At 68.3% G+C, this 112164-nt stretch carries 105 protein-coding genes and 1 pseudogene (2 of these 106 only partly in view); 55 read left to right on the top strand and 51 right to left on the bottom strand.

Annotated elements, in window-relative coordinates; all coding sequences use genetic code 11:
- On the top strand, positions 1–17 hold the end of the coding sequence (locus AC1G9L_RS20570) for a pseudouridine synthase (protein ID WP_481069848.1). Its footprint begins 829 nt before the window's first position; 17 of the gene's 846 nt are visible here — the last part of the coding sequence; the start codon falls outside the window, past its left edge; it ends in the stop codon at positions 15–17.
- A 123-nt stretch (positions 18–140) separates the two neighbouring features.
- Here AC1G9L_RS20570 and AC1G9L_RS20565 read toward each other — a convergent pair whose 3' ends face one another.
- The gene (locus tag AC1G9L_RS20565; protein WP_019801000.1) at positions 141–665 is read right to left on the bottom strand and encodes a DUF2059 domain-containing protein; all 525 of its coding nucleotides are present in this window, start codon (positions 663–665) and stop codon (positions 141–143) included.
- A 161-nt stretch (positions 666–826) separates the two neighbouring features.
- On the opposite strand from AC1G9L_RS20565, the gene arfB reads away from it, so the two are divergent.
- Together arfB and AC1G9L_RS20555 are read left to right on the top strand one after the other, a co-directional pair.
- On the top strand, positions 827–1258 hold the full coding sequence (gene arfB, locus AC1G9L_RS20560; protein WP_017907723.1) for an alternative ribosome rescue aminoacyl-tRNA hydrolase ArfB: 432 nt from the start codon (positions 827–829) through the stop codon (positions 1256–1258).
- A gap of 51 nt (positions 1259–1309) precedes the next feature.
- Entirely contained in the window at positions 1310–1864 is a 555-nt protein-coding gene (locus AC1G9L_RS20555; protein ID WP_019800999.1) for a lysophospholipid acyltransferase family protein, read from the top strand.
- A 366-nt stretch (positions 1865–2230) separates the two neighbouring features.
- Here the strand turns inward: AC1G9L_RS20555 and AC1G9L_RS20550 are convergent, their stop codons facing one another.
- From AC1G9L_RS20550 to AC1G9L_RS20540, 3 genes are all read right to left on the bottom strand, one after another.
- Entirely contained in the window at positions 2231–5266 is a 3036-nt protein-coding gene (locus AC1G9L_RS20550) for a TonB-dependent receptor (protein ID WP_481069847.1), read from the bottom strand.
- A 114-nt stretch (positions 5267–5380) separates the two neighbouring features.
- Positions 5381–6427 carry a FecR family protein gene (locus tag AC1G9L_RS20545; protein ID WP_481069846.1) on the bottom strand — a complete coding sequence of 349 codons (1047 nt, stop codon included), beginning with the start codon at positions 6425–6427 and terminating at the stop codon, positions 5381–5383.
- Positions 6408–6980: an RNA polymerase sigma factor gene (locus tag AC1G9L_RS20540; protein ID WP_010343761.1), complete on the bottom strand. Its 573-nt coding sequence runs from the start codon at positions 6978–6980 to the stop codon at positions 6408–6410. Before AC1G9L_RS20540 ends, AC1G9L_RS20545 begins: the two co-directional genes overlap by 20 nt.
- Here AC1G9L_RS20540 and AC1G9L_RS20535 point away from each other — a divergent pair.
- The 3 genes and pseudogenes from AC1G9L_RS20535 to dcp form a co-directional block, all read left to right on the top strand.
- Positions 6891–7853 (top strand): annotated as a pseudogene (locus tag AC1G9L_RS20535) (cyanophycinase); the annotation flags it as partial. The gene AC1G9L_RS20540 and the pseudogene AC1G9L_RS20535 overlap by 90 nt on opposite strands.
- Before the next feature lie 264 nt (positions 7854–8117).
- A complete protein-coding gene (locus tag AC1G9L_RS20530) occupies positions 8118–9083 on the top strand; it encodes an isoaspartyl peptidase/L-asparaginase family protein (RefSeq protein WP_481071206.1) in 966 nt (321 codons plus the stop codon).
- A gap of 216 nt (positions 9084–9299) precedes the next feature.
- Positions 9300–11459: a peptidyl-dipeptidase Dcp gene (dcp, locus tag AC1G9L_RS20525; protein WP_019800217.1), complete on the top strand. Its 2160-nt coding sequence runs from the start codon at positions 9300–9302 to the stop codon at positions 11457–11459.
- Between the two features lie 84 nt (positions 11460–11543).
- Here the strand turns inward: dcp and AC1G9L_RS20520 are convergent, their stop codons facing one another.
- From AC1G9L_RS20520 to AC1G9L_RS20510, 3 genes are all read right to left on the bottom strand, one after another.
- On the bottom strand, positions 11544–12134 hold the full coding sequence (locus AC1G9L_RS20520; RefSeq protein ID WP_019800216.1) for an XAC0095 family protein: 591 nt from the start codon (positions 12132–12134) through the stop codon (positions 11544–11546).
- Between the two features lie 503 nt (positions 12135–12637).
- Positions 12638–13201 carry a hypothetical protein gene (locus tag AC1G9L_RS20515; protein ID WP_019799963.1) on the bottom strand — a complete coding sequence of 188 codons (564 nt, stop codon included), beginning with the start codon at positions 13199–13201 and terminating at the stop codon, positions 12638–12640.
- Positions 13198–13431 (bottom strand): helix-turn-helix domain-containing protein, encoded by a 234-nt coding sequence (locus tag AC1G9L_RS20510; RefSeq protein WP_481071204.1) that lies wholly within the window; start codon positions 13429–13431, stop codon positions 13198–13200. Before AC1G9L_RS20510 ends, AC1G9L_RS20515 begins: the two co-directional genes overlap by 4 nt.
- Positions 13432–13492: 61 nt before the next feature.
- Between AC1G9L_RS20510 and AC1G9L_RS20505 the strand changes: the two genes are divergently transcribed.
- Positions 13493–14482 (top strand): DNA methyltransferase, encoded by a 990-nt coding sequence (locus tag AC1G9L_RS20505; protein WP_019799962.1) that lies wholly within the window; start codon positions 13493–13495, stop codon positions 14480–14482.
- Between the two features lie 271 nt (positions 14483–14753).
- On the opposite strand, the gene AC1G9L_RS20500 is transcribed toward AC1G9L_RS20505, so the two are convergent.
- Entirely contained in the window at positions 14754–15683 is a 930-nt protein-coding gene (locus AC1G9L_RS20500; RefSeq protein WP_481069845.1) for an SDR family oxidoreductase, read from the bottom strand.
- Positions 15680–16732 (bottom strand): MBL fold metallo-hydrolase, encoded by a 1053-nt coding sequence (locus AC1G9L_RS20495; RefSeq protein ID WP_019800675.1) that lies wholly within the window; start codon positions 16730–16732, stop codon positions 15680–15682. Before AC1G9L_RS20495 ends, AC1G9L_RS20500 begins: the two co-directional genes overlap by 4 nt.
- A 92-nt stretch (positions 16733–16824) precedes the next feature.
- Here AC1G9L_RS20495 and AC1G9L_RS20490 point away from each other — a divergent pair, with 92 nt between their 5' ends.
- On the top strand, positions 16825–17457 hold the full coding sequence (locus AC1G9L_RS20490; protein ID WP_019800674.1) for a TetR/AcrR family transcriptional regulator C-terminal domain-containing protein: 633 nt from the start codon (positions 16825–16827) through the stop codon (positions 17455–17457).
- Between the two features lie 33 nt (positions 17458–17490).
- On the opposite strand, the gene AC1G9L_RS20485 is transcribed toward AC1G9L_RS20490, so the two are convergent.
- The 3 genes from AC1G9L_RS20485 to AC1G9L_RS20475 form a co-directional block, all read right to left on the bottom strand.
- Positions 17491–17841: a glyoxalase/bleomycin resistance/extradiol dioxygenase family protein gene (locus AC1G9L_RS20485; protein WP_019800673.1), complete on the bottom strand. Its 351-nt coding sequence runs from the start codon at positions 17839–17841 to the stop codon at positions 17491–17493.
- A gap of 574 nt (positions 17842–18415) precedes the next feature.
- Entirely contained in the window at positions 18416–19636 is a 1221-nt protein-coding gene (locus AC1G9L_RS20480; protein ID WP_481069844.1) for a hypothetical protein, read from the bottom strand.
- Positions 19637–19977: 341 nt separating this feature from the next.
- Entirely contained in the window at positions 19978–20946 is a 969-nt protein-coding gene (locus tag AC1G9L_RS20475) for a LysR family transcriptional regulator (protein ID WP_481069843.1), read from the bottom strand.
- 108 nt (positions 20947–21054) lie between these two features.
- Between AC1G9L_RS20475 and aceB the strand changes: the two genes are divergently transcribed.
- From aceB to AC1G9L_RS20455, 4 genes are all read left to right on the top strand, one after another.
- The gene (gene aceB / locus AC1G9L_RS20470; RefSeq protein ID WP_481069842.1) at positions 21055–22695 is read left to right on the top strand and encodes a malate synthase A; all 1641 of its coding nucleotides are present in this window, start codon (positions 21055–21057) and stop codon (positions 22693–22695) included.
- A 143-nt stretch (positions 22696–22838) separates the two neighbouring features.
- Positions 22839–24134, top strand: coding sequence for an isocitrate lyase (gene aceA / locus AC1G9L_RS20465; RefSeq protein WP_019801014.1), 1296 nt, complete (start codon positions 22839–22841; stop codon positions 24132–24134).
- 233 nt (positions 24135–24367) lie between these two features.
- A complete protein-coding gene (locus AC1G9L_RS20460; protein WP_019801013.1) occupies positions 24368–25411 on the top strand; it encodes a diguanylate cyclase domain-containing protein in 1044 nt (347 codons plus the stop codon).
- A gap of 27 nt (positions 25412–25438) precedes the next feature.
- A complete protein-coding gene (locus AC1G9L_RS20455) occupies positions 25439–28066 on the top strand; it encodes a putative peptide modification system cyclase (RefSeq protein WP_481069841.1) in 2628 nt (875 codons plus the stop codon).
- Here AC1G9L_RS20455 and AC1G9L_RS20450 read toward each other — a convergent pair.
- Positions 28018–28374, bottom strand: a complete 357-nt coding sequence (locus AC1G9L_RS20450; protein WP_019799789.1) for an NHLP-related RiPP peptide — start codon at positions 28372–28374, stop codon at positions 28018–28020. The two genes, AC1G9L_RS20455 and AC1G9L_RS20450, sit on opposite strands and share 49 nt — an antisense overlap.
- Before the next feature lie 140 nt (positions 28375–28514).
- Here AC1G9L_RS20450 and AC1G9L_RS20445 point away from each other — a divergent pair, with 140 nt between their 5' ends.
- Positions 28515–29702 (top strand): putative peptide maturation dehydrogenase, encoded by a 1188-nt coding sequence (locus AC1G9L_RS20445; RefSeq protein WP_481069840.1) that lies wholly within the window; start codon positions 28515–28517, stop codon positions 29700–29702.
- A gap of 18 nt (positions 29703–29720) precedes the next feature.
- Here the strand turns inward: AC1G9L_RS20445 and AC1G9L_RS20440 are convergent, their stop codons facing one another.
- Together AC1G9L_RS20440 and AC1G9L_RS20435 are read right to left on the bottom strand one after the other, a co-directional pair.
- Positions 29721–30227, bottom strand: coding sequence for a cupin (locus AC1G9L_RS20440; protein ID WP_019799791.1), 507 nt, complete (start codon positions 30225–30227; stop codon positions 29721–29723).
- Positions 30228–30400: 173 nt separating this feature from the next.
- Entirely contained in the window at positions 30401–32023 is a 1623-nt protein-coding gene (locus tag AC1G9L_RS20435; RefSeq protein ID WP_481069839.1) for a SulP family inorganic anion transporter, read from the bottom strand.
- A gap of 315 nt (positions 32024–32338) precedes the next feature.
- Between AC1G9L_RS20435 and AC1G9L_RS20430 the strand changes: the two genes are divergently transcribed.
- The 4 genes from AC1G9L_RS20430 to AC1G9L_RS20415 all read left to right on the top strand — a co-directional run bounded on the left by AC1G9L_RS20430 (position 32339) and on the right by AC1G9L_RS20415 (position 35225).
- Positions 32339–32770 carry a hypothetical protein gene (locus AC1G9L_RS20430; protein WP_019801758.1) on the top strand — a complete coding sequence of 144 codons (432 nt, stop codon included), beginning with the start codon at positions 32339–32341 and terminating at the stop codon, positions 32768–32770.
- Between the two features lie 220 nt (positions 32771–32990).
- Positions 32991–33194 (top strand): hypothetical protein, encoded by a 204-nt coding sequence (locus AC1G9L_RS20425; RefSeq protein WP_481069838.1) that lies wholly within the window; start codon positions 32991–32993, stop codon positions 33192–33194.
- A 37-nt stretch (positions 33195–33231) separates the two neighbouring features.
- Complete coding sequence (locus AC1G9L_RS20420; RefSeq protein ID WP_481069837.1) at positions 33232–34332, top strand: DUF3182 family protein; 1101 nt, start codon at positions 33232–33234, stop codon at positions 34330–34332.
- A gap of 2 nt (positions 34333–34334) precedes the next feature.
- Positions 34335–35225 carry an alpha/beta fold hydrolase gene (locus AC1G9L_RS20415; protein WP_019799756.1) on the top strand — a complete coding sequence of 297 codons (891 nt, stop codon included), beginning with the start codon at positions 34335–34337 and terminating at the stop codon, positions 35223–35225.
- A 249-nt stretch (positions 35226–35474) separates the two neighbouring features.
- Here the strand turns inward: AC1G9L_RS20415 and AC1G9L_RS20410 are convergent, their stop codons facing one another.
- The gene (locus tag AC1G9L_RS20410; protein WP_019799755.1) at positions 35475–35792 is read right to left on the bottom strand and encodes a hypothetical protein; all 318 of its coding nucleotides are present in this window, start codon (positions 35790–35792) and stop codon (positions 35475–35477) included.
- 325 nt (positions 35793–36117) lie between these two features.
- On the opposite strand from AC1G9L_RS20410, the gene AC1G9L_RS20405 reads away from it, so the two are divergent.
- The 8 genes from AC1G9L_RS20405 (at position 36118) to AC1G9L_RS20370 (ending at position 45832) form a co-directional block, all read left to right on the top strand.
- Complete coding sequence (locus AC1G9L_RS20405; RefSeq protein WP_019799754.1) at positions 36118–36948, top strand: p-hydroxycinnamoyl CoA hydratase/lyase; 831 nt, start codon at positions 36118–36120, stop codon at positions 36946–36948.
- An 80-nt stretch (positions 36949–37028) separates the two neighbouring features.
- Positions 37029–38894 carry an AMP-binding protein gene (locus tag AC1G9L_RS20400; RefSeq protein WP_019799753.1) on the top strand — a complete coding sequence of 622 codons (1866 nt, stop codon included), beginning with the start codon at positions 37029–37031 and terminating at the stop codon, positions 38892–38894.
- Positions 38895–38972: 78 nt separating this feature from the next.
- Entirely contained in the window at positions 38973–40379 is a 1407-nt protein-coding gene (locus AC1G9L_RS20395) for an alginate export family protein (RefSeq protein WP_481069836.1), read from the top strand.
- Positions 40380–40393: 14 nt separating this feature from the next.
- On the top strand, positions 40394–41716 hold the full coding sequence (locus tag AC1G9L_RS20390; protein ID WP_010343730.1) for a spinster family MFS transporter: 1323 nt from the start codon (positions 40394–40396) through the stop codon (positions 41714–41716).
- Between the two features lie 138 nt (positions 41717–41854).
- Entirely contained in the window at positions 41855–42331 is a 477-nt protein-coding gene (locus AC1G9L_RS20385) for a MarR family winged helix-turn-helix transcriptional regulator (protein WP_010343729.1), read from the top strand.
- Between the two features lie 184 nt (positions 42332–42515).
- Positions 42516–43529 (top strand): SphA family protein, encoded by a 1014-nt coding sequence (locus AC1G9L_RS20380; RefSeq protein WP_481069835.1) that lies wholly within the window; start codon positions 42516–42518, stop codon positions 43527–43529.
- Between the two features lie 27 nt (positions 43530–43556).
- Positions 43557–44324 carry a coniferyl-alcohol dehydrogenase gene (locus tag AC1G9L_RS20375; protein ID WP_019801346.1) on the top strand — a complete coding sequence of 256 codons (768 nt, stop codon included), beginning with the start codon at positions 43557–43559 and terminating at the stop codon, positions 44322–44324.
- A 38-nt stretch (positions 44325–44362) separates the two neighbouring features.
- Entirely contained in the window at positions 44363–45832 is a 1470-nt protein-coding gene (locus AC1G9L_RS20370) for a benzaldehyde dehydrogenase (RefSeq protein WP_481069834.1), read from the top strand.
- 295 nt (positions 45833–46127) lie between these two features.
- Here AC1G9L_RS20370 and AC1G9L_RS20365 read toward each other — a convergent pair whose 3' ends face one another.
- Positions 46128–47027, bottom strand: coding sequence for a helix-turn-helix domain-containing protein (locus AC1G9L_RS20365; protein WP_481069833.1), 900 nt, complete (start codon positions 47025–47027; stop codon positions 46128–46130).
- A gap of 93 nt (positions 47028–47120) precedes the next feature.
- On the opposite strand from AC1G9L_RS20365, the gene pobA reads away from it, so the two are divergent.
- Positions 47121–48299, top strand: a complete 1179-nt coding sequence (gene pobA, locus AC1G9L_RS20360) for a 4-hydroxybenzoate 3-monooxygenase (protein ID WP_019801117.1) — start codon at positions 47121–47123, stop codon at positions 48297–48299.
- Positions 48300–48744: 445 nt separating this feature from the next.
- Positions 48745–49233, top strand: a complete 489-nt coding sequence (locus tag AC1G9L_RS20355; RefSeq protein WP_019801118.1) for a nuclear transport factor 2 family protein — start codon at positions 48745–48747, stop codon at positions 49231–49233.
- An 87-nt stretch (positions 49234–49320) separates the two neighbouring features.
- Here AC1G9L_RS20355 and AC1G9L_RS20350 read toward each other — a convergent pair whose 3' ends face one another.
- Genes AC1G9L_RS20350 through AC1G9L_RS20340 form a run of 3 tightly spaced genes read right to left on the bottom strand, consistent with a single transcriptional unit; the run spans position 49321 to position 52210 of the window.
- On the bottom strand, positions 49321–50304 hold the full coding sequence (locus AC1G9L_RS20350) for a 2Fe-2S iron-sulfur cluster-binding protein (RefSeq protein WP_019801119.1): 984 nt from the start codon (positions 50302–50304) through the stop codon (positions 49321–49323).
- 50 nt (positions 50305–50354) lie between these two features.
- Positions 50355–51104 (bottom strand): GntR family transcriptional regulator, encoded by a 750-nt coding sequence (locus AC1G9L_RS20345; protein WP_481069832.1) that lies wholly within the window; start codon positions 51102–51104, stop codon positions 50355–50357.
- Positions 51105–51133: 29 nt separating this feature from the next.
- Positions 51134–52210 (bottom strand): aromatic ring-hydroxylating dioxygenase subunit alpha, encoded by a 1077-nt coding sequence (locus AC1G9L_RS20340; protein WP_209245259.1) that lies wholly within the window; start codon positions 52208–52210, stop codon positions 51134–51136.
- Positions 52211–52539: 329 nt separating this feature from the next.
- Here AC1G9L_RS20340 and AC1G9L_RS20335 point away from each other — a divergent pair, with 329 nt between their 5' ends.
- The 8 genes from AC1G9L_RS20335 to pcaC all read left to right on the top strand — a co-directional run bounded on the left by AC1G9L_RS20335 (position 52540) and on the right by pcaC (position 59204).
- Positions 52540–53229, top strand: a complete 690-nt coding sequence (locus AC1G9L_RS20335) for a 3-oxoacid CoA-transferase subunit A (protein ID WP_019800900.1) — start codon at positions 52540–52542, stop codon at positions 53227–53229.
- A complete protein-coding gene (locus AC1G9L_RS20330) occupies positions 53217–53888 on the top strand; it encodes a 3-oxoacid CoA-transferase subunit B (protein WP_209231244.1) in 672 nt (223 codons plus the stop codon). Before AC1G9L_RS20335 ends, AC1G9L_RS20330 begins: the two co-directional genes overlap by 13 nt.
- Positions 53885–55093 carry a 3-oxoadipyl-CoA thiolase gene (pcaF, locus tag AC1G9L_RS20325; RefSeq protein ID WP_481069831.1) on the top strand — a complete coding sequence of 403 codons (1209 nt, stop codon included), beginning with the start codon at positions 53885–53887 and terminating at the stop codon, positions 55091–55093. The genes AC1G9L_RS20330 and pcaF overlap by 4 nt, the downstream gene beginning before the upstream one ends.
- Positions 55094–55179: 86 nt before the next feature.
- Positions 55180–55899, top strand: a complete 720-nt coding sequence (gene pcaH / locus AC1G9L_RS20320) for a protocatechuate 3,4-dioxygenase subunit beta (protein WP_017908147.1) — start codon at positions 55180–55182, stop codon at positions 55897–55899.
- Between the two features lie 4 nt (positions 55900–55903).
- Entirely contained in the window at positions 55904–56461 is a 558-nt protein-coding gene (pcaG, locus tag AC1G9L_RS20315) for a protocatechuate 3,4-dioxygenase subunit alpha (RefSeq protein ID WP_019800039.1), read from the top strand.
- Between the two features lie 66 nt (positions 56462–56527).
- Positions 56528–57880: a 3-carboxy-cis,cis-muconate cycloisomerase gene (locus tag AC1G9L_RS20310; RefSeq protein ID WP_481069830.1), complete on the top strand. Its 1353-nt coding sequence runs from the start codon at positions 56528–56530 to the stop codon at positions 57878–57880.
- A gap of 112 nt (positions 57881–57992) precedes the next feature.
- Positions 57993–58772, top strand: a complete 780-nt coding sequence (pcaD, locus tag AC1G9L_RS20305) for a 3-oxoadipate enol-lactonase (RefSeq protein ID WP_019799517.1) — start codon at positions 57993–57995, stop codon at positions 58770–58772.
- A 39-nt stretch (positions 58773–58811) separates the two neighbouring features.
- On the top strand, positions 58812–59204 hold the full coding sequence (pcaC, locus tag AC1G9L_RS20300) for a 4-carboxymuconolactone decarboxylase (protein WP_019799518.1): 393 nt from the start codon (positions 58812–58814) through the stop codon (positions 59202–59204).
- 16 nt (positions 59205–59220) lie between these two features.
- Here the strand turns inward: pcaC and AC1G9L_RS20295 are convergent, their stop codons facing one another.
- Entirely contained in the window at positions 59221–59667 is a 447-nt protein-coding gene (locus AC1G9L_RS20295; protein WP_481069829.1) for a winged helix-turn-helix transcriptional regulator, read from the bottom strand.
- A gap of 132 nt (positions 59668–59799) precedes the next feature.
- Between AC1G9L_RS20295 and AC1G9L_RS20290 the strand changes: the two genes are divergently transcribed.
- A complete protein-coding gene (locus tag AC1G9L_RS20290) occupies positions 59800–61077 on the top strand; it encodes an MFS transporter (RefSeq protein ID WP_481069828.1) in 1278 nt (425 codons plus the stop codon).
- Here the strand turns inward: AC1G9L_RS20290 and AC1G9L_RS20285 are convergent.
- The 3 genes from AC1G9L_RS20285 to AC1G9L_RS20275 form a co-directional block, all read right to left on the bottom strand.
- Complete coding sequence (locus AC1G9L_RS20285) at positions 60971–61840, bottom strand: IclR family transcriptional regulator domain-containing protein (RefSeq protein WP_019800805.1); 870 nt, start codon at positions 61838–61840, stop codon at positions 60971–60973. The genes AC1G9L_RS20290 and AC1G9L_RS20285 overlap by 107 nt on opposite strands.
- Positions 61841–62430: 590 nt before the next feature.
- Positions 62431–63468, bottom strand: a complete 1038-nt coding sequence (locus tag AC1G9L_RS20280) for a zinc-binding dehydrogenase (protein ID WP_019800806.1) — start codon at positions 63466–63468, stop codon at positions 62431–62433.
- Positions 63465–64424 carry an aldo/keto reductase gene (locus AC1G9L_RS20275; protein WP_019800807.1) on the bottom strand — a complete coding sequence of 320 codons (960 nt, stop codon included), beginning with the start codon at positions 64422–64424 and terminating at the stop codon, positions 63465–63467. Before AC1G9L_RS20275 ends, AC1G9L_RS20280 begins: the two co-directional genes overlap by 4 nt.
- 173 nt (positions 64425–64597) lie before the next feature.
- Here AC1G9L_RS20275 and AC1G9L_RS20270 point away from each other — a divergent pair, with 173 nt between their 5' ends.
- Both AC1G9L_RS20270 and AC1G9L_RS20265 read left to right on the top strand, forming a co-directional pair.
- Positions 64598–65455: a methyltransferase gene (locus tag AC1G9L_RS20270; RefSeq protein WP_019800808.1), complete on the top strand. Its 858-nt coding sequence runs from the start codon at positions 64598–64600 to the stop codon at positions 65453–65455.
- An 85-nt stretch (positions 65456–65540) separates the two neighbouring features.
- Complete coding sequence (locus AC1G9L_RS20265; RefSeq protein WP_019800809.1) at positions 65541–66077, top strand: pseudouridine synthase; 537 nt, start codon at positions 65541–65543, stop codon at positions 66075–66077.
- A 193-nt stretch (positions 66078–66270) separates the two neighbouring features.
- On the opposite strand, the gene AC1G9L_RS20260 is transcribed toward AC1G9L_RS20265, so the two are convergent.
- Both AC1G9L_RS20260 and hrpB read right to left on the bottom strand, forming a co-directional pair.
- On the bottom strand, positions 66271–66681 hold the full coding sequence (locus AC1G9L_RS20260; protein ID WP_019800810.1) for a hypothetical protein: 411 nt from the start codon (positions 66679–66681) through the stop codon (positions 66271–66273).
- A 113-nt stretch (positions 66682–66794) separates the two neighbouring features.
- Positions 66795–69419, bottom strand: a complete 2625-nt coding sequence (hrpB, locus tag AC1G9L_RS20255) for an ATP-dependent helicase HrpB (protein WP_481069827.1) — start codon at positions 69417–69419, stop codon at positions 66795–66797.
- 97 nt (positions 69420–69516) lie between these two features.
- On the opposite strand from hrpB, the gene AC1G9L_RS20250 reads away from it, so the two are divergent.
- Positions 69517–70314 (top strand): TatD family hydrolase, encoded by a 798-nt coding sequence (locus tag AC1G9L_RS20250; protein ID WP_019799165.1) that lies wholly within the window; start codon positions 69517–69519, stop codon positions 70312–70314.
- A 343-nt stretch (positions 70315–70657) separates the two neighbouring features.
- On the opposite strand, the gene AC1G9L_RS20245 is transcribed toward AC1G9L_RS20250, so the two are convergent.
- The 19 genes from AC1G9L_RS20245 to AC1G9L_RS20155 form a co-directional block, all read right to left on the bottom strand.
- Positions 70658–71161 (bottom strand): hypothetical protein, encoded by a 504-nt coding sequence (locus AC1G9L_RS20245; RefSeq protein WP_010340560.1) that lies wholly within the window; start codon positions 71159–71161, stop codon positions 70658–70660.
- Between the two features lie 182 nt (positions 71162–71343).
- A complete protein-coding gene (gene panE / locus AC1G9L_RS20240) occupies positions 71344–72288 on the bottom strand; it encodes a 2-dehydropantoate 2-reductase (RefSeq protein WP_019799164.1) in 945 nt (314 codons plus the stop codon).
- Positions 72289–72456: 168 nt separating this feature from the next.
- Positions 72457–73464: an OmpA family protein gene (locus AC1G9L_RS20235; RefSeq protein WP_481069826.1), complete on the bottom strand. Its 1008-nt coding sequence runs from the start codon at positions 73462–73464 to the stop codon at positions 72457–72459.
- Positions 73465–73617: 153 nt separating this feature from the next.
- Positions 73618–74226 (bottom strand): hypothetical protein, encoded by a 609-nt coding sequence (locus AC1G9L_RS20230; RefSeq protein WP_019799162.1) that lies wholly within the window; start codon positions 74224–74226, stop codon positions 73618–73620.
- Positions 74226–74900 (bottom strand): TadE family protein, encoded by a 675-nt coding sequence (locus tag AC1G9L_RS20225; protein WP_481069825.1) that lies wholly within the window; start codon positions 74898–74900, stop codon positions 74226–74228. The genes AC1G9L_RS20230 and AC1G9L_RS20225 overlap by 1 nt, the downstream gene beginning before the upstream one ends.
- Positions 74897–75283, bottom strand: a complete 387-nt coding sequence (locus tag AC1G9L_RS20220) for a DUF192 domain-containing protein (protein ID WP_019799160.1) — start codon at positions 75281–75283, stop codon at positions 74897–74899. Before AC1G9L_RS20220 ends, AC1G9L_RS20225 begins: the two co-directional genes overlap by 4 nt.
- Positions 75280–76170: a type II secretion system F family protein gene (locus AC1G9L_RS20215; RefSeq protein WP_019799159.1), complete on the bottom strand. Its 891-nt coding sequence runs from the start codon at positions 76168–76170 to the stop codon at positions 75280–75282. The genes AC1G9L_RS20220 and AC1G9L_RS20215 overlap by 4 nt, the downstream gene beginning before the upstream one ends.
- Complete coding sequence (locus AC1G9L_RS20210; RefSeq protein WP_019799158.1) at positions 76167–77015, bottom strand: type II secretion system F family protein; 849 nt, start codon at positions 77013–77015, stop codon at positions 76167–76169. Before AC1G9L_RS20210 ends, AC1G9L_RS20215 begins: the two co-directional genes overlap by 4 nt.
- Positions 77015–78739 carry an ATPase, T2SS/T4P/T4SS family gene (locus AC1G9L_RS20205; RefSeq protein ID WP_019799157.1) on the bottom strand — a complete coding sequence of 575 codons (1725 nt, stop codon included), beginning with the start codon at positions 78737–78739 and terminating at the stop codon, positions 77015–77017. Before AC1G9L_RS20205 ends, AC1G9L_RS20210 begins: the two co-directional genes overlap by 1 nt.
- A 30-nt stretch (positions 78740–78769) precedes the next feature.
- The gene (locus AC1G9L_RS20200; RefSeq protein WP_481069824.1) at positions 78770–80374 is read right to left on the bottom strand and encodes a type II and III secretion system protein family protein; all 1605 of its coding nucleotides are present in this window, start codon (positions 80372–80374) and stop codon (positions 78770–78772) included.
- 2 nt (positions 80375–80376) lie between these two features.
- On the bottom strand, positions 80377–81219 hold the full coding sequence (gene cpaB / locus AC1G9L_RS20195; RefSeq protein ID WP_019799155.1) for a Flp pilus assembly protein CpaB: 843 nt from the start codon (positions 81217–81219) through the stop codon (positions 80377–80379).
- A 37-nt stretch (positions 81220–81256) separates the two neighbouring features.
- Complete coding sequence (locus AC1G9L_RS20190; RefSeq protein ID WP_019799154.1) at positions 81257–81451, bottom strand: hypothetical protein; 195 nt, start codon at positions 81449–81451, stop codon at positions 81257–81259.
- Positions 81448–82095, bottom strand: coding sequence for a hypothetical protein (locus AC1G9L_RS20185; protein ID WP_481069823.1), 648 nt, complete (start codon positions 82093–82095; stop codon positions 81448–81450). Before AC1G9L_RS20185 ends, AC1G9L_RS20190 begins: the two co-directional genes overlap by 4 nt.
- Before the next feature lie 41 nt (positions 82096–82136).
- Positions 82137–82967 carry a pilus assembly protein gene (locus AC1G9L_RS20180; RefSeq protein ID WP_481069822.1) on the bottom strand — a complete coding sequence of 277 codons (831 nt, stop codon included), beginning with the start codon at positions 82965–82967 and terminating at the stop codon, positions 82137–82139.
- Between the two features lie 11 nt (positions 82968–82978).
- Positions 82979–83782: a hypothetical protein gene (locus tag AC1G9L_RS20175; RefSeq protein WP_481069821.1), complete on the bottom strand. Its 804-nt coding sequence runs from the start codon at positions 83780–83782 to the stop codon at positions 82979–82981.
- Entirely contained in the window at positions 83779–85293 is a 1515-nt protein-coding gene (locus AC1G9L_RS20170; RefSeq protein WP_481069820.1) for a pilus assembly protein TadG-related protein, read from the bottom strand. Before AC1G9L_RS20170 ends, AC1G9L_RS20175 begins: the two co-directional genes overlap by 4 nt.
- Positions 85294–85465: 172 nt before the next feature.
- Positions 85466–85744 carry a hypothetical protein gene (locus AC1G9L_RS20165; protein ID WP_019799149.1) on the bottom strand — a complete coding sequence of 93 codons (279 nt, stop codon included), beginning with the start codon at positions 85742–85744 and terminating at the stop codon, positions 85466–85468.
- 687 nt (positions 85745–86431) lie between these two features.
- Positions 86432–87247, bottom strand: a complete 816-nt coding sequence (locus AC1G9L_RS20160; protein ID WP_019799148.1) for an ABC transporter permease — start codon at positions 87245–87247, stop codon at positions 86432–86434.
- A 19-nt stretch (positions 87248–87266) separates the two neighbouring features.
- Positions 87267–88268, bottom strand: coding sequence for an ABC transporter ATP-binding protein (locus tag AC1G9L_RS20155; protein WP_481069819.1), 1002 nt, complete (start codon positions 88266–88268; stop codon positions 87267–87269).
- A 137-nt stretch (positions 88269–88405) separates the two neighbouring features.
- Between AC1G9L_RS20155 and AC1G9L_RS20150 the strand changes: the two genes are divergently transcribed.
- The 8 genes from AC1G9L_RS20150 to AC1G9L_RS20115 all read left to right on the top strand — a co-directional run bounded on the left by AC1G9L_RS20150 (position 88406) and on the right by AC1G9L_RS20115 (position 96293).
- Positions 88406–89116, top strand: coding sequence for an FAD-binding oxidoreductase (locus AC1G9L_RS20150; RefSeq protein WP_481071202.1), 711 nt, complete (start codon positions 88406–88408; stop codon positions 89114–89116).
- A 106-nt stretch (positions 89117–89222) separates the two neighbouring features.
- Positions 89223–90245, top strand: coding sequence for an IS5 family transposase (locus AC1G9L_RS20145; RefSeq protein WP_019798968.1), 1023 nt, complete (start codon positions 89223–89225; stop codon positions 90243–90245).
- A 630-nt stretch (positions 90246–90875) separates the two neighbouring features.
- On the top strand, positions 90876–91454 hold the full coding sequence (locus AC1G9L_RS20140) for a hypothetical protein (RefSeq protein ID WP_019800508.1): 579 nt from the start codon (positions 90876–90878) through the stop codon (positions 91452–91454).
- Positions 91451–91651, top strand: coding sequence for a helix-turn-helix transcriptional regulator (locus tag AC1G9L_RS20135; RefSeq protein WP_010340539.1), 201 nt, complete (start codon positions 91451–91453; stop codon positions 91649–91651). Before AC1G9L_RS20140 ends, AC1G9L_RS20135 begins: the two co-directional genes overlap by 4 nt.
- A gap of 90 nt (positions 91652–91741) precedes the next feature.
- A complete protein-coding gene (locus AC1G9L_RS20130; RefSeq protein ID WP_019800509.1) occupies positions 91742–93256 on the top strand; it encodes an alpha/beta fold hydrolase in 1515 nt (504 codons plus the stop codon).
- A 31-nt stretch (positions 93257–93287) separates the two neighbouring features.
- Positions 93288–94034, top strand: coding sequence for an ABC transporter ATP-binding protein (locus tag AC1G9L_RS20125; protein ID WP_010340635.1), 747 nt, complete (start codon positions 93288–93290; stop codon positions 94032–94034).
- Positions 94031–95212, top strand: coding sequence for an ABC transporter permease subunit (locus AC1G9L_RS20120; RefSeq protein ID WP_019800510.1), 1182 nt, complete (start codon positions 94031–94033; stop codon positions 95210–95212). Before AC1G9L_RS20125 ends, AC1G9L_RS20120 begins: the two co-directional genes overlap by 4 nt.
- Positions 95213–95354: 142 nt before the next feature.
- Entirely contained in the window at positions 95355–96293 is a 939-nt protein-coding gene (locus AC1G9L_RS20115) for a CPBP family intramembrane glutamic endopeptidase (protein ID WP_481069818.1), read from the top strand.
- Between the two features lie 74 nt (positions 96294–96367).
- On the opposite strand, the gene AC1G9L_RS20110 is transcribed toward AC1G9L_RS20115, so the two are convergent.
- Complete coding sequence (locus tag AC1G9L_RS20110) at positions 96368–97378, bottom strand: energy transducer TonB (RefSeq protein ID WP_420008626.1); 1011 nt, start codon at positions 97376–97378, stop codon at positions 96368–96370.
- A gap of 169 nt (positions 97379–97547) precedes the next feature.
- The gene (locus AC1G9L_RS20105; protein WP_010340631.1) at positions 97548–98156 is read right to left on the bottom strand and encodes a TIGR00645 family protein; all 609 of its coding nucleotides are present in this window, start codon (positions 98154–98156) and stop codon (positions 97548–97550) included.
- A 113-nt stretch (positions 98157–98269) separates the two neighbouring features.
- Here AC1G9L_RS20105 and AC1G9L_RS20100 point away from each other — a divergent pair, with 113 nt between their 5' ends.
- The 4 genes from AC1G9L_RS20100 to AC1G9L_RS20085 all read left to right on the top strand — a co-directional run bounded on the left by AC1G9L_RS20100 (position 98270) and on the right by AC1G9L_RS20085 (position 103932).
- Positions 98270–98959: a glutathione binding-like protein gene (locus tag AC1G9L_RS20100; protein WP_019799860.1), complete on the top strand. Its 690-nt coding sequence runs from the start codon at positions 98270–98272 to the stop codon at positions 98957–98959.
- A 70-nt stretch (positions 98960–99029) separates the two neighbouring features.
- Entirely contained in the window at positions 99030–101261 is a 2232-nt protein-coding gene (locus AC1G9L_RS20095) for a S9 family peptidase (RefSeq protein WP_481069817.1), read from the top strand.
- Positions 101262–101313: 52 nt separating this feature from the next.
- Positions 101314–101898, top strand: coding sequence for a cytochrome c oxidase assembly factor Coa1 family protein (locus AC1G9L_RS20090; RefSeq protein ID WP_019799862.1), 585 nt, complete (start codon positions 101314–101316; stop codon positions 101896–101898).
- A 216-nt stretch (positions 101899–102114) separates the two neighbouring features.
- Complete coding sequence (locus tag AC1G9L_RS20085; RefSeq protein ID WP_019799863.1) at positions 102115–103932, top strand: DUF885 family protein; 1818 nt, start codon at positions 102115–102117, stop codon at positions 103930–103932.
- Positions 103933–104007: 75 nt separating this feature from the next.
- Here the strand turns inward: AC1G9L_RS20085 and AC1G9L_RS20080 are convergent, their stop codons facing one another.
- Together AC1G9L_RS20080 and AC1G9L_RS20075 are read right to left on the bottom strand one after the other, a co-directional pair.
- Positions 104008–104361, bottom strand: coding sequence for a hypothetical protein (locus AC1G9L_RS20080; RefSeq protein WP_081481889.1), 354 nt, complete (start codon positions 104359–104361; stop codon positions 104008–104010).
- Positions 104362–104628: 267 nt separating this feature from the next.
- The gene (locus AC1G9L_RS20075) at positions 104629–105105 is read right to left on the bottom strand and encodes a hypothetical protein (RefSeq protein WP_481069816.1); all 477 of its coding nucleotides are present in this window, start codon (positions 105103–105105) and stop codon (positions 104629–104631) included.
- Between the two features lie 171 nt (positions 105106–105276).
- Here AC1G9L_RS20075 and AC1G9L_RS20070 point away from each other — a divergent pair, with 171 nt between their 5' ends.
- Together AC1G9L_RS20070 and hemB are read left to right on the top strand one after the other, a co-directional pair.
- Complete coding sequence (locus tag AC1G9L_RS20070) at positions 105277–105525, top strand: hypothetical protein (RefSeq protein ID WP_481069815.1); 249 nt, start codon at positions 105277–105279, stop codon at positions 105523–105525.
- Between the two features lie 207 nt (positions 105526–105732).
- Positions 105733–106725: a porphobilinogen synthase gene (hemB, locus tag AC1G9L_RS20065; RefSeq protein WP_481069814.1), complete on the top strand. Its 993-nt coding sequence runs from the start codon at positions 105733–105735 to the stop codon at positions 106723–106725.
- 133 nt (positions 106726–106858) lie between these two features.
- Here hemB and AC1G9L_RS20060 read toward each other — a convergent pair whose 3' ends face one another.
- Positions 106859–107848 (bottom strand): NAD-dependent epimerase/dehydratase family protein, encoded by a 990-nt coding sequence (locus AC1G9L_RS20060; RefSeq protein ID WP_481069813.1) that lies wholly within the window; start codon positions 107846–107848, stop codon positions 106859–106861.
- 91 nt (positions 107849–107939) lie between these two features.
- Between AC1G9L_RS20060 and AC1G9L_RS20055 the strand changes: the two genes are divergently transcribed.
- Complete coding sequence (locus AC1G9L_RS20055) at positions 107940–108827, top strand: LysR family transcriptional regulator (protein ID WP_481069812.1); 888 nt, start codon at positions 107940–107942, stop codon at positions 108825–108827.
- 120 nt (positions 108828–108947) lie between these two features.
- Here the strand turns inward: AC1G9L_RS20055 and AC1G9L_RS20050 are convergent, their stop codons facing one another.
- Positions 108948–109703, bottom strand: a complete 756-nt coding sequence (locus tag AC1G9L_RS20050) for a DNA/RNA non-specific endonuclease (protein WP_019801907.1) — start codon at positions 109701–109703, stop codon at positions 108948–108950.
- Between the two features lie 202 nt (positions 109704–109905).
- Between AC1G9L_RS20050 and AC1G9L_RS20045 the strand changes: the two genes are divergently transcribed.
- Positions 109906–112164 carry the 5' portion of a PepSY domain-containing protein gene (locus AC1G9L_RS20045; RefSeq protein WP_481071200.1) on the top strand. The gene runs 249 nt beyond the window's last position, so only the first 2259 of its 2508 coding nucleotides appear in the window; it begins with the start codon at positions 109906–109908; its stop codon lies off the right edge, out of view.

The following is a 112164-nucleotide window of genomic DNA, read 5'->3' as shown; positions in this document are numbered from 1 at the left end:
GCAGTACGTCCGAATAAGGGCAGGCGGCGCGCCGCATGGCCGGTGTGGCAGCGGCGACGTCGAGGCACCACGAATAACGACGGAAGCCTCCTGTAGGCACGGCTGAAGCCGCACCTACGACGCGCAAAGCCAGCGCTGTGTTACCTGGCCGGCGGCGCGTTGACCGTCTGCTCCAGGTCCTTCTGCAGGTCGGCGAACAGCGGGGTCATCTTCTGCTGGATCGCGCCCATCAGGTTCTGCATCAGCTGCGGGGTCTTGTCGAGCAGGCTCTGGCCGGCCGGGCTCTCGTAGAACTCGGCCATCGCCAGCACGTCCTGCCTGGAGAAGGTCTGCTTGTACAGGTTGACGTAGAGCGGACGCATCTCCTGCCACGACAGCGCCTTGCGCACGGTGGCCTGGGTGCGCTCCTGGATCTGCTGCAGCTTCTGCTGCTGGGCGGCGTCGAGCGGGTGCTGCGCGGTGAGCTGGGCGAACTGCTGGCGCTGCATCGCCTCGATCTGCGGCAGCATGGTGTCGAGCATGTTCTGCGCGCGCGAGGCCGACAGCAGGCGGTTGACGTCGGCATCGGTGGGCGGCTCGGCCAGCGCCGGGAGGGCGGCCAGGGCCAGCAGCAGGGCCAGCAGCAGGCGCTGCGGCCAACGGAAGAAGCGCGGAGTCGGGGACATGGAGCATCCTGCAGAACGATGACCGGCGGCCAGAATACGGCAATCGCCGCGCCGCCGCCGGCTGCGGGGACGCGCGACCGGCCGGCGTCCGCTCCCTGGCTCGTTCAGGCGGCACCGACGCGGAAACCGGGCGGTCCGGCGAATACCCTACAATCCGCGCCATGGGTAACGGGGCCATCCACATCTCGAGCAGCCTGACGATTCCGGAAGACGAAATCGTCGAGCGCTTCGTGCGCGCCAGCGGCGCCGGCGGGCAGAACGTCAACAAGGTCGCCACCGCGGTCGAGTTGCGCTTCGACCTGGCCGGCTCGCCGTCGCTGCCGGAGCCGCTGCGTGCGCGCCTGCTGGCGCGGCGCGACCGCCGCATCACCGCCGACGGCGTGCTGGTGATCGATGCACAGCGCTTCCGTACCCAGGACCGCAACCGCGACGATGCGCGCCAGCGCCTGGCCGAGTTCATCGCCGCCGGGCTGTCGGTGCCGAAGCGGCGCATCGCCACCAAACCCTCGCACGGCGCCAAGTTGCGACGCCTGGATGCCAAGCGCGAGCGCAGCCAGATCAAACGCGGCCGCTCGCCCGGCCGCTGGGAGTGACTTTTGACCGAACGCGATTACCGCCTGCCCGCAGCGCCCCCGAACATCCCGATGGTCAAGCCCAGCCGCTTCATGCGCTGGCTCGGCCGCACCGCCTTGCGGCTGACCGGCTGGCGGGTGGTGGGCGAGTTTCCCAACGTGCCCAAGCTGGTGATGATCGTCGCCCCGCATTCGTCCAACTGGGACGGATTCCTGGGCTTCGCGGTCAAGTTCGCGGTCGGCTTCGAGGTGCGCGTGCTGGGCAAGACCCAGTTGTTCTGGTGGCCGCTGGGACCGCTGCTGCGCAAGCTCGGCGGCATCCCGCTGGACCGCAAGTCGCCGCGCGGGGTGGTGGAACAGGCGGTGGCGCTGATCCGCGGCGCCGAACGCATGTGGTACGTGATCACGCCGGAGGGCACGCGCAAGCGCGTGGAGAAGTGGAAGACCGGCTTCTGGAAGATCGCCCACGGCGCGCAGGTGCCGATTTTCCCGGTGTACTTCGACTATCCCAGCCGCACCGTCGGCCTCGGCGAGGTGGTGTGGACCAGCGAGGACATGCAGGCCGACATCGCCGCGATCCGCGAATGGTACCGGCCGTGGCGCGGCAAGCATCGCGATACGCTGTGACGGGCCGCGGCGGCTGACGGCGGCGCGCATCCGCCGTTTTATCCAACGGCACCAACCGATGCCGTAGGAGCGGCTTCAGTCGCGAGCGGGACATCGGGAAAGCGCCGGTCGCGGCTGAAGCCGCTCCTACGGTGCATGGGGCAGGCGCCGTTGTGGGAGGGATTCAGTCCCGACGCAGGAAGGCGCCTAATGGTTTGGGGCTTCATTCGTCGCGGCTGAAGCCGCTCCCACAAATGCGGCGCAGCATCGTCGGAGGGCTGCACTGTGGGAGTGACTTCAGTCTCGACGACGGACGGTATCAGCCGACCATTCGCTTTCGCTCGTCGCGGCTGACGCCGCTCCCACATGCAGGCTTCGCTTCCGGCGCTACAACGCGCTGCCGCCGAACTTCTGCGTGTATTGCAGGTACACACTGCGGCCCACGGTGTCGAACCAGGACACGTCGTAGTACGGATACGACGTATAGGTGCGGTCGTGCGGCGGCATCGTGTCGAACAGGTTGGTCACCGTCAGCGACAGCTGCGCGTGGTCGGTGAAGCGGTACTGCAGCGAGGCGTTGTAGCGGTAGGTGGCGCCGATCCACGGGCTGTCGCCGCTCTCCGGGTCGTAGACCTGGTCGTAGGAATCGGAACTCGGCAGCCGTCCCAGGCGCTCGCCGTGCAGCGTCGCGGTCCAGGCGTTGCGCTCCCACGACACGCTGGCGCTGGCCTTGGTGCGCGGGATGTCGTAGCCGCTGTTGACCGCGAACTCGTCCACCATCGCTTCGCCGGCGTACACCTGGATGTCGTGGCGGCGCACCCAGGTGTAGTTGCCGCTCAGGCGGAAGGTGCCGATGCCGGTGTCGAGGCGGTACTGCGCGCTCAGGTCGATGCCGTTGGTGCGTTCGCGGGCGATGTTGATCGGGTTGACGTAGACCCCGTACAGGCGCCCGTCGGCGCTGCGGGTGACCCGCGCCAGCGCCTGCTGGCAGGTGGTGGAGGTGGCCTGCAGCACGCCGAGCCGGCAGTCGGCCTCGTCGCGCAGCACCTGGTCCACGCGCAGGTCCTGCACCTGGTCGCGCATGTCGATGTCGAAGTAGTCCAGCGACAGGTCCAGGTCCGCCAGCGGCGACCACACCAGGCCGGCGGTCCACGAGGTGCTGTTCTCCGGGTTCAGCGCGCGGTTGCCGCTGCGGCCGCGGATCAGCGCTTCCTCGTTGTAGCTGCAGTCCTGGATCGCCACGCCCGGTTCCTCGCTGGCGCAGCGGTAGTAGTCCACGCCGGTGGTCTCGTCGTTGCCCGGGCCGGCATACACGTAGTGCAGGTCGGGCGCGCGGAACGCGGTGCCGTAGGAGCCGCGCACCAGCAGCGACTGCACCGGCCGCCATTCCAGGCCGCCGCTGTAGGTGAACTTGCCCAGCGAGCGCCCGGCGAAACGGTACTGGTCGTAGCGCCCGGCCAGGCTCAGCGACACCGTCGACAGCACCGGCAGGCGCAGTTCGCTGGCCAGCGCCCAGCGGTTGCGGTTGCCGTGGCCGTCGGAATCCTTCCAGCTGTAGTAGTAGTACTGCGTGGCCAGCGGATCCGGGCGCAGGTTATAGCTCTGGCTGCCGAACTCGGCGGTCGCGGACATGCCGGCATCGCCGCCGGGCAGGGAGAACAGTGCGGTGTTGGTGGCGGTGAAGGCGAGGGTGTCGGTGCGCGAGCGCGGCTGGTACACCGTGCGCTGGGCGATGCTGTCGTACTCGGCGCGGCTCAGCGGCGTGTACAGGCGCTGCGGGTCGGCGTCGAAGATCGGCAGCCCCGAGTCGTCGTCCACGCCCAGCTGGGGGCCGAGGAACAGCGCGTTGGCGCGCGCGGCGACGATCTGCGGCCAGCTGATGGTGGCCTGGTACTGCGAGTGGCTGAGGCTGGTCTCGTAGTCCCAGTCCGCGCCGAGGTGGCCCTTGAACCCGGTGGTGATGCTGAAGGTCTTCTGCCGGGTGCGGATGGTGCCGGCAGTCAGTCCGCCCATCTCCTCCGGGCTGAACTGGCGGCCCCAGGCTTCGACCTGGCCGGTGGCCTGATTGTAGAAATAGCCTTCCTCGTTGCCGTCCGGGGCCATGTAGCCCCACTGGGTCACGTCGCGGAACAGCGAAAGCTCGTGGTAGCCCAGTTGCACGTCGGCGAACCACTCGCTGCCGTTGTCGAAGGCGTAGCGCAGCGAGGCGTAACCGTTGAGGCCGCGGCGCTTGTTGGTGATGGTGCCGTAGCCGATCGAGGCGCTGCTGCCGCAGAACGCGCCGTAGCCCGGACGCGTGGCGTAGCCGGTGCTGCCGCCGTTGAGCGCGGACACCGCCGCGCAGGTGTCCGCGCCAGGGTCGAGATAGTTGTCGTCATAGTCGGTGCGCAGGAAGGTGCGCCGCGGCACCTGCGAGCGTGCGGTGGGACCGTCCAGGGTGCTGTTCTGGCGGCTGCGCTGGTAGGCCCACAGCGGCGTCTGCGACACCAGCTCGGCGCCGAACACCGCATCGAAGTTGCCGCGCGACCAGCCGCTGCTGAGGCTGAGGTTGAAGCTCTCGCCGCCGCCGCGGGTGGTGTCGCCGAAACGGTAGTCCAGCGTGGTGCCGTCGGCGTGCTTCTTGAGGATGAAGTTGACCACGCCGGAGATCGCGTCCGAGCCGTAGATCGCCGAGGCGCTGCCGGTCAGGATCTCGATGCGGTCGATCATGCCCAGCGGGATGTTGGAGATGTCGGTGAAGTTGCTGCGGCCCTTGAACGGCATCGGGAAGTCGGCGATGCGGCGGCCGTTGACCAGCACCAGGGTGTGGTTGGGGCCGAGTCCGCGCAGGTCCACCTGCTGCGCGCCGGGCGAGAAGTCCGCACCGCTGGCCGACTGCGGGCTCTGCGTCTCGCCGCCGTTCTGGGTCATCGCGCGCAGCACGTCCGGCACCGAGGTGAAGCCGTTGGCCTTGATCTGCTCGGCGCTGATCACGCTGATCGGCGCCGGGCCTTCCACCTGCGTGCGCGGGATGCGCGAACCGGTGACGCGCAGGGTCTCCAGTTGCGCCACCGGGGCGTCGGCCGTGGTGGCCGGCGCCGGCGCGGCGGCACGGGCCGGCTGCGCGCGGGCCGGGACCGGCTCCTGGCGCCGCACCAGCCACGCACCGGAGGGGTCGCGCTGGGCGACGAAACCGCTACCGCGCAGCACCTGCTGCAACGCCTGTGCGGTATCCAGTTGGCCGTGCGCGCCACCGCTGCGGGCCTGGCCCAGTTGGTCGGCGCGGTAGAGCAGTTGCGCGCCGGATTGCCGCGCCAGCGTGTCCAGCGCCGCACGCAGCGGGCCGGCGGGGATGTCCACCGTGCCGGTGGCGGCCACGGCAGCGGGTTGCGCCTGCGCCGCACAGGCGCTCGCACAGGCCATGCTCAGCAGCAGGGCACGCATCGGATACCGCATCGAGTTTTCTCCCCAAACGGGCGCGGAGCGCGCCTCCGTAGCTCCAGGACGAACGAGACCGGCAAATCCCCCCGCCATCGCGCCTGGCCGGCGCGCGGCGGCTCACCGGCTGTGCAACAGCACCGTGTCGCCGCGGCGTTCGGCGCGGATCGGGAACCCCTGTTCGAGCAGGCGCACGAAGGCGTCGACATTGGACCAGCGCACGTTGCCGCCGACCCGCAACGCCGCGGCGCCGGCATCGGCGACCTGCAGCTTGACCGTGTTGTAGCGATTGAACTCGGCCACCGCCGCCTGCAGCGGGGTGTCGTCGAAACTCAGGTAGCCGCTGCGCCAGTCCAGCACGCGCTCGGCCTCGGCCAGCGCCACCCGCCGCACCAACACCCCGTGCGGGCCGGCCTGGGCGATGCTGCCGGCGTGCAGCAGCAGCGGCGGCGCCTGCGGCGCGCCGGCCGATTCCAGCCGCACCGTGCCTTCGGTGACCACCACGCGCAGCGCATCGGCCTCGCGCCGCACCGCGAAGCGCGTGCCCACCGCCACCACCCGGCGCGCGCCGCTGTCGACCACGAACGGCCGGCCCGGATCCTTGCTCACCGCGAAGAACGCTTCGCCGCGCTGCAGGTCGATGCGCCGCTGCGCGCGCGACAGCGCCACCGCGATGCGGCTGTCGCTGCTCAGCGTGGCCTGCGAACCATCGGCCAGGGCCACCGGGCGCAGCTGGCCGGTGACGCTGGCGTAGGCGGTGGGAACCGGTTCGACCGCATGGCGCCAGAGCAGGGACAGCACCGCGACTCCCAGCACTGCCGCGGCCAGTGCGGCCGGCCAGCGCCGTCGCGGCCGTGCGCGCGGGCGTGGGGCGAAGCGCAGGCCGCGCAGGTCCGGTGCGGTCGAGGTCGCCGGCGCGACCACGCGGCCGCCCAGGCCCTGCCAGCGCCCGCGTTCGGGCACCTGCCCGTCGCGCTGGCCCGCGCCCAGCGCCTGCAGGCGCCCGCTCTCCTGCCAGGCGGCCTGCAGGCGCAGGAACGCCACCCGGTGCGCGGTGGCCGCGGCCAGCCACGCGTCCAGGCGCGCCTGCCGTGCGTCGGTCCAGTCGCCGCGGTCGCGCCGCGCCAGCCAGGCCGCCGCACGCGCCTCAATCCACCTGTTGTCCATCGCGTGCCCGCGCCTGCAACGGCTTCGCCGGCGCCGCCGCGCCCTCGTCGCCATGGAAATGATCGGCCAGCAGGCGCATGCCGCGGGCCACCTGCTTCTCCACGCTCTTCTCGCTGATTCCCAGGCGCACGGCCACCTCCTTCTGCGGCAGTTCCTCGACCCGCCGCAGCCAGACCACGCTGCGGCAGCGGTCCGGCAACCGGTCGAAGGCCGCCGCCAGCCGACCCAGCACCTGCCGTCCGCCGCACCAGCGTTCCGGCGACAGCTCGTCTATCAGGACGTGCATCGACTCCAGATCCCCCACCGCCTCGATCGACACCACCCGGTTGCGGCGCAGGCGGTCGGTCATCAGGTGCCGCGCGGTGGCGAACAGGAACGACTTGGGCAGGCTCGGCCGCGCCTTGCCGGCGGCCTCGTACACGCGCACGTAGATCTCCTGGCGCAGGTCGTGCCATTCCTCGCGATGCGGCCAGCAGCGCCGCAGGTAGCCGCTGAGCGCCTGCTCGTGGACCAGGATTTCTTGGACGAACCAATCGTCGAGGGAAGCGGACATGGATCCCACATTAGCCGATCGCCGGCGCGTGCGGGCAAGTGCCGCGCGGTCGAACATGGGAGGGTGAGACAGCGGGGGGAAACCTTGCCGCCGTTCGTCCCCTCTCAGCAACGAGCCGCACGCTCGCCTGCCCGCCCCGTTCCCGAGGAGATCCGCATGACCCGTTCCGTCGGCCTGTTCCGGCCCTGGCTCTCGCTGCTGCTGGGCCTGTGCCTGGCCACGCCCGCCGTCGCGCGCGATTACCGCCAGTACCTGGTCGGCGATCCGGCCGCGCCCACGCCCGGCCCGGTGTCGCCCGGTCTGCTGCTGATGGGGGGCGGCGACCGCAACTACGACGCGCTGCGCTGGTTCATGGCCAAGGCCGGGCACGGCCACGTGGTGGTGCTGCGCGCCTCGCAGGCGGGCGAGGTGGGCGAGGAGTTCTACCGCAAGGTCGGCGGCGTGGTCTCGGTGGAGACCTTCGTGTTCAGCGGCCGCGGCGCCTCCAGCGATCCGGCGTTGCTGCGCGCGCTGGCGCGCGCCGATGGCATCTTCATCGCCGGCGGCGACCAGTCGCGCTACGTGCGCTACTGGAAGAACACCCCGGTGGCCGACGCGCTGGACGCGCACGTGCGCGCCGGCAAGCCGCTGGGCGGCACCAGCGCCGGCCTGGCGATGCTGGGCGAGTACCTGTACGGCTCGATGGACGGCGGCAGCATCACCAGCCCGGCGGCGTTGGCCGACCCGCTGGGGCCGGCGGTCACCATCGAAACCGACTTCCTGCACCTGGACCTGCTCAAGCGGGTCATCACCGACACCCACTTCCGCGAGCGCGACCGCCTCGGCCGCCTGTTCGCGTTCCGCGCCAAGGCCGCCACGCTGGCGCCCAAGGGGGAACCGCTGATCGGCCTGGGCGTGGACGAGAGCGCCGCGGTGGCGGTGGAGGGCGACGGCACCGCGCGCGTCTATGCCACCGATCCGCAGGCCGTGGCCACCGTGGTCGCCGGGCCGTTGCAACCACCCACCCCGGCCGGGCAGCCGCTGCAGGCCGCGCGCATCGAGACCGTCGGCGTCGGCCCCGGCTCCACCCTGCACCTGCCCGACGGCCGCGTCGAGGCGCCGGTGTTCCACCGCTACTACGCGGTGCAGGACGGGCGCATGCGCGAGATTCCCGCCACCACCCTGGTGATTCATGGCGGCGCCGGCGTCGAGCGTGCCAGCAGCAGCGCCGCCGACCTGGCCGAGGCGCGCGCGGCGATGGAGCAGGCGCTGCGCACCGGGCAGGCGCTGTTGGCGCAGGGCAAGCCGGCGGTGGATGCGGTGGCCGCGGCGATCGCCGTGCTGGAGGATTCCCCGCAGTTCAACGCCGGCAAGGGTGCGGTGTTCACCCACGACGGCCGCAACGAACTGGACGCGGCGATCATGGACGGGCGCACCGGCAAGGCCGGCGCGGTGGCCGGCGTGCACCGGGTCAAGAACCCGATCGAACTGGCGCGCGCGGTGATGGACCAGTCCGAGCACGTGATGCTGGTCGGCGATGGTGCCGAGGTCTTCGCAAAGCAGCACGGCATCGCCCTGGTCGATCCGTCCTACTTCCGCACCGAGAAGCGCTGGCAGCAACTGCAGCAGGCGCTGAAGGAGGAGGCCAACAAGCAGGCGCACGCCGATCTGGAAACCGCCAAGCACTTCGGCACGGTCGGCGCGCTGGCGCTTGACCTGCAGGGCAACCTGGCCGCCGGCACCTCCACCGGCGGCATGACCAACAAGCGCTACGGCCGCGTCGGCGATTCGCCGATCATCGGCGCCGGCACCTTCGCCGACAGCCGCTGCGCGGTGTCCGGCACCGGCTGGGGCGAGTTCTACATCCGCGCGGTGGCCGCCTACGACATCTGTGCGCGGGTGAAGTACGCCGGGCAGAGCCTGGCCCAGGCCGCCGATGTGGTGATCGACCAGCAGATCCCCAAGGCCGGCGGCGACGGCGGCGCCATCGCGCTGGGCGCGGACGGCAGCGTGGCCTTCCCGTTCAACACCGAGGGCATGTACCGCGGCTGGATCGGCGCCGACGGCGTGCCGCACGTGGCCATCTTCAAGGACGAGGCGTTGCCGCTGCCCGGCGGGCAGTGAGCCCCGCGCGCCGGCGCGCCTGCGCGGTGCGCCGGCTGGCCTGAGAGTCGCGCTGCGGGCCCCGTGCTGGTGGCGCCGGCGCCCGGCCCGTGCCCGGCGATCTGTACGCCGGCTGGCTGCCGTGCCGGGCCGAGCCAATGGCACATGCCGCTGCCATCCAAACCCGGTAACGTGCACGGCTGTCTTGGCCCCAGGTCCTCTCAGGAGTTCCACCTCATGTCGCGTAACGTCGTTCTGGCCGCTGCCATCAGCTTGGCGCTGGCCGCCTGTTCCGGTAAGGAGTCCACCCCCGTGCCCGCCGCCCCCGCTGCTCCGGCCGCCGCGCAGCCCGCCGCCGCCGCTAACCCGCTGCTGACCCCGAGCACGCTGCCGTTCCAGGCGCCGCCGTTCGACAAGATCAAGGACAGCGACTACCTGCCGGCGTTCGAAGAAGGCATGAAGCAGCACCTGGCCGAGATCCGCAAGATCGCCGACAACCCGGAGCCGGCCACCTTCGCCAACACCCTGGAAGCGATGGAGCGCAGCGGCGAGACCCTGACCCGCGTGTCGCGCATCTTCTTCGGCCTGGTCCAGGCCGACACCAACGATGCCCGCCAGAAGATCCAGGAAGAGATGGCGCCCAAGCTGGCCGCGCACCAGGACGAGATCAGCCTGGATCCCAAGCTGTTCGCGCGCATCAAGAGCCTGTACGACCAGCGCGACACGCTGACCCTGGACCCGGAGCAGAAGCGCCTGGTCGAGTACGAATACCAGGAGTTCGTGCGTGCCGGCGCGCAGCTGTCCGACGCCGACAAGGCCACCCTGCGCAAGCTCAACGTCGAAGAGACCACCCTGGCCACGCAGTTCCACACCAAGCTGGTCGCGGCCACCGCCGCCGGCGCCGTGGTGGTGGACGACAAGGCCAAGCTCGACGGCATGTCCGACGGCGACATCGCCTCGGCCGCGCAGGACGCCACCGCGCGCAAGCTCGACGGCAAATACCTGCTGGCCCTGCAGAACACCACCCAGCAGCCGGTGCTGGCCTCGCTGAAGGACCGCGACCTGCGCCAGCAGGTGATGGCCGCCTCGCAGTCGCGCGCCGAGAAGGGCGACGCCAACGATACCCGCCAGACCGTGCAGCGCCTGGCGCAGCTGCGCGCGCAGAAGGCCAAGCTGCTCGGCTTCGACAGCTACGCCGCCTACAGCCTCAGCGACCAGATGGCCAAGACCCCGGATGCGGCGCTGAAGCTGCTCACCGACACCGTGCCCGCCGCCACCGCCAAGGCGCGCAGCGAAGCGGCCGAGATGCAGAAGGTGATCGACGCCCAGAAGGGCGGCTTCAAGCTCACCGCCGCCGACTGGGACTTCTACGCCGAGCAGGTGCGCAAGGCCAAGTACGACCTCGACGAAGCGCAGATCAAGCCGTACTTCGAACTGGACAACGTGCTGCAGAACGGCGTCTTCTACGCCGCCAACCAGCTCTACGGCCTCACCTTCAAGGAACGCACCGACATTCCCACCTACCACGACGGGATGAAGGTCTATGAAGTGTTCGACAAGGACGGCAAGTCGCTGGCGCTGTTCTATACCGACTACTTCAAGCGCGACAGCAAGTCCGGTGGCGCCTGGATGGACGAGTTCGTCGGCCAGAACGGCCTGACCGGCACCAAGCCGGTGGTCTACAACGTCTGCAACTTCACCAAGCCCGCCCCGGGCCAGCCGGCGCTGCTGAGCTTCGACGACGTCACCACCATGTTCCACGAGTTCGGCCATGCGCTGCACGGCATGTTCTCCAACGTGAAGTACCCGACCCTGGCCGGTACCTCCACTTCGCGCGACTTCGTCGAGTTCCCCTCGCAGTTCAACGAGCACTGGGCGTCGGATCCGAAGGTGTTCGCGCACTACGCCAAGCACTACCAGACCGGCGAGGCGATGCCGGCCGACCTGGTGGAGAAGATCAAGAAGTCGCGCACCTTCAACCAGGGCTACGCCACCACCGAGTACCTGTCGGCGGCGCTGCTCGACCTGTCCTGGCACACCCTGCCGGCCGACGCGCCGCTGCAGGACGTGGACAAGTACGAGGCCGACTCGCTGAAGAAGTACAAGGTGGACCTGGCCGAAGTGCCGCCGCGCTACCGCACCACCTATTTCGACCACATCTGGGGCGGCGGCTACTCGGCCGGCTACTACGCCTACTTCTGGTCGGAAGTGCTCGACGACGATGCGTTCCAGTGGTTCAAGGAGCACGGCGGCCTGACCCGCGCCAACGGCGACATCTTCCGCGACAAGATCCTCTCGCGCGGCAACACCGTCGACCTGGCCACCCTGTACCGCGACTTCCGCGGCAAGGACCCCAGCGTCGAGCCGCTGCTGGAGAACCGCGGCCTGAAGAACTGATCGGCGCTAAGCCGGTCATGGTGATCGAGAACGGGATGGCCTTGCGGCCATCCCGTTTTTTGTTGGGAGTTGAGCGTGCGCCTGCTAATGCAACCGTTCGCTTCCCGCAGGCGGCGCGACCGGCTCCAGCGTATAGCTCGCACGTGCCTCGCGAACGCCATTGGGCGTCGGTGCCTGTGGCGGCTGGCAGGCAATCTTCAGCAGCAGCGCCCGCATCGCATTCGCTGCATCGCAGAGCGTGTCGTCCAACGTCTGCCCAGCGCGTTCGGTCGTATCGCCGACCGCCACCATCTGCGCGTGGGCCGACATGGTCTCGGCCAACAGGGTGAGACGGTCGATCTGCTCTTGCGTGATCCGAAACCCGCTGTCGCCTGCATCCAGCGCGGCCTCGGTGGTGGCAGGGTGCCCGGCGCTGTACATCGTGTCGATCCGCTGTGCTGGATAAGACAACACATCCAGTACCACATCCACCTGATCGGCGAGCAGTTCCAGGCACAACGCCAACTCGCCCATACGCACCTTGGGCTCTGCGGCCCGCTCCTCGGCCTGCGTGCGCGGCTGTGCCAGCCTGGCCAGGAACTGCACGTGATCGCGCAGCTTCACCAGCCGGAACTGGCTGTCCTCCGGCAGAAAATAGCCGGGCATGTCTTCGTCGTCCAAACGATCGTGCGACATCGTTGCCTCCTCGTTCCATCAAGGGTACGCCCGCCAAAAACGGCGGACGGGAAGTCGGGAGGCTAGAAACCGCACACAGCCGGCGGGCTTATTCCCCTTGCGGGTGTTGTATTCACCGCCCTCCCGACGCTGGCATCGCGTCGGTTGCACCTGCACGAAGGCAGGCACAAAAAACCCACCGATTTATCGGAGGTGGGTACCGCTGTGTGCGGAGTTTCTAGGCTCCTTAAGATGAAGGATGCTGCCAAAGCAAGGCATATGTCAACGGGAGATACCTACGCGGGACTAGGCTGATCTCCTACGACACGCAGGGATGACATCGGACCCACAATCGTCATGTTCGACGAGTGCAGAAATGCCTTTCATCCATCATGCTCGATGGCAGCCATCAAGGCGGCATTCCAAACAAAAAAGTGTAATGCATCAGATAGAAGTGAACCTAACCATTGTTACCACTCGGCTCATGGCGTGGCGCCGCTTACCTAGTGAGGTTGTGGGCTGCCCTAGACCTCGTCAGGCTCGAAGCCTGCCGCATCGTCTGGCGTCGGTTGCACACGGCGTCGGGTGGAAAGGTCTGGCGCCTGGCCATGGATAAGACGCCCGTGCTTCAGTACGTACTTCGCGGGAATCTTTGGGTTGTTGATATCCTTGCCTCCATCCGCATGCCACTTCCCTTCCCACTTCTGGAAGTAGAACTCAAGGTCCGTGGGTTCCAACAGATAGACGGCTTGGAGCGCGATATGCCGATAAATCGCGAAGATCCAGGGAACCTGTCGATACTTGGCGATGATGGCAGGGTTCATGTGGTGATGAGTCGAGAAGCCTTTGACCAGCTCAATGTTGACCGACTTCAGTTCATATTCGCGTCCGTTGGCATCGACAGCGTCATTGCCCTCGCGACCAGGAATGATGCGAAGTCCAAGAAGGAGGAGAACCTGCAGCAGCTTACCCCCGTTGTCCTGGAAGATGTCGTCAATGCCGTGCTTGGTCGCGAGCTTCTGGTACTCCTCAACGGACGGCCATGCAGCTTGCAGGCGCTCGTAGTCTTGGTGCGGCTTCAGTGTCATGCTTTCGGTTCCTCCAGCAGAGATGCGGGAGAAACGTCCAAGGCCACGGCCAGCCGCTGGATGTTGTCGATGGAGATGTTGCGTTCGCCCCTCTCCACTGAGCCTACATAAGTCCTGTGTAGGCCCGCTGCGTCGGCTAGCGCCTCTTGCGACAGCCCGAGCTTCTCTCGCGCAGTTCTTAGATTTGAGGCAAAGCGGCGTCTTGTCTCAGAGGGCTTTAACTTCTTCATCATGCGCGGGATAATCAGCGCATGATGACAATGAATCTACAGACTATAAGTAGCAATCAACATGATCGATAGCATCTCTCCGGCCTACACTACTTCCAAGGGCGCCACCTACATCGGGGATTCCCGAGAGCTGTTGGCTGCTCTTCCCGACAACAGCATCAATCTTGTGTTGACGAGTCCTCCGTTTGCGCTTCAGCGGCAGAAGGAATATGGCAACCTCGACCAATATGAGTACATTGACTGGTTCCTTGAATTCGCAAAGCTGGTGCATCAGAAGTTGACAGACGACGGTAGTTTCGTCGTGGATTTTGGTGGGGCATATATGAAGGGAGTTCCCGCTCGTAGCCTATATAACTTCCGAGTGATGATTCGGATGGTGGATGAGCTGGGCTTCTTTCTCGCGGAAGACTTTTATTGGTTTAACCCGTCGAAGCTTCCGAGCCCGATCGAGTGGGTTAACAAGCGTAAGCTCCGAGTGAAGGACTCCATCAATACGGTGTGGTGGTTTAGTAAGACCGAGTGGCCGAAGTCAGATATCACAAAGGTCCTTTCGCCTTATAGCGATCGCATGAAGAAGTTGATTGAGGATCCTGATAAGTTTTACACCCCGAAGGTCCGCCCATCTGGTCACGATATTGGCAAAGGTTTTGCGAAGGATAATGGGGGAGCTATTCCCCCGAATCTTCTGCAGATTCCTAACTCCGAATCCAATGGGCAGTATCTTTCCGGCTGCAAGGCCGTCGGCCTTAAAGGACACCCAGCACGCTTCCCGGCAAAGTTGCCGGAGTTTTTTATTCGCATGCTCACCGATCCTGATGACATCGTCTTAGATATCTTCGGAGGATCAAACACCACCGGCCATGTTGCTGAGGCGGAGGGGCGCCGCTGGATGTCCTTCGAGGCATTGCCTGAGTATGTCGCCGCGTCTTCCTTTCGGTTTTTCGAAAAAGGCACTGCTCCCTCGGTGATGATGGACGTCTACAATCGCATCGTTTCTGGAGAATCTGTGGATTTGAACCTCTGGCGCCAGCAGTTCGGGCTAGGTATCTGAGCCTCGGTGATGAGCAACATCGCAAACGTTAGCCTTTTGAGTTGTGACCTGCCGTGACAGTCAAAGCTAGGTAGAGCCCGTCACAAGCCCGGCGGGCATGCGCGAGAGTCACTTCGGCGCAGGGTAGGTCATCGGCCTCATATTGTTGGAGTGGGCTCGACTGGAGGGCGCCTCTAAACCCGACGGGACGTGTCCATAGGAACGGCTTCCGGTGGGAACATGGCGAGCGCAAGCCTTCAATCGACGGGCAGGCGGAGCTGCGGCAGTACGCTCAGAACGTCACACCAGCCAGCCTGCACGCTATCTCCCACAACTGCGCAGCCACCTGCAGATCGCGCGCCTGGCGGGCGATCCTGGCCGGTGCCGGGTCGCCTTTCAGTTCGAACGGGCCATCCGGGCCGTAGTACCCGCCGGGCTGGGCGTGTGGCGAGGTGGCGGCGTAGAGCGTGGGCAGGGCGCCAGCGGCGGCGGAGTGGCTGATCCAGGGGGCCAGCCATGTGGTCGCCGCGCCGATCGCGGTGCGGCGTCCGCCGACCGCCGGGCCATTGGCGACCAGCGCGGTCTGCGCGATGCCGGGGTGCGCGGCGAGTGCGCGCAGGCCCCACCCCTGCGCGTCGCTGCGCCGCTGCAGTTCCAGCGAAAACATCAGCATCGCCAGCTTGGATTGCCCATAGGCCTTCCACGGCCGGTAGGGGCGTTCGCACTGCAGGTCGTCGAAGTCGATGCGGGCATAGCGGTGCGCCAGGCTCGACAGGTTCACCACGCGTGCGCCCGGCGCGGCGCGCAGCAGCGGCAACAGGCGCGCAGTCAGCGCGAAATGGCCGACATAGTTGCTGCCGAACTGCAGTTCCAGGCCGTCGGCCGTGGTCTGCCGCTGCGGCGGCGCCATTACGCCGGCGTTGTTGATCAGCAGATCCAGCCGCGGGGCGCGCGCCGCGATGCGCTCGGCGAAGGCGGCCACCGACGCGAGCTGCGCCAGGTCCAGGGCTTCCACGCGCACGTCGGCCGCCGGATGCGCGGCCAGGATCGCCTGCCGCGCAGCCTCGCCCTTGCCGGGGTTGCGGGCGGCCAGCACCACGCTGGCGCCCGCGCCGGCCAGGGCCAGCGCGGTCTCGTAGCCGAGGCCGTCAGGGCTGGCACCGGTGACGATGGCGATCTTGTCGCGCTGCGACGGCAGGTTGGACAGGGTCCAGCGGCTCACAGCGACACCCCCTGCGCCAGTGCACGCCACCAGCGCTCGCCGTGCGCGGGCTGCGACAGGTCGACGCGCTCGCCCATGCGCGGCGTGGCCAGCGCCACGCCGGCGGTATCGGCCAGCGCCGCGAGGCGTTCGAAGGGTTCGTGCCAGGCGTGCATGGCCAGGTCGAAGGTGCCGTTGTGGATCGGCAGCAGCGTGCGTCCACCGATGTCCAGATGCGCCTGCAGGGTCTGCTCCGGCTGCATGTGCACGTGCGGCCAGTCGACGTCGTAGGCACCGTTCTCGATCAGGCTCACATCGAACGGGCCCAGCCGCTCGCCGATCGCCTTGAAGCCGTCGGAGTAGCCGCCGTCGCCGCTGAAGAACAGCCTCAAGTCGGGCGTCTCGATCGCCCACGAACACCACAGCCGGCGCCCGCGGTCTAACATGCCGCGGCCGGAGAAATGCTGCGCCGGCGTGGCGGTCAGCGTCACCCCGTCCACCGTGGTCGACTGCCACCAGTCCAGTTGCCGGATCTTGTCCGCGGCCACGCCCCAGCGCTGCAGCAGGTCGCCCACGCCCAGCGGGGTCACGAACGTGCCGACGCGCTCGGCCAGGCGGCGGATGCTGGCGCGGTCCAGGTGGTCGTAGTGATCGTGCGAGAGGATCACCCCGGCGATCGGCGGCAACGCGTCCAGCGCGATCGGCGGTGCGTGGAAGCGGCGTGGGCCGGCGAATGGAAACGGCGAGGCGCGTTCGGAGAACACCGGGTCGGTCAGCCACAAACGCTCGCGCAGCTTGAGCAGCACGGTGGAATGGCCGAGCCGGTACAGGCTGCGGTCGGGCGCCGCCAGCAGCTGGGCGGCTGTCAACGGCAGCACCGGCAGCGGTTGCGCCGGCACCGCCTCGGGCGACTTGCGGGTCAGCAGATGCCACAGGATCCGCAGGGTCCCGGCCAGTCCGGGCGCGCCGCTGGTGCCCGGGGTGGCGTTGCGGAAGCGGCCATGGCGGTACTGCGGCGACGCCAGATGCGCGGGCGGAGCAGGGGACAGCGAGGAAGCGGACGCGGACATGGCAGCAATCCTTGGAAGACGAGCGCGAGAATTACACTACACAGTGTAGTTTCCTTTTCGTGAAAGTAAACTGGTCGGTGTAACATCCGGACATGGCTTCTCTTTCCACACCCGCTTCGGCACGGCTGACCGAGCGCAAGCGCCAGGCGATCCTGGAGGCGGCGATCGCCGAGTTCCATGGCCATGGCTTCGAGGCCACCAGCATGGACCGCATCGCGGCCAGCGCCGGCGTGTCCAAGCGCACCGTCTACAACCATTTCCCCAGCAAGGATGCGCTGTTCGACGAGATCCTGGTGCAGCTGTGGCAGCGCAGCCTGGACACGATCGGCGTGCCCTACGACCCGCAGCAGCCGCTGCGCGCGCAGCTGCTGCAGTTGCTTCAGCAGAAGCTGCAGATGTTCGACGATCCCGCCTTCCTGGGCCTGTCGCGGATGGCGATGGTCGAAGGCCTGCGCGCGCCCGAGCGTGCGCGCGACCTGGTCGCGCGCCTGGGCAGCAAGGAGGAGGGCACCCTGGTCTGGTTACGTGCGGCCCTGGCCGATGGGCGGCTCAAGCCGCTGCAGCCCGAGTTCGCCGCGCAGCAGTTGCATGCGCTGATCAAGGGCTTCGCGTTCTGGCCGCAGTTGAGCATGGGTCAGCCGCCGCTCAGCCCCGCGCAACAGGCCGAGGTCGCCGCGTCGGCGGCCGACATGTTCCTGGGGCATTACGCGCGCGATCCGGACTAGCGCGGCCGCATCGCCGCGCGTGCGCAGCGGGCATCAGCCCTCGCACCACACCGCCAGTTCGTAGCCGTCGCGGTCGGCGAAGTGGAAGCGGCGCCCGCCGGGGAAGTCGAACACGGGGCGCACGATGCGGCCGCCGGCGGCTTCGATGCGGGCCTGGGTCGCGGCGAGATCGTGGGAGTACAGCACCACCAGGGCGCCGCCGGGTTGCGGCGTGCCGTGGAAGAAGCCGCCGCTCAGGCGGCCGTCGCGGAACTCGCAGTAGTCCGGGCCGTAGTCCTGGAAGGTCCAGTCGAAGGCCGGGCCGTAGAAGGCCTTGGCCGCGGCGATCGAGGCGACGGCGAATTCCAGATAGTCGATGCGGTGGTGTTGCTCGGCGCGGGACATGGGCGGCTCCTGTGGACGAGCCGCCAGTATCCCGCGCGGCGGCGTATGCAGTGGCATAAAGATTTTAGTTTGCGACAAATCTTCAGGGATTTTTTGGAAAAGTCTGATGTTCGGCGGTCCTGAGGCCGGCAGGGGAAGGCACTAGAACTATAAGCTCAAAAAACAGGCAATTTTCCTCGTAGGCAACCGCGACCCCGAGCGAAGAAGACCGATCCCTTCTAGGCATCTGCTTTGGCGAGCGAGGGGACTTGCGGGTTCACTTTAGAGCTCCAGATGGATTGCACCGCAACTTAGGCAGAGAACTGACGTAGTGAGCATGCCATCGAATGTAGTCAAGCCAGACCAGTCTCGTCTTCTGGCTTAAAGACGTCCAAATGTGCCGATCGGGTAGTAAAGGACCGGCGCCAAAACGCAAGCGGTGACCAGTCAGCTATTGAACCAAAAACAGGAGGCGGCTCACTGACGGTCAAGATCTACCATACAGTCGCGACGTTCGCATCAACAGTGGACAATACCGGCCTCTCCAGAAGTAGATTGGTTTGGAGCGTGTGTCATGATGACTTGATCCTGAATTCTACGGATCGTGAATGGACAGCAAAGAACGTGTGTTGTCCTTCATATAGGACTGCAAGTGACGATCTACGGCCTTATCATCAAAATACAGACGTACAACATGCGAGCTCGACACATCGACGTCTGTTACTGCTAACCCGATAGGCTTGCGATTTACACCTATAGAGATTCCAGCCTGTATCGCATTGCGTGCAATACGCTTAGTCTCCTCCATTGAGAGTGGATCGAACCCATTTCTTTTATTATGGATAGCGCTGGCGATCAATATGTGCCTGGTTGTCTCAAGGGCGCGAGTATAATATTTACGAAAGTCTTTGTGGGCGAAATATTCGTTAATCGCACTTGAGAGCATGGTTCCAAGTGAAGCTCCCAAGCGCGTCGAGGTTATGTTGCCAAGGGTATCATCCGCTCGAACGCGTACAAAAGAAATCGCTGTTCCAACAAGTTCGGCTTGTCCAGAACCATCCATAACGCGATGCGCTGCTTGCACTAGTTGAGGAGAACTCAGGCACCAAGTGCTAGTGAAAGCTGGACCCTCGTCTTCCGTGAAGAGTGCATCAACCAGGATCAACTTGGCCTTCCCCTGGCGCTTTAGGTCTTCGAGAACCTGACGGTAGTGTGCCTTTAGCTTTTTACCATTCTCATCCAGCAGAAGGACCAGATAAAAATCTTCCAAGCCTTGACGTTTGAATGCCGATATTATTTCGCAAACCGCTTTGCCGGAGATCACTGTGTCGACAAATACAAACCGTTTGCCGGCGCGCCTTAGCGGCAAGCCGTGAGTTCGGTCGAACCCGAACAGTTCAGCCACGCAGTGCTGATAGTATCGCAACTCGTTTGAGGCAGAGTCTCTAGTAATAATTGCACGAAGTACGCGAACCCAGTAATCGCGAATTTGCGAGGTCCCATCTATGACGCCCACGGGCGCATCGGCCGTAAAAGGCAGAGTGACAGTCCCGTAGGCAAAGGGTGTGTGCAAGCTATGAAGCCATGGTTCCGGCCCACGCTGCTGAACACAGCCGGATCGATGCACGTTCCAGGTCAGATCTTGGAAAGGCGTCGTCCCGCGGCTTGGAAAGACTGCGGTTTCATAGCCTTCATCCTCGAGTGCGACCAATACTTCGTATAGCTTGACAGCGGCATCTACATAAGATCGAACATGCTCAAGAGATATGCGGGTGTTCCACCAACTGCGCTTAATATCATCCATCGTAATCTTCATGACGCGTTCCTTTCACTCAGTTGGTCGAGGTGTGTAATTCAACGTATCCACGCTCACCCGTCGACTCTCTCAATAGCTAAAGCGGGGATATGTCTTGCGAGCATTTGGCTGACATATGCAGGCGAACAGCCGCAGCCGTTAATAAGCTATGCCCCGTCATGTTAATGAATACTTCGCTGCTCGCAAGTCGATTCATCAGGTTTGCCTTTGTTCTGTGAGCGCCATGCAAGCGGTCGCGCAGGTCCGGTGGTGCGTCGACTTCGGCGTAGCGGGAGGGCAGGGACAACGGGCGTGCCGTCACCGTAGCAGAGGCAGTGGCGCCGTTGTCTCGCGCGGTGTGCCTACCGCTCCGACGGCCCGCTCTCGTCGTAGCCGCGCGGGGTGAACAGGTCCGGCTGGATCAGTTCGATGAAGGCGCGCGCCTGCGGCGACAGGTACTTGCCCTTGCGCACCACCACGCCGTAGCTGCGCGCCGGGAAGTAGTCGCCCAGCGCGCGGGTGGCCAGGCGCGCGCGGTCGGCGTCGGTGAGGCAGATCGAACTGACGATGGACACGCCCATGCCCATCGCCACGTACTGCTTGATCACTTCCCAGCCGCCGACCTCCAGCGCCACGGTGTAGGGCACGCGCGCCTGCTGGAACACCAGGTCGACCAGGCGGTAGGTGACCTGGCGCCGCGGCGGCAGGATCAGCGGGTAGGGCGACAGGTCTTCCAGGGTCAGCCTGGGCTTGCGCGCGAGCGCGTGGTCGTGCGGGGCGATCAGCAACTGTTCGAAGCGGTACACCGGGGCGTAGCTGAGGTCGGCGGGGACGTCGAGCATGGAGCCGACCGCCAGGTCCACCGCGTCCTCGCGCAGCAGGTCGGTGCCGTCGGCGCTGATCGCGTTGTGCAGGGTCAGCCGCACCTGCGGGTGGCGGGCACGGAAGGCCTCCACGATCTTCGGCAGCAGATAGAGGATGGTGGAACTGTTGGCGGCGACGTTGAGCTCGCCGGCGTCCAGTCCCCGCGCCTTCTCGCGGAAGTCGGCCTCCAGCCGGTCCAGGCTCTCCACCAGCGGCTGCGCCATCTCGTACAGCAACTGCCCCTCGCGGCTGGGCACCAGGCGCCGGCCGCTACGCTCGAACAGCACCACCCCCAGTTCCCGTTCCAGCGCCTGCAACTGCAGCGTCACCGCCGGCTGGCTGACGAACAAGGCCTCCGCGGCCCGCGATACCGCGCCCAGGCGCACCGTCTGGCAGAACGCACGCAACGGTTTGAGCCGGTCGGATTTGTAAGGAAATCGCGGGGTTGCAGCGCTGCCCGTGGACATGATGTGATGGATATAAGTACTACTTATATAAAGCATTGACAAAACTGCTTTGTCAAATACATGCCCTGGCAGCACGGTGGAGCCCCGGAAACATCGAGGAATCCCCACATGTCCGCCCCCGCTTTCGCTGTCGCTCCAGACCCCACGCGTTCCACGCCGGGGATCGCCCTGACCACCTCGCTGGCCGGACAGGACGCCCTGCTGCCGCCGCCGCTGCTGGCCCTGTTGGTGTCGCTGCACCGGGCGATCGAGCCGGAGCGGCAGGGGCGGCTGGCGGCGCGGCGCGAGCGCCAGGCGTTCTTCGACGCCGGCGGCCTGCCGGACTTCCGTGACGACACCCGTGCGATCCGCGAGGGCGACTGGCAGGTGGCGCCGCTGCCCGAGGCGCTGCAGGACCGCCGGGTCGAGATCACCGGACCTACCGATCCGAAGATGGTCATCAACGCGCTGAACTCCGGCGCCAAGGTGTACATGGCCGACTTCGAGGACTCGACCGCGCCGACCTGGCGCAACCTGGTCGCCGGCCAGCGCGCGCTGGCCGAGGCGGTGGCCGGGACGCTGACCTTCACCGCGCCGGCCGCACGCGACGGCAGCCCGGGCAAGCGCTATGCACTGCGTCCCTATGACGAGCAGGCGGTGCTGATCGTGCGTCCGCGCGGCTGGCACCTGGACGAGAAGCACGTGCTGGTCGATGGCCAGCCACTGGCCGGCGGCCTGTTCGACGCCGCCCTGTTCGCCTTCCACAACGGCCGCGCGCTACAGGCCAAGGACCGCGGCCCGTACCTGTACCTGCCCAAGCTGCAGTCGATGGAGGAAGCGGCGCTGTGGGAGACCGCGCTGGCCCACATCGAGGACATGCTCGGCCTGCCGCAGGGCCAGATCAAGGTCACCGTGCTGATCGAGACGCTGCCGGCGGTGTTCGAGATGGACGAGATCCTGCATGCGCTGCGCGGACGCATCGTCGGCCTGAACTGCGGCCGCTGGGACTACATCTTTTCCTACCTGAAGACCTTCCGCCGGCATACGGACCGGGTGCTGCCCGAGCGCGGCCAGGTGACAATGACCCAGCCGTTCCTGAAGGCCTATTCGGAACTGCTGATCCGCACCTGCCACCGCCGTGGCGCGCATGCGATGGGCGGCATGGCCGCGCAGATCCCGATCAGCCACGACGAGGCGGCCAACGAACAGGCGATGGCGCGGGTGCGCGCGGACAAGCTGCGCGAGGTCACCGCCGGCCACGACGGCACCTGGGTGGCGCACCCGGCGCTGATCCCGATCGCCCGTGCGGTGTTCGACGAGCACATGCGCACGCCGAACCAGCATGCGGTGCGCCGCGAGGACGTGCAGGCCGACCGCGACACGCTGATCGCCCCGTCCGCCGGCACCATCACCCGCGCCGGCTTCGAGGGCAACATCGAAGTGTGCGTGCGCTACCTGGCGGCGTGGCTGGACGGCAACGGCTGCGTGCCGATCCACCACCTGATGGAGGACGCCGCCACCGCCGAGATCAGCCGCAGCCAACTGTGGCAGTGGCTGCACGTGGGCGGCCTGCACCTGGACGACGGCACCGCCATCGACTTCGCCCTGTTCGACGCCTGCCTGCGGCAGCTGCCGGCACGGCTGGGCGAGCGCGCGCTGCTGCCGGGCGGGGCGCGCGTGGACGAGGCCATCGCACTGCTCGACCGGCTGACGCGCGACGAAGAACTGGCCGATTTCCTGACCTTGCCGGCCTATCAGTTGATTGATTGAGGTGACGCCGGGAATGGGGATTCGGGAATGGGGAATCGCGAAAGCGATGTTCCCGCCTCGGACCCCTTCCAGGCCGGCCACGCCTTCAATCCAGCCACACCCCACCGTTTCATCGCTGCATCCATTTTCGAGGAGAACGCCAGATGAGCACCACGCTGCAGACCGCCGAACAGATCCAGCGCGACTGGGAGACCGATCCGCGCTGGGCCGGGATCACCCGCAACTACACCGCCGCCGACGTGGTGCGCCTGCGCGGCACGGTGCACGTGGAGCATTCGCTGGCTCGGCTCGGTGCCGAGAAGCTGTGGAAGTACCTGCACGAGAAGGATTTCGTCAACGCGCTGGGCGCGCTGACCGGCAACCAGGCGATGCAGCAGGTCAAGGCCGGGCTCAACGCCATCTACCTGTCCGGCTGGCAGGTGGCCGCCGACGCCAACCTGGCCGGGCAGATGTACCCGGACCAGTCGCTGTATCCGGCCGACTCGGTGCCGGCGGTGGTCAAGCGCATCAACAACACCCTGTTGCGTGCGGACCAGTTGCACCACGCCGAAGGCAAGGACGAGATCGACTTCCTGCAGCCGATCGTGGCCGACGCCGAGGCCGGATTCGGCGGCGTGCTCAACGCCTTCGAATTGATGAAGGCGATGATCGAGGCCGGCGCGGCAGGCGTGCACTTCGAGGACCAGTTGGCCTCGGTCAAGAAGTGCGGGCACATGGGCGGCAAGGTGCTGGTGCCGACCCGCGAGGCGATCGAGAAGTTGAACGCCGCGCGCCTGGCCGCCGACGTGATGGGCGTGCCGACCCTGCTGGTGGCGCGCACCGATGCCGAGGCCGCCGACCTGGTGACCAGCGACATCGACCCGAACGACCGCCCGTTCACCACCGGCGAGCGCACCGTCGAAGGCTTCTTCCGCACCCGCAAGGGCCTGGACCAGGCGATCAGCCGCGGCCTGGCCTACGCGCCCTACGCCGACATGATCTGGTGCGAGACCGGCAAGCCGGACCTGGAGTTCGCGCGCAAGTTCGCCGAGGCCATCCATGCCAAGTTCCCCGGCAAGCTGCTGGCCTACAACTGCTCGCCCAGCTTCAACTGGAAGAAGAACCTGGACGACGCCACTATCGCCAAGTTCCAGCGCGAGATCGCCAGCTACGGCTACAAGTTCCAGTTCATCACCCTGGCGGGCTTCCACGCGCTGAACTATTCGATGTTCAACCTGGCGCACGGCTATGCGCGCCGGCAGATGAGCGCCTTCGTCGAACTGCAGGAAGCCGAGTTCGCCGCCGCCGACCGCGGCTTCACCGCGGTCAAGCACCAGCGCGAGGTCGGCACCGGCTACTTCGATGCGGTGACCCAGGCGATCCAGCAGGGCCAGTCCTCGACCACCGCGCTGACCGGCTCGACCGAGGAAGAGCAGTTCCATGGCGAGAAAGCGGCCTGACCTGCAGCCAGGTGCCGATCGATCGCCCCTCCCTGGCAGGAGGTGGGAAGCCCGGGTTCGCCCGGGCTTTTTTTACGCGCGTGCGCCGATGGCGCGGCGATGTCTACCGCGTGCGACAGCTTGCTGCAGCGTCTCCTGGCGGGGCGAGATTGGCTGTGAAATGTATCGTGAGCGCCATGTGTAGGTGATATGCTCACCGGACAGGGGCCAGCGACGTCAGATTAGGGGGCCGGATGAGCTGCGACAGCGCCGCATCCACCGCACGCGGCACAATTTCCAACGCTGCGGTCGCTCCGAAGCCGAACGAGCTGGCGGTGCTGACCGCCGCGGAATTGCGCCTGTTTTCCGAATTCGGCCGCGCCCGCACGGTGCGCGCCGGCGACGTGCTGTTTCGCCGCGGCGACGGCGGCAGCGCCATGTTCGTGATCACCAGCGGCGTGATCGATCTGGATTTCGGCGAGGACCTGGTGGTCAAGCACCTGGGCCACGGCGAGTTCTTCGGCGAACTGGGCCTGCTGATCGGCAACCACATGCGCAGCGCCGACGCGCTGGCCGCCAGCGACGGCACGCTGGTGGAACTGGACCACGACGATTTCCAGCGCCTGGTCGAGCGCGACCCGGGCGTGGTCGCCTACTTCCTCCGCCGCACCATCGTGCGCGTGGTGATGAACGAGCAGACCCTGATCCGCCAGCTGCGCCGGCGCAACCGCGACCTGGAAGCGGCGCTGGACAACCTCTACGCCACCACCCATCAGCTGACCCAGACTGAAGAGCTGGTGCGCACCGACGAACTGACCGGCCTGCACAACCGCCGCGGGCTGATCCTGCGCCTGCAGGAGTGCCGCCGCGACGGCCGCTCGCCCGGCCCGGGCCTGTTGCTGATCGACTGCGATCGGTTCAAGCACATCAACGATGCGCACGGCCACCTGGTCGGCGACCGCGTCTTGCAGAACGTCGCCAACATCCTGCGCTCGGTGGCCGGGCCGGACGACATCGCCTGCCGCCTGGGCGGCGACGAGTTCTGCCTGCTGGTGGCCGCCGGCAACGTCGAGGATTTGCGCCGCATCGGCGAGTTCGTGCTCGCCACTGTGCAGAACCTGCTGGGCGTGCCGCACCCGGCGCCGCACATCTGCCCGGTCAGCATCGGCATCAGCCGCGTCGATCCGCACTCGGACTGGAACGACTGGTACGCCAACGCCGATGCGGCGCTGTACGAGGCCAAGCGCCAGGGCGGCAACCGCCTGTACTGGCACGACCTCGCCTCTGCCCCCTGCTGAGCCACCGCGTCCCGCCGAGCCGCCGCCATGACCGACGCCATCGCACCGCCGCCCGAGGTCCCGCAGCTGCGCACCCTGCTGCTGACCGACCTGTGCGACTCGGTGGCGCTGGTGGAAAAACTCGGCGACGCCAACGCGGCCGAGCTGTTCAAGCGGCACGACTCGCTGGTGCTGGAACTGCAGCAGCGCTGGCGCGGGCGCCTGATCGACCGTTCCGACGGCCTGCTGCTGTTGTTCGAACGGCCGATCGACGGCCTCGGCTTCGCCCTGGACTACGGCCGCGGCCTGCGCGAGCTGGGCACGCAGCGCAAGCTCGACCTGAAGGTGCGCGCCGGCCTGCACGTGGGCGAGGTGCTGACCTGGCGCAACAGCGACGCCGCCGTGCAGGTGGGCGCCAAGCCGCTGGAAGTGGAAGGCCTGGCTAAGCCGACCGCCGCGCGGCTGATGACCCTGGCGCGGCCCGGGCAGATCCTGCTGTCGGCGGTGGCCGAGTCCCTGACCCACCGCGCCGCCCGCGAGCTGGGCGAACGCGGCGAGCGCCTGCTGTGGAAATCGCACGGCCGCTGGCGCTTCAAGGGCGTGCCGACCCCGCTGGAGATCTACGAAGTCGGCGAGATCGGCCACACCCCGCTGCGCGCGCCCAAGCCCACGCCCAAGGCCTGGCGCGACATCCCGCTGTGGCGCCGGCCGGCGGCGCTGGCGGCGGAGGCCGCGCTGATCGCCGCGTTCGCGGTCGGCGCCTGGTTCGTCACCCGTCCGCAGCCGGCCATCGCCTTCGCCGAACGCGACTGGGTGGTGGTGGGGGATTTGCGGAATTTGACGGGCGATGTGGCGTTGGACGATTCGCTGCAGCAGGCCTTTCGCATCAGCCTGGAGCAGTCGCGCTACGTCAATGTGCTCAGTGATCTGAAGGTGCGCGATACGCTTACGCGGATGCGCCGCGATCCGGAGCACACGCCACTTGATCGCGCCACGGCCTCGGAGATCGCGCAGCGCGACGGCGCGCGCGCCGTGCTGCTGGCCACGGTGTCGGAGGTCGGCGGGCGGGTGCGGGTGAGCGCGGAGGTGGTCGATCCGCGGACGCAGGCGACCGTCTATGCCGAGTCCCGCGACGGCCGCGGCGCTGGTTCGGTGCTGGCGTCCATCGACGCGGTGACCGCTTCGCTGCGCGAGCAGTTGGGCGAAGGCGAGGAGGTCATCAGGAAGAATTCGCCTCCGCTGCCCAGCGTCACCACCAGCAGCCTGGACGCTTTGAAGGCCTATGCGATCGCGATGAAGTACTTCACCCGGCGCGATTTCCGATCCGCCGATCAGTACTTCGTCAAGGCGGCGGAGATCGACAAGGACTTCGCGCTGGCCTACATGGGATCGATGCGGGTCGAGATCTCCACCGCCAACAATCGCGCGGCGTTGCAGTACCTGGCCAAGGCCATGGCCCTGCGCGACCATCTGTCCGAGCGCGATGCGCTATACCTGGATGCGTGGGCGAGCGAACTGGGGCCGCACCCGTGGCGGCAGGCCAAGCAGAAGTGGAAGATGCTGTCAGAACTGTATCCGGACTACTACGCCGGCGCGGCGCAGTTCGCCTGGGACGAGTTCACCGAGGGCAATTACGCTTCCGCCGAGCATAGCGTGCAGAAGTTCGCGGTCGCGCAGAATCCGCTGCGCGACGTGGCGGTGGAATTGCAGGGTCGCATCTACCTGGCGCAGGGCCGTTACGGCGACGCGCTGAACGCCTTCAAACAGGCCGAGGAACTTGGTGGCTATCCCGCAACCCGACGCCACGCCGCTGCGTTCGCTGCGATGAAGGACTATCCGGCAGCTGGCAGGATCATGGCGGCACTGGCGGCGTCAGGAGCAGCGCTGACCGACCACTTCGAACAGATTTCCATTCCCTTGGACCAGGGGCGCTTGGGTGATGCCGCCGCCGCCGCGCAGGCGGCGGTGGCTGCGTCGGCGGATGCCGAGCCAGTGATCCGCTATCCACTGCAGATCGCACAGCAGGCGGTCGCCTTCGTCACCGATCCGCGGACGGTGGATCGGACGATGTTGGCGCGGATCGCTGACGAAGCTCTGGAGCGCGCAGTCCACGGCGACGCTGGCGATCGCGACGATCTTGTGATCGTGGCGATGTCGGCGATCCGCCTGGCACAGCGCAGCGGCGACCACACGCTGTACGACGTCCACGCTGCGCAGCTCGCTTCGCTGGTCACGCAGTCCGGCTTCCCGCCGATGATCAAGCTGCTGTCCCTGCTGCGGGCGCAGCAGTTCGTCGATAGCGGAAATCCCGAGCGCGCGGTCGCCTTGCTACGTGAACAGATCGATGGCCGGGAGCCGTATCAACTCCACGTCAGCCTGCGCGACGCGCTGCTCGCGGCCGGCGAGAAGAAGCAGGCCCTGGCCGAAAACGACTGGTTGGTCGCGCGCCGCGGCCTGGCGTACATCGAACCGATCGGTGGATTGGCCCTCCAATCGATGAATGTCGCCGATGCGAACCTGGCAGTGGTAAGTACTACGGAAATCCTGGCCAGCCTGGGCCAGACCGACCAGGCGCGGCAGAAGGCGGAAACCTTCCGTCGCGCCTGGGCGGGGCAAGCGCTACCGACCTATTTGGCGGTCAGGCTGGCGACAACGGAACCTGCTTCGAAGCAGTGAACGACCGTATGCGTGCCCTCGGCGGTGAGGTAGGCCAGCAGTAGTTCCAGGGCTTCCTGGATTTCTTCCTTGCTCGCCAGGTCCGACGTGCACAGGCAGGTCGGCTCCTCAACCGCGGCGGCGGCGCGTTGATCGGACAAGCCGAGGCTACGCAGCGCCGCGCCCGGATCCTGCGCGAACAGCGCGCGGAAGTCGTCGTCGGTGGACAGAAGCGTGAGCAATTGCTGGGCGGTGGCGAGATCGAAGGGCGGATGCCCCTGCGGCTGATCGGTCATGGTGTAGTCCCCTGTTTCGATATTGGTGGACATGCGATGTACGCATGGCGGCGGTGCGGTTGCCTCGGGCGCTGCCAGCAGCGATCGGGTCCGCGAAGGTATCCTAGCAGTCCAGCATCTCTCCAATGTGGCCAATCGATGCAGCACTTACGCAGGGCGGAAACGAGGGATGCATGCGCGTAAGACGCTGCTCCGTGCTGTTTGTCGAGGCGCGGGAGCATGTGGCGTTCGACATGACCAGCCTGCTTCGTGGTGGTGCCGGATTGCGTCGCCGGCTGGCCTGGGTCGCCCTGGCGCCGCATCTGGATGGTGAGCTCGAACTCGATGCGGTCGACCTGCCGTTGCTCGGCCAGGTCAGCCCCACGGAATGGGTTGAGCGCGCGCAGTTGACCGATCATGCGGACGACGCGATCGAGCGGGCGCTCGAACGCGGTCTGCTGATCGGCGACGACGCGCGCTCTGTCGCGTTTCGCGAGCGCGACGAGGCATTGCGGTCCGCCTACTGGTGGCCAGCTGCCGCCGTGGCGCATTGGGCAAGCCGTTGGCAGGGTATCGACGGAGTGACTGCGATGGAACGCAACGGCATGGTGTCCGCCCCGGACCTGCGCCGCAAGCTGGGCGCGCCGCCGCCGGAGGTGCAGGACATCGGGTCCGGCCTTGCCAGGATTCCATTGCCGCGGCTGGACGATGGCGCCTTTGAGGCCATGCTTGCGCGTCGCGTTACCTGTCGCAATTACGACGATGCCCGCCCGCTGCCGCACGCGCTGTTCCTGCGAATGTTGCAGCGGGTGCTGATGGCGCGGGCGACGCTGAAGGTCCAGGACGACACGGTGTTCCTGAAGAAGAACGTGCCGTCCGCCGGCGGGCTGCACCCGACCGAAGCCTACCTGCTGATACGCCGGGTGGAAGGAATCGAACCCGGCCTGTACCACTACCACCCTGTGGATCACGCGTTAACCCAGCTGCCGTGCCCGGAACCGGACATCGATACCTTCGCGAGGGTGGCGTTGGCCGGGCAGCATTGGTTCGCCGACGCTCACGTGCTGGTCCTGCTGGCGCCGCGATTCAACCGGACGTTCTGGAAGTATCGCCAGCATGCCAAGGCCTATCGCGCGCTGACTCTGGACGTCGGCCACATCTCACAGGCGCTGTACTTCTCTGCCACCGATCTGGGGTTGGGCGCGTTCGTCACCTCTGCCATCAATGATGTCGATCTCGGCAAGGCACTGGACCTGGATCCGATGCGCCAGAGCGTCATGGCGATCTGTGGCTTCGGTTGGCGGTCCGAGCACGCAGCGACGACCGAGTTCGATCCGGCCTGCGATGTCTGGGCGGCGGAGCCAACTTCGCGGCAAGCATGATCCCGGGCGACGACGCGGTCAGTCGACGTCGACAGGTCTCTTCCAATGCTTCAGCAACGGCCCCTCCGCCCCTAGCAATGGATCGCTGCTTGGAAACGGCACGTTGGCGATCCGTTGCAGCATCTCGGCCGTAGGCGCCTCCCGGCAGATATCCCAGTCCTGCCCGTCGGGATAGGCGCCGACGACCAGGAAGTCGGCGCTGGCCGACAGCCGGCAATGGCCTGTCCCGGCCGGCAATAGCAGCGCATCGCCGGCCGCGAGCGCGACCTCGATGCCGCCCGGGCCGCCGAGCAGCACGCGGGCGCTGCCGCGGGCGACGCCGAGCATTTCGTGCGCGGTGGAATGGTAATGGTGATAGTCGTAGATGCCGTCCCGCCATTGCGGCGGCCAGCCGTGCGCGGCAAAGCGGCGTTCGAAGCCGTCGGCGTCGATGGCGCCGACGCATTGCCGGTAGTGCAGCACCGGCAGGAACGGATGGTTGGGCACCCAGTCGTGCGGTGGCAGTTGCCAGTGGTCCAGCGGCATCGTGGTTCTCCTGCACGGTGGGTCGGCAGGCCGATGCTAATCGGCCGATGTCGTCGCCATGTCGCCGCGCGGGACGGCGCGCGGCGTGGCCGTCACGCGGCAATCCACCGAATGACGGCGTGACCGCGCGCTGCGCCGTGCCGCCGTGGCGACACGATCATCCCGGCCGGGCCTCAATGCAGGGGAACGCTTTCCACATCGTCGCGCTGGTGCCTGCCCAGCCGCCCGACCATCGCTGCACTGTCCGGGTTCAGTCCCAGCACGTGGACCTGCGCGCCGTGGCGACGGAATTTCATCACCACCTGGTCCAGCGCGCCGATGGCGCTGATGTCCCAGACGTGCGCGTGGCTCAGGTCCAGGGTGACCCGCGCCGGCGCATGGGCGAAGTCGAAGGCACCGGCGAAGCTGCCGGCCGAGGCGAAGAACAGTTGGCCGCGGATGCGGTAGGTGTGGCCACCGTCCGCGTCCTCGCTGCGCTCGATCTGCAGCATGCGCCCGACCTTGCGCGCGAAGAACAGCGCCGACAGCAGCACGCCGGTGAGGACACCGCGCGCCAGGTCGTGGGTGGCCACGGTCACCGCGACGGTGCCGAGCATCACCACGCTGGAACTGGTCGGGTGGGTGCGCAATTGCGCCAGCGAGCGCCAGCTGAAGGTGCCCACCGAGACCATGATCATCACCGCGACCAGCGCGGCCATCGGGATCTGCCGCACCCAGGCGCCGGCGAACACCACCAGCAGCAACAGCACGCTGCCGGCGACCAGCGCGGACAGGCGCCCGCGCCCGCCGGACTTCACGTTGATCACCGACTGCCCGATCATCGCGCAGCCGGCCATGCCGCCGAACAGGCCGCTGACGATGTTGGCCACGCCCTGGCCGACGCATTCGCGGTTCTTGTCGCTGGGCGTGTCGGTCATGTCGTCGACGATCTGCGCGGTCATCATCGACTCGAGCAGGCCGACCACGGCCAGCGTCGCCGATACCGGGAACACGATCCGCAGCGTCTCCAGCGTCCACGGCACCGCCGGCAGCAGCAGGCTGGGCAGGCGATCGGGCAGTTGCCCCTTGTCGCCGACGGTGGGCACATGGATGCCGAAGTACAGCGCCAGCCCGGTCAGCAACACGATCGCCACCAGCGGCGGCGGCACCGCCAGGCCGCGGGTCCAGCGGTGCCCGAGCAGCAGCGCCGCGGCGCCGCCCACGGCGACCGGCAGCAGCGTCCACGGCGCCATGCTGCCCGCGGTCAAGGCCGCGCCCAGCACCAGCAGCCACAGGCCGATGCCGGGAAAGCTGCGCCGCGACAGCCAGGGCAGGCCATAGATCAGCAGCAGGCCCAGCGCCACCAGCGGATACACCGGCACGGGCACGCCGATCAGCTCGGGCAGTTGCGCCATGAAGATCAGGATCGCCAGCGCATTGACGAAGCCGGTGATCACCGAGCGCGAGACGAAGCGCATCAATGCGCCGAGCTTGAACAGCCCGGCCAGGATCTGCAGCACGCCGGTCAGCAGCGTGGCCGCCAGCAGATAGGGCACGCCGTGCTCTTTGACCAGGCCGATCATCAGCAGCGCCATCGCGCCGGTGGCGGCGGAGACCATGCCGGGGCGTCCACCGGCGAAGGCGATGGTCACGCAGATGCAGAAGGCGGCATAGAGGCCGATCTTGGGGTCGACCCCGGCGATGATCGAGAACGCGATCGCTTCGGGAATCAGCGCCAATGCCACGACCAGGCCGGCGAGCACGTCGCCACGGAGATTGCCGCACCACGATTGGTGCAGGGAAGAGGAAAACTTCAAGGTAAACGCTCCTGACACCGCCCTGTCGCAGGGCAGTGCTCGCTAGATGCAAGGGAAAACCAGCAACCTGCGGCCTGCCGTCGAGGGCGGGCCGATGCGTGTCGCGGGTGTCAGGGTGGCGTCATGGGAAAGCGTGCTGAGCGGTCGCGCGCCAGCCGGGCGCGGTGCGCAAGTATACGCGATGCCCGTCCGTAGACCCAGCCGCGCCGCGCGCCGTGTGACTGCACGCACGTCGATGCCGCCGCACGACTCACGTTGCGCTCACTTTCGCCGCGCAGAATGTGCGGATCGCAACGCCGTATCGTGGAGTCGGCCATGCAGGATCTTCGCATCGATCATGTGGATGGCGCCTTGTCCGCCCTGGACCAGGCCGACCCGCAGTACAAGGCCGCGCTGTGGCAATGGGCGTGCCTGGAAATGCTGCACGAAACGCTCAGCGCCATGCACCAGCTCTCGCACCGCGCCGGCGTGGCCGAACTGGTCGCCGACGCGTGGCTGGCCCCGGTCGATGTCATCGCGCCGGAGCAGCCCTTCATGGAGCGCGCCGCGCTGGCCGATCCTCGCGTGCAGGCATTCGCACTGGCGCTGAATGCGGCGGCGTCGCGGCAGTCGCGCGCGGAGCTGTGGCGCAGCGGCTATGCCAGTGCGGTGCAGTCCACCTTGCAGGGCATGCAGGCGTTGGCCGGCAAGCACCGGATCGATGCGCGGTTGCCCGCGCACCACGCTGCGGCGCCGGCGGCCCCCTGAGCACGGCGCCGGCGCAGCCTGCGTGCGCTGCTGCGCGTCCTGGCGATTCTGATAGCGCGGCGCGCTTTTGTTCGTGCTGATGTCTTCGCCGCAATCGCAAGGCGCATCGCCGGGCGGCGATGCGGTTGCCTGCGTGCCGACGATGCTCGTGCTCACGCGATGACACGCGCACCACGGCGCGTTCACCCGCGTGCGACAGCCTGCGCGACAGCCTTGGGCCATGCGCCACGACGCCCGCCACTCTGCAGCTTCCCTTCCAGCGTCCGCGCCGACGCAGCGGCGTGACCGGGATGCCAGCGGCACGCCCGAGGTCTCGGCGTGGTGGACGCAACTGCGCGCCAGTCGCGGGCTGCGCGTGGTCGTTTCGCTCCTGCTGATCGCCCTTGCCCTGGCAGTGCTGCCGCGCTGGTACGGCCATGGCTGAGATGTCGCGTCTTCCCCATCCGCACGGAGCGCCCGCCATGGCCCGATCCGCTGCGCATGCCAATGTCCGCGCCTACCGCGGACACGATGCGGCGTCCGCGGGCCACGAGGCCGCCACGCATGCCTGGGTGGTCGCTGAAGTCGCGCGATTGATGCGCCTGCCGGTGCACGACGTAGGTCCCGCCGCCGGGTCGGGTACCTTCTACGTGCCTGACGAAACCCTGACGGAAGCGCAGGCCGCGCAACTCGGCGTGCACAGCGCGGCCGATCTGCTGGGCGGCGTGGTGCCGCATGCCTTCATTGCGACCAAGGCGATCAGCCATCCGCTGGTCGATGGCGATGCGCAGGCGCCGGCAGGGTGGCAGCCGGACCTCGGCGTGGCCCTGGCGGCCGCGACGCTGCCGGGCTACACCGCCTTCAGCGCCGCGGATGCCCGGCGCGCCTTCGCGCGTCTGTGCGACGGCGGCCAGGTGCGGCTGAAGCCGTGCCATGGCGTGGGCGGGCTGGGGCAGGTCCTGCTGCACGATACGGCGGCGCTGGACGCGGCGCTGTCGGCCTTGCCCGTCCATGAATTGCACCGGCATGGCGTGGTGCTGGAACGGCATCTGCAGCAGCCGACCACTTTCAGCGTCGGCGAAACCCACTGCGCCGGCATGACCATCGCCTACTGCGGCACGCAGTCGGTCAACCGCGACGGCAGCGGCCGCGAGGCCTATGGTGGCTCGGAGCTGCACGTGATCCGCGGCAGCTTCGACACGCTGCTGGCGCAGCCGTTGCCGCCGCGCCAGCGCACCGTGGTGCTGAAGGCGCGCGACTACGACCGGCTGGTGGCAGCCGCCTATCCGGGCTTCTATGCGTCGCGGCGCAACTACGACGTGATCGAAGGCCTGCTTCCCGACGGCAGCGTCGTCTGCGGCGTGCTTGAGCAGTCCTGGCGTGTCGGCGGCGCCACGCCGGCGGAACTGGCCGCGGTCGCCGCGTTCCAGCAGTCGCCGACGCTGCAGCGCGTGATCGCCGCCACCGTCGAACGCTACGGCGCGCATCCGCCGCCGCCGCCCGGGGCGCAGGTCTACTACGTCGGCGAGGAGCCACGCACCGGCCTGTTGACCAAGTACCGCCACATGCGCAGCGTGCCCTGACCATGGAAGCCGAACTGTCCAGCATCGATATCCCGGTCGACGATGCGGCGCTCAGCGGCACCTTGCTGACGCCGACCAGCCGCCTGCCCGGCGTGCTGTTCGTGCACGGCTGGGGCGGCAACCAGCACCACAACCTGGTGCGCGCGCGAGAGGCGGCGGGCCTGGGCTGCGTGTGCCTGACCTTCGACCTGCGCGGCCACGAAGGCCTGGCGGCGATGCGCGAGACGGTGACGCGGGCGCAGAACCTGGACGACATCAAGGCCGCCTACGATCGCCTGGCGGCCTCGCCGCAGGTGGATCCGGAGGCGATCGCGGTGGTGGGGCTCAGCTACGGCGGTTACCTGGCCGCGTTGCTGACGCTGGAGCGGCCGGTGGAGTGGCTGGCCCTGCGCTCGCCGGCGCTGTACAAGGACGCGCACTGGGACGGGCCGAAGGTCGCGCTGAACCGCGATCCGGACCTGATGCCGTACCGCAACCGCGTGGTGACGCCGGCGGACAACCGCGCTCTGGCGGCCTGCCAGCGCTATCGTGGCGATGTGCTGCTGGTGGAGGCCGAGCGCGACGTGATCGTGCCCGGGCAGGTGCTGCGCAACTATGCGGCAGCGTTCTCCAACGCGCGATCGCTGACAACGCGCACGATCGCCGGCGCCGATCATGCGCTGACCGAAAAAGCGCACCAGGCCGCTTACACGCATTACCTGATCGACTGGCTGACCGACATGGTGATCGGGCGTCGCGTGGCGCTGGCCAGCAACGTGGTCGAACAACGCAAGCAGCGGCTCAAGCGCAGCGAGGGCGAGTCGGCGCCGGCGCCGGGCAAGGGATCGAACGCGTTCCATGGGCGCCTGGAGGCGAAGGAGTACAGCGCGTCGCCGCCCACGTCGTCGCGTTGACAGCAGCGTGGGGAGCGAACGACAGCAAACCCGCGGCGCAGGCCGCGGTGTGCCATGCACGCGATGGTGTGCTGTCCTGTTTGTCGCGGCTACGCCGGCACGCGGCGCCTTGTGGGCGCCTTCAGTAACGACCGAAGACTTGTCGTAGGAGCGGCTTCAGCCGCGACAGGCATTCTCGGTAACGCCCGTCGCGGCTGAAGCCGCTCCTACGCGGGCAACGACGAGATGCCCCGCTGTGCGAGGCGCTCCTCAGTGACAACGCCCCGAATGCGCCAGATGCTGCCACGCGTGCCGCACCAGCCAGCGCGCCTCGTCCCACGGCACCGACAGCATCGGCGCGCACTGGTGATAGGCGTCCTGCAGCACTCGGTAGAGTTGCGCCTCGCTGGCGCGCGGATAGGCCAGATAGACGTCGTAGCCGATCTTCAACAGCTGCGCGTAGTCGGCGAATCCCTGGCGGCCGAGGCGGCCCTCGGCATGGGCCTGCTGCCAGTACGCCATTTCGGCGTCCAGATCGATGCGGACGTGAGCGCGGGTCGGTTGGTCAAGCGCGGAGACGGTGTGCATCACATCACCCCGGTGTCGACGGAACCCCTGTGGCCTGGATGCTAACCCGGGACTGAACGTCCTCTGTGAGCATTGCGTTCGCTGGGCGTGAAGCCTCGCGGCGATGCGTCGGCGGATCTAAGGTCCTGGGATGGCCTGCTCCCTTCGCGACGCCCACGAAAGCCGCTATCGCGATGGCTGTCGTGCCGCCCAAGAGCGTACCGCCATGGTCCGACCACCGCGCGGCGCCATGCTGCAGTGCAGCTTGCGCCGAAATAATGATGATCTATAACTATTATCAGTCCTAAGTGATCCGCTCCTTCCCCCTCCCCATGCAGGCCTATCCATGAGCAGCTACCAAGACCGCTGGCAGACCGTCCAGGTCGAGATCGACGCAGGCATCGCCTGGGTCACCCTGAATCGCCCGGACAAGCGCAACGCGATGAGTCCCACGCTCAACCGCGAGATGACCGACGTGCTGGAAACGCTGGAACTGGACAGCGACGCCGAGGTGCTGGTGCTGACCGGCGCCGGCGAATCCTGGTCGGCCGGCATGGACCTGAAGGAATACTTCCGCGAGACCGACGGCAAGGAAGAGATCGTGCAGGAGCGCATGCGCCGCGACTGCTCGCAGTGGCAGTGGCGCCTGCTGCGCTTCTACAGCAAGCCGACCATCGCCGCGGTCAACGGCTGGTGCTTCGGCGGCGCGTTCTCGCCGCTGGTGGCCTGCGACCTGGCCATCGCTGCCGACGAGGCGGTGTTCGGGCTGTCGGAGATCAACTGGGGCATCCCCCCGGGCAATCTGGTCAGCAAGGCGGTCGCCGACACCATGGGCCACCGCAACGCCATGCTCTACATCATGACCGGGCGTACCTTCACCGGCACCGAGGCGGCGCAGATGGGCCTGGTCAACGCCAGCGTGCCGCGCGCGCAGTTGCGCGCCGAAGTGACCAAGCTGGCGCAGGAACTGCAGCAGAAGAACCCGGTGGTGCTGCGTTTCGCCAAGCACGGCTTCAAGCGCTGCCGCGAGCTGACCTGGGAGCAGAACGAGGACTACCTGTACGCCAAGGTCGATCAGTCCAATCACCGCGATCCCGAGAAGGGCCGGCAACAGGGCCTGAAGCAATTCCTGGACGACAAAACCATCAAGCCCGGTCTGCAGACCTACAAGCGCTGACCCGTCGCGTCGCCTGCGGCCCGCGGGGCCGCGGCGGCGCTGCCGCACGCCGTGCCGTCTCTCTCCTCCGGATGGTTCCGATGAATGCCGCTGAGTCCGTTGCCACCGCCGTGCGCTACCGTCCTGTCGGACTGAGCCACGCCGATACCGAGGTCCACCGCGATGCCGACGGCGTGCTGCGCCTGCGCGCGCGCGAACCGCTGGCGCCGCTGCCCAGGCACCTGCTGCAGCGCCTGCAGCACTGGGCGCTGCACACCCCCGACGCGACCTTCGTGGCGCAGCGCGACGAAGATGGGCAGTGGCGGCGGCTGAGCTACGCGCAGATGCTCGAGCGCACCCGCCGTATCGCCGCGCACCTGCTGGACATGGGCCTGTCGGCGCAACGGCCGCTGGCGATCCTGTCGGGCAACGATCTGGAACACCTGCAGCTTGCGTTCGCGGCGATGTACGCCGGCATCCCGTACTGCCCGGTGTCGCCGGGCTATGCGTTGCTGTCGCGCGATTTCACCAAGCTGCGGCATGTGGCCGAGGTGCTGCGCCCGGGGCTGCTGTTCGCCAGCGACGGCGACGCATTCGCCCCGGCGATCGCGGCCGTGTTCCCCACCGATGTACCGGCCGTGTGCATGCGCGGCACCCTGCGCGATCGCGCCTGCCTGCGCTTCGAGGAGTTGCTGGCGCCGCGCGCGCTGGACGCCGCCGATGCCGCCTTCGCCGCCTGCGGCCCGGACAGCATCGCCAAGTTCCTGTTCACCTCCGGCTCCACCCTGCTGCCCAAGGCGGTGATCACCACCCAGCGCATGCTGTGCGCGAACCAGCAGATGTTGCTGCAGACCTTCCCGGTGCTTGGCGAGACGCCGGTGCTGGTCGACTGGCTGCCGTGGAACCACACCTTCGGCGGCAGCCACAACATCGGCATCGCCCTGTACAACGGCGGCAGCTTCTATCTGGACGACGGCAAGCCGACCCCGGCGCTGTTCGAGCAGACCCTGCGCAACCTGCGCGAGATCGCGCCCACCGTGTACCTGAGCGTGCCGCGCGGCTGGGAACAGCTGGCGCAGGCGCTGGAACAGGACGCGGCGTTGCGCGAGACCTTCCTGTCGCGCATGCGCATGTTCTTCTTCGCCGCCGCGGCATTGTCGCAGGAAGTCTGGGACCGGCTGGAGCGCATTGCCGAGGCGCACTGCGGCGAGCGCATCCGCATGCTCGCCGGCCTGGGCATGACCGAATGCGCGCCGTCGTGCACCTTCACCCACGGCACCAGCAACACGCCGGGCGACGTCGGCGTGCCCGCACCGGGCTGCGAGGTCAAGCTGGTGCCGGTCGGCGACAAGCTGGAAGCGCGCTTCCGCGGGCCGCACATGATGCCCGGTTACTGGAACGCGCCGCAGCAGACCGCCGAGGCCTTCGACGAGGAAGGCTTCTACCGTTCGGGCGATGCGCTCAAGCCGATCGACCCGCAGCATCCCGAGCGCGGCCTGTTGTTCGACGGACGCCTGGCCGAGGACTTCAAGCTGTCCTCCGGCGTGTTCGTCAGCGTCGGCCCGCTGCGCACGCGCGTGCTGATGGAAGGGGCCGCCTACGTGCAGGACGTGGTGGTCACCGGCGCCGACCGCGACGCCATCGGCCTGCTGCTGTTCCCGCGGCTGGACGCGTTGCAGGCGCTGTCGGGGATGCCCGCGCAGGCCGAGGCGGCGCAGGTGCTGCAGGCGCCGCAAGTCCGCGACTGGCTGCAGCGCCTGCTCGACACGCTCAACCGCGGCGCCACCGGCAGCGCCAGCCATGTCGCGTGCGCGGCGTGGCTGGAACAGCCGCCGAGCCTGGAGGCCGGCGAAATCACCGACAAGGGTTCGATCAACCAGCGCAACGTGCTGCGCGCGCGGGCGGCGCTGGTCGAACAGCTCTACGCCGGCACCGCACCGGGCACGGTGGCGGTGCCGCCGTCATGACCGCACCGCTTGGCCGCGCGACCGGATAGCGGATCGCGCTCCTTCGCACCACTGGCTTCGAGACTTGGGAGGGAATCGATGACTGTGCCTCATGCGCGCGCACGCCGTGCGCCTCGTACCGTGTGCCTGGCCATTCTGTGCAGCGTCGGCTGCGCCCAGGCCGATGCCGAAAACAACGGCCCGCAGGGCAAGCTGCTGGCCGATCAGGAAGACTATTCGGCGCTGGCGGCGCGTCCGCGCCAGGGCTGGCAGAAATGGAAATACATCCCCGTCGGCGATGGCTGGCTCAGCCTCGGCGGCGAGAGCCGCACGTTGTACGACTATCGCGAGCACGCCGGCTTCGGCCGCTTCGCCACCGATCCGCACGGCTATGCGCAGCAGCGCCTACGCTTGTGGGCCGACTACCGGCCTTCGGCGTATCTGCGCCTGTTCGGCGAACTGGCCGACAGCCGCGTCGCCGGCCTGCAGACGCGACCGGTGCAGGCCACCGATCGCAACCCACTGGACCTCGCGCAAGGCTTCGTCGAACTGTCCGACGGGCAGAAGGAGCCGGCCTGGCGCCTGCGCGCCGGCCGCCAGCAGATCGCCTACGGCTGGCAGCGCCTGCTCGATCCGCGCGACCCGGCCAATTCGCGCATGCCGTTCGATGCGGTGCGGCTGCTGACCCGGCAGCCGCGCTGGAGCGGCGGCCTGCTGTGGGGGCGCCCGGTGCTGACCCGTACCGGCAGTTTCGACGACCGCACCAACCGCGACCAGCGCCTGTGGGGCGCGCACGCCGAAGTGCCGCTGTCGCCCAGCCAGCCGAAGGCAGCACTGCTGGAGACGCTGTACCTGGACACCGTGCAGGACGGGCGCCGCTATGGCGGCGTGGTCGGCGAGGAGCATCGGCACACGCTGTCCACGCGCCTGAGCGGCGCGGTGCAGGGCTGGGACTACGACCTGGAACTCATCGGCCAGCGCGGCCGTTTCGCCGGCCAGCGTGTGCGCGCCTGGCAGGGCACGCTGTTCGGCGGCTACACCTTCGCCAAGACCGCGTGGACGCCGCGCCTGGGCTGGCGCATGGAGGCGTCCTCCGGCGACCGCGATCCGCGCGACGGCGAACTGAACACCTTCAACGGCCTGTACGCGCGCGCCTCGGTGTTCGACGGCAGCATGATCAGCAGCAACGTGCGCGCCATCGGCCCCGAGCTGGTGCTGCGTCCCAGCGAGCGGCTGTGGATCGACATGTACGTGCTCAAGCTGCAGCGGCAGAGCCTGCACGACGGCGTGTACGCGGCCGGCTGGCGGGTGCTGCAGCCGGGCGACGCCAACGATGCGCGCGACATCGGCACGCGCTCGGTGGTGTGGGTGAAGTACCGCTTCAACGCCTTCGCCAGCCTGGACGTGTACGCCCACTACACCCAGGCCGGGCCGTTCCTGCGCGAGGGCGCGGTGCGCGGCCGCGACTACTTCTACATCGCCCCCTTCCTGACCCTGCGCTTCTGAGCCGGAGCCTTCCCATGCGCGATCCGCTGTCATCGCCTGCGCCGTACCGCCCGCTGTATGCGTGGTACGTCACCCTCGTGCTGCTGCTGGCCTACACGCTGTCCTTCGTCGACCGGCAGATCCTGGGTTTGCTGGTGCAACCGATCAAGCGCGACCTGCAGTTGTCCGACTCGGCCTTCAGCCTGGTCCACGGCTTCGCCTTCGCGGTGTTCTACACACTGATCGGGGTGATGCTGGGCCGCGTCGCCGACCGCCGCAACCGCCGCAACCTGATCGTGCTCGGCGTGGTGGTGTGGATCGCGGCCACCGCGGCCGGCGCCTACGTCACCAGCTTCTTCACCCTGTTCCTGGCGCGGGTGTTCGTCGGCGTCGGCGAGGCCTCGCTGTCGCCGGCGGCGTACTCGATGCTGGCCGACTACTTCCCGCCGGAAAAACGCGCGCGGGCGATGAGCGTGTACACCTCCGGGGTCTACATCGGCTCGGCGGCGGCGTTCATCGTTGGCGGCCTGGTGATTGCGGCGACCAGCAAGGAGAGCACGGTGGTGCTGCCGCTGCTGGGCAGCTTCCGGCCCTGGCAGGCGGCCTTCATCCTGGTGGCGCTGCCTGGCCTGGCGGTGATCGCGCTGATGGCCACGGTGCGCGAGCCGGCGCGGCGCGAGCAGGCCGCGGCAGTGCCCAGCGTGCGCCCGGACCTGAGCCACCTGCGCGACAACGCGCGGGTGTACGTGTCGCTGTTCCTGGCCAACGGGGTGATCGCGATGATCACCTTCGGCATCACCGCCTGGTTGCCGGCCACCTTCATCCGCCGCTGGCAGTGGACCCCGGGCGAGATCGGCCCGGCCTACGGCATCATCATCCTCACCTTCGGCATCGCCGGCATGCTGTTCAGCGGCTTCCTCGCCGACCGCCTGGCCGCGCGCGGCAGCCGCGATGCGGCGCTGAAGATCTCGCTGGTCGGGGCGGTGCTGCTGGTGGTCAGCAACGCGTTGTTCGCGATCGCGCCGGGGCCGTGGCTGGCGCTGGCGGCGGTCGCGCTGACCACGTTCGTGCTGGGCATGCCGGTGGCGCTGGCGCCGGCGATCCTGCAGGCGGTCACGCCGAACCGGCTGCGCGGCCAGGTCACCTCGATCTACCTGCTGCTGGTCAACCTGATCGGACTGGGCCTGGGGCCGTACCTGGTGGCGCTGGGTACCGACCACGTGCTCGCCGACGAGCGCCAGGTCGGGCTGTCGCTGGGCGTGGTGTGCATGGGCGCGGCGCTGCTCGGCGCGCTGTGCCTGTGGACCGCCGCCGCGCCGTACCGGGCGCTGCTGCGGCGCGTGGACGCGGCGTTGTGACCATGCGCGGCCATGCCCCTACAATGCAATGGCGACGGCACCGCCGGCCGGCGCCGACGGATGCGTGCGCAGCCGCCGTGACCTGGCCGCAGGACGCCCCATGCAGGAAGCGCAGTGAGTTCGAAACCGAGTCCCGAGATGTCCAACAGCGCGTTGCCCGCCGATCCGCACATGGCGGACAGCGTGGACCAGCGACGCCTGACCAGCCTGATCGGCTACCGCATCACCCGCACCGAACTGCAGGTGCGGCGGCTGTTCCAGGACTGCGTGCGCGCCTTCGAGCTCAAGCCGGTGGAGTATTCGCTGCTGGTGCTGGTGGACGCCAATCCCGGCATCAACCAACGGCAACTGGGCGAAGTGCTGAGCGTGTCGCCGCCGAACCTGGCGATCGTGGTCGCGCGACTGGTCAAGCGCAAGCTGCTGCGGCAGGTCCGCGGGCGCCAGGATCGGCGCATGCAGCACCTGCATCTGACCACCGCCGGCACGGCGCTGCTGGCGCAGGCCGAAGCCGAAGTGGTGCGCATGGAGCAGCAGCTAGGCACCGCGCTCGGCGCGACTTCCGCACGCGCGCTGCTGCAGGCGCTGGACAGGCTGGACGCGCTCGACCGCCTGTAGCCCTGTGCGTGGGCGCGGCCGGCCTGCGCCGCGCGCCCATCTTCCCCGTTGATGTCCCACCCGCCGCCAGCGTCCCGCTGACGCTGCGCGTCGCCGTGCGGCCGCGCCCTGCGCGCGGCGGCGCCTGTTCGCGTTTCTCTTCCCCCGCACCCCGCCGTTCCCCTTTCGCTTGGAGTGCCTGCCCGTGACCCGTGTTCGTCACCGTGTTCCCTCGTCGCCGCGCACCCGCCCGCGCGTGTCCCTGCTCGCCTTGCTGACCATCGTCTGCGCCGCCCCGGCGGCCGCGCAATCGGTGCCGCAGAGCGCCACCCTGCCGACCGGCATCAACACCGGCGGCACCAGCTTCTTCGACGGTTTCAGCAAACCCAATCCGGGCTGGACGGCGATCCAGTACCTGCGCCGCTACGACTTCGATGCGATCAAGGACGCGCACGGCGACGACGTGCCGGTGTTCCGCGATCCGCACATCGGCTCCTCGGTATGGGTCACCCAGGTGGCCTACCTCAGCGACTACAAGCTGTTCGGCGGCTCCCTCGGCATCACTGCGCTGGCGGCGCTGGTCGACCTGGACACCTCGTTCGCCTACGACAGCCCGGTGCGGCTGCGCGACAACGGCGTCGGCCTGGGCGACCTGACCATCGGCCCGTACCTGCAGATGGCGCCGGTGATCCGCGACGGCCGGCCGGTGTTCTCGCAGCGCTTCGAACTCGATGCGCTGGCGCCGATCGGCAAGTTCGACCGCAACCGCGACGTCAACCAGGGCTCGGGCTACTGGTCGGTGCTGCCGAGCTGGGCCTTCAGCATCCTGCCGACGCCGCGCTGGGAGATCAGCGGGCGGCTGAACTACATCTACAACTTCCGCGCCGACAAGGCCTCCAACGTACCGCAGGGCGATGGCTTCGTGTTCCGCAACGGCCAGGCCGGCGACGCCGCCTGGCTCAACTTCGCCAGCTCGCTGGAAGTGGTCAAGGACCTGCACCTGGGTATCAACGGCTACTACCTCAAGCAGTTGCGCGACAACCGCACCAATGGCGAACGCGTGGCCGACAGCAAGCAGACCCTGTTCTATCTCGGCCCCGGCCTGTCGTGGCGGATCGACCAGAAGAACATCTTCAACGCCAACTTCTACATGCCGGTGGAGGTCAAGAACGCGCCGTCCGGCCACAACGTCAACGTCCAGTACATCCACGTCTTCTGACCAACCCCGCAACGGACACGCGCTGCCATGAACCTGCACAACAAGACCCTCCTCGTCACCGGCGTGGCCTCCGGCATCGGCGCCGAGGTCTCGCGCCTGGCGCGCTTCCACGGCGCCACGGTGATCGGCATCGACCGCCAGCCGGTCAACATGACCCTGCACGGCTTCCACCAGGCCGATCTGGGCGACCCGGCCTCGATCGATGCGCTGGTGGCGCAGTTGCCCGAGCGCATCGACGCGCTGGCCAACATCGCCGGCGTGCCCGGTACCGCGCCGGTGGACGTGGTGGCGAAGGTCAACTACCTGGGCCTGCGCCACCTCAGCCAGGCGCTGCTGCCGCGCATCGTGCCCGGTGGCAGCATCATCAACATCGCCTCCATTCTCGGCGCGGAGTGGCCGCAGCGACTGGAACTGCACAAGCAGCTGGCCGCCGCCGACAGCTACGCCGCCGGCAGCGACTGGCTGGCGGCGCATCCGGTGCCGCAGGACACCTGCTACCAGTACTTCAAGGAAGCGCTGATCGTGTGGACGCTGCTGCGTTCGCGCGACTGGTTCGCCGACCATTCGGTGCGCGTCAACAGCGTCGCGCCCGGCCCGGTGTTCACGCCGATCCTGGGCGATTTCGTCACCATGCTCGGGCCCGAGCGGGTCCAGGCCGATGCCGGCAAGATGAAGCGCCCGGCCTATGCCGACGAAGTGGCCGAAGCGGTGGTGTTCCTGGCCTCCGATGCGGCGCGCTGGATCAACGGCGTCAATCTGCCGGTGGACGGCGGACTGGCCGCCACGTCGATCTGAGTACGCCCCCGCCCATTCTTTCCACGAGAGTAGACATCATGCACAGCACCGAACCCCTGGCCGCCGCATCCACCTGGAGCGAGCGCATCTTCAATGGCGAGTGGATCGCCGCCCAGGGCGGCGTCCTCGAGGTGATCGAACCCGGCAGCGGCAAGGCGCTGCACCGCGTCGGCCAGGCCAATGCGGCCGACGTGGCCACGGCGGTGGCGCAGGCGCGCGAGGCGCAACGCGCCTGGGCGGCCACGCCGCCGCGCGAGCGTGCGGCGGTGTTCCATCGCGCCGCGCATGTGCTGCAGCAGCATGCGGCGGCGGCCGCGGCGCTGATCGCCCGCGAGACCGGCGGCATCCTGCCCAAGGGCGAGCACGAGGTGCGCGAGGCGATCGTGCTGCTGCAGCAGGCCGCGGCGATGCCGCTGCAGGCGCAGGGCCAGGTGCTGCCTACTGCGCCGGGCCGGCTGAGCCTGGCGCGGCGCCTGCCGCTGGGCGTGGTCGGGGTGATCTCGCCGTTCAACTTCCCGCTGGTGCTGTCGCTGCGTTCGGTGGCGCCGGCGCTGGCGGTGGGCAATGCGGTGGTGCTCAAGCCCGATCCGCGCACGCCGTACGCTGGCGGTTTCGTCATCGCCGAGGTGCTGCAGCAGGCCGGCCTGCCGAAGGGCCTGCTGCACGTGCTGCCGGGCGGCGCCGACGCCGGCCAGGCACTGGTCGAGGCGCCCGGTGTGCCGATGATCGCGTTCACCGGCTCCACCGCCGCCGGCCGCCGCATCGGCGAGCTGGCCGGCAAGCACCTGAAGAAGACCGCGCTGGAGCTGGGCGGCAAGAATTCGCTGATCGTGCTGGAGGATGCCGACCTGGACAAGGCGGTGTCGGCGATCGCCTTCGGCGCGTACTTCCACCAGGGCCAGATCTGCATGGCCACCGGCCGCGTGCTGGTCCAGCGCAGCATCGCCGCGGAGCTGACCCGGCGCCTGGCCGAGAAGGCGCGGCACCTGCCGGTCGGCGACCCGGCCACCGCGCACGTCGCGCTCGGCCCCATCATCGACCAGCGCCAGTTGCAGCATGTCAAGGAGGTGGTCGATGCCTCGGTGGCGGCCGGCGCCGTGGTCGAGGCCGGCGCTACGCACGAGGGCCTGTTCTACGCGCCCACCGTGCTGTCGAACGTGCGGCCGGGCATGCCGGCGTTCGAGGAGGAAGTGTTCGGCCCGGTCGCCAACGTGATCGCCTTCGACAGCGACGACGAAGCGGTGGCGCTGGCCAACCAGACCGAATACGGCCTGTCGGCCGGCATCCTGTCGGCCTCGGTCGGCCGCGCGATGGCGCTGGGCGAACGCCTGCACACCGGCCTGCTGCACATCAACGACCAGACCGTGGCCGACGAAGTCACCAATCCCTTCGGCGGCACCGGCGCCTCCGGCAACGGCACCAGCATGGGCGGCCCGGCCGACTGGGGCCAGTACACGCACTGGCAGTGGGTGACGATCCAGGACAGCGCACCGCAGTATCCGTTCTGAGTGTTGTGAGTCGCCGGGCGTCGCATCGGCGCCTGGCGATGCGTGATGGATGCAGTGCTCGCAGGAGCGATGTCTGCTCCGTTGCCTGCGAGTTGAGCTACGCGCGGCCAATACGGCGTCGGCCCCGCACTGTGGGAGGGACTTCAGTCCCGACGCCTCTGCGCTGACTCGCCATTGCCGCTGCGTTCGTCGCGGCTGAAGCCGCTCCTACACCGGACGACGCCGGTGTCTCCCTGTACATCCTTGTAGGAGCGGCTTCAGCCGCGACCGGGCCATCTCGACGAACCCCACGCGCTCACCCCTGCGCCCGCTGCCGGAACTGCATCGGCGAACATCCGGCATGGCGGCGGAAGCAGCGGCTGAAATACGCCGCATCCGCATAGCCCAGCACTTCGGCGAGTTGTTGCACGGTCAAGGTGGTGTAGACCAGGCTGCGCCGCGCTTCGAGCATGATCCGGCGTTGCAGCAGTTCCAGTGCCGAGGCGCCGGCCAGGCGCCGGCACAGCGCGTTGAGATGGCTGCGGCTCAGTCCGAGCCGGTCGGCATAGCGGGCCAGCGGCCAGTGTTCGCGGTAATGCGCGTCGATCAACGCCGTGTAGGCACGCACATGGCACGCGCCGCGGTCGGCGTCGTGCGGATCGGCGTGGGCCTGCGCCAGTGCGCCGCGCGCCGCCCACAGCAGGGCCTGCGTCGCCAGCGCCTGCAGCATCGGCTCGCGGCCGGGGCGGCGCTGCGCGTGCTCGACGGCGATGGCGGTGAAGCAGGCGTCGAGCATCGGTTGCTGGTCGCCGGCGGGCAGGCACACCGGCTGCGCCAGCGCCTCGTCCAGGCTCGGCCATTGCGCCGCCAGGCGCTGCCGCAGCGGCGCCGACACGGTCACGATGTGGCCGCGCACGTTGCGCTGGAAGCGAAAGCCGTGCACGCACAGCGGCGGCAACAGCAGCAGGCATGGTCCGCGCAGGCGCTGCTGCGTTCCGTCCAAGTGCAGGCCGGCGCTGCCGCGCTGCAGATACAGCAGTTGCAGCAGATCGTCGTGGCGGTGCGGGCGGATGTGCCAGTCGTGCAGGCGGCTGCGCGCGGCGATGGATTCCCAGTGCAACAGGTCCGGTGTCTCGCGGTCGCCGGTCTCGCCGTACAGGCGGAAGGCCGGGACCGTGACGGGCGAAGTGGCGGCAGCTGAAGCGGTACGGGGCATCGGCGAAAAGTACCGGAATCGGTCGCAATGATCCATGTCCTCGGCGCGCCGCAGCCGGAACACTGTGCGTCGGTCCCATCCTGCGGAGGACGCATGCGTACCCAGGTCGCCATCGTCGGTGCCGGCCCGGCCGGACTGCTGCTCGGGCAGTTGCTGCACGGCCACGGCATCGACACCGTCATCGTCGAGCGGCAGACGCCCGAGCACGTGCTGTCGCGCATCCGCGCCGGTGTGCTGGAGCAGGGCACCGCCGACCTGCTGTGCGCCGCCGGTGCCGGCGCGCGCATGCAGCGCGAAGGCATCGTCCACCATGGCTTCGAGCTGGCGCTGGAGCAGCGGCGCGAACGCATCGAGCTGAGCGCGGCGACCGGTGGCCGTGCGGTCACCGTCTACGGCCAGACCGAAGTGACCCGCGACCTGATGGACGCACGCCGTGCCGCCGGGGCCACCACGCTCTATTCCGTCGAGGACGTGCAGCTGCACGACATCGACGGGCCGCAGCCTTGGCTGAGTTTCGTGCAGGAGGGCGCCACGCAGCGCCTGGATTGCGACTACGTGGTCGGCTGCGATGGTTTCCACGGGGTCAGCCGCCGCGCGATCCCGGCCGAGGTGCTGCGCGTGTACGAGCGGGTCTATCCGTTCGGCTGGCTGGGCGTGCTGGCCGACACCCCGCCGGTGGCAGACGAACTGATCTATGCGCGCAACGCATGCGGCTTCGCCCTGTGCAGCATGCGCTCGCCCACCCGCACCCGTTACTACGTGCAGGTGGCGGCGGAAGAGCGGGTGGAGGACTGGTCGGACGATCGCTTCTGGGACGAATTGCGCCGGCGCCTGCCCGACGACGTGGCGCAGGCGCTGGTCACCGGCCCGTCGCTGGAGAAGAGCATCGCGCCGCTGCGCAGCTATGTCGCCGAACCCATGCAGTATGGCCGCCTGTTCCTGGCCGGCGATGCCGCGCACATCGTGCCGCCGACCGGCGCCAAGGGGTTGAACCTGGCGGCCGGCGATGTCGGCCTGCTCGCGCACCTGTTCGCGCAGGCGCAGCAGGAGCGCAGCGATGCGCCGCTGCAGCGCTATTCGGAACTGGCGTTGCAACGCGTGTGGAAGGCCGAGCGCTTCTCCTGGTGGATGACCACGATGCTGCATCGCTTCCCGGACGAGGACGCGTTCAGCCGCCGCCTGCACGATGCGGAACTGGACTATCTGCTTGGAAGCGCCGCCGGTCGCGCCACGATTGCCGAGAATTACGCGGGACTGCCGTTGGCGGTTTAGAGCGGGGATTGGTGAGTCGGGATTGGGGATTCGCAAAGCCGCGCCCCAGGCCCCCTGCGCACGTCGATCGTGTCCTTCTCCGCTTTCTTCCAATCCTGAATTCGGAATCCCCACCTCGACAGGAGAGTCGTCGATCATTGTGATCGATGATGGCGATCAAGCGCGCCGATGGATGATCGTGCAGAGCGCCAATGCATCGCGGCGCCATGCACTGCACGCGAACCTTCAGGTGCGTGTTACCGCGCCATTTCTGATATCCAGGTAACTGTGGCGATTCTCCCAGACCAGGAAAAAAGCCGATAAAACTGCCGGTTTTTCGCGATTTCATGGATTGCGCAAGGGCTGCACGTTGCTACGCTGCAGCCGCGGCGGTGCCCTCGTTGCCACGCATCGCGGTAGCGCAGCGTCATCGCGCATTCCCCTGTCCCCCATCGGAGCGTCTTCCATGAAGATCCGTTTTCAGGCCTGTCTGCTTGCGCTGCTGCTTGCGCTTCCCGCCGCGTCCGCGTTCGCGCAGACCGCGGTCACCGCCAATCCCAACCATGAGCAACTGCTGCACGGCGAGGACTGGCGTACCAGCGCCAACAAGCGCCTGGTCTACGACTTCTGGCGCATCGTGTTCGAAGCCGGGCACACCGAATATGCGCCCATGTACATGGCCAAGGACTACATCCAGCACAACCCGAACGTGGCCAATGGCCGCGATGCGTTCCTGGCGTTCCTGACCTCCTTCGTCAAGCCGACGCCGATCCAGCCGCGCGTGCAGTTGCCGCTGGTGGCGATCCTGGCCGAGGGCGACTACGTGACCCTGGTGTCGGTGCGCACGCTGCCCGATCCCAAGGACGCCAGCAAGACCTACACCACCACCTGGTTCGACATGTTCCGCATCCAGAACGGCAAGATCCAGGAGCACTGGGACGCGGCGACCAAGTGAGGTCGCGGCGCGCGCGTTGATCGCTGGCAGGTGCCGTCCACCCGCGTGGACGGCACCTGCGCGCTGAGAGGGGGATGTGCGCAGGCGTCAGAACGCGTCGGCGCGGTAGCCCGTGTCGATGCTGACGCTGCCGCCGAGCGCACGCGAGACGCAGGCGCACAGCTTGCGGTTGCTGTGGCGCTGTTCGTCGCTGAGGAACACGTCGCGGTGGTCCAGCGGGGCGGCCGCGTCCAGCACCTCGACCACGCACAGGCCGCATTCGCCGCGGCGGCAGTCGGCCATGACTTCCACGCCGGCCGCGCTCAGCGCGTCCAGCAGCGATTCGTTCTCGGCCACCTGCACGGTCTTGCCCAGCGCCGGCACCTGCACCACGAACGGCTGCGCTGGTGCGTTGCCGCTGTTGCCGAAGGTCTCGAAGTGCAGGCGCGCACGCGCGCGGCCGTCGTCGCGCCAGCGTTGCCGCAGTTCGTCCAGCAGCGGCAGCGGGCCGCAGGCGTAGACGTCGGCGTTGCGCGGCCATTGTGCGATCTGTGCAGCCAGCTCGAGCTGGCCCAGGTGTTCCGGGCAGAACAGTTGCAGGCGCTCGCCCAGCAGGTCCTGCAGATGCTCCAGGTAGGCCATGCTGGCGCGGCTGCGGCCGGCGTAGAGCAACTGGAACGGAATGCGCCCGCGTGCCAGCCGCTGCGCCATGCCCAGGATCGGGGTGATGCCGATGCCGCCGGCGACCAGCACGATGTGCTCGGCGGTCTCGTCCAGGGCGAAATGGTTGTTGGGCGAGGAAATCTCCAGTTGGTCGCCCGGCGCCAGCGCCCACATCGCGCGCGAACCGCCGCGACTGTCGGGCACCGCGCGCACCGCGATGCGGTAGTGGCCATCGGCGGCAGGCTCGCCGACCAGCGAGTAGGAGCGTTCGTGCCAGGCCTCGCCGATGCGCACGCGCACGTCGAGATGGCTGCCCACGGTGAACGGGCGGCTGGCGCGGCCGGGATCGAGCACGATCTCGCGCACGTCCTGGCACGGCGTGGCGACGGCGACGACGCGGGCGGTGGTCCACTGGGTGTCTTTGCGCATGGCGGGGTCCAGCAGGCGGGAAGAGGAGGTTGGTACGGCGCGCGCCGCGATCAGGCCGGCGGACGCCGCCGCAGCAGGCGGCTGCCGGGAATCTGTCCGAGTGCGTTCTGGTCGTGCAGGGCGTGGTGCGCGTTGCGCTGCGCCAGCCGCGCGTGTTCGCGCATCAAGGCCTCGGCGCGTGTGCCTTCACGGCGCACGATCGCATCCAGCACCTGGCGGTGCTGGTCCTGCGCGATCGACAGCACGGTGGCGGCCTGGCCGCGCTCGAGCACGAAGCTGCTGGGCGAGGCGAACGGCAGTTGCGCGACGCGCGCGAACTCGCGCGAGAGCAGCGCACTGCCGGCCATCTCGAACAGCAGCGCGTGCCACTGCGCATTGCAGTCCACATAGCGGGCAAAGGCCTCCTCGCTCAGCGGTCGCGTCGCCAGGACGACGTCGATCTGCGCCAGCAACGCCTGCGCCCGCGCCAGCAAGGCCGGCTCGGCACCGCGCTCGGCGGCGCGGCGCGCGGCCAGGCCTTCCAGGGTGCCGCGCAGTTCGATGGCGTCGTCCACGTCCGCTTCGTCGAACGCCTGCACCGCGTAGCCGCCGCCACGCAGCGGCTGCACCAGGCCTTCCTCGGCCAGCCGCTGCAGGGCGGCGCGCACCGGCGTGCGCGAGACGCCCAGGCGCTCCACCAGAGCGACCTCGGACAGGCGCTCGCCGGCGGGCAGGGCGCCGGCCAGGATCAGCTCACGTACTTCCAGCAGGGCGCGGGTGGTCTGTGCGGCACTGGAGCGGAACGGATGCGCGGCGGACATGGCGGTGGCTCCGGGATCCTGGCGGCGGTTCATCCGACCATGCGCAGCTGCAGGTCCTGGTTGCGCTGCTCGGCGGCGACCATGCGTTCGATCAGCCGCCGCGCCCACATGCCGCCGGCATCGACGTTGAGGTTGTAGAACACGTGGTCCGGATGCGCGTCGATGGCGCGTTGTTGCGCCTCCAGCACCAGCTCGTCCTCGCCGAACACGCCGGTCACGCCGTCGCGCAGGCGCGTGGTGATCGATTGCTCGTGCAGCGAGTGGTTGCGCACGAACGCCCAGAAGTAGTGACAGGTACGGTCGGTTTCCGGGGTGATGGTGTTGAGTACGTAGCCGTTGACCCCGCGCGAGCGATCGCCCTGCGGCGCGCCGCTGCCGGCCACCGCCACGCCGACGTCGATGGCGATGGTGCAGGGCGCCTCGAAGCGGATGATCTGCCAGCGGTCGACCTTGCCGCGGTAGCCGTGCGCGTGTTCGATCTGCCAGGCCCAGAACGGCGGCGGGTCGATGTCCAGCATCCAGCGCGAGACCACCGTGCTGCGTTCGCCGTGGACCACGTCGAACGGCGCCTCGGCGACCTCGTCCTGGCCGATGCTGGAGCCGTGCACGAAGGTCTCGTGGGTCAGGTCCATCAGGTTGTCCAGCACCAGCCGGTAGTCGCATTTGACGTGGATGGTGCGGCCGTCGCCGGCCCAGGCCGGGTCGTCGTTCCAGTGCAGGTCCGGCACCAGTGCGGGATCGGCCAGCGCCGCATCGCCCGGCCATACCCAGACGTAGCGGTGCCGTTCCACGGTGGGGAAGCGGCGCACGCAGGCGGACGGATTGATGGTGTCCTGCGAGGGCATGTGCACGCAGCGCCCGTTCGCGTCGTAGACCAGGCCGTGGTAGCCGCAGACCACGTCATCGCCGCGCAGCCGGCCCATCGACAGCGGCACCAGCCGATGCCAGCAGGCGTCCTCGAGCGCGGCGACGCGGCCGCTGCTGGTGCGGTACAGCACGATGTCCAGATTGCACACCTTGCGCGGCAGCAGCGCGTGCTTGACCTCGTGATCCCAGGCGATGGCGTACCAGGCATTGAGCGGAAATGCCGGAGCGGACGACTGCATGGCGGCGACCTCGATTGTGTATACAACAGGCTGGGGAAAGATCCTTGCGTGTTGCGGACGGAAGGCGAAATAGCGCCGCCTTCACGCCATCGCCCGATGCGGGGGCGATGGCTGAATGTATACAACAGGGTAGGGCCGGCGCACCGTTGCCGCATCGTTAAATTGTTCGTTTATCGAACTATGCATCCGATAATCGGATTGACCGCCCGCCGGAGCGGGCCTAACGTGGCCTCCCGGAGCGACCTGGAGGAGGATGTCGTGGCAGACCTTGTAATGCGATTGCGCCGACGCGCGCTGCGCCCCCGGCCGGCGACGGCGGAGCGGCGCCGATGATCGACAAGACCCTGGCCTCGTGCGCCGACGCGGTGGCCGACATCCACGATGGCGCCACGGTGATGATCGGCGGCTTCGGCACCGCGGGCATGCCCGATGCGCTGATCGACGCGCTGATCGCGCAGGGCGCGCGCGAGCTCACCATCGTCAACAACAACGCCGGCAACGGCGAGACCGGGCTGGCTGCGCTGATCAAGCACAAGCGCGTGCGCAAGATCGTGTGCTCGTTCCCGCGGCAGAGCGATTCGCAGCACTTCGACGCGGCCTACCGCGCCGGCGAGCTGGAACTGGAGCTGGTGCCGCAGGGCAACCTGGCCGCGCGCATCCACGCCGCCGGCAACGGCCTGGGCGCGATCTTCACCCCCACCGGCTACGGCACCGAGCTGGCCGCCGGCAAGGAGACCCGCGAGATCGACGGCCGCCATTACGTGCTGGAGTATCCGATCCGCGCCGACTTCGCGCTGATCAAGGCGCATCACGGCGACCGCTGGGGCAACCTGGTGTACCGCAAGACCGCGCGCAACTTCGGCCCGCTGATGGCGATGGCCGCCACCTGCGCGATCGTGCAGGTGGAACAGGTGGTGGAGCTGGGCGCGCTGGATCCGGAAGCGGTGGTGACCCCGGGCATCTTCGTGCAACGGCTGGTGGCGGTGCGCACCGCGCAGGAGGACGCATGCACGCGTTGAACGGGCGCGGCATTGACCGCAACGCGCTGGCCGCACGGGTGGCACGCGATATTCCGGAGGGCGCCTACGTCAACCTGGGCATCGGCCTGCCGACCGCGGTGGCCAACTTCCTGCCGGCGGACAAGGAGATCTTCCTGCACAGCGAGAACGGCCTGCTCGGCATGGGGCCGGCGCCGCCGCCGGGGCAGGAGGACCTGGACCTGATCAACGCCGGCAAGCAGCCGGTGACGCTGCTGACCGGCGGCTGCTATTTCCACCACGCCGACTCGTTCGCGATGATGCGCAGCGGGCGCCTGGACGTGTGCGTGCTCGGCGCGTTCCAGGTGTCGGTGCATGGCGACCTGGCCAACTGGAGCACCGGCGCGGCCGATGCCATCCCCGCGGTCGGCGGCGCGATGGACCTGGCGATCGGCGCCAAGCAGGTCTACGTGATGATGGAATTGCTGACCAAGCGTGGCGAACCCAAGCTGGTCGACGCGTGCAGCTATCCGTTGACCGGGCTGCGCTGCGTGTCGCGGGTGTACACCGACCTGGGCGTGTTCGCGCTGGGGCCGGACGGCGCGCGCGTGCTCGAACTGGTCGAAGGCGTGAGCCTGGACGACCTGCGCCAGGCCACCGGGCTGGCGCTGACCCTGGCCGATTCCACGGAGGCGGCATGAACGAGGCCTACATCATCGACGGCGTCCGCACGCCGATCGGCCGCTACGGCGGCGCCCTGGCCGGGGTACGCGCGGACGACCTCGGCGCGGTGCCGCTGCAGGCGCTGCTGGCGCGGCAGCCGCAGCTGGATCCGGCGCAACTCGACGACGTCTACCTGGGTTGTGCCAACCAGGCCGGCGAGGACAACCGCAACGTCGCGCGCATGAGCCTGCTGCTGGCGGGCCTGCCGTTCGGCGTGCCGGGCAGCACGGTCAACCGCCTGTGCGGCTCCGGCCTGGATGCGATCGGCACCGTCGCGCGCGGCATCCGCGCCGGTGAGCTGGGCCTGGCCATCGCCGGCGGCGTCGAGTCGATGTCGCGCGCGCCGTGGGTGATGGGCAAGGCCGACAGTGCCTTCGCCCGCAACCAGCAGCTCGAAGACACCACCATGGGCTGGCGCTTCGTCAATCCGAAGCTGCAGCAACTGTATGGCGTGGAGCTGATGGGCGAGACCGCCGAGAACGTGGCCGCACGCTACGGCATCTCGCGCGAGGACCAGGACGCCTTCGCCCTGCGCAGCCAGCAGCGCACCGCCGCCGCGCAGGCCGCCGGCTTCTTCGACGGCGAGATCGTGCCGGTGACCGCCCCGGGCAGGAAGCGCGGCGAGACCGTCGAGGTCAGCGTCGACGAGCATCCGCGCGCCGACACCACGCCCGAGGCGCTGGCCAGGCTCAAGCCGATCTTCCGCCAGCCGGGCACGGTCACTGCCGGCAATGCCTCGGGCATCAACGATGGCGCCGCCGCGCTGCTGCTGGCCAGCGACGCGCAGGTGCAGGCGCTGAGCCTGACGCCGCGCGCACGCGTGCTGGGCTTCGCCAGCGCCGGCGTGGAGCCGGCCTACATGGGCATCGGTCCGGTGCCGGCCACGCGCAAGCTGCTGGCGCGGCTGGGGCTGTCCATCGGCGACTTCGATGCGATCGAACTCAACGAAGCCTTCGCCGCGCAGGGCCTGGCCTGCCTGCGCGAACTCGGCGTCGCCGACGATGCCGCGCACGTCAATGCCAACGGCGGCGCGATCGCGCTCGGTCATCCGCTGGGCATGAGCGGTGCGCGCCTCGCCCTGACCCTGCTGCGCCAGCTCGAGGCCAGCGGTGGTCGCCGCGGCCTGGCGACCATGTGCATCGGCGTCGGCCAGGGCGTGGCGCTGGCGATCGAGCGGCTGTAGCCGCTCGCCCCATCGACGCTGCGCCCCGCACGCCTGCATCATCCTTCCAGCCAACCGGCTCCGCGTGGAGCCAGCGAGACCGCACGATGCGCGACGACACCCCCATCGATCCCCTGCTCGGCTATCGGCGCCCGTACCCCGGGACGCAGCCGGCCTACCTGCACCCGCCCTACGCCTCCACCGGCGCACGCGGCCCCACCCGCGATCCGATCGCGATCCCGCTGACCCTGTCCGAGGCCACCGGCCCGACCCTGGACCGCACCACCCTCGGCGAACACGCCGCCGATCTCACCGCCGGCTTCCCCGGCGCACCGCTGGGCGAGCGCATCATCGTCAGCGGGCGCCTGCTCGACGAGAACGGCAAGCCGGTGCGCAACAGCGTGGTCGAGGTGTGGCAGTGCAACGCCGCCGGCCGCTACCTGCATGCCGGCGACCAGCACGACGCGCCGCTGGATCCCAACTTCACCGGCACCGGCCAGGTGCTGACCGACGACCACGGCCGCTACCGCTTCACCACCATCAAGCCCGGCGCGTATCCGTGGCGCAACCACTACAACGCCTGGCGCCCGGCGCACATCCATTTCTCGCTGCACGGCGACGGCATCGGCCAGCGCCTGGTCACGCAGATGTATTTCCCCGGCGACCCGCTGCTGGCGTTCGACCCGATCTTCAACTGCGTGGAGGACCCCAAGGCGCGCGAGCGCATGGTCTCCGCGTTCGACTGGGAGACCACCGCCAACGAGTTTGCGCTGGGCTACCGTTTCGACATCGTCCTGCGTGGACGCAAGCAGACTCCTTGGGAGTGAGGCGATGAGTTTCCAGGCAACCCCCTCGCAGACGGTCGGCCCCTACTACCGCATCGGGCTGGAGCCGCTGTACCGCACCGAGATCGCGCCGGCGCAGGCGCAGGGCACCCACGTGGAGATCGTCGGCAGCGTGTTCGACGGCAACGGCGCGCCGGTCGGCGATGCGCTGCTGGAGATCTGGCAGGCCGATGCCGCCGGCATCTACGACCATGCCGCCGATCCGCGCCGCGGCGACCACGATCCCGCCTTCCACGGCTGGGGCCGGGTACCGACCGACGCGCAGGGCCGCTTCGCCTTCCGCACGGTCAAGCCCGGCCGTGTCGCCGGGCCCAAGGGCCTGCAGGCGCCGCACCTGGTGGTGCTGGTGTTCATGCGCGGCCTGCTGCGCGCCGCGCCGACGCGGCTGTACTTCGGCGACGACGACCTGGACGGCGACGCGATCCTGGCGCAGGTGCCGGCCGAGCGCCGCGCCACCCTGATCGCGCAACCACAGGCGCCCAACCGCTACCAGTGGGACGTGCGCATGCAAGGTGAGCACGAGACCGTGTTCTTCCGCTACTGAGCGCAGCGACATCCCGCACAGGCCGCAGCGGTTACGCTGCATGATCTCTCCACCGCCTACGAACCGATGAGCGTCTCCGAGTCCCTGTTGCGTCCGCTGTTCGGCGATCCGGCCGTCGATGCGCTGTTCGACGACCGTGCGCGCCTGCAGGCCATGCTCGACGTGGAAGCGGCGCTGGCGCGCGCGCAGGCACGCTGCGGCGTGATCCCGGCCGACGCGGTGGCGCCGATCGCCGCCGCCTGCGATGCCGCGCACTACGACCTGCCGGCGCTCGCCGCCGCCACCGCGTTGGCCGGCAATCCAGCCATTCCCTTGGTCAAGGCGCTCACCACGCAGGTCGCCGCCGCCGATGAAGACGCCGCGCGCTGGGTGCACTGGGGCGCGACCAGCCAGGACATCATCGACAGCGGCGCGGTGCTGCAGCTGCGCGCCGCGCTCGACCACGTGGAAGCGCAACTGGACGCGCTGTGCACGGCGCTGGCGGCGTTGGCGCAGCGCGAGCGCGACACCGGCCTGCCCGGGCGCACCTTGTTGCAGCAGGCGGTGCCGGTGACCTTCGGACTGAAGGCTGCCGGCTGGCTGGACGCGCTGCAGCGCAGCCGCCGGCGCCTGCAGGCGCTGCGCGAGGATGCGCTGGTGCTGCAGTTCGGCGGCGCCGCCGGCACCCTGGCCGCGCTGCAGTCGCAGGGCCTGGCGGTAGCCGAGGCGCTGGCGGCGGAGTTGCGCCTGCCGTTGCCGGCGCTGCCCTGGCATGCGGCGCGCGACCGCATCGGCGAGATCGGCGCGGCGTTCGCGCTGCTCGCCGGCAGCCTCGGCAAGATCGGTCGCGACGTCGCCCTGCTGATGCAGTCGGAAGTGGCCGAGGCGTTCGAGCCGGCGGCGGCGGGCAAGGGCGGCTCCTCGGCGATGCCGCACAAGCGCAATCCGGTCGGCTGCGTGGTCGCGATCGCCGCGGCCACGCGCGCGCCCGGCCTGCTCGCGACTCTGTTCGCGGCGTTGCCGCAGGAACACGAGCGCGCGGTCGGCGGCTGGCATGCCGAATGGGAGACCCTGCCGGAACTGGTGCGGCTGAGCGCCGGCAGCCTGGCGCAGGTGCGGGTGCTGGCCGAGGGCCTGGAACTGGACCGCGCGCGCATGGCCGCGCATCTGGACAGCCACGGCGGCCTGCTCTACGCCGAGGCGGTGGCGGTGACCCTGGCTGCGCACCTGGGCAAGGCCGCCGCGCACGCGTTGGTGGAAACGGCGGTGCGTCGTGCGCTGGCCACGCAGCAGCATCTGCGCGTGGTGCTGGCCGCCGAACCGCAGGTGACCGCGGTGCTGGCGCCGGCGCAACTGGATGCGCTGTTCGCCAGAGACAGTTGGCGCGGCATGGCGACGGTGTGGATCGAGCGCGTGCTCGCCGCGCAGGCGCGCGGGTGAGGCGCAGCGTCGTGCCGGCCTGCCGCAGCGTGGGCGGCACGTTCTAGACTTGCGGCAGCCGTCCGGTTCCCCGCCGCGACGGCCCCTTCCACTTTCCCTGCGAGCGCCGCCCATGCCCATCCTCGACCTGCCCACGCATCGTCTGCATTACCGCATCGACGGCAGCGAAGGCCGTCCGTGGCTGACCCTGTGCAACTCGCTCGGCACCGACCTGCACATGTGGGACGCGCAGATCGCCGCGCTGTCGCCGCACTTCCGCGTGCTGCGCTACGACCGTCGCGGCCATGGCGCGTCCACCACCCCGCCGGCGCCCTACACCATCGCCGACCTCGGCGGCGACGTGGTGGCGCTCTGGGATGCGCTGTCGATCGAGCGCAGCCATTTCTGTGGCCTGTCGATCGGTGGGCTGACCGGGCAGTGGCTGGGCCTGCACGCGGGCGAGCGCCTGCTGAGCCTCACCCTGTGCGCCACCGCGGCCAAAATCGGCAGCGCCGAGAGCTGGCAGGCGCGCATCGAGCAAGTGCGTGCCGAGGGCCTGGCGCCGCTGTGCGACGGCACCCGCACGCGCTGGTTCACCCCGGCCTTTGCCGAGGCGCAGCCGGCGACCGTCGAGGCGATCCTGGAGAGTTTCCGCGCCACCGATGCGCAGGCCTACATCGGCTGCTGCCAGGCGCTGGCCGAGGCCGACTTCCGCGCGCGCCTGGGCGAGATCCGCGTGCCGGTGCTGGCCGTGGCCGGGCACGACGATCCGGTATGTCCGCCAGCCGATCTGCAGGCCATCGCCGCGCAGGTGGCGCAAGGCGAGGATGCCGAGGTGCACGGTCGCCACCTGTGCAATGTCGAGTCGCCGCACGCCTTCAACGATGCGTTGCTGCGCTTCCTGCTGCAGTAGTCAGCGCCCGCTTTTCCCCACGTTTCAGGAGTCGCCCCGATGCACGAGAACGAACGCTACGCCGCCGGCCTGCAGGTGCGCCGCGCGGTGCTCGGCGATGCCCACGTCGACCGCTCGCTGGCCGCACGCACGCCGTTCACCGAGGAATTCCAGGAGTTCATCACCCGCACCGCCTGGGGCACGGTGTGGACCCGCGAGGGCCTGCCGCGGCACACGCGCTCGCTGCTGACCCTGGCGATGATGGTGGCGCGCGGCCACGACGAAGAATTCAAGCTGCACGTGCGCGCCGCGCGCAACAACGGCGTCAGCGCCGACGAGATCAAGGAAGTGCTGCTGCAGGCCGCGATCTATTGCGGCGTGCCCGCGGCCAACCACGCCTTCGCCCTGGCCGCGCCGATCCTGGCCGAGCAGGCCGCCGAAGGCGGCGCATAGCGCGCGCCGCGCGCGCTCAGCGCACCTTACGCACTTCGGTGACCGCCGGGCTCAGCCGCGTGCCATCGGCGGCGCGCGGCTGCATGCGCGCGACCGGCTTGCCGTTGCGCGTGTCGATCAGCACCGAATGGCGCTCGCCGTGGTCGAACAGATGCCGTTCGCCCCATTGCCGCAGCGCCAGCACCACCGCGAACAGGTCTTCGCCCTTGGCGCTCAGCGCGTACTCGCGGTAGGCGCTGCCGTCGGACGCCTCGCGCGTCTCCAGGATGCCGGCCTCGACCAGCTTGCGCAGCCGGTCGGCCAGGATGTTGCGGGCCATGCCCAGGCTGCGCTGGAAGTCGCCGAAGCGGCGCACCCCATCGAAGGCATCGCGCACGATCAGCAGCGACCAGCGGTCGCCGATCAGGTCGGCGCTGCGCGCCACCGGGCAGGGCGACGCGGGCAGGGCAGGGCGGGACGGCATCGGCGTTTCCGGTCGGCGCTCGGCGGCAGTGGTTGCATTTTAAAACCTATCGGCCTAGCCTGAAACAAGTTTCGTTTTGAAACTGGAATGGGCGAATCTTCGATCATGCACTCCGTCACCGCGGTGCCCTCCATGCCGCGTCGTCTGGTCTGGCTGTTCGCCATTGCCAGCGGCCTGAGCGTGGCCAACGTCTATTACGCGCAGCCGCTGCTGGATGCGCTGGCAACGGATTTCCGCATCGGCCCAGCAGCGGTGGGCGGCGTGGTCAGCGCCGCCCAGGTCGGCTGCGCGCTGGCCCTGCTGTTGCTGGTGCCGCTGGGCGACCTGGTGGAGCGCCGGCGTCTGATGGCAGCGCAGGCGCTGGGATTGGTCGCGGCGCTGATCGCGGTGAGCGTGGCGCGGTCGGCGCCGGTGTTGCTGGCCGGCATGCTCGCCGTCGGCATGCTGGGCACGGCGATGACCCAGGGGTTGATCGCCTATGCCGCCAGCGCCGCGGCGCCGCAGGAGCAGGGGCGGGTGGTCGGTGCGGCGCAGGGCGGTGTGTTCATCGGCCTGTTGCTGGCGCGGGTGTTCGCCGGCGGCGTCAGCGACCTGGCCGGCTGGCGCGCGGTCTATGCCGGCGCCGCGGCGCTGATGCTGGCGCTCGCGCTGCCGCTGTGGCGCTGGTTGCCGGCGCTCCCGGTGCCGCCGCAGCCACTGCGCTATCTGCGCCTGATCGCGTCCATGCTGACGCTGCTGCGGCAGGAGCGTGTGTTGCAGGTGCGCGGCGTGCTGGCGCTGTTGATGTTTGCGGCGTTCAACATCTTCTGGAGCGCGTTGGTGCTGCCGTTGCGCGCACCGCCGTACGCGTTCTCGCACACCGCCATCGGCGCCTTCGGTCTGGTCGGCGCGGTCGGTGCGCTGGCGGCAGCGCGGGCCGGGCACTGGGCCGACCGCGGCCATGCCCAGCGCACCAGCGCCGCGGCGCTGGTGGTGCTGGTGTTGGCCTGGTGGCCGCTGTCGTGGCTGCCGCACTCGCTGGCCGCGCTGCTGCTCGGCATCGTCCTGCTCGACCTGGCCGGGCAGGCGCTGCATGTCACCAGCCAGAGCATGATCCTGCGCGGCCGTTCGCACGCGCACGGCCGGCTGATCGGCCTGTACATGCTGTTCTACGCGGTGGGCAGCGGACTGGGCGCGATCGGCACGACCGCGACTTACGCGCAGGCCGGCTGGGTGGGCGTGTGTCGCCTGGGGGCGGCGGTCAGCCTGCTGGCGCTGCTGTTCTGGTGGGCGACGCGGCGGCTCGGCGCGGCGCCCGCGGCGCTCAGTCCAGCACCCGGCTCAGGCGCTGCGCCGCCTGCCGCAGTGCCGGCAACACCGTGCTCTGCAGGCTGCCCAGGGTCATCCGCGCCACCGAGCTGCCGACGTTGAGCGCGGCGACCACGCGGTCCTGGCGGTTGCGCACCGGCACCGCCACCGAGCGCAGGCCGATTTCCAGTTCCTGGTCCACCACCGCATAGCCGTCGCGCTGCACGCGCTCGAGCAGGGCCTGGAACTGCGTGCGGTCGGTGACGGTGCGTTCGGTGCGCGGGCGCAGCGGATTGCGCTCCAGGTAGCTGTTCAAGGTGTCGCCCGGCTGCGCCGCCAACAGCACCCGGCCCATCGAGGTGCAGTACGCCGGCAGGCGGCTGCCGGCGCGCAGGCCGATCGACATGATCCGCACGGTTTCCGCACGCGCCACGTACAGCAGGTCGTCGCCGTCGAGCACGCCCAGCGAGCAGGATTCGTGCAGGTCGTCGCGCAGCGCATCCAGCACCGGCTGCGCCGCCACCGACAGCGCGGCGGTGGACAGGTAGCCGCTGCCGATGCCCAGCGCGCGCGGCAACAGCACGTAGCCGCGGCCGTGGGTACCGGCGTAGCCCAGCTTCTCCAGCGTGTACAGCACGCGCCGCACCGCCGCGCGCGGGATGCCGGTGTCGGCGCTGAGCTGGGCCATGCTGACGTCGCGGCTGTGCTGGCCGAAGGCGCTGAGCACAGCCAGGCCGCGCGCCAGCGAGGTCATGAAGTTCGGGTCGCCTTCGCATTCGCCGATGCGCCGCATCAGCTCCGCGGCCAGGCCGCGCTCGGGCGGGGTGGGAGCGGTGGCGGCACGCGCGGTGCGGCGTGCGCGAGGGGGACGCGGGGAATCGGACATGGAAGCGGCGGCGGCGGCGATGCGTCCGATGGTAGTGGTTGCATCAGTGGGCGTCGATGCCGAAGAGGCAGACGGGCGCGGCGGCAGCCGCTCCTACGGTTCTTTTTCGTCCGACACGCAAATCTCAAGCGAAAGCAAAGGCTTTCGCCCTGACGGGCGAGTTACTTTTCTTTGCTCGCGCAAAGAAAAGGTAACCAAAAGAAAGCGCGCCCTGCCTTGCGCCCTCCGCGCTGCGCGCTCCGGGTCCGCGTCCATCACGGGGATCCGCGGAAGGGGCATCCTGCCCCTGCCGCGGACGGCGCACATCCTTGTGCGCCGCCCTTCGGGTTTTTCCCCGCGCTGGCCGCCGCTTCGGAAGGGAACCCGGTAAGTCAAAAACAAGGGCAAAAGCAACAGCCGAAACCAAGCGATCGCGACTCCTACAGCGACTGGCGATGATCGGTGTCCGGGCGCGATGTGGGGAGGGACTCCCGTCCCTTTTTGTGGGATCAGTCCCGACTGATTCCGAGGTAGATCGTCCGTCTACTCCGTTCGTCGTGGTCGCATGACAGTTGACTCCCACAGATGCACCAGCCTCGGACCTTGTGGCCTCAGTCGCCCAGCCGCACCACCAGCTTGCCGAAGTTGCCGCCGCTCAACATGTCGATGAAGGCCTGTGGCGCATTTTCCAGGCCGTCGACGACGTGTTCGCGATAGCGCACGCGGCCATCGGCGAGCCAGGCGCCCATTTCGCGCAGGAACTCCGGATACAGCTTGACGAAGTCGCCGACGATGAAGCCGCGCAGGGTCAGGCGCTGGCGCAGCACCTGGCCCATCAGCGCCGGCAACCGGTCCGGCCCCGGCGGCAGCGCGCCGTTGGCGTTATAGGTGGCGATGGTGCCGCACACCGGCACGCGGGCGAAGTCGTTGAGCAGCGGCAGCACCGCATCGAACACGTGGCCGCCGACGTTCTCGAAGTACACGTCGATGCCGTCGGCCGCGGCGGCGCGCAACTGCTCGGCGAAGTCCTTGGCGCGGTGGTCCAGGGCCACATCCACGCCCAGTTCCTCGCGCAGGTAGCGGCATTTTTCCGCGCCACCGGCGATGGCAATCACCTTCGCCCCGCGCAGCCTGGCGATCTGCGCCACGGTGGCGCCGACCGGGCCGGTGGCCGCGGCGACCGCCACGGTCTCGCCCGGCTGCGGCTTGCCGATCTCGTGCAGGCCGGCATAGGCGGTGAAGCCGGGCATGCCGTACACGCCGAGCGCGGTGCTCGGCGGCAGCGGCGAGTGGGGATCGAGCTTGCGTCGCAGGCTGGCGCCGTCGACGACCAGATGGGTCTGCCAGCCGCCGTTCTGCACCAGCACCAGATCGCCCGGCGCGTGGTCGGGGGAGTTGGATTGCAGCACCTCGGCCACGGTGCTGCCGACCATGGTCTCGCCCAGTTGTACCGGCGGCGCGTAGGAGGGCGCATCGCTCATGCGCCCGCGCATGTACGGGTCCAGCGACAGCCAGCGATTGCGCAGCAGCACCTGGCCGGGGCCCGGCGCCTCGAGCGGCGCCTGTTCGGTGCGGAAGTTGTCGGTGCCCGGCGCGCCCTGCGGGCGCGAGGCCAGCACGATGCGGGTGGTCTGGGTGGGGGCGGTCATGCGGTTTCCTCACTTGCGGTATTCAATTGCGCGATGTCCTCGGCCGACAGCTGCAGGCGCGCGGCGGCGAGCAGGTCCTGCAGTTGCTCCAGGCTGGTCGCGCTGGCGATCGGCGCGACGATGCCCGGCCGTGCCATCAGCCAGGCCAGCGCCACCTGCGTGGGCGTGGCGGCATGCTTGCCGGCGATGTCGTCGAGTGCGGCGAGGATGCGCAGGCCGCGCGCATTGAGATAGCGCGCGACCACGCTGGCGCCGCGCGCCTGGCTCTTGCCGGCGTCTTCGGCGCGGCGGTACTTGCCGCTGAGGAAGCCGCTGGCCAGCGCGTAGTAGCACAGCACGCCCAGGCCCTGTTCGCGCACCAGAGGTTCCAGTTCGGCCTCGTAGCCGGCGCGGTCATAGAGGTTGTATTCCGGCTGCAGCGTCTCGTAACGGGGCAGGCCATACTGCGCCGAGACGTTCAACGCCTCGCGCAGCCGCGCGGCGCCGTAGTTGGAGGCGCCGATCGCGCGCACCTTGCCCTGTTCGATCAGCCGCCCGAATGCTGCCAGCGTCGCTTCCAGCGGTACCGAATCGTCGTCCTCGTGCGCCTGGTACAGATCGATGACGTCGGTCTGCAGGCGCTGCAGCGAGTCCTCCGCGGCGGCGGCGATGTTGTCGGCCGACAGGCCCGGGCGTTCGGCCCACTTGCCGACCTTGGTCGCGATCAGCACCTTGTCGCGCTTGCCGCTGCGCTTGAGCCACTGCCCGATCAGCGTTTCCGATTCGCCGCCGTGGTTGCCGGGGACCCAGGCCGAGTAGATGTCGGCGGTGTCGATGAGATTGCAGCCGGCCTCGACGAAGGCATCGAGCAGGGCGAAGGAGGTCTTGGCGTCGGCGCTCCAGCCGAACACGTTGCCGCCGAACGCCAGCGGTGCCGCATGCAGGCCGGAGCGGCCGAGTTCGCGCGTGTGCAGCATGGAAAACGTTCCACTTTGGGGGAGGCGACAGGATAGTCGCCAGGGGTTGGGCGGTCGTCAAATGCTCGCGAAAACATCGTTCTGTAGACGTGATTCGCGCTAACGGAAGCGCAACATTCGGCGCTACCGGGCCGCGTGCTAGGCTCGCGCCACCTCTCTTGCGGATGCCTGCCATGACGCTTCGAACCTCGCTCGCCTGCGCCTGCACCCTGGCCGTCGCCACTGCCTTGCTCGCTCCCGCGGCGCAGGCGATCAAGCCCGCCGACACCGCGACGCTGCCGGCGCCGGACGCGGCGCTGCAGACGGCGATCGACGGCAGTTGGCGCGACCGCGCCAACGTCGCCCGCGACGCCTACCGCCATCCCGGCCAGACCCTGGCGTTCTTCGGCATCAAGCCGACCCAGACGGTGATCGAGATCACCCCGGGCAGTGGCTGGTATTCCGAGATCCTGGCGCCGTACCTGCGCGAGCGCGGGCAGTACATCGCCGCGGTGGTCGATCCGGCGGCCGTGCCGGAAGGCCGCGGCCGCGATTACCAGCAGAAGGCGCGCGCCGGCCTGGAGCAGAAGTTCGCCGCGGCGCCGGCGCAGTACGACCACGCGCGCATCGTCGCGTATGCGCCGAACGCACCGGTGTTCGGCCCGCCCGGCTCGGCCGACCTGGTGCTGACCTTCCGCAACGTGCACAACTGGCGCATGGCCGGCCAAGCCGAGGGCATGTTCAAGGGCTTCTACAACGTGCTCAAGCCCGGCGGCGTGCTCGGCGTGGTCGAGCACCGTGCCAAGGCCGACGTGCCGGCCGACGACAAGAGCGGCTATGTCGGCCAGGCCCAGGTGATCGCCATGGCCGAGGCGGCCGGCTTCAAGCTGACCGGCAAGAGCGAGGTCAACGCCAATCCGCGCGACACCAAGGATTATCCGGGCGGCGTGTGGACGCTGCCGCCGAGCAACCAGCACGAGGCCGCCGACGACGCCAAGTACCAGGCGATCGGCGAGAGCGACCGGATGACCCTGAAGTTCGTCAAGCGCTGAGTTGGCGCACGGGCGACGCGGCGCGGACGCATGGGACAATGCCTGCGCCGCGCCGTGCGGCGCAGGCCCGCCGCCGTTCCCGCCGATGCTGATCGCCTTCAACAAGCCCTTCAACGTGCTGTGCCAGTTCACCGACCGCAGCACGCCGCCGCGGCGCACCCTGGCCGAGTTCGGCCTGCCCGCCGACGTGTATGCGGCCGGACGCCTGGACTACGACAGCGAGGGCTTGCTGCTGCTGACCGACGATGGCGCATTGGCGCACCGTCTTACCGATCCGCGGCACAAACAGCCCAAGACCTACTGGGTGCAGGTGGAAGGCGCACCGCAACCGGAGCAACTGCAACGCCTGCGCGACGGCGTGCTGTTGAACGATGGGCCGACCGCGCGGGCGGAGGTGACGTTGCTGGAGGCGGCGCCATCGCTATGGCCGCGCGATCCGCCGGTGCGCTTCCGCAAGAGCGTGCCCGATGCCTGGCTGCAGGTGGTGTTGCGCGAAGGTCGCAATCGCCAGGTGCGGCGGATGACCGCAGCGGTCGGCCTGCCGACGCTGCGCTTGGTGCGCGCGGCGATGGGTGCGCACCGCCTGGACGGACTGGCACCGGGCGCGTGGCGCGCGCTGTAATGCGTGCGGTGCCGCGCGACGCGTATAGGAGCGGCTTCAGCCGCGACCGAGCGTTACCGATGTTTTCCGGTCGCGGCTGAAGCCGCTCCTGCGCTAGAGGCGCATGGCTGCAGCGAATCCATAAAAAAGCGACCGGGATCTCTCCCGGTCGCTGCGTATGGCACTGCGACGACCGTCAGGCCGCGCGCGCAATTCACTCTTCGGTGGCGTCCTGCGCGGCCGCGGTGCGGCGCGTGCCACGGGTGCTGGCGGCGCTGCGGCGCGCACCGACATTGCCGCGCTTGTTGGCCGCTTCGATGCGCTGGGCATTGCCTTCGATCGGCGCACCCTTGTCGCGCTGGCGCTTGCGGTAGATGGCGTAACCCAGCAGGCCGACGCCCACCGCGGCGGCGGCGATGGCCACTGCCGGATTGCGACGCACCGCGGTACGCGCGACCTTGGTGCCGGTCTTCACCGCACCCAGCGCAGCGCCCGCCTTGAGCGCACCCACCGCCTTGCCGGACTGCAGCCACTTGTTCGCCTGCGGGCCGAAGTGCTTGAGGCTGTCGCCGGCGTGGCTGGCGAGATCCAGGGCGCGATCGGTGATGATGGTCAGCTTGCTCATGGGCGTCCCCTACTGGCAGGAATGAAGGGCTGCAGTGTCGCCCGCATTCCGTATACGGGGCGTTAGCGCAGCGCCGTGGATTCGTCTGCCCGCTGAATGCGGCACGTGTCGCCCTAGGTGCCGCGCGGCTTGGCGCGGTGGCTGGCGGTGGCGGTCCACGGGTCGTCCGGCCACGGGTGGCGCGGATAGCGACCCTTCATTTCCTTCTTCACTTCCGGATAGGTGCTGGACCAGAAATTGCGCAGGTCCTGGGTGACCTGCAGCGGCCGCCCGCCGGGCGAGAGCAGGTGCAGCAGCAGCGGCACGCGGCCGTCGGCGATGCGCGGGGTGTCGGCCAGGCCGAACAGTTCCTGCAGCTTGACCGCCAGCACCGGCGGCTGCGGCTGCCCGGCATGGTCCAGGCTGTAGTCGATGCGCCGTTCCATGCCCGAGGGCACCGCGATGCGCACCGGGGCATTGCGGTCGATGGCCTGGCGGCGGTCCCAGGGCAGTCGCGCCTTCAGTGCCTCGCCCAGTTCGTCCTCTCCGAGCGCGTCGAGCCGGGTCTTGCCGGCGAAGGCGGGGCGCAGCCAGTCGTCGAGGCTGTCCAGCAGCGCGGCATCGCCCAGGTCCGGCAGGTCCAGTTCGGGCATCCACTGGCGCAGCCCGGCCACCCGCGCACGCCACTGCGTCAGACCCTCGCCCCAGGGCAGCGCCTGCAGTCCCAGCTCGCGCACCGCCTCGGTCAGCGCCGCGGCCGCCTGTGCCGGTGCGACGCGGCCGGCGGGGCGACTGTCGAGCACGATGCGATCGAAGCGGGTTTCACGCAGCGCGCTCAGTGCGCGCCGCTCGGTATCCCAGCGCACCACGTCCTCCTGCGCGAAGCGCTGCGGGAACTGCGCGCGCAGGTAGCGCTCGTCCACCGGCGCGGCGCGCAGCAGCAGCGCGTCCTTGGCCTCGTGGCGCAGTTCGGTGGCGACCAGCCAGGGCTCGCCGCGCAGGTCGCTGTTGTCGAACATGCGCGCGCTGCGGCCGTTGGCCAGCAGGTAGCGCAGCGGATCGTTGGGATGGCGGGTGCCGATGCGGTCGGGAAAGGCGTGCGCCAGCAGATCGCCGAGTTCGTGCGCCTCCACGCTGTCCGGTGCGGCGGCATCGATGCGCAGGCGCCGCCGCCACTGTTTGGCCGCCGCGTCGATCGCCGCCAGCGCGCCGCGGTTGGCGTCGTGCGGCACGCGGCCGCGGCGGAACGCGGCCAGGGCGCGCCAGCGCGCGGCCAGTGCGTCGCCGCCCTGGCGCAGCGGGTCGCGCGCTTCGATCAGGGCGGCGAGGTCGCAGGCCAGCGCCTGCGCGCGCGCATCGCCAGCGGCCAGCAGCATCGCCGCCAGCCGCGGATGCGTGCCCAGCGCGAGCATGCGCCGGCCGCTGGCGGTGATGGTCCCGTTCGCACCGAGCGCGCCCAGCCGCTGCAGCAGCTCGCGGGCGGCGGCCAGCGCGCCGGGCGGCGGCGGATCGACGAAGCGCAGCCCATCGCTGCCCCAGGCGGCCAGTTCCAGCGCCAGCCCGGCCAGTTCCACCTGCAGAATCTCGGCGCGGCGTTGCGCTTCCAGGCGCTGCGACTGCGGCCACAGCCGGTAAGCCCAGCCGCTGGCGACGCGGCCGGCGCGGCCGGCGCGCTGGTCGGCCGAGGCCTGGGCGATGGTGGTGACGTCCAGCCGCGAGAAGCCGCTGTTGGGATCGTAGTGCGGCTCGCGCGCCAGCCCGGCGTCGATCACCACGCGCACGCCGGGCAGCGTCACCGAAGACTCGGCGACGTTGGTCGCCAGCACCACGCGCCGCCGCCCCTGCGGATCGGGCTGCAACACCTTGGTCTGCTGCTCCACCGGCAACTCGCCGTGCAGCGGCAAGACCTGCACCTCGCGCCCTTCTCCCTGCGGGAGAAGGTGGCGCGCAGCGCCGGATGAGGGTACGCCAGAGGCGGTGCCGGCTTGGGTAGAGCCCGACGCGGCACCTGCTGGAGCAACACCCACCACCGCACCACCCCCCACCCCCGCCGCCTCCAGCGCCGCCTGCACCCGCCCGATCTCGCGTTGCCCGGGCAGGAACACCAGCACGTCGCCCGGATGCTGCTGCAGCGCGTGCTCGACCGCGCGCCGGGCCTGCGCCTCCAGCGACTCCTCGCGCCGCGCCGGGAAATGCGCGATCTCCACCGGAAAGCTGCGCCCGGCGCTGGACAGTCGCGGGGCGTCGAGGAACTGCGCCAGGCGCTCGCCGTCCAGGGTGGCCGACATCACCACGATGCGCAGGTCCTCGCGCACCTGCGCCTGCACGTCCAGGGCCAGCGCCAGGCCCAGGTCCGCGGCCAGGTGGCGCTCATGGAACTCGTCGAACAGCAACGCGCCGACCCCGTCGAGCATCGGGTCGTCCTGCAGCATGCGGGTCAGGATGCCCTCGGTGACCACCTCGATGCGGGTGCGTGCGGACACCTTGTTCTCGAAGCGGATGCGGTAGCCCACCGTCTCGCCCGGCGCTTCGCCGCGCTGCCGGGCCATGAAGGTGGCGGCGCTGCGCGCGGCGACCCGGCGCGGTTCCAGCATCACGATGCGCCGGCCCTGCAGCCACGGCGCGTCGAGCAGCGCCGGCGGTACCTGGGTGGTCTTGCCGGCGCCGGGTGGGGCTTCCAGCACCAGGCGCGGGTGGGCAGCGAGGCTGTCGCGGAGTTGCGGCAGCAGCGGATCGATCGGAAACACGGCGGACGTCATCGGCAAAGGATACGTGGCCGCCGCGCCGCCGTGGAGCGGCGACAGGCGCGTGGCCCGTACAATTGGCTGCTGTCCCGGCTGATTCCCGCGCAAGCGCATGACCCTGATCGACATCGGCGCCAACCTCACCCACGAGTCCTTCGACCGCGACCGCGACGCTGTGTTGCAGCGCGCCCGCGCCGCCGGCGTCGCGCAACTGGTGGTCACCGGCGCCAGCCGCGAGCACTCGCCGCTGGCGCTGCAATTGGCGCAGCAGCATCCGGGCGTGCTGTACGCCACCGCCGGCGTGCATCCGCACCACGCGGTGGAGTACACCGCCGAGTGCGACGCCGAACTGCGCGCGCTGCATGCGCATGCCGAGGTGGTGGCGGTGGGCGAATGCGGCCTGGACTACTTTCGCGACTTTTCGCCGCGGCCGGCGCAGCACCGCGCGTTCGAGCGGCAGCTGCAACTGGCGGTGGACACCGGCAAGCCGCTGTTCCTGCACCAACGCGACGCCCATGCCGACTTCATGGCGCTGATGCGCCAGTTCGACGGCAAGCTCGGCCCGGCAGTGGTGCATTGCTTTACCGGCAGCCGCGAGGAACTGTTCGACTACCTGGACCGCGACTGGTACATCGGCATCACCGGCTGGCTGTGCGACGAGCGCCGCGGCGCGCACCTGCGCGAGCTGGTGAAGCACATCCCCGCCGAGCGGCTGATGATCGAGACCGATGCACCGTACCTGCTGCCGCGCACGCTCAAGCCGACGCCGAAGGACCGCCGCAACGAACCGGCGTTCCTGGCGCACATCGTCGAGGAACTGGCACGCGACCGTGGCGAAGACGTGGCGACGGTTGCCGCCGCCAGCACCGCGGCCGCACGGTCGTTTTTCCGCTTGCCGATGCCGGCCTGAGGACGTTGGCGCGGCGGGTTTCGTGTTTGGGGATTCGGGATTGGGGATTGGGGATTCGTAAAAGCGCGCTTGGCTGTACGCGTCTTTTGTTGGAGCGGCTTCGCCCGCGACCGGGCAAGGCGTCGCGGCGGATGCTCCGGTGGCCATGCCGATCCTCTGCGCGACCGTGCCGGCCGATGCGCCGGTGGAGATCCTGGACGGCGTGGGTTGGCGTCTTCTTGTGGGAGGGACTTCAGTCCCGACGCCTGACGGTGTCAGTCGGCGTTGGGCTTCATCCGTCGCGGCTGAAGCCGCTCCTACGTGGGCAACGGGAGTCGGCCTGACCGGGTGGCGCCCACCGGCCTCAATCGACCTGCGCGTCCTCGCGCTTGGCTTCCGCCATGGCTTCCGGCTCCAGTTCCTCGGCGCTGCGGTTGAGCTTGACGAACACGCCCCAGGCCACCAGCAGCAGCGCCGCGCACAGGCCCACGGCAGACGCGTAGGGCAGCTTGGACGGATCGTCGTGCATCAGTTCGAAGATCGACACCAGGGTCTCGATCGCCAGGGCGATGACGATGACCACGAAGAACCGCGACAGGTAGCGACGCACCCGGGTCGGTCCACTGACCTTGACGTCGCGCTGTACTTCTTCCTCGTAGATGGTCTGGCCCAGTTCCAGGGTCACCAGTGCCACAGTGAGCAGCCCGATCGCTTCCAGCACCACGTTGAAGCGGTCGCGCACCACCAGTTCGCCGCCCGGCGTCAGGCCGTGCCATAGCTCGAGCACGGCCATGCAGATCAGCCCGGCCGCGCACAGCAGGAACAGCAGGATGATGAGGAAATGCCCGCCGCGGAACAGTTTTTCCATGCGCGTGACCGTCGCTCGCCCCCTGTGTGGTGGGCGAGCATAGGCGCCAGGCGCGTCAGCGGCGCGCGAAGACGCAGGACCGCCCTCGGGACGGCGCGGGTACGACCTTGCCCGGAACACCGTGGCTGGCGTGCGCAGGGCAGGGGCACGCTGCGCGTGGTGCCGGCGTCCCGCGGCAAACCTCAGCGCGCGGGCAGACCGGCCTGGTAGGCCTGCAGGTGGCAGTACGCGGCCATCAGCAGCGGTGCTTCATTCCCGGCGGTACGGGCGCGGACCAGCATGTCGCCGACGATCTGCTGCGCCTCCACCTGCTGCCCGGCCTCCAGATCGCGCAGCATCGACGCCTTCATCGGCGAGCCTGGCTGGGTCAGCAGGTGCAGCGCGCTGGCCTGCGCCGCCTCCGGCACCGGTTCGCCGGCCGCCGCGGCCACCGCCGTGCATTCGGTATACAGGCCGCGCACCAGCGTCACCCCATCGTCGCTGGCGACGATGCGCCCGATCGGCGCACGCATCAGACAGGTGGCCGCGGCCAGCGCGGTGAGGAAGGTGTACTTGATCCATTGCTCCTGCGCGATCCGCGGCGTGGCCAGATGGTCCACGTCGGCTTGCGCGCAGGCCTCGGCCAGGGCGCGCACGCGCGCGCTGTCGGTACCGCGGCCGTCGCGCTCGCCGAAGGTCAGCGAGGCCGGCTTGGCCAGGTGCTGGATCGCGCCGTCGGCATCCAGCACCGCGCTGATGAAGCACAGCCCGCCGACGACCCGCTCCGCACCGAAGCGCGCATCCAGCGCCGGATAGTGGCGCAGGCCATTGAGGATCGGCAGCACGCTGGTGTCTTCGTGGACCGCCGGTGCCACCGCCTCCAGCGCGCTCTGCAGGTCGTAGGCCTTGCAACTGAGCAACACCAGATCGAACGGCCGCGCCTGCGCGGCGCCGGGTAGCGTGTCGGCGGTGAGCGTGCTCACCGCGATCGCTGCATCGCCGCGCGGACTGCGGATGCGCAGGCCGTCGCGCTGCAAGCGTGCGGCCCGCGGCGGCCGCACCAGGAAGCTGACATCGACGCCGGCCTGGGCCAGGCGTCCACCGAAGTAACCGCCGGTCGCGCCGGCGCCGAGAATCAGGATACGCATGAGACGTGGATCGCCATGGAGTGGGAGGCGTCCGGCTGCGGGAACGCATGCCGGCAAACGAGCGCGCGTGCGGTCCTGTCGACGATGCGGCGCAATCGGTCATGCCGTTGCGCCGCACCACGACCCGCACGCATCAGGATGACCGCATGCCGCGGTACCCGGTGCGGCTCAGCTCTTCTTCACCAACTCGACGCGGCGGTTCTGCGACTTGCCTTGCTCGGTCGCATTGTCTGCCACCGGATCGGCATCGCCGAAGCCGGCCGCGCTCAGGCGCGACGCGTCGATACCCTGCGCGACGAGCGCGGCGACCACCGCCTTGGCGCGTCCTTCCGACAGCGTCTTGTTGTGCGCGGCATCGCCGGTGCCGTCGGTATAGCCGTTGACGGCCAGCTTCAGCGCGGCGTCCTGCTTGAGCAATTGCACGACCTGCGCGATCTGCGGCTGCGAGTCGGGCAGGATGTCGGTCTTGTCGGTGGCGAAGTTGACGTGCAAGGCCACCTTGCCGGTCTTGTCGATCTGCGTCTTCAGTTCGCTGGCCGGCAGCAGGCTGGCGGTGACCTGCAGCGGCTTGGTCTCGGCAATCAGCAGGCCGCCACCGAACTGGTCGGTGCACAAGTGGATCCAGATGATGCGATCGGCGCGGTGTACGACGTATACCTGCGTGACACCATTCCAGACGTCGCCCAAGCCACTGTTGTACTTGATGGCGAAGTCGCGTGGCCATTCATTGATTTTCTTTCCTGCTGCTTCCGGAAGCTTGCCGTCGAAGATCTTCTTGCCGCCCATGGCGGACACGACGGCTTCGATATTGCGCTCGAGTTCCAGATCCGAAAACGTTTTTCCTGCCTCGGATCGGATATGCGCGGACCACACCCTGCCTTCCACCGGCTCCAGACGATCACCTGTCCAGAAAGGCACTTGATCGAAATCAGCAATGTCTGGTTTCGTTCCGGCTACGTATCCGCTCGGGAGGGCGATGTAAGGAAAGTCTCCCAACGGGACGTCGGACACCGGCAGGCTGGCAGGGTCGAACGCCGTGCTGGTGGCAACGTGCTGCGTGGATGCGTCCTGCTTCGCGCTGGCGGTCGCCGCGGGGGGTGTCGCCTGATCGTCGGGATGCGCGGGCTGCTCATGCTTCTTGCAGGCGCTCAGGCTTGCGATGACGGCCAGGGCCAACGTCGCCGCTACTGCTCTTTTCACGGAGATACTCCTTGTCGGGGGACGAACCAAACTAGTGTAACGGTGCGATCGGCCGATCTTGCTGCAGAACCATGAACCCGCGTCGACCAGACGTGGGCGACGTGCGCATGGATTGCAGGTGACGCGGGATCAGTGCGCGAGATCGGGCGGCTGGAACAAGGCATCCGGCTGTGGGCCGTAGTCGACGCGTTGGATGTCCCAGTGCTGTTGCTGTTCCAGCCCGGTTTTGCCGCGATAGGCGAGTACCAGGCCGGTCTCGCGGTCCAGCCACATCGTGCCTTGCCGGGTTCTGCCCGGCCCATCCGGATTGGCCAGGCGGTACCGCCACTGCACCGCGTCGCGGCCCGCGCGCAGGCCGCGCTCGCCACGCTGGCAGTCGGCGAACATCCCAAGTCCCGCGCAGGGTTGCTCCGGATCGAAGCGTAGCGGCCAGCGCATGCCGGGAACGGGCATGGCACCCCCTTGCTGGCCCACGATCCAGCCGGTGGGCGCATCCTTCGCCAGGATCAGCGCATAGGACCGACCGCTGGCGTCCTGGAACTGGATGCGCAGCGCGCCATCGCGGAAGAACACCGTCGCCGGCTGCGCCGCGCCGCGCGGCTGGATCCGGCTCAGGCCGCCAAGCTCGTTGGTGCTGACCTGGGCGACGCCGGAGAATGCGGCGTCCTCGGCGCACGCCGAGCCGGCAATGATCTGGCACAGCAGTGCAACGCACGCAAGCAGCGCGAGACGGGGCATCACTTGTCGAGGTTGCCCTGTTGGGAGATGGGCGATTGCATGCGCACGATGGCGTAGCTTTCGATCGGCAGGCGCCGGGTGAACGTTTGAAGGGGGGAGGACTCAAACGTCCCCGGCTTCAGATACTGAGAATTTCCCCCCAATACCCAATCGACAAAGGGAACCACCAACGGCGCGTCGTAGACGACCTTGATCTTGAGAATGTTGGCGTCTTGAACATTGACCCCGCTGCTCCCGATTGCGGTGCTGCGGTAGGCCAGCGTATCGTTGGGCAACGCGTAACTGCCGTCGTACTGGCGCTCCTTGAAGTTGTTCCATGCGGCACGGGTTGGATTGATGACGGTGATGTGGCCGTGCATCTTCAGCGTCAGGTCGAGTCGGGCTGCAAGACGCGCAGTTTCCACGCCCATTAGGCTTTTGTCAGTGGCGTACAGCGGCATCATGCCCTTCTCGAAGGCGGCACGCATTTCTCCTCGATCGACCCCGCTCACCGCGCCCGCGCGCGCCGCCATCAGCGCGGCATAGTCCAGCGTGGACTTCATGCGGTACAGCAGCACGGCCTGGATGACCGCAAGCAACAGGAACAGCAGCACCGGGGTGATGATCACCAGTTCCACCATGGATTGGCCGCGCATCGACGTGCGGCTGCGCAGTGTGCGGGCGCGTGCATTCATGACCGGGCTCCCTGAGAGGAAGGCGCCGGCGCGGTGGCGCGCCAGTGCCAGTGTTCGCCGCGTTGCGGTTGCAGGCGGTCCAGCGCACCGCCATGGAACTCGATGGTCGCCACGGCCCGTCGGCACAGTGCCGTGCGATATGGCCTGACGTTCTCGCGCCACTCCAGCACGATATCGTCGTGGCCCAGGAATACCAGATCCAGCGGGTAGCCCATGCCGATGGTATGCACGCTGGCGCAGGGGCGGATCAGCAAGGCCTCCGAGCCGTCCGTGGCCAGTGCCGGGCGCGCCAGCAGCCCGCGTGCGCGCGACCACCAGGTATCCGCCGCCCACACCTGCGGGATAGGGATGCCGGCGCTGCGCTCGATGCATCCGCGCTTCACAGGATGCCCTCCTGCACCATCTTCAAGTAGATGAAGTAGCCCAGGAAAAGGAAGATCAGCGGAAAGAAGAACATCACCAGCGGCAGCATCATCTTCACCGGTGCTTCCAGCGCCAGCTTCTCGGCACGCAGGAAACGTTCCTCGCGGCGCTGGTTGGCCTGTGCGCGCAAGGTGTCGCTGAGGTTGGCGCCGACCTTGTCGGCCTGGATCAGCGCACTGGTAAAGCTGGTGATCTGCGCGATGTCCATGCGCTCGGCCATGCGCCGCAGTGCCTCGGCGCGCGGCAGGCCGGCGCGCAGGTCGCGCAGCATGCGCGAGAACTCCTGCGACAGCGCGCCGGACGGTCCCTTGGCGACCGCCTGCTCGATGCCGCCGGTCACGTTCAGACCGGCCTCGACCGCCATGGTGATGAAATCCAGGTAGATCGGCAGGTCGCGCACCACCGTCTTCTGTCGCGCCTTGCGCCGCTCGCCCAGCCACAACGCGGGATACAGCCAGCCCAGCACGCCGCCGAACAATAGGCACATCAAGCCCGAACCGATGCCCAGGTGGCCGAGCATGCCGGTGCACAGCAGGAAGAAGGCGATCACCATCAGCGCGCTGGCCATGCGCAGGCCGTAGAACTCTTCCGGCGTCAGCGTGTAGTCCTGGCCGGCGGCCTGCAACTGGCGGTGGGTTTGTTCCAGTTGCGCCACGCTCAGGCGCGGCGCGATGCGCCGGGTCAGCACCGTCACCAGCGGCCACATCAGTTGCATCAACCGCGGCAGTGGATCGTAATAGGTGCGGTCCTCCAGCTCGACTTCGCGGATCACCCCGCGCGTGCCGATGACCACCAGCGCGACGGCGCCGGCGGCAAGAAGCGCGACGAGGGCGAGCATCCAGGTCATACGTCGATCGTCATGATTTTCTTGCAGAGACGGTAGCCCAGGTATTCCATGACCAGGCAGATGGTGATCACCACCCAGCCGTGCCAGCGATGGAACATCGGCTGCATGGTTTCGCTATACATCACGGTGAGGTAGCCGATCAGGAACACCGGCAGCATCGCCATGACGATGCCCTGCAGGCGGCCCTGCGCGGTCAGCGACTTCACCTTCTTCTCCATGGTCAGGCGGCGGCGCAGCGTCTCTGCCAGGGTCGCCAGGGTCTCGGCCAGATTGCCGCCGACCTCACGCGAAATATTCACCGCCGAGACGAACAGCTCCGCATCGGTGATGGGCACGCGCTTGCTGAAGTTCTCCATCGCTTCTTCGGCGCGGATACCCATGTGCTGCTCGCGCAGCACCAGCGCCAGCTCCTGCGCCAGCGGCGGTTGGCCGTCGTGGACCAGCACTTCCATCGCCGGTGCGAAGCCGACGCCGGCGCGCAGGCTGCTGGCAAGCATCTGCAGCGCGTCCGGGAGCTGCTCCTGGATCTGCTCCAGCCGACGCTTGCGCAGGAACGCGTAGATCTTGCGCGGGGCGAAGATCAGGAAGATGCCGATCAGCACCGCGATGACCAGGCTCCCGGTCAGCATCCACACCAGCAGCGGCACGATCACCATGATCACGGCGCTGATCATGTAGACCTGGGCCGGATCCAGGAACAGGAACATGTCCGTCAGGTTCATGCGGGCCTGGTCCATGAAGCTTTCGCGGTAGCGCTTCAGGAACTGCTCGCTGGACCGCGCGATCAGCAGGAATGCCGTCACGGTCCCGGCGAACACCAGCAAGGCGATCAGCCACAGAGCCATCAGCGCGCGCTTCCCTGGTTGCGGAAGATGTCAAGGTTCACCGACACGCCGCGTTCGGCAAGTTCTTCGTAGAATTCGGGTACCGCACCGGTCGCCACGAAGTTGCCGGCGACCTTGCCGTCGGGGCCGTGGTAGGTGGTGGGCTTGAACAAGAACAGGTCCTGCATCTGGATGGTGCCGCTTTCGATGCCGGTGATTTCGGTGATGTGGCTGACCTTGCGCGAGCCGCAGGGATAGCGGCGCTGGTGCACGATCAGGTTGACCGCCGACGCGATCTGCTCGCGCACGACCGTCATCGGCAGCTCCATGCCGGCCATCATCACCATCACCTCCAGGCGCGAGAGCGTCTCGCGCGGGTTGTTGGCATGCGCGGTGGTCAGCGAGCCTTCGTGGCCGGTATTCATCGCCTGCAGCATGTCCAGACACTCGCCGCCGCGGCACTCGCCGACCACGATGCGGTCCGGGCGCATGCGCAGCGCGTTCTTGACCAGGTCGCGGATGGTGATCTGGCCCTTGCCCTCCATGTTGGGCGGGCGGGCTTCCAGCGCCACCAGGTTGGGTTGGACCAGTTTCAGTTCCGCTGCATCCTCGATGGTGACCACGCGGTCGCCGTCCGGGATGAAGTTGGACAGGATGTTCAGCAGGGTGGTCTTGCCCGAGCCGGTACCGCCGGACACCACGATGTTGCGGCGCTCGCGCACGGCCATGATCAGGAAGTCCAGCATCGCCTGATTCAGCGAGCCGAACTTGAGCAGGTCCTCGCCCATCAGCCGGCGTGTGGCGAACTTGCGGATGCTGATGCTGGGCCCGCGCAGCGCGACCGGCGGGATCACCGCATTGACGCGGGAGCCGTCCTTGAGGCGCGCGTCGACCAGCGGCGAACTTTCGTCGATACGCCGCCCCAGGGGCGTAACGATGCGTTCGATCGCGGCCAGGCAGGCACGTTCGTTGGAGAACACCACCTCGGACTTCTGGATGCGCCCGGCACGCTCGATGAAGATGTCGTCGTGCGAATTGACCATGATTTCGGTGACGGTTGGATCGTCGATCAGGTCTTCCAGCGGCCCCAGCCCGATCGCCTCGTCCAGCACCTGCTTGGCCAGTCTGCGTGGGCTGATGTCGGCCGGCAGATCGCTGAACTCGCGTTTGAGGATGTCGTCGATCAGGTTGATGGTGCTGTCGCGCAGCGCGCTGTCGTCCATGCTGCGCACGTCCATGCGCCGCAGGTCCATCTGCCGCACCAGCGCCATGTGCAGCTTGGTGCGCCAGGTGGCGATATCGGAGGGCGGAGGCCCGGCCACCACCATGTCGGTCGCGGCGGGCGCCGCCGGCTGGTGATCGGGCGCGGCATCGGTGGCTGCCGCGGGCGCTTCCGTGGCCCTGACCGCTGCGCCGTCGTTGGCGGCGGGCGTCTGCCGGGCGATGCGTGCATCGTCGCCACTGACCTTCAGCATGTACTGGCCGATGCGGATCTCGTCCTTGCCGTCGATCGGCCCCTGCTTGGCCAGCACCACCTTGCCGTTGAGCGTGATCGGCTCGCGCCCGCCCAGGGGGAGGATGAACACGCCATCGTCCTCGCGCAGCAGGGTGGCGTGCTTGCCGGCGATGTTCCAGCCCTGCAGCATCACCAGGTTGGCATCGGCGCGACCGATGCCGCACTCGCGGTGCATGCACTTGACCTGGCGCGTGTCGCCCCCTGGCGTATTGATCAGCACTGTGAACATGGCGGTGAACCTTGCGCTCCGTGGGGTGGATTACTTGATCAACTTGTCTTGGCGGGGGCTGATTTCATCCTGCAACTCCTTCTCGATTCCCTGGGCGCGCTGCAGATCCTGCAGGTTCTCCGGCGAGGTCGGGCTGACGATGCGCGGGGTCACGAAAATCACCAGTTCGGTCTTGTTGCCGCGGAAGCCATCGGAGCGGAACAGCTTGCCCAGGATCGGGATGTCGCCCAGCAGCGGCAGCTTGTCCACGGCCTTGGAGGCCTCCCGATCGAGCAGCCCGGAGATGACGATGGTCTGGCCGGCATTGACGTTCAGTTCGGTCTCGACGCGGCGCGTCAGGAAGCCGGGCACACCCTGTACGGACACCGACGGATCGATCCGGCTGACCTCGGCCATGATCGAGGTATTCACCTGATTGGACGAGTTGACTGTCGGGTTGATGTTCAGGCGGATGCCGTACTCCTTGTACTCGATCTGTGTCTGGCCTAGGATCGACGGCACCACGATCGGCACTTCGCCACCGACCAGGAAGGTCGCATTGCTGCCGCTCTTGGCGCTCAGCTTGGGCTGCGCCAGCACCCAGGCCTTGCCGCGACTCATCAACAGGTTGATCTTCGAGGCGATCGTGGTGGCGATGCCGAAGTAGCCCTGCGGCCCGGGTAGCCGGGTCGGAAGACGGTCCTTGACATCATTGAACGTCTCGTTGTCCTTCGGAAGAACGCGGAAGTAGTTGTTTGTAGTGACATCACGAATCAAACCCCCGATGGGGCCGTCAATCGTGCTGTCCCAGCGGATGCCAAGATCCTCGACCGCGTTTTTGTTGAACTCCATGATGGAGACATCCATCTGCACCATCGGACGCATACCCACCGGATCCGGTCCCGCAAAGTTCAGAATCTGCGGATAGACATTACGCAATGCTTGAATCTTAGCGGTGGTTGCGGCATCGACGTCGTTGCCGGAGATCACCACGTTCGCACCGATGGCTCTGACCGTGATTCCAGGAATATCGCCGAGCAATTCGCGTACGGTCTCTGCCACCCCATCGGACTTGCTCCCTGTAACAGTGACGCTGACATCGCGCTGACTGCCGTCGGCCATCCACAGGTGCACATTGGTATTGCCGGGCTTGGTGCCGATCATCACCAGTTCGGACTTGCCGACCGAGAAGACGCTCAAGACCTCGCCGTCGCCGACCGCGATGCGCCGCAGCGCCCCGGGAACCCGCCGCACCACGGCCTCGCCGGCATAGATGCTTTGCGACGGCTGGATCAACGGGGCGACAGACGGCTTCTTGTCCCCGGCCAGGGCGACGCCACCACCGCCCGACGAGGAGCCGCTGTTGCCGAGTTCCTGGATCTGGGATTCCATCGTCTGCTTGAGCTGGTCGACCTGGCGTCCTTGCGCCATCAGTCGCGCTTGTTCTGCCGACGGTACATCCGCTGCCTGTCCGCCAGCCGGCATCACTGCTGGCGTGGTCGCCGGCGCGCGCTCGGCAGGCCGTGACGCAGCAGTAGTAGTGGCGGCCTGTTGTGCCGATGCGTTCCATCCCCCGATGCCCGCCAGCAGCAAGCCGGCCAACCATGGCGCCGATGTCCCGGCCTTGCTCCTGCGACGGCGTGTTGTCTGCGTCATGCTTAACCCTTTCCGCCAATGATGAACTCAACGCGGCTGCTTCCGCTGCCCGTGTTTGCCGGATCGCCCGATCCCAGCGATCGCAACAACTGACTCTCGCTCATGCCCGTCGCCGCGCCGGGCGAGGTGTCCTGTACTTCGCGCAGCAGCACGCGCACCGCGCCCACCTTGGAGGCGACGGCCAGCTGCTTGGCCTGATACTGGTCCAGCTCCAGGGTGACGCTGGAAAAGCCGGTGGAGGTGCTGGATTCCTCGCCTTCCTTTGGCGCCGGCGTTTCGCCGATGCGGCTGCCGGTAGCCAGGACCTTGATCTTCTGCAGCAGCGGGAACACCTGCGCGCCCGATGCCTGGCTGCCTGCGGCGCCATTGCTGCCGGTGGAGGCGTCCTTGACGAAGAAGATGTCGATCAGGTCGCCCGGTGCGATCATGCCCGAGATCGAATTGTTCTCGTCCACGCTCATCGTGTAGGCGACCTTTCCCTTGGGAATCAGCTTCGAGAACTGGTCGTACAGCGGAACCAGGGCACTGGCGCTCAACGGCGCGCCGCCCCGTGCCGGCGCACGCAGTATGCGGCCTTCGAACTGGGTGTGGTTGTCGGGCGTGACCGCATCGGCGGGCGCGAATTCGGCAGGGATCGTGCGCAAGGCCAGATCGCTGCCCTGCAGGATCGCACCCTGCGGCAGATCGTTCACCGGGACCGCGACGTCGACCATCGGTCGATTGTCCTGGGTGCGTTCGGCGACGGTGGTGCGGATGTAGCTGACCGCGATGAAGGCGGCCAGGCCAGCCATCACCACCGCGATCAGGATGAAAAGGACGTTCTTGCTGAGTTTGGGTTTCTGCATTGAAGAGGCGCCGTCGGCGAATTATCTCGAGAGGGATTCAGGCCGACAGCACGTCGGAGACCGAAATGGCATAGACGAAGGCGGAATACAGCTCTTTCAGGGCCGTGACCACTTCTGTGATCAAATCGGGCTTGGCGATCAGCACGATTACCAGCGCCATCACCACCACGGTGTATTCGATCGTGGACTGGCCGCGCTGCAGGCGCCGGCTGGGTAGGGCGTGTACGTTCATTCGACCACCGCCACGATCACGGTGCCGGTCTGCCCACGGCTCGAGGTCACGGTGACGCGATTGTCCTGCCGGGTGAAGCGGGAGACACAGTGCGGGCTGCTCGCGGTACAGGCCGAGGAGGAGCCATCGCGCGCATAGCCCTGCCCGGCGAAATACCGTGCGTAGTACTGCTGGTTCTGCAGCGGCGTGTAGCGGTTGAGCATGCTCAGGGTCCTGACGTGACGCGGGGTATCCATGTAGACGATATCTTCGGCCACCTGCGTGTCGGGCAGCCGGCCGAAGCCTTTGCCGACGCCGTCGGCCGGAAGATCCTTCTTCGGAAGTTCCATGACGCCGATCTGCCCTTGCGTGTAGGTGGCGTTGCCGCTCAATTCCACCGTGATGTAGTAGCCATCCTTCGTCATATGCCCAAGAACGGTCTTGTTACCCATCGGCGTAGTCACGACCATGCTTCCCCACTCCTTGCGATAGAACTGCTCGACCTGCTGCGGCGACTGCGCAATACGGAAACGGCTCGCGCGCATTGCTATGCCGTTATAGAGCATGTGCTCCGAGACGATCTCGCCCGAAGCCTGGTCGGGGACAGGAACCTCCGGCCATTCCAATGCGAGGGCTGGCTGCGCTGCCAAGGCGGAAAGGAGCAAGACAATCCCGCTCGCGAACAAGTGGTTGGGCACTTGCGGAATCACGGCTTACCCGGTTTGATCGGATAATTGGCGAGCTTGTCGGCAGGAACGACATCCGGTTCGATCGTACCCAACTCCAGATCGCCAAGAGAGCCGACCATCGGCAAGATTGGCTTCAATGGCTTCATCAAATCGAAGACACCATCAAGTCCCTCGAAGTACGAGACAGGGGCCAATGGCCGCACGGTGGCGATGACGCTGCGCGCACCAGTTCGCGGGCCGGAGGCATTCCATGCATCGGTAAGCAAAGTTTGATGGCGCTTCTCGACCAAGTTGAGATTGTCCAGCGGTTCGAGAAAACGGGCAGGGCGGCCATCTGCGGTCTTCAGGTCGCGATAGTTCAGCATCACTTCTGCAGTGACGTAGCCGCTCTTGTTGGGGGGGAATGCGTTGTCGAAGTAGTTCTTCGGTAGCAGTGTGGCCGCTTCATCGACATAGCCAGGCGAGCCAGTGTTGGAGGTGCGGGTGATCGAAAGGTCACGCTTCTCCAGCAGCTTCCGATTCGAAAAGGTATTGAGCATTTGATCGGAGAATACGCCGCTGTTGGTATTGGACGCGCGACTTGTGATGGGCGTATCGGCATCGGCGAAATTACGATCCAATGCTTTGCTCTGTAGCATGGCGCGGCCTGGTGGCTGATAGTTTCCGGCCACAGTGGCTTCCCATGCGGCATTACGGGCCGCCTGCATCGCCATCTGCTTGCTGTGTCCGAACTTGGCGATGACTGGAATCAACAGGAACAACGGCACCAGCACGGCGGCACACACCGCCAGCTCCACCATTCCCTGTCCGCGCATCCGGCGCGCTGGTGAAAAGAACGTCGTCTTCATCCTGCGTTCTCCTAGTTTTCTTCCTTCTCACCCGCCACGTTGGAAGGAATCAGGCCGTTGCCAAGGCTAAACGAGCGCACCTGCAGTACGCAGCCGTTGCCGCCCTGCAATGGCTTGGCGTCAAGCGGAATCGCCTGCAGGTACGCGCCGGCTCCATCGATGGTGCAGCTGGCGACATCAGCGGGCGATTCAGAGAAGCCCCACCTGGTGCCGCCCGACCACATGCAGACCTCCTGCCTGCCGTTCTGCCAGCGTGCGCAGGGTTGGCCCTTGATCTGACCGTCCCCGGCCAGCGTCCATCCCGTCGCTTGGACGGTTTGGCGATCCTGTGCGCGTGTCTCGCTGTCGATCGCCATGTACATTCCATCGGCGTTATCAATCGCGTCCTTGTCGACGTGTTCTTCAAGCTTAATTAGGCACGCTGTCTGGCCTGTATCGCCATCGGCGCCCAGGGTCCAGCTGACCTGATGAGCAAACTGGCGGTGCGCGTCGATCATGATCTCGACCTCGCCGGTTCCCAGCTTTGCCTCTTCTGCAGCCGAGAGCGCGCGTGTGGGCATACCGGAACCACGGCACGCATCGAGCTTAGCCTGATAGTTCTTGTGTTCTAGATTCTCGCCGTTCCTGCGGGACTCCCAAGTCAGGACAACATGCAGGGCAGGCAGCGACTTGACGCCGCTTCCAGAAGACTCGGAGGAAGTGTTGCCTTCACTGCCGCTTTCGCTCGAATCACGTGACTGGCAGCCAGCAGTGAATGCCAGCGACGCCATGCAGGCAAGTGATAGGGCACGGAATGGACTCGTCAATAACATCATGGAGCGGCCACCAGGATTGCTCGGTCGGAAGAGGGCGTTTTCACTAGGCGCGCTTGCCAATACGGACTGAACAGGCTGCCTTTTTCGAACTTGCTGTCGCCTCTGCCCCACACTGAGCGCCGGAATGCGGAGAGTTCGTAGGGGCGATTGAAGTAGACCTGTGCGCTTGCCATTGCACGCAGTTGGTCACTATGGGCCTGATCCTTAAGTTGCATACGCCCGCTTCCGATCTTCAGCGAGGAACTGGTGCGTGCCTTGTCGATCTGCGTGCCGACTTCGACGGTATAGATCGGTCCTGCTTTGTCGCCATCAGGTCGTTGCGAATAGGTATCCTTGACGTCGCGATAGCGTGGGCTGATGCCGTACTGATAAGTATCGAGAAATGCCTTGTCGCGCTTGAAATCGGGGAGCACGGCAGGGTCGCCTTCGATAAAGACGCCGGCGATGTCGCTACGTTTCGTACCGTTGTAAGCGCGATAGACGCGATTGTTTTCGTAGGGTGAATTCCATCCCCGGCCATTGTTCATGCCTGCGAAGAAGCTTGGCTTGCGTCCTTGCACTGCCTGAGTCCCTGCCCAACCGATAGGAATCTTGATGCTTGTGAACAGGAGAGGAATCTTCAGCTGGAAGGTGTCGACGGCCGACCAGCGGTCGTACTCGACCATGTCGGTGCCGCCGTTGTTATTGAATACGCCGAACGCCGTGCCGTCGCGGGCACGAGTAAATGTGTCTCTTGAAGCCATCACGACATTCCGGTAGCGCTCGCCGCCAGCGTTCGTGCCGTTCAGACCCTTGCGCCTGCCTGGGTTGTAGCTTTCCAGTTGGTTGCTCGCGGAAACGACGTTCTTCGCCAATACGCCCTTTCCCACAAGCGTCAGCTCTGCGTCGGGAACGTTGTCCTTGACGACTTTATTAGCCATGGCGAATACATTTGCTCCGGAGGCGTACTCTCCAACTGCAGCATCGGCAGCAAGCGCATAGGGATGATCTAGCACTTGATCCAGCGTAAAAATTCCGGGCTTCGCCATGGTGTCGATAAATACTCGGCGAAATGACTTGAGTGCGGTGTTGATTGCGGTCATCGCACGGTCGATAGCTGCCAATACCCCATTGAGGCCTGGAACCCAGAACAGCAGGACTTCTCCAACTTCAATGACATCTTCAAAGTGCACTGACGATGAGTGCACCATGGTCAACCATGAGTTGAGGCTGACGATCTGCGCGATCGCCACTTCGTTGGCGACGCGGCCGCGATTCAGATAGGCAGCAAAATTGCGCGCTCGTGCCTGTTCAACGGCGATGCTGTACGCCGCCGCATCGGCGGCATTGGTGAGTTCGACTTTTTTTCCAACAATCTGCCCAGTATTGAAAGTCACCAGCAGGCCTACACACAGCACCATCAGAAGCACCAGCACCATGGGCATTGCCTGCCCCCCCATTCGGGAGCGGACGCAAGCTGGCCCAGACGCGACCGTTGTGGTCGAGGGATCAGAGGCGGCGATGGTGACCATGATGGCTTCCTTCGGGCAACACCACACCTAGGGCACGACGCACGCGTCGGACCCGGCTGGTTCCATTGAATTGGGTTGCTGGAGTTCGTAGAAGCCTGCATTAGGCTCCCACTGCTATGACCAATAGCGGGGCCACCATCTGCCCGCTGCGGGGCAGATGGTGGCAAGGACATTACTTGTTGCCGTTATAAGCGGCCATGCCCTTGTCACTCTTGGCCTGCTCCTTGGCGTGACCGGCGTTGGTACCGGCGCGGCCGATCATCTCACTGGCGTCTTCCTTGCCCGACAGTTCCTGCGCCATACCGGCGACCTGGCTGCGGACGGTGCCGCCGAAGAACGTGAACACGCCGATCGCCGCGATCGCGATCAGGGCCACGATGATGATGTACTCGGTCATGCCTTGGCCTTGCTGCTTGCGGCCGAAGCGGATGGGCTTGCGTTGGATCTTCATCTGATTCCTCTCCTTGGCTCGATCGCCCAATTACCGGCAACACACAAGCGTGCCAGCGGCAACGTGTGGCGACATGGGTTCATTAAGTGAAGTCGTTCACGGAGACGAAGCTGGTCTCCGGCCCGCGCTTTACGTCCAGTAAAGAGATGGTGTGTAGCGGACGTGTGCACTGTAGCGTCGGGATATTGCCGTTACAAGAAAACTTGCGTTAATAAATTGGCGATTAATAGGATTCGCATCACACTATAGAGTCAAACTTTGGACGCGTGCGTTCCCGTACGGAATATACAATTGTGAATTCGGTGCACTCGCGCCGTGCGCTTCGTCAGATTCGACTGTGACGCATGGCGGATATGCCGGTGCCTGACACCGGCTGCAATCTGGGACGCGGCGTATATCGCGCTGCACACGCGGCGGCTGAGAACTTGGTGCGCTCAGATCCCGGCGAGGCGACGGTTGGCGGTGCAGTACGTGCCGATGCGGGGCTCGGGCGGGTCCCCTGGGTCGACGTCGCCGCCCACGAGGTGCCCTCACAGATAGCGAGCGCCGGTGCGCGGTGTCCTTGCCGCGCCGTGTTGGCGCGGCCTCGGGCGACGCGAGACGTTGCCAGTTGTAACGACGCCCGGCGGCGTCGTGCTTGGGGCGGCGTAAACCGCCTGGAGGGTAGGGCTGAGGGACGCTGGCGCGTCAGCTCCGCAACCCCACCCCACGCCGCAGCAGCCACAGCGCCAGCGCCGCCAGCACGGCGACGAAGCCCAGCATCAGGCTGTAGGCCACCCACACCGGCACGTCGCTGCTGCCGAGCAGGCCGTAGCGGAAGGCGTTGACCATGTAAAAGATCGGGTTGGCGTGGGTGGCGGCCTCGGCCCAGCCGGGCAGCAGCTTGACCGAATAGAACACGCCGCCCAGATAGGTCAGCGGGGTCAGGATGAAGGTCGGCACGATCGCCACGTCGTCGAACTTCTTCGCGTAGACCGCGTTGATGAAGCCGGCCAGGGAGAAGATGGTCGCGCCCAGCAGCACCGTGGTCAGGGTCACCAGCGGGTGTGGGATCCGCACCGGGGTGAAGAACATGGCGATGATCAGCACGATCACGCCGACCATCAGCCCGCGCAGCACCGCGCCGGCGACGTAGCCCCACAGGATCACCCAGTTGGGCATCGGGCTGACCAGCAGTTCCTCGACGTGGCGGCCGAACTTGGCGCCGAAGAAGCTGGAGCTGATGTTGCCGTAGCTGTTCTGGATCACGCTCATCATCACCAGGCCGGGGACGATGAACTGCATGTAGCTGTAGCCGCCCATGTCGCCCACGCGCGAGCCGATCAGGCCGCCGAAGATCAGGAAGTACAGGGTCATGGTGATCGCCGGCGGCACCAGGGTCTGGCCCCAGATGCGCAGGATGCGCTTGACCTCGCGGCGCACGATGGTGCCCAGCGCGACCCAGTTGCGCTGGGCGGGCGTGGCGTCGGAAACGGGGAGGGTGGAATCGGTCGGAGTGGTCATGGTCGTCGCCGTGGGGGCATCAGGGAGTGGCGGACGGCGTGGCCGCGCCGGTCGTGGCCGCAGCGGCATCGCGGTGTTCGCCGGTGAGGCGCACGAACAGTTCCTCCAGGCGATTGCTCTTGGTGCGCATGGAGCGCACGCGGATGCCGGCGTCGCCCAGTGCGGCGAACACGCGGTTGAGGTCCATCGCCCGCGGCATGTCCAGGTCCAGGGTATGCGCGTCCTGGGCGAGCAGGGTGGTGCCCTCGATCGCCGGCAGCTGCGCCGGCAGTTCGCCATCGATGTCCAGCAGGAAGCCTTCCACGTCCAGCTTGGCCAGCAGGGCGCGCATCGGGCCCTGCTCGACGATGCGGCCGCGGTCGATGATCGCCAGGTTGCGGCACAGGCTCTCCGCTTCCTCCAGGTAGTGCGTGGTGAGGATGATGGTGGTGCCGGCGGCGTTGATCTCGCGCAGCACGCGCCACATGTCGCGGCGGATCTCGATGTCCACGCCGGCGGTGGGCTCGTCCAGGATCAGCAGGCGCGGCCGGGTCATCATCGCGCGGGCAATCATCAGCCGCCGCTTCATGCCGCCGGACAGGGTGCGGCTCATCACCTGGGCCTTCTCCCACAGGTGCGCACGCTTGAGTTCGGCTTCGGCCAGGCGCTCGGCCTCGGCGCGCGGCATGCCGTAGAAGCCGGCGTAGTTGACCAGGATGTCGAAGGGCTTCTCGAACAGGTTGAAGTTGATTTCCTGCGGCACCAGGCCGATCAGGCGCATCGCCGCGCTGCGCTGGCTGCTCAGGTCGGTGCCGAACACCTCGACCTGGCCGGCGCTGAGGTTGACCAGCGAGCTGATGATGCCGATCAGGGTGGACTTGCCGGCGCCGTTGGGGCCGAGCAGGGCGAAGAAGTCGCCGGGCAGCACGTCCAGCGACACGCCATGCAGGGCCTGCACGCCGTTGTCGTAGGTCTTGCGCAGGTCGCGCACGCGCAGGGCGGGCGCCGGGGTCTGTGAAGAAAGAGCGGGTGCGGGAGTCAAGGCGGGCCTTCGCGCCGCATCGACGGCGCAGGAGAAGTGCAGCCGCTATTATAGAAGACCTCGCGGGGTCGCCCCCGGCCACAGACTGTTGCATCTCCGTGCCTGCCCAATTCCCGTTGAAACTGGTCGACCGCCACATGCTGGCCCCGGCCGTCGGCCACTATCGCTTCGTCCGCGACAACGGCCAGCCGCTGCCGTTCGTGCCGGGCCAGTTCGTGCAGGTGCACTTCCACTATGCCGATGGCACCGCCACCAAGCGCAGCTATTCGCTGGCCACGCGCCACGATCCGACGCAGCCGGCCGATGCCACGGTCGAGATCGCGGTCAGCTTCGTCGCCGGCGGCGCGGCCACCGCGCTGTTCGAAGGCCTGGAGATCGGCGGGCAGGTCTGCGCCAGCGGTCCGTATGGCCGCTTCTGCCTGCAGCCCGGCGACAGCAACCGTCGCTACCTGTTGATCGCCACCGGCACCGGCGTCACCCCCTACCGTTCGATGCTGCCGCTGCTCGAAGCCGCGATGGCCGAGCGCGGCGTGGAAGTGGTGTTGCTGCTGGGCGCGCGCACCCCGGCCGAGTTGCTGTACGGCGATGAATTCCGCGCTTTCGCCGATGCGCATCCCGGTTTCCGCTTCGTGCCGTGCTTCTCGCGCGAACTGCCGGAGGCGCCGCATGCCGACGTGCGGCATGGCTACGTACAGCAGTTCCTCGCCGAGTTCGCGCCGCAGGCCGAGGGCGACATCGCCTACCTGTGCGGCAATCCGAACATGGTCGACGCCTGCTTCGATGCGCTGAAGGAGGCCGGCCTGCCGGTGCCGCACATCCGCCGCGAGAAATACGTCAGCAGCAAGTAACGGCTGCTGTCGGCGCCGGACATCCTGCGTAGGAGCGGCTTCAGGGCACCTCTAAAAACCCCACCTTTGGCATCATTGGTCTGGAGAACACGCCGAGGACGCCACGATGATCAGCCTGTTTGCCGGCCACGAACGCGAAGCCAAGCGGCAGCAGATCGGCGATCCTCTGGCTCTGCTGTCACGGCATATCGACTTTGCCGGGATTGCTCACGCCGTAGACGCGAAGCTGTCCTTGGGTACCGGCAAGCGCGGCGGCCGTCCGGCTTGGCCGACGCAGATGATGATCAAGCTGCTGCTGTTGCAGCAGTTGTACAACCTCTCCGACGATGCGCTGGAGTATCAGGTGCTGGATCGGCGCAGCTTCCAGCAATTCCTTGGACTGGAACACAGCGGCAAGGTGCCCGACGCCAAGACGATCTGGGTGTGGCGCGAACGGCTCAAGACCAAGGATCTGATGGGCGACATCAGCACGGCGATCGGTGAGCAATTGCAACGTGCTGGGTTCATTGCCCGCGGCGGTCAGATCATCGACGCCAGCATCGTCAGCGCTCCGATCCAGCGCAACACGCGCGAGGAGAACGCGCAGATCAAGCAGGGCGATGACGTCGGCCAGGACTGGAGTGATGCCAAGCGTGCGCAGAAAGACGTGCAGGCACGCTGGACCAGGAAGCATGGGGTGACGTTCTACGGCTACAAGCTGCACGCCAGCACGGACCGCCGCTGGGGTTTCATCCGCCGCTACGACGTGAGCGCGGCCAACGTGCACGACAGCCGCCACTTCGAGCAGGTGCTGGACCCGGACAACACCGGCCGCACGGTATGGGCCGATAGCGGGTATGCCGATGCAGCGCGAGAAGCAGACCTGAAAAAGCGTGGTTACCGCCCCGCGATCCAACATCAAGGGCAGGCACGCAAGCCCTTGAGCGAGGCAGCAAAGCGCCGGAACCGTCGCATTGCCAAGGATCGGGTGTTCGGCGAGCACCCGTTTGCGCGCTTGGCCCAACAAGGCGGCAAGTTCGTACGCTGCATCGGCTTGGCGCGGGCAAAGGTGGTGATCGGGCTGAAGGTCGCCAGCCATAACGTGATGCGGCTGGCACGGCTACAGGAGCGGGCCATGGTGCCGGCGTGATCGGCTGAGGTGGCCGAGCGGCCACCTCAGCCTCCCAACCACCACGATCAGGCGCCGCTCTGGTGCCGTTGCGACAGATGCTGCCCCTGGCTCCAGGTCGTGGCAGGTTGTTCGAGGTGCCCTTCAGCCGCGACCGTTTCACCATGAAGATCCGTCCATGGCGAAGCGGTGTGCTGCCGGAATACCGATCGCGCTTCGTGTCCGTACCCTCACCCCAACCCCTCTCCCGGTGGGAGAGGGGCTTTGGCGTCTTCCTTCTCCCTTCGGGAGAAGGTGCCCCGAAGGGGCGGATGAGGGTACGGTCGCAGCCTCGCATGCATGGGTCAGCGTGGAGCTTCGCGCCCTTACCCTCATCCCAGCCCCTCCCCCGGCAGGAGAGGGGCTGTAGAGGGGCTGTGACGTCTCTCTTCTCTCTGGGGAGAAGACACCCCGAAGGGGATGAGTGTCGTCCGACACCGGAAGCCGGCTAGCCCGGCGGTGCCTCCATTCTGTCTGTAAAGGACGCTTGACAGTCGACCTTGGTGCGCGCATTCTGCTGTCAAGCGTGCTTGACAGGGGACAGGTCGGTACGCCATGTGGCGCGGCCGGAACGGGCGCCGGAGCGGGTCGAACTGAGATTGGGGACGGGGCATGGGCAACTGCAGGCGCAACGCGATCGTGGTGCTGTGCGTGAGTCTGGCGCTGCTGGCGGCGGGGACCTGGCTGCCGCTCGGCGGCAGCGACTATCTGCGTGGGATATGCATGGGCGTCGGCATCGGCGGCCTGTTCATGTCGCTGTTGATGTGGTGGTCGCGGGGCAGCCTGGCCGACAGCGCACCGCGGGCGCTGGCACGGCGCTACTACCGTGAGTTCTTCCCGCCGATGGGCGCCTACGTGGTGGTGATGCTGTTCTGGAAGCGCCTGCTCGACAGCGTCGACGCGCACTGGCTGCGCGTGGTGGTCGCGCTGCTGCCGGCATTGACGTTGGCGCTGGTGATCCGCGCGGTGGCGCGCTTCGTGCGCGACTCCGACGAATTGCAGCGACGCATCGAGCTGGAATCCATCGCCATCGCCGCCGGGCTGACATGTGGCGTCTATATGACCGCCGGCTTCCTGCAGGCGGCGCAGGTGATCGCGGTGCCGGCCTCGAGCGCGATGCTGTGGGTGTTTCCTGCGCTGTGCATGACCTATGGGGTGGTCAAGGTCGCGAACGCGCGCCGCTACCAATGAACAGCCGCATCCGCGAACTGCGCGAGGCGCACGGCTGGTCGCAGGGCGAACTGGGCGAGCGGCTGGGCGTGTCGCGACAGACCATCAATGCGCTGGAGACCGGCAAGTACGATCCGAGCCTGCCGCTGGCGTTCCGTATCGCGCGGCTGTTCGCGCACAGCATCGAACAGGTGTTCCTGTTCGATGAGGCCGAGTAAGCGCGCACTCCGTTCCATGCCCCACCGGGCACCGACGACGCCATGTTCCGGCATGGCATTCTGCAAGCCATGAACTCAAGGATGCGAACCATGCGACACCCCTCCCGGCCGTTCGCCATCGCGGCGGCCACCCTCTTGCTCGCCGCCTGCCAGGCGGCCCAGGCACCGGCGCCGCAGACGTCCGAGCGCAGCTACGGCGCGCTGCGCTTCCACCCGTGCACGCTGACCAATCCGGTGGCCTCCAACAACGTGCCGGCGCAGTGCGCGCGAATGGCGGTGGCGGAGAATCCGGCGGCGCCGAACGGCCGCAAGATCGAACTCAACATCGCCTGGTTGCCGATCACCGGCGAGGGCGGCAGCGACCCGGATCCGGTGTTCTTCCTCGCCGGCGGTCCCGGCCAGGCCGCCACCCAGGTCGCCAGCATCGTCGACATGGCGCTGCGCGAGACCCGCAAGCGCCGCGACGTGTTCCTGATCGACCAGCGCGGCACCGGCCATTCCAATCCGCTGAGCTGCCTGGGACCGGACGGCAAGGAGATGCCGCTGGCCGATCCGGCGCGCGCGCCCACCGCGAACGAACTGGTGGACTACGCGCGGCGCTGCGCGCAGTCGCTGCAGGGCCGCGCCGATCCGCGCTACTACACCACCACCCAGGCGATCGGCGATCTGGATGCGGTGCGCGCCGCGCTGGGCGTGGACAAGATCAACCTGATCGGCGGTTCCTACGGCACCCGCGTCGCCCAGCAGTACGCGCGCCGCTACGCGCCGCACGTGCGCAGCGTGGTCATCGATGGCGTGGCGCCGAACGACCTGGTGGTCGGTGGCGAGTTCGCCACCACCTTCGAGGATGCGATCGCGCTGCAGGCCGAGCAGTGCAAGGCCGACCCGGCCTGCGCCAAGCGCTTTCCCACCGATACCCGCACGCAGTTGCGCGCGGTGGTGGAGCGCCTGCGGCAGGCGCCGGTGGAGGTGGACTACCGCGATCCGGCCAGCGGCGAGAGCCGCCACGACCGGGTCACCGCCGACACCGTCACCAGCCTGGCGTTCTCGTTCTCCTATGCGCCGCAGACCGCGTCGCTGCTGCCGCTGGTGCTGGACGAGGCCGCCAACGGCCGCTACGGGCCGCTGATGTCGCTGGCGCGGATGATGGGCGGGCAACTGGACGGGCAGATGAACCGCGGCATGCAGTGGTCGGTGATCTGCGCCGAGGATGCCGACCGCTACCGCGCGCCGCAGACGCACGACACGCTGCTCGGCCCGGAAGTGGCGCAGATGTTCTTCGCGCCGTGCCCGGTGTGGCCCACCGGCACCCGCCCGGCCGACTTCACCGCGCCGTTCACCTCCACGCTGCCGGTGCTGCTGACCTCCGGCCAGCTGGATCCGGTGACGCCGCCGCGCTACGCCGAGCGCGTGCTTAAGGGTCTGTCCAACGGCCGTCACCTGGTGGTGCGTGGCCAGGGCCACGGCACCATGACCCTGGGCTGCATGCCCAAGCTGCTCGGCCAGTTCTTCGAGACCGCCGATGCCAAGCACCTCGATGCCACCTGCCTGGACGCGATGAGCGGCGTGCCGGCCTTCACTTCATTCAACGGATGGGAACCATGAGCTGCGCAGCGTTCGACAGGGAGGGGCAGGCATGATCGTCGCCGACAATCTGCACAAGGCATTCAAGACCCGCGCCGGCGCCGTGCAGGCCGTGCAAGGGGTCAGCTTCCAGGCCGCCGACGGCCAGATCACCGGCCTGCTCGGTCCCAACGGCGCCGGCAAGACCACCACCTTGCGCATGCTCTACACGCTGATGGCGCCGGACCAGGGCCAGGTGCGCGTGGACGGCGTCGACGTGGGCCAGGATCCGATGGCGGTGCGGCGCGCGCTGGGCGTGCTGCCGGATGCGCGCGGCGTGTACAAGCGGCTGACCGCGCGCGAGAACATCGCCTACTTCGGCGAGCTGCACGGGCTGTCGGCGGCGCGCATCGCCGAGCGCACCCGGCTGCTGTCGACGGCGTTGGACATGGACGACATCCTCGACCGCCAGACCGAAGGCTTCAGCCAGGGCCAGCGCACCAAGACCGCGATCGCCCGCGCGCTGGTCCACGACCCGCGCAACGTGATCCTGGACGAACCCACCAACGGCCTGGACGTGATGACCACGCGCGCATTGCGCGGGTTCCTGCGCGAATTGCGCGAGGAAGGGCGCTGCGTGATCTTCTCCAGCCACATCATGCAGGAGGTGGCGGCGCTGTGCGATCGCATCGTCATCATCGCCAAGGGCACGGTGGTGGCCGCCGGCACCGCCGACGAACTGCGCGCCCTGACCGGCGAATCCAACCTGGAAGACGCCTTCGTCAAGGCGATCGGCAGCGACGAGGGACTGCACGCATGAGCCTGCTCCGTACCGTATTCACCGTGATGCGCAAGGAATTGCGCGACCTCTCGCGCGATCGCCGCACCCTGGCGCTGGCCTTGCTGCTCGGGCCGCTGCTGTATCCGGCGCTGATCCTGGGCATGGGTGCGCTGGCCGAGAGCCGCGTGCGCACCCAGATCGACAAGCCGCTGGACATTCCGGTGATCGGCCGCGAACGCGCGCCGAACCTGGTCGCTTTCCTCGCCGCGCAGGGCCTGAACGCGGTCGCGCCGCCGAAGGACCTGACCGGCGCGATCCGCAGCCAGGACGTGGACCTGGCGCTGAAGATCGACGAGGACTACGCCAACGCCTGGCACGAAGGACGCCCGGCGCTGGTGGAGATCATCAAGGACAGCACCCGCCGCGACTCCGACATCCCGACCCAGCGGGTGCAGGCCGCGCTGAGCATGTACGGCCAGCAGGTCGGGGCCTTGCGCCTGCTGGCGCGCGGCATCGATTCGCAGGTGTCGCGGCCGCTGGACGTGGCGCTGCAGGACCTGGCCACGCCCGAAGCCAAGCGCGGTGCGTTGCTGGCGATGCTGCTGCCGGTGCTGCTGACCATCACCTCGTTCATCGGCGGCGCCTACCTGATCCTCGACGCCACCGCCGGCGAACGCGAGCGGCAATCGCTGGAGCCGCTGCTGGCCACGCCGGCCTCGCGCAGCGCCATCGTCAGCGGCAAGATCGCCGCGGCCTGCGTGGTCGGCCTGGTGTCGCTGCTGCTGACCCTGCTCGCGTTCAAGCTCAGCGCGCAGGTGGCCAGCGGCATCGGCCGCCAGCTCAACGTCAGCTTCGTGGCGATGCTGCAGATGCTGTTCGTGCTGCTGCCGATGCTGTTCATCGGCACCTCGCTGCTCACCTACCTGGCGGCCTCGGCCAAGAGCATGAAGGAGGCGCAGAGCCACATGACCTGGCTGATGCTGCTGCCGATGCTGCCGGGTTACGCGTTGATGGTGTATCCGCTGAAGACCACGCTGTGGCAGTTCGCGGTGCCGTTCCTGGCGCAGAACCAGATGCTGATGAAGATCATCCGCCGCGAAACGATCGATCCGCAGATCTGGGCGGTGTACCTGCTCACCGGCTTCGGCCTGGCCGCGGTGCTGTGGCTGGCGGCGGTGCGCCGCTACCGGCAGGAGCAGTTGGCGATCTCGCCGTGAGCCGGCGCAGCGCGCGGACCCCGTCCGCGCGCTGCGCTCGATCGCAGTGGAGCCGCGCAGGGGCTGCGGGCGTGATGCACACTCCCTGCGCGCACGGCGGATGCGTCCGCCTTCCTGAAGCATTCTCCGCAGCGAGCCTTGCATGTCTCCAGATCCACACGATGCCCCGGTACTGACGGCTGCCGGCGATGCCCGCCTGCTGGTGCTGGGCGAGGCGCGCATCCTGCAGCCGGGAATGCTGCGCTGGCTGCGGGCGGTGGCCTGGGCGATCGCCTTGCTGGCGCTGATGATCGTCGTGGCGACGGCGGTGCCGCTGCTGTGCGGCAGGCTCCTTGGGTCGGGCGCGGGCCCGCTTGCCGCGTTCGCCACGGCAGTGACGGCCGCCATCCTCTACGCCGTGGCGGTGCGCCTGGGCGAGCGGCGCTGGCCGGCGGAACTGGCCTGGCGTGCGGCACCCTCGCAGTTGGCCGTCGGGCTGCTGCTGGGCGCGGCGATGTTCGCGGCGGTGATGGCGCTGATGGCGGCATTGAACGTGTACGCGATCCGCTGGACCGGACCGGCGCCGCTGTGGGGGCCGCTCGGCAAGGCGCTGCAGGCCGGCGTGGTGGAAGAACTGATGCTGCGCGCGATCCTGCTGCGCCTGCTGTGGCGCGCGTTCGGCCCCTGGCTGGCGTTCGCGCTGTCGGCGGCGCTGTTCGGGCTGGCCCACCTTGGCAATCCGAACGCCAGCGTGTTCGCCGCGCTGTGCATCGCGGTGGAGGCCGGGATCATGCTGGGCGCGTTCTACGTGCTCACCGGCCGGCTCTGGGTCTCCATCGGCGTGCACGCGGCCTGGAACTTCACCCAAGGCTATCTGTTCGGCGCGGCAGTGTCGGGCACCGACATGGGGCCGGCGATCGCGCGCAGCACGGTGCAGGCGGGCGTGCCGGACTGGCTGAGCGGCGGCGCGTTCGGACCGGAGGCCTCGCTGCCAGGGCTGCTGGTGTGCACGGTAGTGGGGGCGGTCGCGACCTGGGTGGCCTGGCGCAAGGGGCGCTTCGGCACGCCTGTGCGCGGCGCGGGCCGTGCGCCCGCGGCCTGAGCGCTTCCGCTCGGCGCAGTCATCGGCGATGCAGCGCGCCCGGCAGCCGCCGGGCACGCGTCGGCTGCGGCGGCTCAGCCGCCGGGATTGAACGCCAGCGTGCGGCGGGTGGTGATCGGCGCGCTGACCGGTTCGAAGCGCCAGCGCTTGGTCGCGTTCAGCGCCTCGCGGTCGAACACCCGCGGTGGCGTGGAGCGCAGCACGCGTGCGTTGGTGACCGCACCGTCGGTGCCGACGGTGATCTCCACCAGCACTTCGCCGGCGGTACCGGAGCGCAGCGCTTCGGGCGGATAGCGCGGGGCCGGGGTGCTGATCGGGCGCAGGGTCTGTGCCGTGGCGGCGGATGCCGGTGCGGCCGCGGGCGTCGCCGCCGGTGCCGGCGTCGCTTGCGCGGTGGCGGCGGGCGTGGCGGGGCGCGCGGCGGCCTGGCGTTCGGCTTCCTGGCGTGCGCTCTCGCGGCGCGCGGCTTCCTGTTGCGCGGCGATCTGCTGCGCTGCCTGCGCCTCGCTGGCCTGCTGCTGCGCCTGCTTCTGCTGCTCGGCGGCCAGCTTGGCCTTCTGCTCGGCGTCCTTCTTGGCCTTGTCGGTCTCGTCCTGGCTGCGCTGGGCCACCGTTTCCATGCCCTTGCTCACGCCCTGCTTGAGCCGCGGCAGCGCCGGTGCCTGCGGATCCATCTTCTCGATCAGGCCGATCAGGCGCTGCGCTTCCGGGAAATCCTCGCGGTTGATGCTCTGTTCGGCGGCGATCAGCGTGTACGGCATCAGGTCGGTCAGCGCGCTCTTGACCCCGGCGTCGTCGGGCTGCTTGTCGCGCAGCGCCAGGTAGTACTCGACCGCGTTGTTGCCGGCCGGCGCATACATGCGGTTCTCGCGCAGCGCCTGGCTGGCCGAGTCGTGCAGCTGTTCGGTGCCCATCGACTGCACCTTGGCCGACACCGGCGGCGGTGCCGGCGCGTTGGCCGCGGCGGTGGCCGGTGCGGTGGTGGGCGGCGCGGTCTCGTCCTGCTTGGAGCAGGCCGCCAGCGCAGCCAGCAAGAGAACGGGCGCGACACGGCGCGCCTTGGCGAGTGTGGTGAGTTGCGACATGCGTCCCCCTGAATCCCCGGTGTTGGCAATCAACGATGCGATGGCGGTGCGTTCGCGGCGCTGCGGCCCCCATGCCGCCAGCGCACCCCATCGGTCAATCTAGCATCCGCGGCCGCCGAGTGTGTGGCAGCCGCAGCGCTGCGGCGAAAAGCGTGACGTTGCGCGTCGTTCAGTGCGCCGGCCGCGCCGGCGCGGATCCGGACATGATCCGGTCAGTCCAGGCGATGCCGATCGCCGACAGGATGAAGATGCCATGGATGATGGTCTGCCACAGCACGCCGGTGGCGGTCAGCGTCGCACAGCTCTTCAGGTCCACCGTGCCCACGGCGCTGGCCAACTGGTCCGGCGAGCACATCGGCATGCCGCCGAGCGCGCCGACCGCGATGAAGGTCTTGAGCAGGTGGATCGAGGAGATGCCGATGATCGACAGCGCCAGCTTGACCTTGAGCACGCTGGCGTTGACGTGGCTCAGCCACTCCGGCTGGTCCGGGTGGCCTTCCAGGCCCAGCCGCGACACGAAGGTCTCGTAGCCGCCGACGATCACCATCACCAGCAGGTTGGAGATCATCACCACGTCGATCAGGCCGAGCACGATCAGCATGATCTGCTGCTCGCCCAGGCGCGGCGCCTCGTGGATCAGGTGCCACAGTTCCTTGCCGAACAGGAACACGTACACGCCCTGGGCCACGATCAGCCCCAGGTAGAGCGGCAACTGCAGCCAGCGCGAGGCGAAGATCAGGTTGGACAGGGGGTGCAGGCGGGGCCGCTCGGGAGTCATGGTGTGATCTGGAATGCTGCGTTGCGGGAGCGGCCAGGGTACCCGGCCGGCGATTACGCTGCCAAGCCGGGGGCCGCCGCTACACTCGGGATCCCCTGTCCAGGAACGCCGCCATGATCGATCTGTACTACTGGCCCACCCCCAACGGCCACAAGGTCACCCTGTTCCTCGAGGAAGCCGGGCTCGACTACACGCTCAAGCCGGTCAACATCGGCGCCGGCGAGCAGTTCGCGCCCGAATTCCTGGCGATCTCGCCCAACAACAAGATGCCGGCCATCGTCGACCACGCCCCGGCCGACGGCGGCGCGCCGCAGAGCGTGTTCGAGTCCGGCGCGATCCTGCTCTACCTGGCCGAGAAGACCGGCCGCTTCCTGCCGGCCGATCCGCGCGGGCGCGTGCTCGCGCTGGAATGGCTATTCTGGCAGATGGCCGGCCTCGGCCCGATGACCGGGCAGATGGGCCACTTCAACGTCTACGCGCCGGAGAAGATCGGCTATGCGATCGAGCGCTACGGCAACGAGGTGCGGCGCCTGCACGGCGTGCTGGACAAGCGCCTGGCGCACAGCGCCTACCTGGCCGGCGACGAGTACGGCATCGCCGACATGGCCAGCTACCCGTGGATCGAGGTGTACAACGGCCTGACCCCCGACTACGCCGCCTTCCCGCACCTCAAGCGCTGGCACGAGGTCATCGCCGCGCGTCCGGCCACCCAGCGCGCCTACGCCCTGAAGGAGCAGGTGAACCCGAACGCGGGCAAGCCGCTCAGCGACGCCGAGCGCAAGCACCTGTTCGGGCAGCGCTGAGCCGGCGCGCTTCTCAAATCCCGGGCGCACGCGCATCATCCGTGCGCTCGGTGCTCCATCAGGAACCTTCATGCGCTCTCTGTTCGCCGCTCTTGCCCTCATGCTCGCCACCCCCATCGTTCCCGCCCACGCCGAGAAACTGACCCTGGAGGCCATCACCGGCAGCAAGCCGCTGTCCGGGCCGACCCTGATGAAGCCCAAGGTGGCGCCGGACGGCTCGCGGGTGACCTTCCTGCGCGGCAAGGACAGCGACCGCAACCAGCTGGATCTGTGGGAGTACGACATCGCCAGCGGGCAGACCCGCATGCTGGTGGATTCCAAGCTGGTGCTGCCCGGCACCGAGACCCTGAGCGACGAGGAGAAGGCGCGCCGCGAGCGCCAGCGCATCGCCGCCTACACCGGCATCGTCGAGTATCAGTGGTCGCCGGATGCGCATGCGCTGCTGTTCCCGCTCGGCGGCGAGCTGTACCTGTACGACCTGGGCAAGACCGGCAGCGCCGCGGTGCGCAAGCTCACCCACGGCGAAGGTTTCGTCACCGATCCGAAGATTTCGCCCAAGGGCGGCTACGTCAGCTTCGTGCGCGGACGCAATCTGTGGGTGATCGACCTGGCCAGCGGCCAGCAGCATCAGCTCACCCACGATGGCAGCGAGACCATCGGCAACGGCGTGGCCGAGTTCGTCGCCGACGAGGAAATGGACCGCCACACCGGCTACTGGTGGGCGCCGGACGACTCGGCGATCGCCTTCGCGCGCATCGACGAAACCGAGGTGCCGGTGCAGAAGCGCCCGGAGGTCTACGCCGACCACACCGAGGTGGTGGAGCAGCGCTATCCGCAGGCCGGCCAGCCCAACGTCAAAATCCAGCTCGGCACCATCGCGCCGCGTGCCGGCGCGGAGCCGAACTGGATCGACCTGGGCAAGAACCCGGACATCTACCTGGCACGGGTGGACTGGCGCGATCCGCAACGGCTCACCTTCCAGCGCCAGTCGCGCGACCAGAAGCGCCTGGAGCTGATCGAGGCGACCCTGACCACCGGCAAGCAGCGTGTGCTGATCACCGAGACCAGCCCGACCTGGGTGCCGCTCACCTACGACCTGCACTTCCTCAAGGACGGGCGCTTCGTCTGGGGCTCGGAGCGCAGCGGCTACGAACACCTGTACCTGGCCTCGGAAGACGGCCGCACGCTGCGCCCGCTGACCCAGGGCGAGTGGATGGTGGACGAACTGCTGGCGGTGGACGAGGCGGCCGGCAAGGTCTACTTCTCCGCGACCAAGGAGTCGCCGACGCAGACCCAGCTGTACGCGGTGCCGCTGGCCGGCGGCGCCATCGAGAAACTGTCCAAGCCCAACGGCACGCATGCAGCCAGCTTCGCCAAGAACGCCAGCGTGTATGTCGACAGCTGGTCCAACACCACCACGCCGCCGCAGATCGAGCTGTTCCGCGCCAACGGCGAAAAGATCGCCACCCTGCTGGTCAACGACCTGGCCGATCCGCAACACCCGTATGCGGCCTACCGCGAGGCGCAGCGTCCGGTCGAGTTCGGCACCCTGACCGCCGCCGACGGCAAGACCCAGCTGCACTACCGGCTGATGAAGCCGGCCGGCTTCGATCCGGGCAAGCGCTATCCGGTGGTGGTCTACGTGTACGGCGGCCCGGCCGCGCAGACCGTGGTCGATGGCTGGCCCGGCCGTGGCGATGCGTTGTTCGACCACTACCTGGCCCAGCATGGCTACGTGGTGTTCTCGCTGGACAATCGCGGCACGCCGCGCCGCGGCCGCGATTTCGGCGGCGCGCTGTACCAGCACCAGGGCACCGTGGAAGTGGACGACCAACTGCGCGGCGTGGCCTGGCTGAAGTCGCAGCCTTGGGTGGATGCCGCACGCATCGGCGTGTACGGCTGGTCCAACGGCGGCTACATGACCCTGATGCTGCTGGCCAAGCACAGCGAGGCCTATGCCTGCGGCGCCGCCGGCGCGCCGGTCACCGACTGGGGTCTGTACGACAGCCACTACACCGAGCGCTACATGAACCTGCCCAAGGCCAATCCCGACGGTTACCGCGACAGCCGCGTGGCCGCGCACCTGGACGGGCTGACCTCGCAACTGCTGTTGCTGCACGGCATGGCCGACGACAACGTGCTGTTCACCAATTCCACCTCGCTGATGAGCGAACTGCAGAAGCGCGGCAAGCTGTTCGAGCTGATGACCTATCCGGGCGCCAAGCACGGCCTGTCCGGCAGCAACGCGCTGCATCGCTATCGCACCACCGAGGCGTTCCTGGCGCGCTGCCTGAAGCCCTGAGTGCGCCGTTCCGCTTCGACCTTCCCGCTTCCGCACGACAAGGAGTGACGTCATGTCGAGTCCGCCGCCGCTGCCCGGCATGCCCGGTCCCACCTCCACCACGGCGCTGCCACCGGCCAGGCGCGGCTGGTGGGCGCGGCACTGGAAATGGGCGGTGCCGCTGATCGCGCTGGTGCTCGGCGCCCTGCTGCTGGTGTCGATCGCGGTGTTCGCGCTCGGCCTCGCGCGCGTCACCAAGTCCTCCGAACCGTACCGGGTCGGCGTGATGGCCGCGCAGCACGATCCGCGCGTGGCGGCCGCGCTGGGTGCGCCGATCAAGGACGGCATCATGCCCAGCGGCAACATCAGCACCAGCGGCGCCGGCAACGGCAATGCCGCCCTGAGCGTGTCGCTCCACGGCACGCGCGCCAACGGCACCCTGTACATCGAAGCCGAGCGCCATGCGGGTGAGTGGCACTACACCACCTTGCAGGTCTTGCCGGATGCGGGTGAAGCGATCCCGCTGCTCGATGCGCTCGGGCAGGACGCCGACAGCGACGACGACGGGGAGGCGGACGGGATGGCGGTCGAGGCGCCGCCGGTGCCCGCGGCGGACGTGCACAGCGCCTCGCCTGCCGAGTCAGACGCCACGCAATAGCGGGCGCAAGCGGTTGGCCGCGCACATCGTGTGCGGTCGACAGCATCCACGGGCACGCGATGGCGTATCGCCGCGAGTCTGCATTGACGCAGCCACGCTGTGGCGTCACCACCGCCGCATGCTGCATCGCCGCGCGGTGGCGGCCATGACCTCCGGCAGATGGCCGATCCGGTAATGCCGCGTACGGTCCCTGCATCGTTCTATCGGAGCTGCGCCATGAAGCCACGTGTCCTCGCCATCGCCCTGACCCTGGCGCTGGCGGCACCTTCGCCGTTTCCTGCGCTGGCGGCAGCGGCCGCGCCGGCTGCCGCGTCGGCCACGCACGCGCCCGCTTGGGTGGAGCGCAGCAATGCCTTCGCGCAGATCCTGCTGCAGGCGCAGGCGCCGTTCCAGGCCGAGGAGGTGAGCTTCTTCGGCGTGCCGGGTTTCGACGACCAGGTCTCCGATTTCGGTCCCGACAACGCGCGGCGCTTCCGTGAGGCCACCAGCGCCGCGCGCCGCACGCTGCAGGAAAAACTGCAGGTGGAGCGCGATCCCAACGTGCGCCAGGACCTGGCGATCCTGATCCATGCCGCCGACCAGTCCATCGAGGGCAGCACGCTCAACGAGCGCTTTCTGCTGCCATGGACCGACGCGCCGCAGCACGTGTTCGGCGGCATCAACAACCTGTTGTCCGAGCAGGTACCGGCGGCGCGCCGCGCCAAGGCGCTGCTGCGGTTGCAGCGTTACGTCGGCCTGGCGCCGGGCAGCGCCTCGACCCTGCAACTGGCGCGGCAACGCTACGAAGAGAAGCGCGCCGACGGCAACCTCCTGCAGCCGACCAGGCGCGAGGTCGAGCAGGCCTTGAGCAACGTCGACACCTACGCCAAGGGCATTCGTTCGCTGTTCGCCGAGTACAAGATCACCGGCGCGGAGGCGGCGCTGGCGGCGATGGACAAGCAGTTCCAGGACTACGCCACCTGGACGCGTACGGTGGTGTTGCCGCAGGCACGCGAGGATGCGCGCCTGCCGCCCGAGCTGTATGCGTTCCAGCTCAAGCAGGTCGGTATCGACATCGCCCCGCAGGTGCTGATGCAGCGCGCGCAGCTGGAATTCATGGAAACCCGCGCGGCGATGCAGCAACTGGCGCCGCTGGTGGCCGCGGCCAAGGGCCTGCGCGGCGACGATGCCCGCGACTACCGCACCGTGCTGCGCGCGCTCAAGCGCGATACCATCCCCGACGACAAGCTTGAGGCGCACTACCGCAGCGTCATCGACCGCATCGATCCGATCATCCGCCAGCAGCGCATCGTCGACGTGCCGCAGCGGCCGATGCAGATGCGCCTGGGCTCGCCGGCGGAAAGCGCCGCGCAACCGGCACCGCATTTCCGCCCGGCGCCGCTGGTCGGCAACACCGGCGAGCAGGGCACCTTCGTGCTGCCGCTGGGCAACCCGGACAGCGCCGGCAAGGGCGAGCACTACGACGATTTCAACTTCGGCGCGGCGGCGTGGACGCTGAGCGCGCACGAGGGCCGGCCCGGCCACGAGCTGCAGTTCACCGCCATGGTCGAGCGCGGCGTGTCGCTGGCGCGCAGCCTGTTCGCATTCAATTCGGTCAACGTCGAAGGCTGGGCGCTGTACGCCGAGGCCGAGATGGTGCCGTACGAGCCGCTGGACGGGCAGTTGATCGCCCTGCAGTTCCGCCTGCTGCGCGCGGCGCGGGCCATGCTCGACCCGATGCTCAACCTCGGCCTGATCGACCGCGAGCGTGCGCGCCTGGTGCTGGAGAACGACGTCGGCCTGTCGCCGGCGATGGCGCGGCAGGAACTGGACCGCTACATGGTGCGCGCCCCCGGCCAGGCCGGCAGCTACTTCTACGGCTACAGCCGCATCCTGGAACTACGCATGCGCACCGAACTGGCGCTGGGCGCCAGGTTCGACCGGCTGAAGTTCAATAACTTCCTGCTGGACCAGGGGTTGCTGCCCCCGGACCAATTACAGGAGGCTGTGGAGACCCAGTTCATCGCCAACACGCGTGGCAGCGCGGCGCCCTGATCCTTTGCATTTGGAGCGACGCACCGTCTGTGTGCGTCGCCTTCCAGCCTGATCCGTTGTGCGCCCGAACGAACGCTAGTGTTTGAAGGGAACCAGTTCCGGGGGCTTTGTTCCCTTCCACTGTCCTTGCTTCAATGCACCAGGACAGATGCTCTGGTATTGAGCAAGCGCTGCGATCGCAGTCGTCGTCCATCCAACGCAGTGATGCGTCGAGACCGGTGTTGGATAGGGGCAATACGGCGACACCGGCGCCCAGGTTCCCGAGATGGGGTCCACCGGCTTCCAGTTGTAGTCAGGAATGTCGCAGCCCTTGGAACAGAACAGGAACGGGTCGTCCATGCGGCAGACCAGCGTCTGGTGCGGCGTCGATGCGATCGCGCTGGTCTGCAGCCCGGCAGCGGCGACCAATATCCATATCCAGCGTTTCATAACGATTCCTTCTGTCAATGATGGTGTCCACCGAATACCCAGGCTGACCATTTGGCAGTGCAATCTTCCTCATCCGGCGCGCCAGACGCATTGCGCCGACAGCGCAGCCGGAAAAATATGGTAGCCCACCAGTAGCTTACCAGGGGTTTTGGGGTGCGAAACATCGCAAGCGGCGGCGCCTGCGGCGTCCAGCACCGACGCTGGCCTTGCGCTCGGCGGACGCGGACACGCTCAGGCACCAATCGATCGCCGTGGTGGCATGCGCCGTCAGGGTTCCCGGGGCGGTGCGGCTCCGGGGGGCGGGACAGGCTGCGGGGCGGACGGCACCTGCGCCCCCGGCGGCACCCAGATCGCCATGCCGGCGGCGCGCTTCTGCGTGGTGGGGATGCCGATGCCCAGGCCACCGCCGACGTGGCCGCCATAGCTGCCCGCGCCGACCGACAGGCCGCCGCCGGAGCGCTGCGAACCCACGCCCATCAGCACCACGCCGTTGGCGCCGAGCTTGGCCGCGTCGCGCTTGAGCCGGTCCACCGCTGCGTCGGTCTGGCCCTGGGTGCCGAAGCCGGCCGCGCTGGAGGCCTCCAACTGGGCGATATCCACCGCCCCCGGCGGCGGCGCGGAGTAGATCTGCACCAGCGCCGGATCGATTGGCGGCCGCGCCGCGCCGACCATCACCTTCGAGGAACTGGCGCAGCCGGCCAGGCTCAGCAGCAGCGCCAGCGGCAACAACGGTCGGATCTTCATGGCCTTGCCCCCGTAGTTGGATCTCACGCGATCATAGGCGGGCCGGGTGAATCGCGCCGAACCCACCGCTGTCGCACCCTGGCAGGGCGCCGTGATCCCCATGCCAAGAGTTGGGTTGCCTGGCCTGCGCCGCGCGCTATGGTGCAGGCTCACATTCGCACGGAGGCCGGCATGGGCCTGATCAGTCTGCTGTGGGGCATCGTGGCGTTGCTGTGGATGATCCTGGCCTTCATCCCGCTGCTCGGCTGGGGCAACTGGCTCCTGATCCCGTTTGCCGCGGTCGGCGCGTTGATCGCCGCGATCGGGCTGTTGTTCACCGCCGCGCCCAATCGCGGCCGCGCCAAGACCGGCCTGCTGCTCAACGCGCTGGTGATCGTGGTCGGGGTGATCCGTCTGAGCCTGGGCGGCGGCGTGCTCTGAGCCGCGTGCCGGGCGACCGGCATGCTGTGTTGCAGCATCCTGCGCTGCGTGCCGCGCCGGCGGGAGTAACATGCGCAGCCGACGGCGGCCCGCGCGCGGGCTGCCCTGCGTTCATGCCGGTGCCGGCGGCGCGGCCTGCGGTGCCTGGCGGCACTGGCCGCGCGACTGGCACGGCCTCCCAACATCCGCCCACCCAGGAGCCTGCACGTGGCCCATCCCCACTATCGTCCCCGGCGCATGCGCCGCGATGCCTTTTCGCGCCGCCTGATGCGCGAACACACCCTGACCGTCGACGACCTGATCTGGCCGGTGTTCGTGCACGACGTGCCTGGGCGCACGCCGATCGCCTCCATGCCCGGCGTGGAGCGGCTGTCGATCGAGGAACTGCTCAAGGAGGCCGAGGCCGCGCTGGAACTGGGCATCCCGGTGATCGACCTGTTCCCGGTGATCGACCCGGCAGGCAAGTCGCTGGACGCGGCCGAGGCCTGGAACCCGGACGGCCTGGCGCAACGCGCGGTGCGCGCACTGAAGGCGCGCTTCCCCGAGCTGGGGGTGATGACCGACGTGGCGCTGGATCCGTACACCAGCCACGGCCAGGACGGCATCATCGACGACCGCGGCTACGTGCTCAACGACATCACCGTCGAGGCGCTGGTGCGGCAGTCGCTGTCGCATGCGCAGGCCGGCGTGGACATCGTCTCGCCGTCGGACATGATGGACGGGCGTATCGGCGCGATCCGCCGCGCGCTGGATGCCGACGAACACCTGCACGTGCGCATCATGGCCTACTCGGCCAAGTACGCCTCGGCGTTCTATGGCCCGTTCCGCGAGGCGGTGGGCAGCGCCGGCAACCTCGGCAAGGCCGACAAGACCACCTACCAGATGGACCCGGCCAACGGCGACGAGGCCTTGCGCGAGATCGCCCTGGACCTGGAAGAGGGCGCGGACATGGTGATGGTCAAGCCCGGCATGCCCTACCTGGACGTGGTGCGGCGGGTGAAGGACGAATTCCGCGTGCCGACCTTCGCCTACCAGGTCAGCGGCGAGTACGCGATGCTCAAGGCGGCGATCGGCAACGGCTGGCTGGACGAGCGCGCCTGCGTGCTGGAGTCGCTGATGGCGTTCAAGCGTGCCGGCGCCGACGGCGTGCTGACCTACTTCGCGCCGCAGGTGGCGCGCTGGCTGCGCGAGGCGCGCTGAGCCGGCGTCTGCCTGTGCAAGCGGCTGCAGCGCACGTCCGATAACGATGGTCGGCGTGCTGTAGGAACTGCTTCAGCCGCGATCGCGCTTCAATGGGAACGCCCGGTCGCGGCTGAAGCCGCTCCTACGCGCGTCAGGCCGATCGGGCGGTCGCCGGCAGACAGCCAAGTCCCTGCAGCGTCGCCTCCACCGCCACATCCAGCGGTGTGTGCGGTTCTTCGCCCAGCAGTTCCAGCAGCCGCGCGTTGCGCATGCGCAGCGGGTGCCGCCACAGCGGACGCATCTCGTGCAGTTCGCGCGCCAGCGGCCAGAACGGCACGGCCAGGGTCAGCAGCGGCCACGGGAAACGGCGCGTGCGTGGCAGTGCCAGGCCGTGGTGCTGCGCGACCCGCGCGATCGCCGCGGCCATCTGCGTGCCGTCGGCGTCCCAGTGCCCGTCCATGTGCAGGCGGGCGAAGGCCGGCAGGCGTGCGCGCTGCTGCAGCAGCGCCAGCATGGTCCGCGCCACGTCCGGCACATAGGCCCACTGGTGGCCAACGCCCGGATCGCCCGGCAGGGTCACCGTCGCGACCGGTCGCCCGGGCCGCACCAGCCCCTGCGCGAACCAGCTGTTGCCCACGCGCGGGCCGAAGAAGTCGCCGGCGCGCACCACGATCGCCCGTGCGCCTTGCGTGGTCGCGCTCTGCAGACGCTGCTCCAGCGCCACCCGGATCGCGCCCTTGCGCGTGACCGGGGCCTGCGGCGCGTCTTCGTCCGGCGCCGGATAGGCGTCCGGCCCGTAGTTGTAGACCGTGCCCGGCAGGACCACGGTGGCGCGCTCGGCGATCGCCGCGGCCGCGGTGTTGTCGATCATCGGCAGCACCAGCTCCGACCAGCGCCGGTAACCGGGCGGGTTCACCGCATGCACGATCACCGCGCAGCCCCGGGCCGCCTGCAGCACGTCTGCGCGTTGCAGCGCATCGCCGCGGAGCCAGTGGATGCCGTCGCGCTCCGCGCTGGGGTGGGCGAGGCCGCGCTGCAGGGCGCGCACCTGCCAGCCGGCGTCGCGCAACTGTCGCGCCAGTTCGCCGCCGATGCCGCCGCTGGCGCCCAGCACCAGGGCCGTGGAAGAAGAAGAGGACATGACAGCGCTCCGTTGGGGTCGGCGCTCAGTGTCGGTGCCGGTGCCGCTCAAGAAAATTGGCGAATACCGCGGACCGGCTATACATTTCTGTATGGACAACGCGATCGGCTGGGAACTCTACCGGTCCTTCCTGGCGGTGCTGGAGGAAGGCTCGCTGTCGGCGGCGGCACGGGCGCTGGGGCTGACCCAGCCCACCGTCGGCCGTCACGTGGCGGCGCTGGAACAGGCGCTGGCGGTGCCGCTGTTCGTGCGTTCGCAGACCGGCCTGCTGCCCACCGATGCCGCGCTGGCCTTGCGCGGGCATGCGCAGGCGATGGGTAGCCTGGCCGCGTCGCTGCAGCGCGCGGCGGGCCGCCACGGCGATGCGGTCCGCGGCACGGTGCGCATCGCCGCCAGCGAGGTGATCGGGGCGGAACTGCTGCCGCCGGTGCTGGCGGCCCTGCGTCGCGCGCATCCGCAGCTGCGGCTGGAACTGGTGCTGAGCAACCGGGTGCAGGACCTGCTGCATCGCGAGGCCGACGTGGCGGTGCGCATGACCCGGCCCACGCAGGACGTGCTGATCGCGCGTCATGTCGGCGAGGTGGCGGTGGCGCTGTTCGCGCACCAGGACTATGTGGACCGGCACGGTCTGCCGCAGGCGTTGGAGGACCTGCCGCAGCACGCGCTGATCGGCTTCGATGCGGAGACGCCGTTCCTGCGCGCGGCGCGCAGTGCCCTGCCGGCATGGCGGCGCGAGGCGTTCGCGTTGCGCGCCGACAGCGACCTGGCGCAACTGGCATTGCTGCGCGCCGGCTGTGGCATCGGCTTCTGCCAGGTCGCGCTGGCGCGACGCACGCAGGCGCTGGTGCCGGTGCTGCCGCAGCAGGTGCGCGTGGGCCTGGAGAGCTGGATCGTGATGCATCAGGACGTGCGCGGTAGCGCCGCCTGCAGCGCGGTGTTCGCCGCACTGGTCGAGGCGATGACCGCGCACACCGCCTGAGGCGCGTGCGCGTGCGATGGCGGCCGGCTGGCGCACACGCGCCGCCGGCCGCCCCCACCCGGACAGGGGGTCAGGCCGCTTTTACCAATCCCGAATCCCCACTCCCGAATCCCTGCCTTATTACGGCAACGTCAGCGCGATCGGATTGGCCTTCATGCTGGCGCTGATCGCCGGGAACGGATCCACGCCGGACATGGTGATGACGTCGTTGATCGACACCACGTCGCAGTTGATGGTGCTGTCGTTGACGCACATGTAGGCGGCCGCGCCGTTGCCCGGCTCGTACACCGCCTTCCACACGTAGTCCGGGACCTGCACGTTGTCGGCGCCGATGCTGCTGCGCGTGCCGCTGTCGAAGGCCGGGCCGGTGACCACGTAGACCTCGCCGCGCTGCTTGGCCAGCTGGCGCACCTGCTCCTCGATCCGCGCCCACTCGCCGGTGTTGAGCTTGTGGTCCTGCGGGACCACGTTGGCCATCGAGAAGGTTTCCTTCTCCGAGTTGGTGGTCGAAGCGTCGCCGGCCGGGGTCATGTGGCCGCGGTCATAGCCGGAGTTGGTGTAGTCCGAGGTGTGCGAGCGGTCGGCGGCGGGGATGCCGGTCTCGTCGTGGAAGGAGCCGACGCGGCCGATCGATTCGGCACCGGCGACCTGCTGGTCGGTGATGTGCTCGGCCGAGTACAGCGGACCCTTGGTCACGCCCGAGGCCATCAGCACGTATTCGGTATGGCAGACCTCGGTGGTGCGGCTTGTGATCGACGCATCGAGCGTCGGCGCCTTGCCGCCGGCGTAGAGCGTGGGGCAACTGGTGGCGGCGCTGGCCGCCTGGGCGGCGAACAGCGCAAGCAGGGCAAGACAACCGCGCAGGGAGACGGACATTGCAGGAACCTCGGGGGTGGTCGATGGAGGTGAAGAAACTGGCCACGTTCGATGTCCGTCAGGTGACCGCTGGATGTGCTGCCAATGGCAACTGCGCCGCGGGTCACGCTTGGCGGTAGACGCCGCAGGGCGACGTATCAATCGCATGCGATAAGCGTTCTCATTTACAATGCGCGACCGCCCCGTCCCGCACCGCGCCGCCGTGATCAAGTCGCTGTTGTTCCAGTTGCATTGGCTGCTCGGCATCAGCGCCGGTCTGGTGCTGTCGGTGATGGGGCTGAGCGGGGCCACGCTTGCCTTCGAGGACGAGATCGTGCGCCTGGCCAATCCGCCGCTGGCGGCCATCGCCGCACGCCATGCCGCCGGCGAGCAGCCCTTGCCGCTGGCCGAACTGGCGCGGCGCCTGGACCTGGACGGCGCGCACCGCAGTAACCGCCTGCTGATCGATCCCACCGGCACGCGGCCGTCCGCGGTGCGCCTGCCGGGCCGCGACGGCGGCCGCCTGTACTTCGACCCCTACACCGGCGCGGTGCTGCCGGCGCCGCGCCTGGACGGGTTCTTCTCCTTCGTCGAAGACCTGCACCGGCGCCTGGCCGCCGGCGAGCGCGGCAAGGCGGTCACCGGGGTTTGCGCCTTCGTGCTGATCTTCTTCTGCCTGTCCGGCCTGTATCTGCGCTGGCCGCGGCGCTGGTGGAGCTGGCGCGCGTGGTGGGCGGTGGAGTGGAACCGGCAGGGGCGCAGCTTCCTGTGGAGCCTGCACTCGGTGATCGGTACCTGGTGCCTGCTGGTGTACCTGCTGATCGCCGCGACCGGGCTGTACTGGTCCTACGACTGGTACCGACAGGGGCTGGTGGCCATGCTCGGCGGCGATGCCGCGCCCAAGGAGAAGGAGGGCGGCCGTGGCGGCACGCCGCCGGCGGTGGACTACGCGCGGCTGCAGGCGGCCCTGGCGACCGTGCCGGCGGCGCAGCGCGCTTACCTGGACCTGCGCCTGCCCGGTCGCAGCGGCCAGCCGATCGTGGCCCGTTACCTGCCGCCCGATCCGGCGCACGACCGTGCCTACGACAGCGTGGAGGTCGATCCGGCCAGCGGCCGCGTCCTGCGCCACCTGGAGTATCGGCAGCAACCGCTGGGCCGGCGCCTGCTGACCAGCATGTTCGCGCTGCACAGCGGCAGCTTCTTCGGCCTGCCCGGGCGCGTGGCGATGCTGCTGGCGAGCCTGTGCATGTCGCTGTTCTTCGTCACCGGCTGGATGCTGTACCTGGATCGCCGGCGCAAGAAGCGCGCCTTGCGCGCAGCGCGGCGCGCGCTGCCGGGATTGGTCGGCGATGCCGCCGGCTCCTGGCTGGTGGGCTTCGCGAGCCAGAGCGGCCTGGCCGAGCGCCTGGCCTGGCAGACCGCCGCACACCTGCAGGCCGCCGGCCTGGCGGTGGAGGTGCGTTCGCTGGCGCAACTGGAGCTGGCGCACCTGCGCGGCGCGCAGCGCGTGCTGTTCGTGGTCAGCACCTTCGGCGACGGCGAACCGCCGGACGCGGCGCGCAGTTTCGTCCGGCGCGTGCTGCGCCAGGCGCAGGCCTTGCCGGAGCTGCGCTACGCCATGCTCGGCCTGGGCGACCGGCAGTATCCGCAGTTCTGCTGCTTCTCCCGCGAGGTGCAGCGCTGGCTGGAGGCGCAGGGCGCGCAGGCGCTGTTCCCGCCACTGGAAGTGGACAATGCCGATCCGCAGTCGCTGGCGCAGTGGCAATGGCAACTGTCCGCGCTCACCGGCGTGGCGGCGTCGGCGCCGGTGCTGCAGGCGCCGGAACCGCTGGACTGGCGCCTGGCCGGCCGCGTCCTGCTCAATCCCGGCAGCGCCGGCGCGCCGGTGTGGCGCATCGACCTGGTGCCGCCGCCGCAGGCGCACTGGCATGCCGGCGACATCCTGGAAGTGCAGCCCTGCCACGCCGCCGACGCGGTCCGCGCCTGGCTCGTCACGCAAGCGCTGGATGCCGAACAGACGGTGCAGGCCGATGGTGTGCCTCAGCCGTTGTGGCAGGCGCTGGCATCCCGCGCGCTGACGCCGCCGGCGCCGGACGACGACGTGCAGGCCTGGGTGGACGCGCTGCCGAATCTGCCGTTACGCGAATACTCGATCGCCTCGGTGCCGGCCGACGGCCTGCTGCAGCTGGTCGTGCGCCTGACCCTGCGCGACGACGGCAGCCCCGGGCTCGGCGCCGGCTGGCTGTGCCAGCACGCACCGCTGGGCGCGGTATTGCGCGCACAGGTACGCGCCAACCCGGGGTTCCGCCGGCATGGCGCTGCGCCGATGCTGCTGATCGGCAACGGCACGGGGATCGCCGGCCTGCGCAGCCTGCTGCGCGAGGCCGAGCAGGCCGGCGTGCGGGAGCACTGGTTGCTGTTCGGCGAGCGCAACGCCGCGCACGATGCGCTGTTCGGCGACGAACTGCAGGCGTGGCAGGCC

It is taken from the genome of Xanthomonas sp. NCPPB 1132 (assembly GCF_056629235.1).
Note: the sequence above shows the minus strand (reverse complement) of the source record. Positions and strands in the feature narration are given on the sequence as shown.

Bases quoted from the DNA above. Each gene is read 5' to 3' on its own strand.
- AC1G9L_RS20285 (WP_019800805.1), bottom strand. From the start codon at position 61,840: ATGTCCGATTCCCCGCGTCCCCCTCGCGCACGCCGCACCGCGCGTGCC.
- AC1G9L_RS20250 (WP_019799165.1), top strand. From the start codon at position 69,517: ATGACCCTGATCGACATCGGCGCCAACCTCACCCACGAGTCCTTCGAC.
- AC1G9L_RS20370 (WP_481069834.1), top strand. From the start codon at position 44,363: ATGCACAGCACCGAACCCCTGGCCGCCGCATCCACCTGGAGCGAGCGC.
- AC1G9L_RS20330 (WP_209231244.1), top strand. From the start codon at position 53,217: ATGCACGCGTTGAACGGGCGCGGCATTGACCGCAACGCGCTGGCCGCA.
- AC1G9L_RS20540 (WP_010343761.1), bottom strand. From the start codon at position 6,980: ATGTCCGCTTCCCTCGACGATTGGTTCGTCCAAGAAATCCTGGTCCAC.
- pcaH (WP_017908147.1), top strand. From the start codon at position 55,180: ATGCGCGACGACACCCCCATCGATCCCCTGCTCGGCTATCGGCGCCCG.
- AC1G9L_RS20350 (WP_019801119.1), bottom strand. From the start codon at position 50,304: ATGCGCAAAGACACCCAGTGGACCACCGCCCGCGTCGTCGCCGTCGCC.
- AC1G9L_RS20055 (WP_481069812.1), top strand. From the start codon at position 107,940: ATGGACAACGCGATCGGCTGGGAACTCTACCGGTCCTTCCTGGCGGTG.
- AC1G9L_RS20125 (WP_010340635.1), top strand. From the start codon at position 93,288: ATGATCGTCGCCGACAATCTGCACAAGGCATTCAAGACCCGCGCCGGC.
- AC1G9L_RS20545 (WP_481069846.1), bottom strand. From the start codon at position 6,427: ATGGACAACAGGTGGATTGAGGCGCGTGCGGCGGCCTGGCTGGCGCGG.
- AC1G9L_RS20385 (WP_010343729.1), top strand. From the start codon at position 41,855: ATGTCCAACAGCGCGTTGCCCGCCGATCCGCACATGGCGGACAGCGTG.
- AC1G9L_RS20415 (WP_019799756.1), top strand. From the start codon at position 34,335: ATGGAAGCCGAACTGTCCAGCATCGATATCCCGGTCGACGATGCGGCG.
- AC1G9L_RS20075 (WP_481069816.1), bottom strand. From the start codon at position 105,105: ATGAAGATCCGACCGTTGTTGCCGCTGGCGCTGCTGCTGAGCCTGGCC.
- cpaB (WP_019799155.1), bottom strand. From the start codon at position 81,219: ATGCAGAAACCCAAACTCAGCAAGAACGTCCTTTTCATCCTGATCGCG.
- AC1G9L_RS20355 (WP_019801118.1), top strand. From the start codon at position 48,745: ATGAAGATCCGTTTTCAGGCCTGTCTGCTTGCGCTGCTGCTTGCGCTT.
- AC1G9L_RS20495 (WP_019800675.1), bottom strand. From the start codon at position 16,732: ATGTCCGCGTCCGCTTCCTCGCTGTCCCCTGCTCCGCCCGCGCATCTG.
- AC1G9L_RS20275 (WP_019800807.1), bottom strand. From the start codon at position 64,424: ATGCTGCACACGCGCGAACTCGGCCGCTCCGGCCTGCATGCGGCACCG.
- AC1G9L_RS20145 (WP_019798968.1), top strand. From the start codon at position 89,223: ATGATCAGCCTGTTTGCCGGCCACGAACGCGAAGCCAAGCGGCAGCAG.
- AC1G9L_RS20425 (WP_481069838.1), top strand. From the start codon at position 32,991: ATGCGCCACGACGCCCGCCACTCTGCAGCTTCCCTTCCAGCGTCCGCG.
- AC1G9L_RS20165 (WP_019799149.1), bottom strand. From the start codon at position 85,744: ATGAAGATCCAACGCAAGCCCATCCGCTTCGGCCGCAAGCAGCAAGGC.
- AC1G9L_RS20210 (WP_019799158.1), bottom strand. From the start codon at position 77,015: ATGGCTCTGTGGCTGATCGCCTTGCTGGTGTTCGCCGGGACCGTGACG.
- AC1G9L_RS20530 (WP_481071206.1), top strand. From the start codon at position 8,118: ATGCGCGAGATTCCCGCCACCACCCTGGTGATTCATGGCGGCGCCGGC.
- AC1G9L_RS20395 (WP_481069836.1), top strand. From the start codon at position 38,973: ATGACTGTGCCTCATGCGCGCGCACGCCGTGCGCCTCGTACCGTGTGC.
- AC1G9L_RS20400 (WP_019799753.1), top strand. From the start codon at position 37,029: ATGAATGCCGCTGAGTCCGTTGCCACCGCCGTGCGCTACCGTCCTGTC.
- AC1G9L_RS20310 (WP_481069830.1), top strand. From the start codon at position 56,528: ATGAGCGTCTCCGAGTCCCTGTTGCGTCCGCTGTTCGGCGATCCGGCC.
- AC1G9L_RS20090 (WP_019799862.1), top strand. From the start codon at position 101,314: ATGTCGAGTCCGCCGCCGCTGCCCGGCATGCCCGGTCCCACCTCCACC.
- AC1G9L_RS20190 (WP_019799154.1), bottom strand. From the start codon at position 81,451: ATGAACGTACACGCCCTACCCAGCCGGCGCCTGCAGCGCGGCCAGTCC.
- pcaF (WP_481069831.1), top strand. From the start codon at position 53,885: ATGAACGAGGCCTACATCATCGACGGCGTCCGCACGCCGATCGGCCGC.
- AC1G9L_RS20515 (WP_019799963.1), bottom strand. From the start codon at position 13,201: ATGACACTGAAGCCGCACCAAGACTACGAGCGCCTGCAAGCTGCATGG.
- AC1G9L_RS20450 (WP_019799789.1), bottom strand. From the start codon at position 28,374: ATGTCCACCAATATCGAAACAGGGGACTACACCATGACCGATCAGCCG.
- AC1G9L_RS20345 (WP_481069832.1), bottom strand. From the start codon at position 51,104: ATGTCCGCCGCGCATCCGTTCCGCTCCAGTGCCGCACAGACCACCCGC.
- AC1G9L_RS20430 (WP_019801758.1), top strand. From the start codon at position 32,339: ATGCAGGATCTTCGCATCGATCATGTGGATGGCGCCTTGTCCGCCCTG.
- aceB (WP_481069842.1), top strand. From the start codon at position 21,055: ATGTCCGCCCCCGCTTTCGCTGTCGCTCCAGACCCCACGCGTTCCACG.
- AC1G9L_RS20050 (WP_019801907.1), bottom strand. From the start codon at position 109,703: ATGTCCGTCTCCCTGCGCGGTTGTCTTGCCCTGCTTGCGCTGTTCGCC.
- AC1G9L_RS20265 (WP_019800809.1), top strand. From the start codon at position 65,541: ATGCTGATCGCCTTCAACAAGCCCTTCAACGTGCTGTGCCAGTTCACC.
- AC1G9L_RS20230 (WP_019799162.1), bottom strand. From the start codon at position 74,226: ATGCCCCGTCTCGCGCTGCTTGCGTGCGTTGCACTGCTGTGCCAGATC.
- AC1G9L_RS20375 (WP_019801346.1), top strand. From the start codon at position 43,557: ATGAACCTGCACAACAAGACCCTCCTCGTCACCGGCGTGGCCTCCGGC.
- AC1G9L_RS20080 (WP_081481889.1), bottom strand. From the start codon at position 104,361: ATGAAACGCTGGATATGGATATTGGTCGCCGCTGCCGGGCTGCAGACC.
- AC1G9L_RS20205 (WP_019799157.1), bottom strand. From the start codon at position 78,739: ATGTTCACAGTGCTGATCAATACGCCAGGGGGCGACACGCGCCAGGTC.
- AC1G9L_RS20440 (WP_019799791.1), bottom strand. From the start codon at position 30,227: ATGCCGCTGGACCACTGGCAACTGCCACCGCACGACTGGGTGCCCAAC.
- AC1G9L_RS20130 (WP_019800509.1), top strand. From the start codon at position 91,742: ATGCGACACCCCTCCCGGCCGTTCGCCATCGCGGCGGCCACCCTCTTG.
- pobA (WP_019801117.1), top strand. From the start codon at position 47,121: ATGCGTACCCAGGTCGCCATCGTCGGTGCCGGCCCGGCCGGACTGCTG.
- AC1G9L_RS20085 (WP_019799863.1), top strand. From the start codon at position 102,115: ATGAAGCCACGTGTCCTCGCCATCGCCCTGACCCTGGCGCTGGCGGCA.
- panE (WP_019799164.1), bottom strand. From the start codon at position 72,288: ATGCGTATCCTGATTCTCGGCGCCGGCGCGACCGGCGGTTACTTCGGT.
- AC1G9L_RS20170 (WP_481069820.1), bottom strand. From the start codon at position 85,293: ATGGTCACCATCGCCGCCTCTGATCCCTCGACCACAACGGTCGCGTCT.
- AC1G9L_RS20565 (WP_019801000.1), bottom strand. From the start codon at position 665: ATGTCCCCGACTCCGCGCTTCTTCCGTTGGCCGCAGCGCCTGCTGCTG.
- AC1G9L_RS20225 (WP_481069825.1), bottom strand. From the start codon at position 74,900: ATGAATGCACGCGCCCGCACACTGCGCAGCCGCACGTCGATGCGCGGC.
- AC1G9L_RS20455 (WP_481069841.1), top strand. From the start codon at position 25,439: ATGACCGACGCCATCGCACCGCCGCCCGAGGTCCCGCAGCTGCGCACC.
- AC1G9L_RS20200 (WP_481069824.1), bottom strand. From the start codon at position 80,374: ATGACGCAGACAACACGCCGTCGCAGGAGCAAGGCCGGGACATCGGCG.
- AC1G9L_RS20100 (WP_019799860.1), top strand. From the start codon at position 98,270: ATGATCGATCTGTACTACTGGCCCACCCCCAACGGCCACAAGGTCACC.
- dcp (WP_019800217.1), top strand. From the start codon at position 9,300: ATGTCGCGTAACGTCGTTCTGGCCGCTGCCATCAGCTTGGCGCTGGCC.
- AC1G9L_RS20550 (WP_481069847.1), bottom strand. From the start codon at position 5,266: ATGCGTGCCCTGCTGCTGAGCATGGCCTGTGCGAGCGCCTGTGCGGCG.
- AC1G9L_RS20405 (WP_019799754.1), top strand. From the start codon at position 36,118: ATGAGCAGCTACCAAGACCGCTGGCAGACCGTCCAGGTCGAGATCGAC.
- AC1G9L_RS20555 (WP_019800999.1), top strand. From the start codon at position 1,310: ATGGTCAAGCCCAGCCGCTTCATGCGCTGGCTCGGCCGCACCGCCTTG.
- AC1G9L_RS20510 (WP_481071204.1), bottom strand. From the start codon at position 13,431: ATGAAGAAGTTAAAGCCCTCTGAGACAAGACGCCGCTTTGCCTCAAAT.
- AC1G9L_RS20245 (WP_010340560.1), bottom strand. From the start codon at position 71,161: ATGGAAAAACTGTTCCGCGGCGGGCATTTCCTCATCATCCTGCTGTTC.
- AC1G9L_RS20390 (WP_010343730.1), top strand. From the start codon at position 40,394: ATGCGCGATCCGCTGTCATCGCCTGCGCCGTACCGCCCGCTGTATGCG.
- arfB (WP_017907723.1), top strand. From the start codon at position 827: ATGGGTAACGGGGCCATCCACATCTCGAGCAGCCTGACGATTCCGGAA.
- AC1G9L_RS20445 (WP_481069840.1), top strand. From the start codon at position 28,515: ATGCGCGTAAGACGCTGCTCCGTGCTGTTTGTCGAGGCGCGGGAGCAT.
- aceA (WP_019801014.1), top strand. From the start codon at position 22,839: ATGAGCACCACGCTGCAGACCGCCGAACAGATCCAGCGCGACTGGGAG.
- AC1G9L_RS20070 (WP_481069815.1), top strand. From the start codon at position 105,277: ATGGGCCTGATCAGTCTGCTGTGGGGCATCGTGGCGTTGCTGTGGATG.
- AC1G9L_RS20335 (WP_019800900.1), top strand. From the start codon at position 52,540: ATGATCGACAAGACCCTGGCCTCGTGCGCCGACGCGGTGGCCGACATC.
- AC1G9L_RS20520 (WP_019800216.1), bottom strand. From the start codon at position 12,134: ATGTCGCACGATCGTTTGGACGACGAAGACATGCCCGGCTATTTTCTG.
- AC1G9L_RS20480 (WP_481069844.1), bottom strand. From the start codon at position 19,636: ATGAAGATTACGATGGATGATATTAAGCGCAGTTGGTGGAACACCCGC.
- AC1G9L_RS20270 (WP_019800808.1), top strand. From the start codon at position 64,598: ATGACGCTTCGAACCTCGCTCGCCTGCGCCTGCACCCTGGCCGTCGCC.
- AC1G9L_RS20150 (WP_481071202.1), top strand. From the start codon at position 88,406: ATGCTGGCCCCGGCCGTCGGCCACTATCGCTTCGTCCGCGACAACGGC.
- AC1G9L_RS20060 (WP_481069813.1), bottom strand. From the start codon at position 107,848: ATGTCCTCTTCTTCTTCCACGGCCCTGGTGCTGGGCGCCAGCGGCGGC.
- AC1G9L_RS20175 (WP_481069821.1), bottom strand. From the start codon at position 83,782: ATGATGTTATTGACGAGTCCATTCCGTGCCCTATCACTTGCCTGCATG.
- AC1G9L_RS20110 (WP_420008626.1), bottom strand. From the start codon at position 97,378: ATGTCGCAACTCACCACACTCGCCAAGGCGCGCCGTGTCGCGCCCGTT.
- AC1G9L_RS20105 (WP_010340631.1), bottom strand. From the start codon at position 98,156: ATGACTCCCGAGCGGCCCCGCCTGCACCCCCTGTCCAACCTGATCTTC.
- AC1G9L_RS20215 (WP_019799159.1), bottom strand. From the start codon at position 76,170: ATGACCTGGATGCTCGCCCTCGTCGCGCTTCTTGCCGCCGGCGCCGTC.
- pcaG (WP_019800039.1), top strand. From the start codon at position 55,904: ATGAGTTTCCAGGCAACCCCCTCGCAGACGGTCGGCCCCTACTACCGC.
- hrpB (WP_481069827.1), bottom strand. From the start codon at position 69,419: ATGACGTCCGCCGTGTTTCCGATCGATCCGCTGCTGCCGCAACTCCGC.
- pcaC (WP_019799518.1), top strand. From the start codon at position 58,812: ATGCACGAGAACGAACGCTACGCCGCCGGCCTGCAGGTGCGCCGCGCG.
- AC1G9L_RS20410 (WP_019799755.1), bottom strand. From the start codon at position 35,792: ATGCACACCGTCTCCGCGCTTGACCAACCGACCCGCGCTCACGTCCGC.
- AC1G9L_RS20280 (WP_019800806.1), bottom strand. From the start codon at position 63,468: ATGACCGCCCCCACCCAGACCACCCGCATCGTGCTGGCCTCGCGCCCG.
- AC1G9L_RS20120 (WP_019800510.1), top strand. From the start codon at position 94,031: ATGAGCCTGCTCCGTACCGTATTCACCGTGATGCGCAAGGAATTGCGC.
- AC1G9L_RS20365 (WP_481069833.1), bottom strand. From the start codon at position 47,027: ATGCCCCGTACCGCTTCAGCTGCCGCCACTTCGCCCGTCACGGTCCCG.
- AC1G9L_RS20485 (WP_019800673.1), bottom strand. From the start codon at position 17,841: ATGTCCCGCGCCGAGCAACACCACCGCATCGACTATCTGGAATTCGCC.
- pcaD (WP_019799517.1), top strand. From the start codon at position 57,993: ATGCCCATCCTCGACCTGCCCACGCATCGTCTGCATTACCGCATCGAC.
- AC1G9L_RS20460 (WP_019801013.1), top strand. From the start codon at position 24,368: ATGAGCTGCGACAGCGCCGCATCCACCGCACGCGGCACAATTTCCAAC.
- AC1G9L_RS20140 (WP_019800508.1), top strand. From the start codon at position 90,876: ATGGGCAACTGCAGGCGCAACGCGATCGTGGTGCTGTGCGTGAGTCTG.
- AC1G9L_RS20260 (WP_019800810.1), bottom strand. From the start codon at position 66,681: ATGAGCAAGCTGACCATCATCACCGATCGCGCCCTGGATCTCGCCAGC.
- AC1G9L_RS20295 (WP_481069829.1), bottom strand. From the start codon at position 59,667: ATGCCGTCCCGCCCTGCCCTGCCCGCGTCGCCCTGCCCGGTGGCGCGC.
- AC1G9L_RS20340 (WP_209245259.1), bottom strand. From the start codon at position 52,210: ATGCAGTCGTCCGCTCCGGCATTTCCGCTCAATGCCTGGTACGCCATC.
- AC1G9L_RS20180 (WP_481069822.1), bottom strand. From the start codon at position 82,967: ATGAAGACGACGTTCTTTTCACCAGCGCGCCGGATGCGCGGACAGGGA.
- AC1G9L_RS20135 (WP_010340539.1), top strand. From the start codon at position 91,451: ATGAACAGCCGCATCCGCGAACTGCGCGAGGCGCACGGCTGGTCGCAG.
- AC1G9L_RS20490 (WP_019800674.1), top strand. From the start codon at position 16,825: ATGGCTTCTCTTTCCACACCCGCTTCGGCACGGCTGACCGAGCGCAAG.
- AC1G9L_RS20420 (WP_481069837.1), top strand. From the start codon at position 33,232: ATGGCCCGATCCGCTGCGCATGCCAATGTCCGCGCCTACCGCGGACAC.
- AC1G9L_RS20505 (WP_019799962.1), top strand. From the start codon at position 13,493: ATGATCGATAGCATCTCTCCGGCCTACACTACTTCCAAGGGCGCCACC.
- AC1G9L_RS20290 (WP_481069828.1), top strand. From the start codon at position 59,800: ATGCCGCGTCGTCTGGTCTGGCTGTTCGCCATTGCCAGCGGCCTGAGC.
- AC1G9L_RS20475 (WP_481069843.1), bottom strand. From the start codon at position 20,946: ATGTCCACGGGCAGCGCTGCAACCCCGCGATTTCCTTACAAATCCGAC.
- AC1G9L_RS20160 (WP_019799148.1), bottom strand. From the start codon at position 87,247: ATGACCACTCCGACCGATTCCACCCTCCCCGTTTCCGACGCCACGCCC.
- AC1G9L_RS20095 (WP_481069817.1), top strand. From the start codon at position 99,030: ATGCGCTCTCTGTTCGCCGCTCTTGCCCTCATGCTCGCCACCCCCATC.
- AC1G9L_RS20115 (WP_481069818.1), top strand. From the start codon at position 95,355: ATGTCTCCAGATCCACACGATGCCCCGGTACTGACGGCTGCCGGCGAT.